The sequence below is a fragment of the Nocardioides zhouii genome (assembly GCF_004137345.1).
Classification (GTDB): domain Bacteria; phylum Actinomycetota; class Actinomycetes; order Propionibacteriales; family Nocardioidaceae; genus Nocardioides; species Nocardioides zhouii.
This window is the reverse complement of sequence record NZ_SDWV01000005.1, coordinates 56,042-167,886: the sequence shown is the minus strand read 5'-3', so window position 1 is coordinate 167,886 and position 111,845 is coordinate 56,042. Positions and strand designations below refer to the sequence as shown.

121 protein-coding genes, 2 tRNA genes and 1 pseudogene (2 of these 124 running past the window's edge) are annotated in these 111,845 nt (G+C 71.7%); 94 read left to right on the top strand and 30 right to left on the bottom strand.

What is annotated here, in order from left to right; translation table 11 throughout:
* On the bottom strand, positions 1-357 hold the 5' portion of the coding sequence (locus tag EUA94_RS06895) for an ABC transporter ATP-binding protein (RefSeq protein ID WP_129426009.1). The gene continues 288 nt to the left of window position 1, outside the view; only the first 357 of its 645 coding nucleotides appear in the window; its start codon is at positions 355-357; its stop codon lies beyond the left edge, outside the window.
* A gap of 22 nt (positions 358-379) precedes the next feature.
* Complete coding sequence (locus EUA94_RS06890; RefSeq protein ID WP_129426007.1) at positions 380-1,057, bottom strand: hypothetical protein; 678 nt, start codon at positions 1,055-1,057, stop codon at positions 380-382.
* A gap of 141 nt (positions 1,058-1,198) precedes the next feature.
* Between EUA94_RS06890 and EUA94_RS06885 the strand changes: the two genes are divergently transcribed.
* A complete protein-coding gene (locus EUA94_RS06885) occupies positions 1,199-2,335 on the top strand; it encodes a sensor histidine kinase (protein ID WP_129426005.1) in 1,137 nt (378 codons plus the stop codon).
* Positions 2,332-2,982 (top strand): response regulator transcription factor, encoded by a 651-nt coding sequence (locus tag EUA94_RS06880; protein WP_129426003.1) that lies wholly within the window; start codon positions 2,332-2,334, stop codon positions 2,980-2,982. The genes EUA94_RS06885 and EUA94_RS06880 overlap by 4 nt, the downstream gene beginning before the upstream one ends.
* Here the strand turns inward: EUA94_RS06880 and EUA94_RS06875 are convergent.
* Both EUA94_RS06875 and EUA94_RS06870 read right to left on the bottom strand, forming a co-directional pair.
* Positions 2,963-4,447: a gamma-glutamyltransferase gene (locus EUA94_RS06875; RefSeq protein WP_129426001.1), complete on the bottom strand. Its 1,485-nt coding sequence runs from the start codon at positions 4,445-4,447 to the stop codon at positions 2,963-2,965. The two genes, EUA94_RS06880 and EUA94_RS06875, sit on opposite strands and share 20 nt — an antisense overlap.
* A gap of 7 nt (positions 4,448-4,454) precedes the next feature.
* On the bottom strand, positions 4,455-5,021 hold the full coding sequence (locus tag EUA94_RS06870) for an O-methyltransferase (RefSeq protein WP_129425999.1): 567 nt from the start codon (positions 5,019-5,021) through the stop codon (positions 4,455-4,457).
* Between the two features lie 399 nt (positions 5,022-5,420).
* On the opposite strand from EUA94_RS06870, the gene EUA94_RS22080 reads away from it, so the two are divergent.
* The 4 genes from EUA94_RS22080 (at position 5,421) to EUA94_RS06855 (ending at position 8,700) form a co-directional block, all read left to right on the top strand.
* Positions 5,421-5,561: a hypothetical protein gene (locus EUA94_RS22080; protein WP_165356824.1), complete on the top strand. Its 141-nt coding sequence runs from the start codon at positions 5,421-5,423 to the stop codon at positions 5,559-5,561.
* A 10-nt stretch (positions 5,562-5,571) separates the two neighbouring features.
* Complete coding sequence (locus EUA94_RS06865; protein ID WP_129425997.1) at positions 5,572-6,651, top strand: 3-isopropylmalate dehydrogenase; 1,080 nt, start codon at positions 5,572-5,574, stop codon at positions 6,649-6,651.
* Between the two features lie 72 nt (positions 6,652-6,723).
* On the top strand, positions 6,724-7,806 hold the full coding sequence (locus EUA94_RS06860) for a branched-chain amino acid aminotransferase (protein WP_129425995.1): 1,083 nt from the start codon (positions 6,724-6,726) through the stop codon (positions 7,804-7,806).
* Positions 7,807-8,013: 207 nt separating this feature from the next.
* Positions 8,014-8,700: a DUF2306 domain-containing protein gene (locus EUA94_RS06855; RefSeq protein ID WP_207210436.1), complete on the top strand. Its 687-nt coding sequence runs from the start codon at positions 8,014-8,016 to the stop codon at positions 8,698-8,700.
* On the opposite strand, the gene EUA94_RS06850 is transcribed toward EUA94_RS06855, so the two are convergent.
* Both EUA94_RS06850 and EUA94_RS06845 read right to left on the bottom strand, forming a co-directional pair.
* Positions 8,684-10,024, bottom strand: a complete 1,341-nt coding sequence (locus EUA94_RS06850; RefSeq protein WP_129425993.1) for an HNH endonuclease signature motif containing protein — start codon at positions 10,022-10,024, stop codon at positions 8,684-8,686. The two genes, EUA94_RS06855 and EUA94_RS06850, sit on opposite strands and share 17 nt — an antisense overlap.
* 180 nt (positions 10,025-10,204) lie before the next feature.
* Complete coding sequence (locus EUA94_RS06845; protein WP_242494714.1) at positions 10,205-11,266, bottom strand: helix-turn-helix transcriptional regulator; 1,062 nt, start codon at positions 11,264-11,266, stop codon at positions 10,205-10,207.
* 103 nt (positions 11,267-11,369) lie between these two features.
* Here EUA94_RS06845 and EUA94_RS06840 point away from each other — a divergent pair, with 103 nt between their 5' ends.
* Entirely contained in the window at positions 11,370-11,831 is a 462-nt protein-coding gene (locus EUA94_RS06840) for a VOC family protein (RefSeq protein ID WP_129425991.1), read from the top strand.
* A gap of 12 nt (positions 11,832-11,843) precedes the next feature.
* Positions 11,844-12,716, top strand: a complete 873-nt coding sequence (locus EUA94_RS06835; RefSeq protein WP_129425989.1) for a phosphotransferase enzyme family protein — start codon at positions 11,844-11,846, stop codon at positions 12,714-12,716.
* Between the two features lie 16 nt (positions 12,717-12,732).
* Here the strand turns inward: EUA94_RS06835 and EUA94_RS06830 are convergent, their stop codons facing one another.
* Both EUA94_RS06830 and EUA94_RS06825 read right to left on the bottom strand, forming a co-directional pair.
* Positions 12,733-13,440, bottom strand: coding sequence for a hypothetical protein (locus EUA94_RS06830; protein ID WP_129425987.1), 708 nt, complete (start codon positions 13,438-13,440; stop codon positions 12,733-12,735).
* A gap of 10 nt (positions 13,441-13,450) precedes the next feature.
* Positions 13,451-13,816, bottom strand: a complete 366-nt coding sequence (locus EUA94_RS06825) for a TraR/DksA family transcriptional regulator (protein WP_242494713.1) — start codon at positions 13,814-13,816, stop codon at positions 13,451-13,453.
* 58 nt (positions 13,817-13,874) lie between these two features.
* On the opposite strand from EUA94_RS06825, the gene EUA94_RS06820 reads away from it, so the two are divergent.
* From EUA94_RS06820 to EUA94_RS06800, 5 genes are all read left to right on the top strand, one after another.
* On the top strand, positions 13,875-15,557 hold the full coding sequence (locus tag EUA94_RS06820) for a serine/threonine protein kinase (RefSeq protein ID WP_165356823.1): 1,683 nt from the start codon (positions 13,875-13,877) through the stop codon (positions 15,555-15,557).
* 113 nt (positions 15,558-15,670) lie between these two features.
* Positions 15,671-16,522, top strand: coding sequence for a hypothetical protein (locus EUA94_RS06815; protein ID WP_129425983.1), 852 nt, complete (start codon positions 15,671-15,673; stop codon positions 16,520-16,522).
* Positions 16,523-16,808: 286 nt separating this feature from the next.
* Positions 16,809-18,389 carry a citramalate synthase gene (cimA, locus tag EUA94_RS06810; RefSeq protein ID WP_129425981.1) on the top strand — a complete coding sequence of 527 codons (1,581 nt, stop codon included), beginning with the start codon at positions 16,809-16,811 and terminating at the stop codon, positions 18,387-18,389.
* Between the two features lie 9 nt (positions 18,390-18,398).
* Entirely contained in the window at positions 18,399-19,139 is a 741-nt protein-coding gene (locus tag EUA94_RS06805; RefSeq protein WP_129425979.1) for a class I SAM-dependent methyltransferase, read from the top strand.
* Positions 19,136-19,492, top strand: coding sequence for a hypothetical protein (locus EUA94_RS06800; RefSeq protein WP_129425977.1), 357 nt, complete (start codon positions 19,136-19,138; stop codon positions 19,490-19,492). The genes EUA94_RS06805 and EUA94_RS06800 overlap by 4 nt, the downstream gene beginning before the upstream one ends.
* Before the next feature lie 3 nt (positions 19,493-19,495).
* Here the strand turns inward: EUA94_RS06800 and EUA94_RS06795 are convergent, their stop codons facing one another.
* Positions 19,496-20,086, bottom strand: coding sequence for a TetR/AcrR family transcriptional regulator (locus tag EUA94_RS06795; RefSeq protein WP_207210435.1), 591 nt, complete (start codon positions 20,084-20,086; stop codon positions 19,496-19,498).
* A gap of 72 nt (positions 20,087-20,158) precedes the next feature.
* Between EUA94_RS06795 and EUA94_RS06790 the strand changes: the two genes are divergently transcribed.
* The 3 genes from EUA94_RS06790 to EUA94_RS06780 are packed head-to-tail and all read left to right on the top strand — an operon-like array spanning position 20,159 to position 22,519.
* Entirely contained in the window at positions 20,159-20,713 is a 555-nt protein-coding gene (locus tag EUA94_RS06790; protein ID WP_129425975.1) for an NAD(P)H-dependent oxidoreductase, read from the top strand.
* 19 nt (positions 20,714-20,732) lie between these two features.
* On the top strand, positions 20,733-22,130 hold the full coding sequence (locus EUA94_RS06785; RefSeq protein WP_242494712.1) for an amidase: 1,398 nt from the start codon (positions 20,733-20,735) through the stop codon (positions 22,128-22,130).
* Entirely contained in the window at positions 22,130-22,519 is a 390-nt protein-coding gene (locus EUA94_RS06780; RefSeq protein ID WP_129426176.1) for a VOC family protein, read from the top strand. Before EUA94_RS06785 ends, EUA94_RS06780 begins: the two co-directional genes overlap by 1 nt.
* On the opposite strand, the gene EUA94_RS06775 is transcribed toward EUA94_RS06780, so the two are convergent.
* The 3 genes from EUA94_RS06775 to EUA94_RS06765 are packed head-to-tail and all read right to left on the bottom strand — an operon-like array spanning position 22,520 to position 24,455.
* On the bottom strand, positions 22,520-23,131 hold the full coding sequence (locus EUA94_RS06775) for a CbiQ family ECF transporter T component (protein ID WP_129425971.1): 612 nt from the start codon (positions 23,129-23,131) through the stop codon (positions 22,520-22,522).
* Positions 23,128-23,826: an energy-coupling factor ABC transporter ATP-binding protein gene (locus EUA94_RS06770; protein WP_129425969.1), complete on the bottom strand. Its 699-nt coding sequence runs from the start codon at positions 23,824-23,826 to the stop codon at positions 23,128-23,130. Before EUA94_RS06770 ends, EUA94_RS06775 begins: the two co-directional genes overlap by 4 nt.
* A 14-nt stretch (positions 23,827-23,840) precedes the next feature.
* Positions 23,841-24,455: a biotin transporter BioY gene (locus EUA94_RS06765; protein ID WP_129425967.1), complete on the bottom strand. Its 615-nt coding sequence runs from the start codon at positions 24,453-24,455 to the stop codon at positions 23,841-23,843.
* A gap of 100 nt (positions 24,456-24,555) precedes the next feature.
* Here EUA94_RS06765 and EUA94_RS06760 point away from each other — a divergent pair, with 100 nt between their 5' ends.
* A complete protein-coding gene (locus tag EUA94_RS06760; protein ID WP_129425965.1) occupies positions 24,556-25,107 on the top strand; it encodes a TetR family transcriptional regulator in 552 nt (183 codons plus the stop codon).
* Here the strand turns inward: EUA94_RS06760 and EUA94_RS06755 are convergent.
* A complete protein-coding gene (locus EUA94_RS06755) occupies positions 25,104-25,712 on the bottom strand; it encodes a pentapeptide repeat-containing protein (protein WP_129425963.1) in 609 nt (202 codons plus the stop codon). The two genes, EUA94_RS06760 and EUA94_RS06755, sit on opposite strands and share 4 nt — an antisense overlap.
* A gap of 54 nt (positions 25,713-25,766) precedes the next feature.
* On the opposite strand from EUA94_RS06755, the gene EUA94_RS06750 reads away from it, so the two are divergent.
* On the top strand, positions 25,767-26,408 hold the full coding sequence (locus EUA94_RS06750) for a sulfotransferase family protein (protein WP_129425961.1): 642 nt from the start codon (positions 25,767-25,769) through the stop codon (positions 26,406-26,408).
* Here the strand turns inward: EUA94_RS06750 and EUA94_RS06745 are convergent.
* Positions 26,396-27,292, bottom strand: a complete 897-nt coding sequence (locus EUA94_RS06745; RefSeq protein ID WP_129425959.1) for a 3-methyladenine DNA glycosylase — start codon at positions 27,290-27,292, stop codon at positions 26,396-26,398. The genes EUA94_RS06750 and EUA94_RS06745 overlap by 13 nt on opposite strands.
* Before the next feature lie 46 nt (positions 27,293-27,338).
* Here EUA94_RS06745 and EUA94_RS06740 point away from each other — a divergent pair, with 46 nt between their 5' ends.
* The 6 genes from EUA94_RS06740 to EUA94_RS06715 all read left to right on the top strand — a co-directional run bounded on the left by EUA94_RS06740 (position 27,339) and on the right by EUA94_RS06715 (position 32,369).
* The gene (locus EUA94_RS06740) at positions 27,339-28,703 is read left to right on the top strand and encodes a pyridoxal phosphate-dependent decarboxylase family protein (protein WP_129425957.1); all 1,365 of its coding nucleotides are present in this window, start codon (positions 27,339-27,341) and stop codon (positions 28,701-28,703) included.
* Positions 28,704-28,712: 9 nt separating this feature from the next.
* A complete protein-coding gene (locus EUA94_RS06735) occupies positions 28,713-29,528 on the top strand; it encodes a fumarylacetoacetate hydrolase family protein (protein ID WP_129425955.1) in 816 nt (271 codons plus the stop codon).
* 30 nt (positions 29,529-29,558) lie between these two features.
* Positions 29,559-31,025: a glutamate--tRNA ligase gene (gene gltX, locus EUA94_RS06730; protein ID WP_207210434.1), complete on the top strand. Its 1,467-nt coding sequence runs from the start codon at positions 29,559-29,561 to the stop codon at positions 31,023-31,025.
* 17 nt (positions 31,026-31,042) lie between these two features.
* A complete protein-coding gene (locus tag EUA94_RS06725; RefSeq protein WP_129425951.1) occupies positions 31,043-32,062 on the top strand; it encodes a CPBP family intramembrane glutamic endopeptidase in 1,020 nt (339 codons plus the stop codon).
* A 72-nt stretch (positions 32,063-32,134) separates the two neighbouring features.
* A tRNA-Gln gene (locus EUA94_RS06720) sits at positions 32,135-32,206 on the top strand.
* Between the two features lie 87 nt (positions 32,207-32,293).
* A tRNA-Glu gene (locus tag EUA94_RS06715) sits at positions 32,294-32,369 on the top strand.
* Positions 32,370-32,440: 71 nt separating this feature from the next.
* On the opposite strand, the gene EUA94_RS06710 is transcribed toward EUA94_RS06715, so the two are convergent.
* Both EUA94_RS06710 and EUA94_RS06705 read right to left on the bottom strand, forming a co-directional pair.
* Positions 32,441-32,908 carry a hypothetical protein gene (locus EUA94_RS06710; RefSeq protein ID WP_129425949.1) on the bottom strand — a complete coding sequence of 156 codons (468 nt, stop codon included), beginning with the start codon at positions 32,906-32,908 and terminating at the stop codon, positions 32,441-32,443.
* A complete protein-coding gene (locus tag EUA94_RS06705; RefSeq protein WP_129425947.1) occupies positions 32,899-33,462 on the bottom strand; it encodes an RNA polymerase sigma factor in 564 nt (187 codons plus the stop codon). Before EUA94_RS06705 ends, EUA94_RS06710 begins: the two co-directional genes overlap by 10 nt.
* A 150-nt stretch (positions 33,463-33,612) precedes the next feature.
* Here EUA94_RS06705 and EUA94_RS06700 point away from each other — a divergent pair, with 150 nt between their 5' ends.
* The 9 genes from EUA94_RS06700 to EUA94_RS06660 all read left to right on the top strand — a co-directional run bounded on the left by EUA94_RS06700 (position 33,613) and on the right by EUA94_RS06660 (position 38,486).
* The gene (locus tag EUA94_RS06700; RefSeq protein WP_129425945.1) at positions 33,613-34,065 is read left to right on the top strand and encodes an Asp23/Gls24 family envelope stress response protein; all 453 of its coding nucleotides are present in this window, start codon (positions 33,613-33,615) and stop codon (positions 34,063-34,065) included.
* Positions 34,055-34,363, top strand: a complete 309-nt coding sequence (locus tag EUA94_RS06695) for an Asp23/Gls24 family envelope stress response protein (RefSeq protein WP_207210433.1) — start codon at positions 34,055-34,057, stop codon at positions 34,361-34,363. The genes EUA94_RS06700 and EUA94_RS06695 overlap by 11 nt, the downstream gene beginning before the upstream one ends.
* Positions 34,360-34,713: a hypothetical protein gene (locus EUA94_RS06690; protein WP_129425943.1), complete on the top strand. Its 354-nt coding sequence runs from the start codon at positions 34,360-34,362 to the stop codon at positions 34,711-34,713. The genes EUA94_RS06695 and EUA94_RS06690 overlap by 4 nt, the downstream gene beginning before the upstream one ends.
* Positions 34,710-34,886, top strand: coding sequence for a DUF2273 domain-containing protein (locus EUA94_RS06685; protein WP_129425942.1), 177 nt, complete (start codon positions 34,710-34,712; stop codon positions 34,884-34,886). Before EUA94_RS06690 ends, EUA94_RS06685 begins: the two co-directional genes overlap by 4 nt.
* Entirely contained in the window at positions 34,879-35,286 is a 408-nt protein-coding gene (locus EUA94_RS06680) for an Asp23/Gls24 family envelope stress response protein (protein ID WP_165356822.1), read from the top strand. Before EUA94_RS06685 ends, EUA94_RS06680 begins: the two co-directional genes overlap by 8 nt.
* A complete protein-coding gene (locus tag EUA94_RS06675; RefSeq protein ID WP_129425938.1) occupies positions 35,283-35,828 on the top strand; it encodes a hypothetical protein in 546 nt (181 codons plus the stop codon). Before EUA94_RS06680 ends, EUA94_RS06675 begins: the two co-directional genes overlap by 4 nt.
* Position 35,829: 1 nt before the next feature.
* Positions 35,830-36,432: a hypothetical protein gene (locus EUA94_RS06670; protein ID WP_129425936.1), complete on the top strand. Its 603-nt coding sequence runs from the start codon at positions 35,830-35,832 to the stop codon at positions 36,430-36,432.
* A gap of 64 nt (positions 36,433-36,496) precedes the next feature.
* A complete protein-coding gene (locus EUA94_RS06665) occupies positions 36,497-38,002 on the top strand; it encodes a DNA-3-methyladenine glycosylase 2 family protein (RefSeq protein ID WP_129425934.1) in 1,506 nt (501 codons plus the stop codon).
* Position 38,003: 1 nt separating this feature from the next.
* Positions 38,004-38,486, top strand: coding sequence for a methylated-DNA--[protein]-cysteine S-methyltransferase (locus EUA94_RS06660; RefSeq protein WP_129425933.1), 483 nt, complete (start codon positions 38,004-38,006; stop codon positions 38,484-38,486).
* Between the two features lie 151 nt (positions 38,487-38,637).
* Here EUA94_RS06660 and EUA94_RS06655 read toward each other — a convergent pair whose 3' ends face one another.
* The gene (locus EUA94_RS06655) at positions 38,638-39,360 is read right to left on the bottom strand and encodes an IclR family transcriptional regulator (RefSeq protein WP_129425931.1); all 723 of its coding nucleotides are present in this window, start codon (positions 39,358-39,360) and stop codon (positions 38,638-38,640) included.
* A gap of 79 nt (positions 39,361-39,439) precedes the next feature.
* On the opposite strand from EUA94_RS06655, the gene leuC reads away from it, so the two are divergent.
* The 3 genes from leuC (at position 39,440) to EUA94_RS06640 (ending at position 42,271) form a co-directional block, all read left to right on the top strand.
* Positions 39,440-40,852 (top strand): 3-isopropylmalate dehydratase large subunit, encoded by a 1,413-nt coding sequence (leuC, locus tag EUA94_RS06650; protein WP_129425929.1) that lies wholly within the window; start codon positions 39,440-39,442, stop codon positions 40,850-40,852.
* Positions 40,853-40,855: 3 nt separating this feature from the next.
* Positions 40,856-41,455 carry a 3-isopropylmalate dehydratase small subunit gene (gene leuD, locus EUA94_RS06645; RefSeq protein ID WP_129425927.1) on the top strand — a complete coding sequence of 200 codons (600 nt, stop codon included), beginning with the start codon at positions 40,856-40,858 and terminating at the stop codon, positions 41,453-41,455.
* A 114-nt stretch (positions 41,456-41,569) separates the two neighbouring features.
* Positions 41,570-42,271 carry an HU family DNA-binding protein gene (locus EUA94_RS06640; RefSeq protein ID WP_129425925.1) on the top strand — a complete coding sequence of 234 codons (702 nt, stop codon included), beginning with the start codon at positions 41,570-41,572 and terminating at the stop codon, positions 42,269-42,271.
* A 23-nt stretch (positions 42,272-42,294) separates the two neighbouring features.
* On the opposite strand, the gene cofC is transcribed toward EUA94_RS06640, so the two are convergent.
* Positions 42,295-42,993: a 2-phospho-L-lactate guanylyltransferase gene (gene cofC, locus EUA94_RS06635; protein WP_129425923.1), complete on the bottom strand. Its 699-nt coding sequence runs from the start codon at positions 42,991-42,993 to the stop codon at positions 42,295-42,297.
* Between the two features lie 151 nt (positions 42,994-43,144).
* Between cofC and EUA94_RS06630 the strand changes: the two genes are divergently transcribed.
* Together EUA94_RS06630 and EUA94_RS06625 are read left to right on the top strand one after the other, a co-directional pair.
* Positions 43,145-43,948 (top strand): lysophospholipid acyltransferase family protein, encoded by an 804-nt coding sequence (locus tag EUA94_RS06630; protein ID WP_129425921.1) that lies wholly within the window; start codon positions 43,145-43,147, stop codon positions 43,946-43,948.
* Positions 43,945-44,958, top strand: a complete 1,014-nt coding sequence (locus EUA94_RS06625; protein WP_129425919.1) for an NAD(P)H-dependent glycerol-3-phosphate dehydrogenase — start codon at positions 43,945-43,947, stop codon at positions 44,956-44,958. The genes EUA94_RS06630 and EUA94_RS06625 overlap by 4 nt, the downstream gene beginning before the upstream one ends.
* Positions 44,959-45,038: 80 nt before the next feature.
* Here the strand turns inward: EUA94_RS06625 and EUA94_RS06620 are convergent, their stop codons facing one another.
* The 3 genes from EUA94_RS06620 to EUA94_RS06610 form a co-directional block, all read right to left on the bottom strand.
* Entirely contained in the window at positions 45,039-45,629 is a 591-nt protein-coding gene (locus tag EUA94_RS06620; RefSeq protein WP_129425917.1) for a hypothetical protein, read from the bottom strand.
* A complete protein-coding gene (locus EUA94_RS06615) occupies positions 45,626-46,183 on the bottom strand; it encodes an RNA polymerase sigma factor (RefSeq protein ID WP_129425915.1) in 558 nt (185 codons plus the stop codon). The genes EUA94_RS06620 and EUA94_RS06615 overlap by 4 nt, the downstream gene beginning before the upstream one ends.
* Positions 46,184-46,301: 118 nt before the next feature.
* A complete protein-coding gene (locus EUA94_RS06610; RefSeq protein WP_129425913.1) occupies positions 46,302-47,414 on the bottom strand; it encodes a trans-sulfuration enzyme family protein in 1,113 nt (370 codons plus the stop codon).
* Between the two features lie 32 nt (positions 47,415-47,446).
* On the opposite strand from EUA94_RS06610, the gene EUA94_RS06605 reads away from it, so the two are divergent.
* Entirely contained in the window at positions 47,447-48,577 is a 1,131-nt protein-coding gene (locus EUA94_RS06605; RefSeq protein WP_129425911.1) for a D-alanine--D-alanine ligase family protein, read from the top strand.
* Positions 48,578-48,581: 4 nt separating this feature from the next.
* Here EUA94_RS06605 and EUA94_RS06600 read toward each other — a convergent pair whose 3' ends face one another.
* Both EUA94_RS06600 and EUA94_RS06595 read right to left on the bottom strand, forming a co-directional pair.
* A complete protein-coding gene (locus EUA94_RS06600) occupies positions 48,582-49,070 on the bottom strand; it encodes a DUF3515 domain-containing protein (RefSeq protein ID WP_165356821.1) in 489 nt (162 codons plus the stop codon).
* 43 nt (positions 49,071-49,113) lie between these two features.
* Positions 49,114-49,350 carry an Lrp/AsnC family transcriptional regulator gene (locus EUA94_RS06595; RefSeq protein WP_091196254.1) on the bottom strand — a complete coding sequence of 79 codons (237 nt, stop codon included), beginning with the start codon at positions 49,348-49,350 and terminating at the stop codon, positions 49,114-49,116.
* Positions 49,351-49,467: 117 nt separating this feature from the next.
* Between EUA94_RS06595 and EUA94_RS06590 the strand changes: the two genes are divergently transcribed.
* On the top strand, positions 49,468-50,430 hold the full coding sequence (locus EUA94_RS06590) for a thiamine-phosphate kinase (RefSeq protein ID WP_129425907.1): 963 nt from the start codon (positions 49,468-49,470) through the stop codon (positions 50,428-50,430).
* A 240-nt stretch (positions 50,431-50,670) separates the two neighbouring features.
* Here the strand turns inward: EUA94_RS06590 and rpmB are convergent, their stop codons facing one another.
* Entirely contained in the window at positions 50,671-50,856 is a 186-nt protein-coding gene (rpmB, locus tag EUA94_RS06585; protein WP_056602600.1) for a 50S ribosomal protein L28, read from the bottom strand.
* A gap of 220 nt (positions 50,857-51,076) precedes the next feature.
* Between rpmB and EUA94_RS06580 the strand changes: the two genes are divergently transcribed.
* From EUA94_RS06580 to ftsY, 21 genes are all read left to right on the top strand, one after another.
* A complete protein-coding gene (locus EUA94_RS06580) occupies positions 51,077-52,732 on the top strand; it encodes a DAK2 domain-containing protein (protein ID WP_129425905.1) in 1,656 nt (551 codons plus the stop codon).
* A gap of 14 nt (positions 52,733-52,746) precedes the next feature.
* A complete protein-coding gene (locus EUA94_RS06575; RefSeq protein ID WP_129425903.1) occupies positions 52,747-54,954 on the top strand; it encodes an ATP-dependent DNA helicase RecG in 2,208 nt (735 codons plus the stop codon).
* Between the two features lie 9 nt (positions 54,955-54,963).
* Positions 54,964-55,545, top strand: coding sequence for a 16S rRNA (guanine(966)-N(2))-methyltransferase RsmD (gene rsmD, locus EUA94_RS06570; protein ID WP_129425901.1), 582 nt, complete (start codon positions 54,964-54,966; stop codon positions 55,543-55,545).
* 10 nt (positions 55,546-55,555) lie between these two features.
* A complete protein-coding gene (gene coaD, locus EUA94_RS06565; RefSeq protein ID WP_129425899.1) occupies positions 55,556-56,041 on the top strand; it encodes a pantetheine-phosphate adenylyltransferase in 486 nt (161 codons plus the stop codon).
* 110 nt (positions 56,042-56,151) lie between these two features.
* Positions 56,152-56,727 (top strand): YceD family protein, encoded by a 576-nt coding sequence (locus EUA94_RS06560; protein ID WP_129425897.1) that lies wholly within the window; start codon positions 56,152-56,154, stop codon positions 56,725-56,727.
* Positions 56,728-56,794: 67 nt separating this feature from the next.
* Positions 56,795-56,980, top strand: coding sequence for a 50S ribosomal protein L32 (gene rpmF, locus EUA94_RS06555; RefSeq protein WP_091196235.1), 186 nt, complete (start codon positions 56,795-56,797; stop codon positions 56,978-56,980).
* A complete protein-coding gene (gene rnc / locus EUA94_RS06550; protein ID WP_129425895.1) occupies positions 56,935-57,687 on the top strand; it encodes a ribonuclease III in 753 nt (250 codons plus the stop codon). The genes rpmF and rnc overlap by 46 nt, the downstream gene beginning before the upstream one ends.
* A gap of 3 nt (positions 57,688-57,690) precedes the next feature.
* Positions 57,691-58,566, top strand: coding sequence for a bifunctional DNA-formamidopyrimidine glycosylase/DNA-(apurinic or apyrimidinic site) lyase (gene mutM / locus EUA94_RS06545; RefSeq protein ID WP_129425893.1), 876 nt, complete (start codon positions 57,691-57,693; stop codon positions 58,564-58,566).
* Between the two features lie 93 nt (positions 58,567-58,659).
* Positions 58,660-58,893 (top strand): type II toxin-antitoxin system ParD family antitoxin, encoded by a 234-nt coding sequence (locus EUA94_RS06540; RefSeq protein ID WP_129425891.1) that lies wholly within the window; start codon positions 58,660-58,662, stop codon positions 58,891-58,893.
* Positions 58,890-59,180: a type II toxin-antitoxin system RelE/ParE family toxin gene (locus EUA94_RS06535; protein WP_129425889.1), complete on the top strand. Its 291-nt coding sequence runs from the start codon at positions 58,890-58,892 to the stop codon at positions 59,178-59,180. The genes EUA94_RS06540 and EUA94_RS06535 overlap by 4 nt, the downstream gene beginning before the upstream one ends.
* Positions 59,181-59,312: 132 nt before the next feature.
* On the top strand, positions 59,313-59,519 hold the full coding sequence (locus EUA94_RS06530) for a hypothetical protein (protein ID WP_129425887.1): 207 nt from the start codon (positions 59,313-59,315) through the stop codon (positions 59,517-59,519).
* A gap of 45 nt (positions 59,520-59,564) precedes the next feature.
* A complete protein-coding gene (locus EUA94_RS06525) occupies positions 59,565-60,809 on the top strand; it encodes an MFS transporter (protein WP_129425885.1) in 1,245 nt (414 codons plus the stop codon).
* A 31-nt stretch (positions 60,810-60,840) separates the two neighbouring features.
* The gene (locus EUA94_RS06520; RefSeq protein WP_129425883.1) at positions 60,841-62,202 is read left to right on the top strand and encodes an FAD-binding oxidoreductase; all 1,362 of its coding nucleotides are present in this window, start codon (positions 60,841-60,843) and stop codon (positions 62,200-62,202) included.
* 28 nt (positions 62,203-62,230) lie between these two features.
* Positions 62,231-63,325 carry a pyridoxal-phosphate-dependent aminotransferase family protein gene (locus tag EUA94_RS06515; protein WP_129425881.1) on the top strand — a complete coding sequence of 365 codons (1,095 nt, stop codon included), beginning with the start codon at positions 62,231-62,233 and terminating at the stop codon, positions 63,323-63,325.
* The gene (locus EUA94_RS06510; protein WP_129425879.1) at positions 63,318-63,791 is read left to right on the top strand and encodes a GNAT family N-acetyltransferase; all 474 of its coding nucleotides are present in this window, start codon (positions 63,318-63,320) and stop codon (positions 63,789-63,791) included. Before EUA94_RS06515 ends, EUA94_RS06510 begins: the two co-directional genes overlap by 8 nt.
* A gap of 30 nt (positions 63,792-63,821) precedes the next feature.
* Positions 63,822-65,345: an LVIVD repeat-containing protein gene (locus EUA94_RS06505; RefSeq protein WP_129425877.1), complete on the top strand. Its 1,524-nt coding sequence runs from the start codon at positions 63,822-63,824 to the stop codon at positions 65,343-65,345.
* A 143-nt stretch (positions 65,346-65,488) separates the two neighbouring features.
* Positions 65,489-69,043 (top strand): chromosome segregation protein SMC, encoded by a 3,555-nt coding sequence (gene smc, locus EUA94_RS06500; RefSeq protein WP_129425875.1) that lies wholly within the window; start codon positions 65,489-65,491, stop codon positions 69,041-69,043.
* Positions 69,043-69,495 (top strand): acyl-CoA thioesterase, encoded by a 453-nt coding sequence (locus EUA94_RS06495; protein WP_129425873.1) that lies wholly within the window; start codon positions 69,043-69,045, stop codon positions 69,493-69,495. The genes smc and EUA94_RS06495 overlap by 1 nt, the downstream gene beginning before the upstream one ends.
* A gap of 106 nt (positions 69,496-69,601) precedes the next feature.
* Complete coding sequence (locus EUA94_RS22075) at positions 69,602-69,778, top strand: hypothetical protein (protein WP_165356820.1); 177 nt, start codon at positions 69,602-69,604, stop codon at positions 69,776-69,778.
* A 66-nt stretch (positions 69,779-69,844) separates the two neighbouring features.
* Entirely contained in the window at positions 69,845-70,759 is a 915-nt protein-coding gene (locus EUA94_RS06490; RefSeq protein WP_129425871.1) for a methyltransferase domain-containing protein, read from the top strand.
* Between the two features lie 12 nt (positions 70,760-70,771).
* A complete protein-coding gene (gene ftsY, locus EUA94_RS06485; protein WP_129425870.1) occupies positions 70,772-71,896 on the top strand; it encodes a signal recognition particle-docking protein FtsY in 1,125 nt (374 codons plus the stop codon).
* Between the two features lie 124 nt (positions 71,897-72,020).
* On the opposite strand, the gene EUA94_RS06480 is transcribed toward ftsY, so the two are convergent.
* Together EUA94_RS06480 and EUA94_RS06475 are read right to left on the bottom strand one after the other, a co-directional pair.
* The gene (locus tag EUA94_RS06480) at positions 72,021-74,996 is read right to left on the bottom strand and encodes a glycosyltransferase family protein (protein ID WP_129425869.1); all 2,976 of its coding nucleotides are present in this window, start codon (positions 74,994-74,996) and stop codon (positions 72,021-72,023) included.
* The gene (locus EUA94_RS06475; RefSeq protein ID WP_129425868.1) at positions 74,986-75,930 is read right to left on the bottom strand and encodes a rhamnan synthesis F family protein; all 945 of its coding nucleotides are present in this window, start codon (positions 75,928-75,930) and stop codon (positions 74,986-74,988) included. The genes EUA94_RS06480 and EUA94_RS06475 overlap by 11 nt, the downstream gene beginning before the upstream one ends.
* A gap of 247 nt (positions 75,931-76,177) precedes the next feature.
* On the opposite strand from EUA94_RS06475, the gene EUA94_RS06470 reads away from it, so the two are divergent.
* From EUA94_RS06470 to EUA94_RS06440, 7 genes and pseudogenes are all read left to right on the top strand, one after another.
* On the top strand, positions 76,178-77,455 hold the full coding sequence (locus tag EUA94_RS06470; RefSeq protein WP_242494711.1) for an ammonium transporter: 1,278 nt from the start codon (positions 76,178-76,180) through the stop codon (positions 77,453-77,455).
* On the top strand, positions 77,452-77,790 hold the full coding sequence (locus tag EUA94_RS06465) for a P-II family nitrogen regulator (protein ID WP_129425866.1): 339 nt from the start codon (positions 77,452-77,454) through the stop codon (positions 77,788-77,790). The genes EUA94_RS06470 and EUA94_RS06465 overlap by 4 nt, the downstream gene beginning before the upstream one ends.
* 10 nt (positions 77,791-77,800) lie before the next feature.
* Positions 77,801-80,035 (top strand): annotated as a pseudogene (locus EUA94_RS06460) ([protein-PII] uridylyltransferase); the annotation flags it as partial.
* Between the two features lie 212 nt (positions 80,036-80,247).
* Complete coding sequence (ffh, locus tag EUA94_RS06455; protein ID WP_129425864.1) at positions 80,248-81,834, top strand: signal recognition particle protein; 1,587 nt, start codon at positions 80,248-80,250, stop codon at positions 81,832-81,834.
* A gap of 49 nt (positions 81,835-81,883) precedes the next feature.
* Complete coding sequence (locus EUA94_RS06450; protein WP_129425863.1) at positions 81,884-83,113, top strand: aminopeptidase; 1,230 nt, start codon at positions 81,884-81,886, stop codon at positions 83,111-83,113.
* 7 nt (positions 83,114-83,120) lie between these two features.
* Positions 83,121-83,483, top strand: coding sequence for a hypothetical protein (locus EUA94_RS06445; protein ID WP_129425862.1), 363 nt, complete (start codon positions 83,121-83,123; stop codon positions 83,481-83,483).
* Positions 83,484-83,493: 10 nt separating this feature from the next.
* Positions 83,494-84,588, top strand: coding sequence for an amidohydrolase family protein (locus tag EUA94_RS06440; RefSeq protein ID WP_129425860.1), 1,095 nt, complete (start codon positions 83,494-83,496; stop codon positions 84,586-84,588).
* On the opposite strand, the gene EUA94_RS06435 is transcribed toward EUA94_RS06440, so the two are convergent.
* The gene (locus EUA94_RS06435; protein WP_129425858.1) at positions 84,572-85,456 is read right to left on the bottom strand and encodes a VanW family protein; all 885 of its coding nucleotides are present in this window, start codon (positions 85,454-85,456) and stop codon (positions 84,572-84,574) included. The genes EUA94_RS06440 and EUA94_RS06435 overlap by 17 nt on opposite strands.
* Positions 85,457-85,536: 80 nt before the next feature.
* On the opposite strand from EUA94_RS06435, the gene EUA94_RS06430 reads away from it, so the two are divergent.
* From EUA94_RS06430 to EUA94_RS06370, 13 genes are all read left to right on the top strand, one after another.
* Positions 85,537-86,190 (top strand): GNAT family N-acetyltransferase, encoded by a 654-nt coding sequence (locus EUA94_RS06430; RefSeq protein WP_129425857.1) that lies wholly within the window; start codon positions 85,537-85,539, stop codon positions 86,188-86,190.
* Between the two features lie 190 nt (positions 86,191-86,380).
* Positions 86,381-86,932, top strand: a complete 552-nt coding sequence (gene rpsP, locus EUA94_RS06425; protein WP_129425855.1) for a 30S ribosomal protein S16 — start codon at positions 86,381-86,383, stop codon at positions 86,930-86,932.
* A gap of 5 nt (positions 86,933-86,937) precedes the next feature.
* Positions 86,938-87,180, top strand: a complete 243-nt coding sequence (locus EUA94_RS06420; RefSeq protein ID WP_129426172.1) for an RNA-binding protein — start codon at positions 86,938-86,940, stop codon at positions 87,178-87,180.
* An 81-nt stretch (positions 87,181-87,261) separates the two neighbouring features.
* Complete coding sequence (rimM, locus tag EUA94_RS06415) at positions 87,262-87,828, top strand: ribosome maturation factor RimM (RefSeq protein ID WP_207210432.1); 567 nt, start codon at positions 87,262-87,264, stop codon at positions 87,826-87,828.
* Positions 87,825-89,003 carry a tRNA (guanosine(37)-N1)-methyltransferase TrmD gene (gene trmD, locus EUA94_RS06410; RefSeq protein WP_129425853.1) on the top strand — a complete coding sequence of 393 codons (1,179 nt, stop codon included), beginning with the start codon at positions 87,825-87,827 and terminating at the stop codon, positions 89,001-89,003. Before rimM ends, trmD begins: the two co-directional genes overlap by 4 nt.
* A gap of 213 nt (positions 89,004-89,216) precedes the next feature.
* Positions 89,217-89,567: a 50S ribosomal protein L19 gene (gene rplS / locus EUA94_RS06405; RefSeq protein WP_129425851.1), complete on the top strand. Its 351-nt coding sequence runs from the start codon at positions 89,217-89,219 to the stop codon at positions 89,565-89,567.
* Between the two features lie 59 nt (positions 89,568-89,626).
* Entirely contained in the window at positions 89,627-90,436 is an 810-nt protein-coding gene (lepB, locus tag EUA94_RS06400) for a signal peptidase I (protein WP_129425849.1), read from the top strand.
* A gap of 8 nt (positions 90,437-90,444) precedes the next feature.
* Positions 90,445-91,212 (top strand): ribonuclease HII, encoded by a 768-nt coding sequence (locus EUA94_RS06395; protein WP_129425847.1) that lies wholly within the window; start codon positions 90,445-90,447, stop codon positions 91,210-91,212.
* Positions 91,209-91,517: a DUF2469 domain-containing protein gene (locus EUA94_RS06390; RefSeq protein ID WP_129425845.1), complete on the top strand. Its 309-nt coding sequence runs from the start codon at positions 91,209-91,211 to the stop codon at positions 91,515-91,517. The genes EUA94_RS06395 and EUA94_RS06390 overlap by 4 nt, the downstream gene beginning before the upstream one ends.
* A 145-nt stretch (positions 91,518-91,662) precedes the next feature.
* Positions 91,663-92,061, top strand: coding sequence for a YraN family protein (locus EUA94_RS06385; RefSeq protein ID WP_129425843.1), 399 nt, complete (start codon positions 91,663-91,665; stop codon positions 92,059-92,061).
* Entirely contained in the window at positions 92,061-93,665 is a 1,605-nt protein-coding gene (locus tag EUA94_RS06380) for a YifB family Mg chelatase-like AAA ATPase (RefSeq protein ID WP_129425841.1), read from the top strand. The genes EUA94_RS06385 and EUA94_RS06380 overlap by 1 nt, the downstream gene beginning before the upstream one ends.
* Positions 93,662-94,825, top strand: a complete 1,164-nt coding sequence (gene dprA, locus EUA94_RS06375) for a DNA-processing protein DprA (protein WP_242494710.1) — start codon at positions 93,662-93,664, stop codon at positions 94,823-94,825. The genes EUA94_RS06380 and dprA overlap by 4 nt, the downstream gene beginning before the upstream one ends.
* A 42-nt stretch (positions 94,826-94,867) precedes the next feature.
* Positions 94,868-95,833 carry a tyrosine recombinase XerC gene (locus EUA94_RS06370; RefSeq protein ID WP_129425839.1) on the top strand — a complete coding sequence of 322 codons (966 nt, stop codon included), beginning with the start codon at positions 94,868-94,870 and terminating at the stop codon, positions 95,831-95,833.
* Positions 95,834-95,837: 4 nt separating this feature from the next.
* On the opposite strand, the gene EUA94_RS06365 is transcribed toward EUA94_RS06370, so the two are convergent.
* Positions 95,838-96,410, bottom strand: coding sequence for a M23 family metallopeptidase (locus EUA94_RS06365; RefSeq protein ID WP_242494709.1), 573 nt, complete (start codon positions 96,408-96,410; stop codon positions 95,838-95,840).
* Positions 96,411-96,845: 435 nt separating this feature from the next.
* On the opposite strand from EUA94_RS06365, the gene rpsB reads away from it, so the two are divergent.
* From rpsB to EUA94_RS06325, 8 genes are all read left to right on the top strand, one after another.
* The gene (gene rpsB / locus EUA94_RS06360; RefSeq protein ID WP_129425837.1) at positions 96,846-98,045 is read left to right on the top strand and encodes a 30S ribosomal protein S2, sunset domain variant; all 1,200 of its coding nucleotides are present in this window, start codon (positions 96,846-96,848) and stop codon (positions 98,043-98,045) included.
* A 97-nt stretch (positions 98,046-98,142) separates the two neighbouring features.
* Positions 98,143-98,955 (top strand): translation elongation factor Ts, encoded by an 813-nt coding sequence (gene tsf, locus EUA94_RS06355; protein WP_129425835.1) that lies wholly within the window; start codon positions 98,143-98,145, stop codon positions 98,953-98,955.
* 160 nt (positions 98,956-99,115) lie between these two features.
* Positions 99,116-99,832, top strand: coding sequence for a UMP kinase (gene pyrH, locus EUA94_RS06350; protein WP_242494708.1), 717 nt, complete (start codon positions 99,116-99,118; stop codon positions 99,830-99,832).
* Between the two features lie 53 nt (positions 99,833-99,885).
* Positions 99,886-100,440, top strand: a complete 555-nt coding sequence (gene frr / locus EUA94_RS06345) for a ribosome recycling factor (protein WP_207210444.1) — start codon at positions 99,886-99,888, stop codon at positions 100,438-100,440.
* Between the two features lie 10 nt (positions 100,441-100,450).
* The gene (locus tag EUA94_RS06340; RefSeq protein ID WP_129425829.1) at positions 100,451-101,341 is read left to right on the top strand and encodes a phosphatidate cytidylyltransferase; all 891 of its coding nucleotides are present in this window, start codon (positions 100,451-100,453) and stop codon (positions 101,339-101,341) included.
* 68 nt (positions 101,342-101,409) lie between these two features.
* Entirely contained in the window at positions 101,410-101,763 is a 354-nt protein-coding gene (locus EUA94_RS06335) for a hypothetical protein (protein ID WP_242494707.1), read from the top strand.
* Between the two features lie 79 nt (positions 101,764-101,842).
* Positions 101,843-102,991: a dual-specificity RNA methyltransferase RlmN gene (gene rlmN, locus EUA94_RS06330; RefSeq protein WP_129425828.1), complete on the top strand. Its 1,149-nt coding sequence runs from the start codon at positions 101,843-101,845 to the stop codon at positions 102,989-102,991.
* 93 nt (positions 102,992-103,084) lie between these two features.
* Complete coding sequence (locus tag EUA94_RS06325; protein ID WP_129425827.1) at positions 103,085-104,227, top strand: glycosyltransferase family 4 protein; 1,143 nt, start codon at positions 103,085-103,087, stop codon at positions 104,225-104,227.
* On the opposite strand, the gene EUA94_RS06320 is transcribed toward EUA94_RS06325, so the two are convergent.
* Positions 104,205-105,293 carry an LOG family protein gene (locus tag EUA94_RS06320; protein ID WP_129425826.1) on the bottom strand — a complete coding sequence of 363 codons (1,089 nt, stop codon included), beginning with the start codon at positions 105,291-105,293 and terminating at the stop codon, positions 104,205-104,207. The genes EUA94_RS06325 and EUA94_RS06320 overlap by 23 nt on opposite strands.
* A gap of 70 nt (positions 105,294-105,363) precedes the next feature.
* Complete coding sequence (locus EUA94_RS06315) at positions 105,364-106,257, bottom strand: serine protein kinase RIO (protein ID WP_129426162.1); 894 nt, start codon at positions 106,255-106,257, stop codon at positions 105,364-105,366.
* A 184-nt stretch (positions 106,258-106,441) separates the two neighbouring features.
* Between EUA94_RS06315 and EUA94_RS06310 the strand changes: the two genes are divergently transcribed.
* The 5 genes in view from EUA94_RS06310 to ispG are tightly spaced (at most 51 nt apart) and all read left to right on the top strand, a layout consistent with a single transcriptional unit that may run on beyond the window.
* The gene (locus tag EUA94_RS06310) at positions 106,442-107,878 is read left to right on the top strand and encodes a M1 family metallopeptidase (RefSeq protein ID WP_129425825.1); all 1,437 of its coding nucleotides are present in this window, start codon (positions 106,442-106,444) and stop codon (positions 107,876-107,878) included.
* A gap of 17 nt (positions 107,879-107,895) precedes the next feature.
* Positions 107,896-108,477, top strand: coding sequence for a hypothetical protein (locus EUA94_RS06305; RefSeq protein WP_129425823.1), 582 nt, complete (start codon positions 107,896-107,898; stop codon positions 108,475-108,477).
* A gap of 32 nt (positions 108,478-108,509) precedes the next feature.
* Complete coding sequence (locus EUA94_RS06300) at positions 108,510-109,601, top strand: 1-deoxy-D-xylulose-5-phosphate reductoisomerase (RefSeq protein ID WP_129425821.1); 1,092 nt, start codon at positions 108,510-108,512, stop codon at positions 109,599-109,601.
* A 41-nt stretch (positions 109,602-109,642) separates the two neighbouring features.
* Positions 109,643-110,989, top strand: a complete 1,347-nt coding sequence (locus EUA94_RS06295; RefSeq protein WP_129425819.1) for a M50 family metallopeptidase — start codon at positions 109,643-109,645, stop codon at positions 110,987-110,989.
* A 51-nt stretch (positions 110,990-111,040) separates the two neighbouring features.
* Positions 111,041-111,845: the 5' portion of a flavodoxin-dependent (E)-4-hydroxy-3-methylbut-2-enyl-diphosphate synthase gene (gene ispG / locus EUA94_RS06290; RefSeq protein WP_129425817.1), read on the top strand. 347 nt of this gene lie beyond the right edge of the window; 805 of the gene's 1,152 nt are visible here — the first part of the coding sequence; it begins with the start codon at positions 111,041-111,043; its stop codon lies off the right edge, out of view.

Here is a 111,845-nt window from a genome sequence, read left to right as displayed (position 1 = left end):
GAGCACGCCGTTGACGATCTCCTCGGCGTCCGGCTGCCCGTGGGCACGGGCCATCAGGTCGAGGTGCTCGACGACCGACAGGTCGGGGAAGAAGTCGATGTCATCCATGACGACGGCCAGGTCGCGGCGGATCTCCGGCAGCCGCTCGTCGAACACCCGCCCGGCCAGGGTCGCCTCGCCGCTGTCGGCCTCGTCCGCTCCGACGATGCACCGCAGCAGCGTCGACTTGCCGCTGCCGTTGGGTCCGACGACGCCGACCGCCTCGCCGGCGGCGACGTCGAGGTCGACGCCCGACAGGATCGTCCGGTCGCCGAAGCGGCGGGTGATGCCGCGGACCGTGAGCAGCGCGTCGTCCATGCGCCACATCTAAGCCGAGGCGTCAGTCCCGGCCGGTGCCGCTCCCGCGGAGCGCCACGACGAGGGAGAAGACCGTGAGCCAGATCGGGCCGATGAACCCCGCCGCGGCCACGGCTCCCGAACCGGCCATCACGACGATCGGCATTGCCAGGGCGGCGATGCTGAGCACACCCAGCCAGCGCGGGAAGTCCTGTCCCGCAAGGGACGTGAAGGCCACCACGGCAGCCATCATCAGGACGCCCCACCAGGCGAACCACGGCGCGGTGTCGTGGAGGACGAAGAGCGAGTAGAGCCCCGCGTCGTCGAAGTTGTTGTCGTTGATGCCGCCAGGGGCGTACTCCGCCAGGGCTCCTCGCAGTCCGGTTCCGAGGAGGACGAGGGTCGCGGTGACGGTGAGGCCCGCTCCGACAGCCTGCTGCGCGAGTCCGCGGGTCGCGCCCCAGCGTCGCCAGCCCGCCGCGCACAGCAGCAGGCAGACGAACGACACCATGCCGAGCACGGTGCCCAGGTGGTACGACGTGCGGGTGACCGAGGCGACGGCCTCGGCGGCGTCGACCTCGCTGAGGTTGCCGTGGCTGGCGACGAAGTTGCCGGTCAGTCCGGTGAGACCGGCCGGCACCCCCCACCACGCCCAGGCATGGGGGGAGTGGTGGGAATCGGTGTGGGCGTCGGTCCGGATGGAGCTGTGTGAGGTCGTCATGGCTCCACCATCACGGGCAGTCCGGCTCGAGGACATCGGCCGGGACGGGCCGCGGCCATCCTCCTCGCGGCCGAACATCGAGACGTCGCAATCAGCCGCAAAGCCGAGGCGACAACGATCCCGCGGCTCTACGGTGGGCGGGTGTTCCCCCGACCTGTCCGACCCTCGTGGTTCGACCTGGGGTTGGCGTCCGCCCTGGCCACTGGCGGTTTCGTCGAGGCGGCGACGGGCCCGACAGACGTGCAGCCCTGGATCCATGTGGTGGTCACCGCGGTCGTCATGATGGGGCTGGCGTGGCGTCGGCAGCTTCCCCTGCTCGCGGTCACACTGGCGCTGGGAGGAATCCTCATCGGCGGTCGTCCGGACACGCCGTTCGTCCTGTTCGCCGCCATGGTCGTGGCGTCCTACACCGTCGGGCTCGTCACCCGGGGCCGCCGAGCCCTCGTCGGGCTCCTGCTCGCGGTCGGTCCGGCCTTTCTCGGCCTGCTTCTCGAGGGCTCTGAGCCGGCCGACCTGGCCGCCGTCGCAGTACTCTACGGCGGTGCGTGGGTGGTCGGCAGCCTCGTCCGCGAGCAGACCCGCCGCGCGGACGACTACGCCGTCGAAGTGGCCGCGATCCAGAAGGGCGATGCCGAACGGCGGGCGCAGGCGGTCGCGGAGGAGAGGGTCCGCATCGCCCGCGAGCTGCACGATGTCATCTCCCACTCGATCAGCGTGATCACGGTGCAGACCCAGGCCGTACGCCGTCGTCTGCCACCCGAGCTGCACCGCGACATCGAGGACCTGAAGGCCGTCGAGGCCACCGCCCGCCAGTCCTTGGCCGAGCTGCGCCGACTCTTCGGCGTCCTCCGTTCGCCCGGCGACCGGCCCCCGCTGGCGCCGCAACCGGGTCTCGACCAGCTGTCCCGGCTGGTGGAACGGACCCGGTCGGCGGGTCTCCCCGTCGAGGTCGTGATCGAGGGGGACCCGATCGACCTTCCGCCCGGCCTCGACCTGACCGCGTACCGCATCGTCCAGGAGGCCCTGACCAACACGCTCAAGCACGCCGGGCCGGCCACCGCCCACGTGCTGGTGCGCTACGCCGCCACGCACGTGGAGATCCGCGTCCACGACGACGGGCACGGTCGACGGTCGGACAGCGGTCCTGGGCATGGCCTGGTCGGCATGCAGGAGCGGGTGGCGATGTACGGCGGCACGCTGACCGCCGAGGAACCGGCCAGCGGCGGCTTTGCCGTCACGGCCAGGCTCCCGATGAGTGCCGAACCGAGCCTGTCGTGATCACGGTCGTCATCGCCGATGACCAGGGCATGATCCGCTCCGGCCTGCGATCACTCCTCGAGCAGCACGACGAGATCAGCGTGGTCGGCGAAGCGGTCGACGGACTCGACGCGATCGCCGTGGCCCGCCGCACCACGCCCGACGTGGTGCTCATGGACATCCGGATGCCCGAGCTCGACGGGATCGAAGCGACCCGGCTGCTGTTGCAGGACCTCCCCGGGACGCGCGTGCTCGTGCTCACCACCTTCGACCTCGACGACTACGTCTTCGACGCCCTGCGCGCGGGTGCGAGTGGTTTCCTGCTCAAGGATGCGCCCGCCGAGGACCTGGTCGATGCCATCCGGACCCTGGCCCGCGGGGACGCCCTGCTGGCTCCGGGGGTTACCCGACGGGTGATCGAGCTGTTCGCCTCGACGCCGGTCACGACGGTGCCGGTCGAGCTCGCACGAGTGAGCAGCCGGGAGCTGGACGTCCTGCGGCTCCTGGGGGCCGGCCGGTCCAACAGCGAGATCGCTGCAGAGCTGTTGGTGAGCGAGGCCACCGTGAAGACCCACGTGAGCAGCGTGCTGGGCAAGCTGCGTCTCCGCGACCGCGTCCAGGCAGTGATCTTCTGCTACGAGGCCGGGCTCATCCGTCCGGGGAGCTGACCATCCGGGCGACGCCGTCCCGGCGCGGGTCCGCGACCGCCTCGAGGCGTCCGTCGGGAGAGGTGAGAGCGGCGCCCACCCCACCGAAGTACATCGACAGCTCGTCCTCGACCCGTACGTCCTCGTCAGGCAGCCCCGCGCGGTGCACGTGGACGCGGGGGTGAGCGACGGCGTCGGCCAGGCCGAGGCCGCCGCTGACGAAACCCGCCAGCGACGACACGATCGCGGTCGTGATGCGGTCCGCCCCGGGCGAGCCGATCGCCAAGGTCGAGCCGTCGTCGTGGCGGCCGACGGTGGGCGCCATGTTGGAGAGCAGCCGGCTCCCGCGTGCGACGCGGCGGTCCGGCGGGTTGAGCTCCTGCTCGCCGAGGCAGTTGTTGAGCCAGATGCCGGTGCCCGCCGCGATCATGCCCGCGCCGTAGCCCGACGACACGGTGATCGAGCAGGCCGCGCCGTCGGCGTCGGTCACCGAGACCTGGGCGGTGGATCCCGACTCGAGGACGGCGCGATGGTCGGCGTCGACCCGGTCGAGCCAGGCCCGGGAGGCCGCGTCGAGGTCGTCCGCGCACTCGAGCACGTCACGCCTGTGGCCAAGGACCGCGCGCTGCACCCGCACCAGGTGTGCGACGTCGTCGGCGTCCCAGCTCCCGCGCGGGCGGTCGTCGAGCAGCCGCAGCATCGAGGCGACCACGACGCCGCCGACCGACGGGGGAGGTGTGGTGGCCAGGCTCCACGCGCCGACGCGGGTGGTGAGCGGCGCGCGCACCACGGGGGCGTACGCCGCCAGGTCGGCCGCGCCGAGCAGCCCGCCGCGTTCCTGCACGTCGCGCGCCAGCCGGTCGGCGAGGTCCCCCTGGTGCAGCGCCCGAGGACCCTCGGCGGCGATCACCCCGAGGGTGGCGGCGAGGTCGGCGACGACCACCCGCTCCTCGGTCAGTCGTCCGTCCGCGTCGTGGAGCGCCCGGTGGCTCTCGGCGTCCCACCCGAAGACGGTCTCGTGGACGTAGCGCAGGTAGTAGGTCGACGCCGAGCCCAACCGGAACCCGCCGCGGGCCACATCGATCGCCGGCGCCACCAGCTCGCGCCACGGCAGCCGGCCGTCGCGGGCGTGGGCCTCGCCGAAGGCCGCGAGCGAGCCGTGGGTGGCGACCGAGCCCGGACCGATCGTGATCGTGACGCCGCCGCCGTACGCGGTCGCGACGTCCCACGTCTTCGGCGCGGGAGCGTCGTCGCGGCGAGCCAGACCGGGTCGGTCGACCCAGCCGTCGACGGCGTACGCCGGGCCTGCCGCGGGCTGCACGGTCACGAAGCCGCCCGAGCTCAGCGAGACGAGGCCGACCTCGTTGACCATCGCGACCAGGGCCGCGGCGATCGCGGCGTCCACCGCCGTCCCACCGGCGCGGGCGACGTCCTCGGCGGCATCCGCCGCGGCCTGGTTGGGCGCGGCGACGGCGAGCGCGGTCATGGCCGGTTCAGCGGCGGGTGGCGATGACGGCGGAGGCGTCGGCGGCGACCATGACCTCGACCGCGGTGAAGCGCTCGTCGGTGAGCCACTGCTCGCGCAGGCTGTCGACCCGGCCGTACGTGATCGGCGGCCACGACTCGCAGGGCGCGAAGTCGTCGAGCACGACGATGCCGCCCGGCTCGACGAGGTCGACGACCTGGTCGACACCGACCTCCGAGGGCGTGCCGGAGTCGAGGAAGAGCAGGGAGAACGGCCCGCGGTCGCGCAGCACGTTCCAGTCGGCGGCGAGCACCTCGACCTTGGCGTCGTCGTCGAAGATCTTCGCGGCCGCGCCGGCCAGCGACTCGTCGAGCTCGGCGGTCAGGATGTGCGCCCCGTTGCGTACGCCGCTGCGCAGCCACGCCGTGCCCACGCCGCACCCGGTGCCGAACTCGGCCATCGTGCCGCCGCGGGTCGCCGCGAGGGTCGCGAGCAGCCGGCCGGTCTCGTTGCGGCAGAAGGACACGTAGCCGGCCGAGCGGCACACGTCGAAGGCGCGCTGGACGACGTCGGGGAGATCGGGGGGAGCAGACATGAGACCGCCGAGTGTGTCATCTCCCGGGCGTGGTCTCAGGTCGCGGGCCGCAGTCTCACGATCTGACACGTTTCGGAATCTGGATGCGCGCGTCCGCCCAGCGGTCGTACAGTTTCTTCACCATGCGGAACGTCCTCGTACTTATCGTTCGCCGCGGCGGGGCCTGACAGAAGGCCACCTCGTCGCGGTGTTCGGCGTTGACGAGGTTCCGCCGCCGGCCTTCTGAACTCAGTCGAGTTCGACGCTGCCGCCTCTGCGGCGGGTCCGCCACTCACGCGTGATCCGCAGCCCTGTCGGTCGGCAGCCGGGCCGTGGGCGATCCCCGCACTCCCGCTCCGTCACCCGCCGCGGTGTCGGCAGCTTCGAACTCACCCCACATCACTTGTAGGAGTGAGATCCATGTACGACTTCTATCCCGACGCCTGGGGCCCGGCGGCCCACGACCCCGAGAACCCCCACAGCGCGGAGAACACCGCGACGGCGCTGCAGACCGCGCTTGACCTGCGAGACAACGGCGCCCTGCGGCCGGACGACAACTAACGTTCGCCGCATGTCCGACACGCAGCAGACAGCACCCACCGGCACCCAGGCCCTCGCCGTCATCCCCGGCGACGGCATCGGTCCGGAGGTGACCGCGGAGGCCCTCAAGGTCCTCGAGGTCGCCTCGCCGGTGAAGTTCGAGTCGACGCGCTACGACCTCGGCGCCGAGCGCTACCTCGCGACCGGCGAGGTGCTGCCCGACTCGGTGCTCGCGGAGATCCGCGGGCACGACGCGATCCTGCTGGGTGCCGTGGGTGGCAAGCCCAACGACCCGAACCTGCCGCCGGGCATCCTCGAGCGCGGGCTGCTGCTGCGGCTGCGCTTCGAGCTCGACCACTACGTCAACCTCCGCCCGTCGCGCCTCCTCCCGGGCTCCGTCTCACCCCTGGCGGACCACGTCCTGGAGCGCGGCGACATCGACTTCGTGGTGGTCCGCGAGGGCACCGAAGGCCCGTACACGGGCAACGGCGGTGCCCTCCGCGTCGGCACCCCGGCCGAGATCGCCACCGAGGTCTCGGTCAACACGGCGTACGGCGTCGAGCGGGTGATCCGCGACGCCTATGCCCGTGCCCAGAAGCGGGAGCGCAAGAAGCTGACCCTGGTCCACAAGACCAACGTGCTGACCAACGCCGGCTCGCTGTGGTGGCGCCTCTTCGAGTCCGTCGGCACGGAGTTCCCCGACGTGACGACCGACTACATCCACATCGACGCGGCCATGATCTTCATGGCCACCGACCCCGCCCGCTTCGACGTGATCGTCACCGACAACCTCTTCGGCGACATCGTCACCGACCTCGCCGCCGCCATCACCGGTGGCATCGGGCTGGCCGCCTCCGGCAACGTGAACCCCGACCGGACCGCGCCCTCCATGTTCGAGCCCGTCCACGGCTCCGCCCCCGACATCGCCGGCCAACAGAAGGCCGACCCGACCGCTGCGATCCTCTCCGGCGCGCTGCTCCTCGACCACCTCGGCCACCCCGACGCGGCCGCCGCGATCGAGGCGGCCGTGCTGGCCGACCTGTCCGAGCGCGCACCCGGCGCGACCCGGCGTACGAGCGAGGTCGGGGACGCGATCGCCTCCCGCCTCTAGTTCTCGGTGGTCGAGTAGGCCCGAGGAACGAGGGCCGTATCGAGACCCAGACCCTTGGATTAGGTTGACCCCATGCAGATCAGCACCACCACGAACCCCACGCCCGTCGACGACGCGAGGCTCGCCGAGATCCACGCGAACCCGGGCTTCGGCCAGCACTTCACCGACCACATGCTCACGGTCGAGTGGACGCCCGACGCCAGCTGGCACGCCGCGCGCATCGAGCCGTACGGCCCGCTGACGCTCGACCCGGCGACCGCGGTGCTGCACTACGCGCAGGAGACCTTCGAGGGGATGAAGGCGTACCGCCACGCGGACGGTTCGGTGTGGACCTTCCGTCCCGAGCAGAACGCGGCGCGCATGGTGCGCTCGTCTCAGCGGCTCGCCTTCCCCGAGCTGCCGGTCGACGACTTCGTCGAGCTGGTCGACGCGCTGGTCACGGCCGACCAGCGGTGGGTGCCCGACAACTCCTCCGGCGGCGGTGAGAAGTCGCTCTACCTGCGTCCGTTCATGTTCGCCTCCGAGACCTTCCTCGGCGTCCGTCCCGCCCAGCACGTCACCTTCATGGTCATCGCGTCGCCTGCCGGGGCGTACTTCAAGGGCGGCATCAAGCCGGTCAACCTCTGGCTCTCCGAGACCTTCACCCGCGCCGGCCGCGGCGGCATGGGCGCGGCCAAGACCGGCGGCAACTACGCCGCGTCGCTCGCCGCCCAGCGCGAGGCGATCGAGAAGGGCTGCGACCAGGTCGTCTTCCTCGACGACCAGGAGTTCACCTACATCGAAGAGCTCGGTGGGATGAACCTCTTCTTCGTCCACAAGGACGGCAGCATCGTCACTCCCGAGACCGGCACGATCCTCGAGGGCATCACCCGCGCCTCGATCATCGAGCTCGCCGGCAAGCTCGGCCACGCGGTCGAGGAGCGGAAGTTCTCCCTCGACGAGTGGCGCGACGGCGTCGCGTCGGGCGAGATCACCGAGATCTTCGCCTGCGGCACGGCCGCCGTCGTGACCCCGGTCGGTGAGCTCCGCTCGCCCTCGTCGGTCACCGCGGCTCCCGCCAGCACCGAGCTGACCATGCAGATCCGCGACGCGCTCGTCGGGATGCAGTTCGGGCGCAGCGAGGACACCTTCGGCTGGATGCACAACGTCTGCTGAGTCGGCTCTGCAGGAGTCACCGCTGAGGCGGTGACTCCCTCGCGGTTCGGCCGTTGCAACGGCCTGACAGCGCCAGACTCCGCCCAGCCGTGTGACGGGAGAGGCGCCAGGGACGTATGCCGTCCCGGGCGTCATCGGCCGATCGGCTGAGGCAGCTCCGGCCCGGAGACCGATGCGGCGTACGCCGTCCGCGGCGAGGCTCGTCCCATGACGATGCTTGCCTCCCGACCGGCAGCCCCCACCCGCTCGCGCCGTGAGTGGTGGATCCCGGCGAGCCTGCTCGCCCTGACCTTCGTCCCCGCACTGGCCGGAGCCGTCCGACTCGTCGACCTGTCCGGCGGTCGGACCGAGGAGAACGCCCGGTTCTTCGACCTGCCGCTCCCGATCATCGTGCACATCGTCGGCGCGACCACGTACTGCGTGCTGGGGGCGTTCCAGTTCATGCCGTCCCTGCGTCGCAGGCGCCCGCGGTGGCACCGGATGGCCGGCCGCGTCCTCGTGCCCGCTGGCATCGCGGCGGGGCTCAGCGGCATGTGGATGGCGGTGTTCTCCGACCTCCCGGTCTACGACAACACCACTCTCGTCTGGCTGCGGCTCTTCTTCGGCTCGTTGATGGTCGCTGGACTCGTGCTCGGGGTGCGCGCGGTGCTGGGTGGCGACATCCGCACCCACCAGCGGTGGATGGCGCGGGCGTACGCCATCGCCCAGGGCGCCGGCACGCAGGCGCTGGTCCTCGGGCCGATGATCGTGGTGCTCAACCAGCAGGGCATCGACCAGCCGGGCGGCAACCTCAAAGCGGCCGGAATGGGGTTCGCCTGGGTCCTCAACCTCGCGGTCGCGGAGTGGCTGGTGCGGAGGAGTCAGTCGGCGGGTCGGCCTACGTCAGCCGACTGAACCTCACGTCCCCGTCGCTCATCCGCTCGACGAGGTAGGCGGGGTCGTGGGCCCGGTGGTGGTGGTGCGAGCAGAGCAGCACGCCGTTGTCGAGATCTGTGTCGCCGCCGAACTGCCAGGCGATCCAGTGGTGGGCCTCGGCCCAGGTGCCGGGGATGTCGCACCCCTCGGCGCGGCAGGTGCGGTCTCGCAGGAGCAGCGCGCGCCGCTGAGGGGTGTTGAAGAAGCGCTGGGCACTCCCCAGGTCGAGGACCTCGGAGTCGCCGCCGAGCACCGCGGGGATGAGGTGTGCGTTGCACGCCAGCCGTCTCGCCTGCCCGGCGCTGATCACCTCGCCGGCGCACGGGTCGGTGTGCGGGTCGCTCGGGATCGTGCCCGATCCGAGCAGGTCCGCCGCGCCGAGCTCGGCCATGAGCGTCTCGAGAGGAATCGTGACGACCACGGTCGTGGCGTCGCCGCCGTGCATCGGCAGTCGCTTCGGGTCGAGGGACTCGGTCAGCTGGCAGAACGCCTCGCCCAGCCGTCGGGGGTAGGAGAGCCGCGCGACCGGGTCGTGCGCCGTCGGTGTGTCCGCTGCGTCGCCGGCGCTGCCGTGGGCAGTGGGGCCGGTGAAGCCGTCGACGGGAGCGCTGGCCGGCGACTCGTCCCGCCGCGGGTTGGCGTACGCCTCGAGGTAGATCGCGAGCCGTGTCGCAATGGAGTCAGGGAGCAGGGCGGAGAGGCGGGTGTTGCCGTCACCCTGGCGGCGCATGGAGAACCGGGTCCGACGCCGCGCTTCCGCCTCCTGCGCGGCCAACCGCCTGCCCTCGGCCTCGTCCGCCAGGGCGGGGGCGACCATGGTGAGGATGTGCCGACCGATCCGGGCGAGCTGCTTCGGCGCGAAACGGGCGGCGTGCTCGATGAGCGCGGCCTCCGCACGATCCAGCACGTCGGTCGGCACCTCGGCGGGCAGGTCGTCGAGGGCACGGACCACAGCCCGCGCCTGCACGGTGGTCACGCGCCCCTCGCGGACTGCCGCGCCCAGGGCGATCCATCGTCGGTCGAGGGCGGTGGCGAGGAACAGGTCTGCACGCGCGTCCTCGAAGCGACCGTGCGTGGCGTCTGCCAGCCAGTCCGCCGCGCTGCGAGCGCCGGTGCTCTCGGCGACGTCGCTCGCGTCGACCAGGATCCGCATCCGCAGCTCGGCCACCCGCGACTCGATGCGCGTGAGCTCGACCAGGGCCGCGGCCTTGTCGGGGGTCGGCATGAAGGCGGGGTTGGTGTCGGCGACGGCCTTGAGGGCCTCGTCGATGACGGAGGCCGCTGCCAGGATCGGGTGCGACACCTGAGACCTCCTCTCGACGACGGCGCACTGTCACGCACACGCGTGACACTCAACGGTCGTCGCTCCTGGAGGCCCTTGGGGCTATTACTTACCCTCGCAACTCGTCCCGTCACAACCGGGAAGGCGCACCATCTGAGCTGGTGGCCCGGAGGCTCTTTGACGTGCATCCACCTTACGCCGTCAGCGACTGTTAACAAACACATGTTCGATCAAGAATCCATCAAGCCTCAACCGGATCGGACGAGTCCTCGAGGTCCGTGGGCCGGCGCACGCCTGCCGCCTGGTACCGCTGCGCCAGCTCCGCGAAGGCGGCGGTGAGCTCCGGTGGTCCCACGACCTCCATGCCGACCTCGAATCGTCCGAAGGAGGCCGCGAGTGAGCCCCATGACCACGAGCCGATCTCGAGGCTGCACCGCTGCTCGTCGATGGCGCGAACCGTTCCCTCGCCCCGAACGGCAGGACCTGGCGAGCGGGCAGCTGGAGGACGACGGTGCCGCGGCACGGCCACTCGTTGACGTCTCGACCCTTGAAGCGGGCGGAGACGAACTCGTGCACGTCACCGCCCGGCACGGCTCGCGGTGCGAAGCGTGGACCGGTGGGCGTACGCGGCGTGATGCGGTCGACGCTGAAGAGGCGCCAGTCCTCGCGGTCGAGGTCCCAGGCGAGGAGGTACCACCGTCCGTGGGAGGTGACGATGTGGTGCGGCTCCGCGCGTCGCGGCGGGGGAGTCGGCTCCTCGTCCGGTGAAGCGGTGCGGGTGGCGTAGTCGAAGCGCAGCACCTCGCGGGCGCGGACGGTGGTGGCGAGCGAGACGAGCACGTCGGCGGACACCCTCGCGGGGGTCCCGCTGCCGGCGCGGGCGGTGATGGCAGTGACGTCGAGCGCGTCGAGCCGGTGGCGCAGGCGTGAGGGCATGACCTGCCGGATCGTCGCGAGCGCACGGAGAGCCCCCTCCTCGATCCCGACTCCGGCTGCCGGTGCGGTCTGCAGTGCGACCGCCACCGCAACGGTCTGGTCGTCGTCGAACAGCAGCGGAGGGAGCTCGCTTCCCGCTCCCAAGCGGTAGCCGCCATCGGGCCCCATGGTCGCGTGGATGGTGTAGCCCATCTCGCGAAGCCGTTCGATGTCCCGCCGGACCGTGCGGTCGCTGATCTGCAGGCGCTGCGCGAGGAGCGAACCCGGCCACTCGCGTCCGGTCTGCAGGAGCGAGAGCAGGTTCAGCAGTCGCGAGGTCGTCGTCACCTGCTGAAGATTACGTCGAGTGCAGGACAGGAACTGACCTACTCGCGCGGAAGAGTCGTACCCACGAGGCCAACCCCGGCCACGTCCATCCCCAGGAGCAGCCATGACCATCCAGACGACCACCCACCTCAACTTCCGCGGCGACGCGCGGGCAGCACTCGACTTCTACCAGTCAGTCTTCGGTGGGCACACCGTCATCAACACGTACGCTGACTTCGGCATGCCGAAGGAGCTCCCGGGCGCCGACCACGTCGTGTTCGGCCTCGTCGCCTCGGACAACGGGTTCCGGGTCATGGGCTACGACGTCCCCGGAGAGCCCGGCGGCACGATCGTGGGCGGCACGTCGACCCGCCGTGAGAACGGCACGACCGTGACCGACCAGGCGTCGTTCGTCTCCGTCAACGCCGACTCGCTCGACGAGGCGCAGGGCTACTGGGACAAGCTCGCCGACGGCGGCTCCACCGTGGTCGAACCGCTCGCCGCGTCTGCGTGGAGTGCCGGATTCGGCATGCTCACCGACCGTTTCGGCGTCACCTGGAGCGTGGGCGTCACCGCCGCTGCGTGAGAGGGTGCGCGAGTGCTGGACGTACGAGCTGCCTTGGCGACCCACTGGGCGATGGAGTCCGCGGCCGTGACGCCGCTGGGCGGAGGCATGAACTCCGAGACGTGGCTGGTCGAGCACGGTGGTTCGACGTACGTCGCCAAGTCGGTGTCGAGCGACGGGATCGCCGACCTGGTGGCGGGCGCCGAGGCGGCGACCGCCCTTGCCGAGGCCGGCTTCGTCACCGGTCGCCCGGTCCCGACGGCCGACGGGAACATCGTCGAGCACGCCACGGGGCTGGCCCTGCTCGAGCACGTGCCGGGTCGCGAGCTGGACGGCGAGTCAGTCGACGAGCAGCGATGGATCGCCCGGACGTTGGCGGGCGTGCACCGGGCCGGGGAACCCGACAGCGGGCCGAGCACGAGCACGTTCGGAGTCGAGTGGCTGTCGTCCGACCAGCCCGGCGTGCGTGACCATCCCTGGCTCGGCGACGCGATCGCCGCCGTGCGCGAGGAGACCGATGGACTGGTGCTCACGTGGTCGCTGCTGCACACCGATCCACTGCCGGGTGCGTTCATCCACGACGACCGCACGGGCGTGACGGGGTTGATCGACTGGGCCGGAGCCCGGCGCGGCCCGGTGCTGTACGACGTCGCATCGACGGTGATGTACCTCGGGGGTCGCGAGCACGCGTCCACCTTCCTTGCCGCGTACGAGTCCGACGGACCCCTGGTCGAAGACGAGCTGGCCCGCCTCGACGCCTTCAGCCGGTTCCGCGAGGCGGTGCAGGGTGCCTACTTCGCCGGACGCCTCGCCAGCCACGACCTCACCGGCGGCATCGACCACGCCGAGAACGAGAAGGGGCTGAGCGACGCGCGACGGCGCTGGGACGCACTCTCGACCGCGTGACCCAGCCCGGGGCGACTCAGGAGCCGGCGAGCGCGACGGTGCGCCAGGGCTCCATCGCCATGTGCCGCCGTACGCCGTCCTCGCGGTAGCGGAATCGGGTCAGCGTCAGCATGTCGAGCACGACGTCATGCGCGAGGGACTCCCGATGCGATGCGGCCCACTCGACGAGCCCCGGCGCGTCGAGGACCGGCGCGGCGAAGTGCAGGACACTGGCGTACCAGATGTCTCGTTCCTGCCACTGCTCCTCGTACCAGGCCAGCGGCCCCAGAGCAGCGCGCAGGCGCCGCATCAGCTCCCACGGCTCGTCGTCGACCGGCTCGGCCTGGACCATGACCGCGCTGGCGGTCAGCGTCACTCCGGTGAGGCGCAACCGGATCGGCGGGGACTCGCGGCCAACCTCGTCAAGCGCCACGGCCCAGTCCGCACTGAGCTGATCGGCGGGGCTGGCGGCGTCCCGGTAGGGCTCCAACGCGCGCACAGTGATGTGGCTCGCGTCCGGCCTACCGGTCTCGAAGTGCCCCGGCCCGGCGTGCACCAGCGCCTCGGCCATCACGTCCGCGAGGACCGTACGGGTCGGCGCGTCAGGGACGCAGACCACGCTCACGGGCCAGCGTCCGCCGTCGACGGGCGGCTCGTCCTGGCGGTGGCTCCCATCGACGAGCGCCGGCACCGCCTGGCTGAAGAGACGGTCGAAGACTGGATTCGAGGAGACGGCCCGGGACACGCGGCGGAGGCTACCTGCTGACGAGCGCGGCGCATCCGATGCACAGCCGGGCGGCGGGGAGCGCCTCGAGCCGCGCGTCGCCGATGGGCGACCCGCAGCCCTCGCACACGCCGTACGAGCCGGCCTCGACCCGGCCGAGAGCGGCGTCTACCTCCGCCAGGTGGTGGCGTACGTGCCGGACGAGCGCCCCGATCTGCGAGCGCTCGAAGGCGATCGTCGTGCCCTCGGGGTCGTGCTCGTCGTCGGCATTGGTGTCGAGGGAGGCCGCCACCACGGAGTCGTGATCGGCCGTGAGGTCGGCGAGGCGCGCGAGCGTCTGCTCATGCTCCGCGGCCAGCCGCCGGCGTACGTCCTCCATCACGCCATCGTGGCGCACCCCTCCGACAGTGCGGCGGATGACAGGGAACGCCGTTCACCGCCCGTATCCTCATGGCGTGACGACGTCCCCGAAGGCGCCGCCGCCGGGGCTGACCGTCGGCGGCTACGCGCTGCGCGCCCGGCTCGGCGAGGGCGGCATGGGCGTGGTGCACCTCGGGCAGAAGCCGGGGGAGCGGCCGGTCGCCATCAAGGTCCTGCGCCCGCACGTCGTCGGTGACGACGAGGCGCGACGCCGGCTCGCTCGCGAGGTCAGCTCGCTGACCCGAGTCCGCAGCCGCCGCATCGCCGAGATCGTCGACGCCGATCCGTGGGGCGAGATCCCGTACGTCGCCACGCGCTACGTCCCCGGGCTCTCGCTGCACGACCACGTGCAGGAGGAAGGGCCGCTGGAGGGCGACGACCTGCTGTGGTTCGCCGACTGCCTGGCCGAAGCGCTCGAGGCGGTCCACGCGGTCGGCGTGCTGCACCGCGACATCAAGCCGTCCAACGTGATCATGGAGGGCCGTACGCCGATCCTCATCGACTTCGGCCTGGCTCGCGTCGCCGACGACTCGCGCATCACGATGACCGGCTGGTTGCTGGGGACCCCGGGCTACCTCGCGCCGGAGATCCTCTACGGCGACGACGCGACCGCCGCGTCCGACGTGCACGCGTGGGCCGCCACCGTGGCGTACGCCGGCACCGGCCGCGCGCCGTTCGGCCGTGGGCCGTCGGTGGCGATCATGGATCGCGTCCGTCGCGGCGAGCACGAGCTGTCGGGCCTCGACCCGGTGATCCTCGAGCTCGTCGAGGAAGCGCTGGCTCCCGATGCCGAGGACCGGCCGTCGCTCGACGAGGTGCGCGACTGGCTCGACGACCTCGCCGGCGGCGAGCCGCGCGAGCCGTTGGCGCCGCCGAGCCCCGTCACACTGCCGTACGTCGCCGGGGTGCGGCAGGACCTCGAGGCGCCGACGGCTGTCGGCACCGGTGTCGTCCCGCCTGCGCTCGCCGAGCCGGTGCACTGGTCGGACGACTGGCGGTCGCCGCCCGATCTCTACGACGCGGGCCGGACCCAGGGCTGGGGCGAGGCCGGCACCCTGCCTCACCGCCAGACGCGCGTGCTGCCCGACGGCTCGGTCGAGTACGTCGGCGACTACGGCCCGCCCGCTAGCGAGCGCGTGCCCCCGGGCGAGCGGTTCCGGCGTGCGGGCTCGCTGCTCGCTCTTGGCGGCGTGGTGATCGGCGGCATCACCTTCGCGCCGTACCTCGCCCTCACCGTCCTCTTCATCGCCGTCTGGCTGCTGCGCAGCGGCTCGCTCGCCGCCGCCTCAGCCGGCAACCGCCGCAACCGGCGCGGGATCAAGTGGTACGACGGGGTCCAGCTGCTGCTCGCCGCGCCTTGGCACGTGGTGGCCGGCCTCGGCGGGTCGCTGCTGCTCTTCCTCTGGAGCATCGGCATCGCCGCCGCTGTGGCCCTGCTCTGCTTCGCCGCCTCGGCCTCGATACTCACGTCGCTCGGCATCATCGGCGTCTCGTTCGCCATCGGCCTCTGGTGGGGTCCCGGGTCCGAGCGCGTGCGCTCGCCGATCCACCGCGCCGTCGACCCCCTCGCCCGCCGCGGCGTCCCGTGGCTGCTGGTCACGCTCCTCGTGGCCGCCCTCGGCTCCGGCCTTGGCGCCGCCGCGTCGGACCAGGGCACCACCTGGACGCCGTACGACGACGCGCCGTTCGCGGACGTACGCCTCCCGGGCTGGCTCTGACTCGTTCTAACGGTGGTCAACCAGTTGCAGATCGGGCTGGGGTTGCGTTGAAACGACTTTGCATGAAGTGCACCCAGGTCACGCCTCGGAGGAACGTCTGAAAGGCTTGACCCATGTGGAAGCACAAGACTGATGACATCCAACTCTCGGTAGCGTTGAACTCCATCAGCCACGCCATCGATGAGCACCAAAAGTCTCAGTCGGAAGCGGCGAAACAGGTGGCGAACTCGTTGGCAAAGAATCAACCGGCGGGCCGATCGTCGGCCCCCGCATTTGCCCTGGCGATCTCCACCATCCTTCTCTCCATTGTCAATGCTGCAATCCTGTACTGGCAAACAACTAGTGTTCAGGATCAAGCCGACGCGACTTCGAAGCAGCTTGCGCTAAGTGTCGAAGCGCAACTTGCCCAGTCGCGGATTGCGGATGCCGAGTTCGTCGCGGGAATCAACCTTCAGGCTGGAATCGACGGCCTGACGATCGCCAATACGAACAGACAACCCCTTCGTGAGGCGGCTCTCTGGTTCAAAGAGTCGTTCGCGCAGCAAGGGCACTTACAGGAGTTCGAGGGCCTCCTTGAAGGCGTGCCTGCTTGCGCGTCACTTGAGGTGAATCGAGATGTATTGTTGGCAAACGTGCAAACATCGGCAGGCGTGGATGACGATCGCTTCTTCACTGGTTCACCTGACAGGTCCGAAGCGCAGGTTGTCGTCCAGGCGCCGTCTGGTTCGTGGTATGTCGTTGGCGACGACGGTCTCTTTGAATCCTCCCCGCCACTTCTTCCTGACTTCGAGCCCGCCTTCTCTCTTCGTCTGTTGCGCGCTTCCACCGCCTATGCGGAGCGCGCTGACACCTACTGGGAAGGATTTAGCTCTGTTGCCACTGGCTCGCTCCCGGTGCGCATCGCGGCAGGCGAGCGAGTATCGGGATTCGGACCGCAGGGCGCATTGTCCCGGGGCATTTGTTGAGACCGCACCTCTCGACAACCCAACCCCGAGATGACAAGCAGCGGCTCCCACCGACTGTACGCGTGCTCATGCTTCTCTCACTATGGACATAGCGCTCAGTACATCGCGGGGTTAGCGCCCGGATCGCGAGATGTCCGTCTCACCGTGCTGCGATCAGTGGCACGATGAACCCGTGATCACCAGCAGCATCATCATTTCCTAGCGCGACGGGACTCCCGCCGCGCCGACCTCCTGCACCCCAGGAGGTTTTTTGTTGCCCCAGCACGGACAGCCAGAGAGAAGACCGATGGACCTGCACGGCTCGTTCCACGTCTACGACACCACGCTGCGCGACGGCGCCCAGCAGGAGGGGCTCAACCTCTCGGTCGCCGACAAGCTGAGCATCGCCCGGCAACTCGACGGCCTGGGAGTGGGCTACATCGAGGGCGGCTGGCCGGGGTCGAACCCCAAGGACACGGAGTTCTTCCGCCGCGCAAGCGAGGAGCTCGACCTGCGGCATGCGAAGCTCGCGGCCTTCGGCGCCACGAGGCGCGCGGGTGCCAAGGCAGCCGATGACCCGCTGGTGGCCGCGCTGCGGGATAGCGGCGCCGGGGTGGTCACCCTCGTCGCGAAGTCGCACGACCGTCACGTCGAGCTCGCGCTGCGCACCACGCTGGAGGAGAACCTCGCGATGGTGCGCGACACCGTCACCCACCTGCGCGAGGAGGGGCAGACGGTGTTCCTGGATGCCGAGCACTTCTTCGACGGCTACCGCGCCAACCGGGCGTACGCCCTCGAGGTCCTCCGCACCGCAGCCGAGGCCGGCGCCGAGGTGGTCGCGCTGTGCGACACCAATGGCGGCATGCTCCCCGACTGGGTCTCCGACGTCGTGCTCGACGTCATCGAGACGACGGGTGCCCGCGTCGGCATCCACGCCCACAACGACAGCGGCTGCGCAGTCGCCAACTCGCTCGCCGCGGTCGCGGCGGGCGCGACCCACGTACAGGGCTGCATCAACGGCTACGGCGAGCGCACCGGCAACGCCGACCTCGTCACCGTCGTCGCCAACCTCGAGCTCAAACTGGACCGCGCCGTCCTGCCCCAGGGCCTGCTGCGCGAGGCGACGCGGATCGCTCACGCCGTCGCCGAAGTGACCAACGTGCCGCCGGCGTCGCGCCAGCCGTACGTCGGCACGTCGGCGTTCGCGCACAAGGCCGGGCTGCACGCCAGCGCGATCAAGGTCGACCCGAACCTCTACCAGCACCTCGACCCGCTCGTGGTCGGCAACGACATGCGCCTGCTCGTCTCCGACATGGCCGGCCGCGCGTCGATCGAGCTCAAGGGCAAGGAGCTCGGCTACGACCTCTCCGACGACAGGGACCTGGTCACGCGGGTCACCGACCGCGTGAAGAAGATGGAGCAGGGCGGCTACACCTTCGAGGCCGCCGACGCGTCCTTCGAGCTGCTGCTCGCCGAGGAGGTCGAGGGCGCGCGGCCGTCGTACTTCGACGTCGAGTCGTGGCGCGTCATCACCGAGACCCGGACCGAGGGTGACGCCATCTCCGAGGCCACGGTGAAGCTGCGGGCGGAGGGCGTCCGCTACGTCGTCACGGGCGAGGGCAACGGGCCGGTCAACGCCCTCGACGCCGCACTGCGCGAGGCGATCGGCCAGGCCTTCCCGGAGGTCGCGGGCTTCGAGCTCATCGACTACAAGGTGCGCATCCTCGACCAGGGCCACGGCACGGACGCGATCACGCGGGTGCTCATCGAGACGACGGACGGCGAGTCGACGTGGGTCACCGTCGGCGTCGGCGCCAACGTGATCGAGGCTTCCTGGGGTGCGCTGGTCGACGGGTTGACCTTCGGTCTGAGGCGCCACCACCGCTAGGTTCTGCGGATGACGATCGCGCGTGCGACCAGCTTCGGGGCCTGGGCCGACGAGTACGACCGCTGGCGTCCCGACTACCCCGACGAGGCCGTCGCATGGCTGCTCCCGCCCGACGCGCGACAGGTGGCCGAGATCGGCGCCGGCACCGGCAAGCTCACCGATGCGCTGGTCGCGCGGGTCGACGACCTCGACGTGGTCGAGCCCGACGGCCGCATGCTCGACCTCGTCGCGCGGCGGCACCCGGGCGTACGCCTCCACGAGGCCGGCGCCGACGCGCTCCCGCTGGCCGACGCCTCGGTCGACGCCGTCGTGGTGGCCGACGCCTGGCACTGGTTCCCGAAGGAGGAGTCCGCGGCCGAGGTGGCGCGCGTGCTCCGTCCGGGAGGTTGGCTCGGCTGCGTCTGGAACGTTCCGGTCCTCGATCACGACTGGCAGTGGCGCGCGCTCGGCCTCGACCCGACCCTTGCGCTCCCCGACGAGACCGACCCGCTGGAGCGACTGGGCCTGATGTCGGGGTCTGCAGAGGAGCGCCGGTTCCGCTGGAGCTGGCAGCTCACCCCTGAGCAGTGGCGCGGCTTCATCTCGACGGTCTCGCACGTTGCGCTGCTGCCCGACGCCGAGCGCGAGGCGACGCTCGACGAGACCGAGCGACTGGTCGCTGAGGCCTGCCGGCGCGACGGCACACCGGGCGTACCCCTCGTCCACGACGCCCTCTGCGTCCGCTGGGAGCCGGCCGGAGCCGCGTCGTGACGGCGATCCATGACGACCTCCCGCCCCAGACGTCGACGGTCGAGCGAGCCGTCACCGTGCTCCTCATGATCGGCCTGGCGGTGCTCGTGCCGCTGGCGTCGTTCTTCGGCCTCTTCTTCGGCATGGCCTCCGACGGGTGCATCGGCAATGCCCGCTGCAGCAGCGAGCAGATCACCGTGGGCATCGCCGTCTCGGCCGCGTCGCCGTGGATCGTCTACCTGGTGGCGCTGGGCTTCGTCATCGTGCAGTGGGTACGCCGTCGGCGTACGTGGTGGGTCCCGGTCGCCGCGCTGGTGCTCGGCGCCGCCCTGTGGGCACTCGGCGGCTTCATCGCCGTCTCGGGCGTCGGGTGAGGGTCAGCCTCCGACGACCCGTCGCACCAGGTCGTCCCAGCCGGCCTCCAGCCGCTCGACGGGGATCCGTTCGCGCTCGACCTGCTGCTCCAGCACGACCAGCTCGAGGGGAGCTAGGATTGCGGTGGCGAGGAGCGGCAGGTCGCCGTCGACGCCGAGCTCGCGGAGCAGGTAGCGCACGTGCAAGTTGGCGAACGACATCGCCGCCACCGATCGCTGTCCGGCCCGGCCGGCGGCATCGATGAGGGAGGCGCCCACGAGGTTGGCGCGCAGCCGGGAGTGCCCGAAGGCCAGCAAGCGCTCCATCGGCGGGGCGCCGGGCCCGAGCGGCGGGGGACCGCTGATGACCGAGGCCTGCCACACGGTCTCCGACTCGTTGAGCACCGCGGCCATCAGCCCCTCGCGGCTGTTGAACCGCCGGAAGAGCGTGCCCTTGCCGACGCCGGCCTCGGCCGCGACCGTCTCCATCGTCACGCAGTCGACACCCCGGCTCTCCACCAGCCGCAGGGCGGCTGCGAGGATCGCTTCGCGGTTGCGTGCCGCGTCGGCCCGCTCCGGAGCGGGCTCGTCGGCCAGCGGGAGCAGTCGGTTCACGGCGCCAGCCTAGGTCGCGAGAAGTTTCCGGTCAGCGGGAATACAAACGGACCGCGGTCCGTTTTAGCCGTCATGACCACTGACAAGCAGACCCGCGTCGCAGTCCTCCTCGGCTCCACCCGCGCCGGCAGCCTGAACCGCCGGATCGCCGAGCACCTCCGCGACAACGCCCCCGCCGGTGTGACCGTCGACGTCCTCGAGGGCCTCGACGACGTCCCGTTCTACAACGAGGAGCGCGACGGCGAGACCGCCCCCGCCAGCGCCACCGCCCTGCGCGACTCGGTCGCTGCCTCCGACGTCGTCCTCGCCGTCACCCCCGAGTACAACGGCACCATGCCGGCCGTGCTCAACAACGCCATCGACTGGCTGTCGCGGCCGTACGGCCAGGGCGCCATCGTGGGCAAGCCCTTCGCGGCCATCGGCGCCACCCCGACGCCGTACGGCGGCAAGTGGTCGCACGAGCACGCCCGCCACTCCGCCACCATCGCCGGCGCGGTCGTCGTGGACGGCATCGTCGTCGACGAGTCCGCCGCCGAGGGTGACCCGCTGCAGAACGAGGCTGCCGTCCAGCGCTTCCTCGGTGCGCTCGACGCGCTCGTCGCGCACGAGGTCGATGTCGCGGCCTGAGTCTCGATACGGTCAGCACGTGCTCCACGACCTGACCGCGCTCGAGCAGGGCGACGCCGTACGCAACGGTGACGTGTCGCCGCTCGAGCTGGTCGAGCACTACGCCGCCCGCGCCGACGAGGTGGGTGCGTTCATCACGACCACCCACGACCTGGCGCGCGAGCACGCGCGCACGCTGACCGAGGCGGGACGCCCCACGGACGCAGGTCCGCTCTGGGGCGTCCCGACCGGCATCAAGGACCTCCACCCGACGGCGGGGGTGCGCACCACCTTCGGCTCCGCGGCGTACGACGACTTCGTGCCGGAGGAGTCCGACGGCCTCGTCCTCACGGTCGAGGCCGCCGGCATGCCCAGCCTGGGCAAGACGAGCACACCGGAGTTCGGCTCGCCCTGCTACACCGAGCCCGACGTCGCCCCGCCCGCCGTGACGCCGTGGGACATCAGCCGCACCGCAGGCGGCTCCTCCGGCGGTGCTGCTGCTGCCGTCGCCGCAGGGCTGCTGCCCGTCGCGCCCGGGTCCGACGGCGGCGGCTCGATCCGGATCCCTGCCTCGTGCTGCGGCCTCGTCGGCCTCAAGCCGTCCCGCGGCCGGATCAGCGGCGCCCCGAGGTACGGCGACCCGGTGGGGCTCGCGACCCCCGGCACCCTCGCCCGTACGGTCCGCGACGCGGCTGCGCTGCTCGACGTCCTGGCCGGGCGCCGCGTCGGCGACCCGTTCTGGGCGCCCCCGCCGACCGCGCCGTTCCTCGACGCCTGCGACCGCGAGCCGGGGCGGCTGCGGGTCGCCCGGTTCATCGCGCCCGTGATCGCGGACGTCGACGTCCACCCGTCCAGCGTGACGGCCTGGGAGAACGCCTCGCGGCTGCTCGAGCAGCTCGGCCACGACGTCGAGGACGTGCCGGTGCCGATCCCGCCGGAGGCGGTCGCCGACTTCGAGACCTGCTGGGCCGTCCTCACCGCGCTGTCGCCTGCGCCGCCCGGCCGTGAGGACCGACTCCGACCGCTGACTCGATGGCTCAGCGCGCGCGGGCACGCCGTCAGCGGACCCGAGTTCGGCCTCGCCATCGGGAGCCTGCGCCAGCACGCCGGGCGCGCCCTCGCCGCGCTGGCGGCGTACGACGTCGTCCTCACGCCCACCCTCGCCCGACCGCCGGCGCTGGTCGGGGAGCTCCGCGACGACGCCGATCCGGCGCGCGACTTCGCGAACCAGAAGGCCTTCACGCCCTGGACGAGCGCCTGGAACGTCACCGGCATGCCGGCGATCTCGCTGCCGCTCCACTGGACCGATGACGGCCTGCCGGTCGGCGTCATGCTCGCCGCCCGGCCCGCCGAGGAGGAGCTGCTGCTCTCGCTCGCCGCGCAGGTGGAGAGCGCCGTGCCATGGGTGGACAGGCGTCCGCCCGGTCGGTGGGCGTGATGGGTGAGCTCACGCCGTACATCTGTGTCGCCGACGCGCGCCGCGCGATCGACTGGTACGTCGGCGTGCTCGGCGCCGAGGTCGTGGTGGAGCCGATCGTCATGGACGACGACGGCCGCATCGGTCACGTCGAGCTGGCGGTCGGCGGCGGGCGCTGGATGATGTCGGACGTGTTCGAGTCCGTCGGCATCGCCGCGCCCGACCCGTCGCGCGGTGCCGCCGTCTCGCTGCACCTCGAGGTCGACGACGTCGACGCCGTCTGCGCGCGGGTGACGGCCGACGGGACCACCCTCGACCGCGGGCCCGAGGACAACCCGCCGGTCGGCCGGGTCGCGGTGTTCCGCGATCCCTTCGGGCACCGGTGGTTCCTCAACCAGCGCCTCGACTGATCAGTCGTCGCCGATCCCGCGCGCGTGGAGCGCGTCGCCGGACTCGTGGGCGCGCGCGACGACGCGGATCACGAAGGGGGAGAGGTACGCCCGCGGGTTGCGGTCGAGGCCGCGCGCGCGGGCCGCGTCGCGGGTCTCGCGCGCGATCGCGATCGTGCCCGGCAGCGCGCCGATCGTGAGGGCGACCGTGAGCGCCACCCGGTCCGGGTCGATGCCCACGAACCGCAGTGGCCGTGCCCACCGGGAGAGGGCGTCCACCATCTCGTTGACCGACGTGGTGGCCGTCAGGGCCAGTGCGGCGAGCCCGAGGCTCAGCAGGTCGAGGAAGGTCTCCGCGGCCTTCGCGCCGCCGTACCACCACCACTGCAGGGCGCCCGCGACCACGGCGATCAGGAGCACGCCGCGGGCCGCGCGCCAGACCGAGCGCACCGGCACCCGGGCGAGGGCCGCGAGCAGGAGGGTGATCAGCAGGAAGACCGGTGCGGACCGTACGTCGCGGACGACCACGATCGCCAGGCTCAGCATGGCCAGGCCGAGCACCTTGGCGCCCACGGGCAGCCGGTGGAGGACGGTGTTGCCGGGCTGGTGCAGGCCGGCCATGAGGTCGCTCATGCGTCGACGAGGGCGGTGTAGTGGCCGATCGATTCAGCGGGTGACCCGTCGGCGACGACACGTGCGTCGTCGACGACGAGCACCCGGTCGCACCGCGCCGCGAGGTCGAGGTCGTGGGTCACTAGCACGAGCTGCTGGTCGAGGGCGAACAGCAGGTCGCCGATGCGGCGGGTGTTGGCGCGGTCGAGCAGCGTGGTCGGCTCGTCGGCGACCACGATCGTGGGCTCGAGTGCGAGCACGCCTGCGAGGGCGACCAGCTGGCGCTGGCCACCGGAGAGCGAGTGGACGGAGTCGTGCGCGTGGTCGGCGAGGCCATGGGCGGCCAGCACCGACAGCGCACGCTCGCGGCGCGCCGCTGCGCCCTTGACGGTGCGGCGCAGCGAGAGCTCGATGTCCTCGACGCACGTCGGCATCACCAGCTGCGCGGCCGGGTCCGTGAAGCAGAACCCCACCATCCGTCGTACGGCCGCGCCCTCGCGTACGACGTCGTGCCCGTCGACAGTGACCCGCCCCGACGACGGTCGGACCAGGCCGTTGACGAGCCGGGCGAGGGTCGACTTGCCCGATCCGTTGGCGCCGATCACCGCGACCCGACGCTCGGTCAGCGTGAGCGTGGTGGGTGCGAGGATCTCGCGCGCGCCGCGGCCGGGAAGGGGGACCCGGACGGTGGCCTCCGCGAATTGAATTGAGGTCAAGTCAATCCACGCAGCTAGTCGCGCTGCAGCAGCTGCGGGAAGGCGCGGTGGACCTCGGCGGCGATCATCGCGACCAGCGATGTCTTGACGACGTCGCCGATCCAGAAGGGCATGTCGTAGGTGATGGCCTCGCGGAGCGAGACGTCGAAGTAGAGCTTCATCCCGAGGACGCCCAGCACGTGGATGACCAGGATGCTGGCGGTGATCGAGCAGGCGAAGACCACGAGGGCGCGCGTACGCCGGTCGCGCGCGACGTACTTGACGAGGAAGCCGGCGAGGGCGGCGGCCAGCGGGAACGAGATCAGGTAGCCGCCGCTCGGTCCCGAGAAGACACCCACGCCCGAGGAGTGCTCGGCGAAGACGGGGAGGCCGACGGCCCCGAGGGCGAGGTAGAGGGCGACGGCCGAGAAGCCGCGGACCGGGCCGAGGACGCAGCCGGCGAGCATGACGGTCAGGGTCTGGAGCGTGATCGGCACGCCTGCGCTGCCGACGGGGATCGCGCCGACGTACGCGCTGGCGCTGATGAGGGCGGCAAAGGCGGCGACGAGCGCGATGTCGCGGGTGGGGGACGAGGAGCCCGAGGCGTCCGTGTGGGTGTCCGCAGGGTGATTGGCGGCGGTGGCAGTCATCGGGGGTTCCTTGCTGTGCGCGACGGGACGACCTGAACGGTGTTCAGGTTAGGCTGGTCGCGATCACCTCGTCAACGCAGTCCGAGGATCGGGAGGGTGTGTGGCTCATCACCGCAGCGACGTGATCGCCCACGCCGTCGCGCTCCTCGACACCCACGGCCTGGCCGCGCTGACGATGCGACGACTCGGTGCCGAGCTCGACGTGCAGCCGAGTGCGATCTACCACCACTTCGCCAACAAGCAGGCGCTGCTCGCGGCTGTCGCCGACGAGATCCTCGCGCGCGGCGCCCGCCCTCGCGAGGCTGACGAGTGGCCCGACCAGCTGCGCGAGGTCTGCTCCGAGCTGCGCCACGCGATGCTGGCCTGCACCGACGGCGCCGACGTGGTCGCGACGGTCTGGGCCTTCGGTCTTGGGGCAGCCGCGCCGGTCGTCGAGATGGAGAAGGTCCTGGCCGACGCGGAGGTCCCCGAGGAGCTCGTCCCCGTCGCCTCTCGGACCCTCGTCCACTACGTCTTCGGGCATGCCTTCGAGGAGCAGACCGCCCGCCAGGCCGTACGCCTCGGCGCGGTCGAGCGGTCCCTGGAGTCGCTCCCCGACTTCGACCTCGGGCTCGACCTGGTGATCGACGGGCTGCGGGCGCGACTCGCCTAGCTCGCCGTGTCGACGTCCGCCCCGTGCAGCTCGGCGAGCAGCACGGCGCCGGCGAGGTCGAGCTTCGTCTTCTTCAGCGTCGCGGCCGAGAGGTCCACCCCGTCGAGGCTGGCTCCCCGCAGGTCGGCGCGGTCGAGGACGGTGTCGCGCAGGGTGGCGCGGTCGAGGCGGGCCCGCGCCAGTGTCGTGAGGGTCAGGTCGGACATCGACAGGTCGGCCTCGCGAAGGTCGACGCCGGTGAGGTCGAGCCGCGAGAGGTTGGCCCCGCGGATCGTCACGCCGAGCCACGACCCGCCCGTCACGGTGAGAGGCCGCAGCGTGCACTCGGTGAAGACGGTGCCGACCAGCTTGCACCCGTCCAGCGTCGCGTCGAAGAAGGACGTACGCCGGAAGTCGCAGGCGACGAAGGCGCTTGCGGTGTGCACGGACGCGTTGAACCGCCCGCCGTGGAAGGTGCACCGCTCGAACGTCGCGCCCGTCGTGGTGGCCTCGGTGAGGTCGACGTCGGTGAAGGTGCAGTCGGTGAAGCGGGCGGCGCCGAGGTCGTCGCCGTACCAGTCCTCACCGCGGAAGTGCTCGCCGTCGGCTGTCTGGGGCTCGGTCACGGCAGCCACCGTATCCGTGACGTGCCGGACGGTCCGGCCGATAGGGTCGTGCCCGTGATCGCGTCCCACCAGCACCGCTTCATCTTCCTCAAGACCCGCAAGACCGCGGGCACGAGCGTCGAGATCGCGTTGTCCAAGGTGTGCGGACCCGACGACATCATCACCGAGATCAGCCCCGAGGACGAGGCGCTGCGCCGGGCCGCCGGCGGCGTCGCGCCGCAGAACTTCGAGTCGCCGCCGCTGGCGCGCAAGGCGTACAACCACATGGGCGCCAAGGCCGTACGCGACCTGGTCGGGGCGGAGACGTTCGCCGACTACTTCACCTTCGCGATCGAGCGGAACCCGTGGGACGCGGTCGTCTCGCTCTACTTCTGGAAGTACAAGGACCGCGACGAGCTGCCCGACTTCGAGGCCTACGTCCAGGAGATCTGGATCGAGCAGCTCGCCAACAACCGTCGCCTCTACCGGATCCGCGGCCAGATGGTGCTCGACCGCGTGCTGCGCTACGAGGCCCTCGACACCGAGCTGGGCGAGGTGTGGGAGCAGCTCGGCCTGCCCGGTACACCGGAACTGCCGCGCGCCAAGGGCAACGCGCGGCCGGCCGGCCACTACCGCGAGCTCTACACCCCGGCCTCCAAGCAACGGGTGGCCGACGTCTTCGCCGACACGATCGAGGCCTTCGGCTACGAGTTCTGAGCGGCCAGCAACCGCTCGCACTCCTCGATCAGCCTCGCCCGCAGGGGCGCGCCGCGCTCGGCGAACCCGCGCTGCGCCTCGACGTACGCCGCCTTGCCCGCGGTCGTCTCGATCGCGACCGGCTCGAAGCCGAGGTCGGTGAGGTCGTACGGCGCCGCCCGCATGTCGAGCACCCGGATGTCGCGCGCCAGCTCGAAGCAGTCGGCAACCAGGTCGCTCGGCACCATCGGGCTGAGCCGGAACGCGTGCTTGTAGAGGTCCATCCCCGCGTGGAGGCAGCCCGGCTGCTCGAAGACTGGCCGGTCGTCACGGGTCGGCTGCAGGGTGTTGAGCGGGCGTGCGGTCGGGGTGAAGAACCGGAAGGCGTCGAAGTGCGAGCAGCCGATCCTGTGCGACTCGACCACCGCGTCGGTGCCGTCCTGGCCGAGCCGGAGCGGGTAGTCGTGTCGGGTCCCGTGCTCGGCGGACCGGTGCACCATCGCCCACTCGCGCAGCCCGAAGCAGCCGAGCTGGGGGGCGCGGCCCGCCGTCGCGGTCAGCAGCGTGTGCAGCTGGCGGAGCAGCGGCCGCTGCGCGGAGACGTACGACTCCGCGACCCGGGTCGAGTGCGCAGCCCCGTGGCCAGCAGTGCCGCGAGCGCACTCGACCTGCTCGTAGCCCTTCAGCGCGGCGTGGTCGGGAGCGTCCTCCAGCCCGACGCCGAAGCCGGGGTGCCAGCGGCGCAGCTGGGCGGGGCGGTGGGAGTAGTACGTGAAAAGGAAGTCGTGCACCGGGTGGGACACCTGCTCGGACCGGCGCGCGAGGTGCGGCTCGACGAAGGCGTCGACGCGGGCGGTGTGGGCGTCGGCCAGGGGACGCCACTCGACCGCGGGAAGAACCTTCACTGCTCCGAGGCTAGTGCGTGGACGCGCGCGGGCGGACACTGGCGAGATGATCGACCGCAGCGCCGGCCTCGACCGGGCCCATGCCCTTGCCCTCGAGTGGCTCGCCTCCCTCGCCGACCGCCCCGTGCCGCCCCGGCTGGACACCGACGGGGTCGCCGGCCGGCTGGTACGCGACCTCCCGCAGGGCCCGACGGAGCCGGAGGCCGTCGTCGACGAGCTCGCCGCGGCGTGCGACCCCGGGTTGACCGCGATGCCGGGTGGCCGCTTCTTCGGCTTCGTGATCGGCGGCACGCATCCCGCCGCGCTGGCGGTCGACTGGCTGGTCAGTGCGTGGGACCAGAACACCGGCCTGCGCCTCATCACGCCCGCCCACTCGGCGATCGAGGACCTGGCCGAGGCGTGGCTGCTCGACCTCCTGGGCCTCCCCGACGACGGCGCGGTGGGCTTCGTGACCGGCGGGACGATGGCCAACTTCACCTGCCTGGCCGCCGCCCGCGACGAGGTGCTGCGTCGCCAGGGCTGGGACGTCGCCGCCCAGGGACTGGTCGGCTCGCCCGGCGTACGCGTCCTGGTCGGTGCCGAGCGGCACGACACCATCGACCTCGCGCTGCGCTACCTCGGGCTGGGCGCGCCGGAGCCCGTGGCCGCCGACGACCAGGGGCGGATCGAGGCCGCCGCCCTCACTGCCGCGCTCGAGGCGGGCGACGGCCGGCCCACGATCGTGTGCCTGCAGGCCGGCAACGTGCACTCCGGTGCGTTCGACCCCTTCGTCGAGACCATCGCCGCGGCGCACGACGCGGGGGCGTGGGTGCACATCGACGGGGCGTTCGGGCTGTTCGCCGCCGCGTCGCCCGACCGCCGGCACCTCACGGAGGGCTACGCCGCCGCGGACTCGTGGGCGACCGACGCGCACAAGACCCTCAACGTCCCGTACGACTGCGGCCTCGCGATCGTCAAGGACCGGGCGGCTCTGCGCGCGGCGATGGGCATGCACGGCGACTACCTGATCTTTGACGCGGCGGGGGAGCCGATGGACAAGGTCCCCGAGATCAGTCGCCGCGGCCGCGCGTTCCCGGTCTGGGCGGTGCTGCGGTCCCTCGGCCGCGACGGCGTGGCCGAGCTGGTCGACGGCTACTGCCGGCATGCCCACACCTTCGCCGACGGCATCGCCGCCATCGAGGGCGCTGAGGTGCTCAACGACGTCGAGTTCACCCAGGTGTGCGCGGCCTTCGGCGACGATGACGCCACCCGCGCGGTCGTCGCCGCGATGCTGGCCGACGGCACGGCCTGGACGACCGGGTCGCGGTGGCGCGGCCGCGCGGTGCTCCGGGTGAGCGTCAGCAACTGGTCGACGACCGCGGCCGACGTGGAGGCCAGTCTCGATGCGCTGGGGCGTGCCGCCGCTCGATAGGCTCGGTCCATGCGTATCTGCAGGTTCACCACGGGCGAGGAGCCGCGCTTCGGCGTCGTCACCGGCGAGGTCGACGAGTTCGGCCAACCCTCCGACGACTCCGTGGTGGTGCCCCTCGCCGGCGACCCCCTCTACGTCGGCATCAAGCTCATGGACGAGGAGCACAAGCTCAGCGACGTACGCCTCCTCGCGCCGGTCATCCCGCGCAGCAAGGTGGTCGGGATCGGCCGCAACTACGCGGCCCACGCCGCCGAGATGGGCAACGACCTGCCGAGCGAGCCGCTGATCTTCCTCAAGCCCAACACGACGGTCATCGGACCCGGCGACCCGATCTACTACCCGCCGCAGACCTCCAACCTGCACTTCGAGGGCGAGCTCGCGGTCGTGATCGGCCGCATCTGCCGCGACGTGCCGGTCGAGCAGGCCACCGACGTGATCTTCGGCTACACGATCGCCAACGACGTCACCGCGCGCGACCTGCAGAAGTCCGACGTGCAGTTCACCCGCGCCAAGGGCTTCGACTCGTTCTGCCCCCTCGGCCCGTGGATCGAGACCGACCTCGACCCGCACGACTTCGCCGACGGGCGCGCGGTGCAGACCTACCTCAACGGCGACGTGAAGCAGGACGGGTCGACCGCCGACATGGTCTTCGACGTCCCGACGCTGGTCGCCTACGTCTCCTCGGTGATGACGCTGCTGCCCGGCGACCTCATCCTCACCGGCACCCCCGACGGTGTCGGCCCGATGCAGGTCGGCGACGAGGTCGAGATCTCGATCGCCGGCATCGGCGCCCTCACCAATCCCATCGCACTGCGCGCCACCTGAACACCTGACCCCGGAAGCTGAGCCCCACTGATGTCGTCGCCCGTCCGCGTCCGTTTCTGCCCCTCGCCCACCGGCTCGCCGCACGTCGGCCTGGTCCGTACGGCCCTGTTCAACTGGGCCTTCGCGCGCCACCACGGCGGCCAGATCGTCTTCCGGATGGAGGACACCGACCGCGAGCGCAGCACCCAGGAGTCGTACGACTCCATCCTGGACCTGTGGCGCTGGCTCGGGCTCGACTGGGACGAGGGGATCGAGGTCGGCGGACCGCACGGTCCCTACAAGCAGAGCGAGCGCGGCGACATCTACCGCGACGTGCTCGCCCGCCTCCGCGAGTCGTCGTACACCTATGACTGCTTCTGCACGAACGACGAGGTGACTGCTCGCCGCGCGGCGTCCGGCTCGAAGATGCAGGGCTACGACGGCTTCTGCCGCGAGCTTTCCGACGAGCAGCGCTCCGCCTTCGAGGGCGAGGGCCGCAAGCCGGTCGTACGCTTCCGGATGCCCGACGGGTCGATCACGTGGAACGACCTGGTCCGCGGCGACATCACCTTCGAGTCCGAGAACGTCCCCGACTTCGCGCTCTCGCGCGCCAACGGCGACCCGCTCTACACCCTCGTCAACCCGATCGACGACGCCCACATGGAGATCAGCCACGTGCTGCGCGGCGAGGACCTGCTCTCCAGCACCCCGCGCCAGCTGGCGCTGTTCGAGGCGCTCGTCGCCCTCGGTGTGGCCAAGGAGGTGCCCGCCTACGGACACCTGCCCTACGTCATGGGCCAGGGCAACAAGAAGCTCTCCAAGCGCGACCCCGAGGCCCACGCGCTGGCCTACCGCGAGCAGGGGTTCCTGCCCGAGGGCCTGATGAACTACCTCGCGCTGCTCGGCTGGGCGATCGCCGCCGACCGCGACATCTTCACCGTCGCGGAGATGGTCGAGGTGTTCGACATCAAGGACGTCAACCCCAACCCCGCGCGCTTCGACCTCAAGAAGGCCGAGGCGATCAACGCCTCGCACATGCGGCTGCTCTCGGTCGAGGACATCACCCACCGCGCCCTGCCGTTCCTCAAGGAGGCCGGCGTCGTCGCCGACCCGGTCACCGACGCCGACGCGCAGCTGCTGGAGCTCGCGATGCCGCTGGTCGCCGAGCGGATCAACAAGCTCACCGAGGCCGCGCCGATGCTCGGCTTCCTCTTCGTCGACGAGGCCGACTTCGAGCGCGACGCCGACGATGTCGCCAAGCTGCTCGACGCGACCGGCCGCGGCGTCGTCCAGGCGTCGTACGACGCGCTCGCGGGTCTGCACGCGTGGTCGACCGCGGCCATCGAGGAGGCGCTGCGCGTGGCGCTGATCGAGCGCATGGAGCTCAAGCCCCGCGTGGCGTTCGGGCCGGTGCGGGTCGCCGTGACCGGCAAGCGGATCAGCCCGCCGCTGTTCGAGTCGATGGAGCTGCTGGGTCGCGACCGGAGCCTGGCGCGACTCCAGTCCGCGCTGGTCTGAGTGCGGTTGCGACCGTCATGACGACCCCGCTGGCGCCCGACTTCCGGCCGCAGTACCACGAGCTGCACCGCGTCGGGCGTCCCGGCGTGTGGCGCTCGCTCGTGGGTGCGCTGCTGCTCCTGCTCCTCGTCTTCGCCGTCGTGCCGCTCATCGCCGGCGCCGTGTTCTTCGCGGGTCTCATGCTCGCCGGCCACAGCGTCGACGAGGCAGGCAAGATCCTCGACGTGACCGCCGAGGCCACGCCGGCCGGCCTCGCGCTCCTCAACATCGTCATCGCTGCGGCCATCCCGCTCACCTTCGCGGTCACGTGGTGGCTCCACCGGCTCAAGCCGCGATGGGTGTCGTCGGTCAGGCCGCGGCTGCGCTGGGGCTACCTGCTGGTCTGCCTCCCGCTGGCCGTCGTCGCGCTCGTCGCGTCGCTCGGGGTCGGGCTCCTGCTGCCGCTGGCGCCGGGCGAGCAGCCCGCCGGCCAGGTCAACGAGTTCACCAACCAGACGCGCGACTTCCTCCTCGTGATCCTGCTGCTCACGCCCCTGCAGGCCGCCGGCGAGGAGTACCTGTTCCGCGGCTACCTCACGCAGGCCTTCGGGTCGCTGCGGGTGGCGAAGCGGGTGTCCCAGGCGCTCGCGGTGCTGGGGCCGGCGCTGATCTTCGCGCTGTTCCACGGGTTCTCGCAGGAGCCGCCGATCTTCTTCGACCGGTTCGCCTTCGGGGTCGTGGCCGGCATCCTGGTGATCCGCACCGGCGGGCTCGAGGCGGCCATCGCGATGCACGTCCTCAACAACTTCCTCGCCTTCGGCCTCGCCCTCGCCTTCGGTGACCTCACCACGGCGCTCAACGCGACGGGGGAGGCGAGCTGGTGGACGATCCTCTCCACGCTGACCCAGTCGCTGGTCTATCTCGGCCTCGCGAGCTGGGTCGCCCGGGCGATGGGCGTCGTCTCCCTGGGGCCACCAGTCGGGGGATCGCTGCCGCCTCCGGTCGCCGCGCCCGGTGCGAAGGGGCCCGTTTTGGAGGGCCCGCGCCCGCGCGTGTAACGTTCGGGATCGGTTCCGCAAGGGACCACGTGGTGGTCAGTCGATCGCAGCCCGGTCTGACTGATACCCCCATGGGGTATGGTGTAATTGGCAACACGGCTGGTTCTGGTCCAGTTGTTCTAGGTTCGAGTCCTAGTACCCCAGCGAGTCCGGGTCCTCGGATCCGGATTTGGAGCGGCGCTCGATCTTTCGATAGAGTTCCCTCCGCCGCGAACGTGCGGCACTTGCAAGGCCCCCGTCGTCTAGCGGCCTAGGACGTCGCCCTCTCACGGCGGTAACGCCGGTTCAAATCCGGTCGGGGGTACCACGGCAGAACCGAAGGGCCCGGTCCCAGGACCGGGCCCTTCGGCATGCACCGTCTCGCCGTTGCCTCGTGCGTCAGGCCAGTCGGGGGTCGCCCACCACGACGTCGGTAACGGTGACGTCGACCTGGGGCTGGGTGCCGGGGCCGAGCAGGTCCGCGACCACGGACGCGACGGTGGCCCGGGCCACGTCGCTCGCGGCGGGCATCACGGTGCCGTACGCGCAGACGAGGTCGACCTCGACCCGGGTCAGGCGCTCGTCGTCGATGGTCAGGTCGATCCGCTCGGCCGTGAGGTCGGGTCGGGTCCGCAGCGCGTCGCGCAGTGCCGCGCGCACGACGCGAGAGGCGACGTACGTGCGCGAGCCGTGCGCATCCTGGTCGGTCGATCCGTCTGCCGCGACCACGACGATCGGTCGCGACGGCGCCACGGTCGCGCGGATGCGTCGCTTCACGGCCTGGGAGACCGAGTCCCAGTCGTCGGGTGCCTCCGCCTGGGCGGCGACGACGGCCCGCTCGAGGGGGTCCGTAGGGCTCAACGCCATCGTGCCATCCTCTCTGCCAGCTGCCGACGACCGCGATGCAGGTGCCCGCGGACGCTTCCGACCGTAGTGCCCATGGCGTGGGCGATCTCGTCGTAGCCGAGACCCTCCACCTCGCGCAGCAGCCACGCGGCGCGCTGGTTCCACGGTAGTTCGTCCAGCGCCTCCTGCAAGGCCTCGAGCAGCTCGGAGTCCATCACGTCCTGCAGTGGGTTGTCGTCGGCGACCCGTACGACGTGGGACAGCAAGTAGTCGTCGATGGGGGTGGGCCGGCGGTGACGGATCAGGTCCACCGCGCGCCGGTGCACCAGCCGGAAGAGCCACGTACGCAACGACGAGTCGCCCCGGAACCCGTCGAGGCCCTTCCATGCGGAGATGAAGGCCTCCTGCACGACCTCGCTCGCGTCGGCCTCGCTGCCGCCGACCAGCCGGCGAGCATGGCGCAGCATGCCGGGGCCGTAGCGGTCCACCAGCTCGCCGAACGCGGCGTCGTCGCCCAGCCGGGCGGCGCGGACGAGCGCCGCGTCGGAGGCGGGCTCGAGGCCGTCGGCAGGCACGCGGGAAGTGTGCAGGAGCCGCCCAAGACGCGACTCGATCGCCGGTGACCGGGGTCACACCATCTTTTCCGTGACGATCCCCGAACTCGTCACGACCAACCAGTGTTCCGGCCCACCCAGGGCCCTGAGCACACCACGATCGGAGAGACCATGACCGAGAGCCAGAAGTCCACCACCCCCGCGACCACCACCCCCGCCACGGGAGCGCTGGTGTCCGAGCAGGGGAAGACCTCGATCGCCGACACCGTGGTCTCCAAGATCGCCGGCATCGCCGCCCGCGAGATCAGCGGTGTGCACGACCTCGGCGGCGGCACCGCGCGCGCCGTCGGTGCGCTCCGCGAGCGCATCCCGGGCTCGCGCACCAACCTGAGCCAGGGCGTGGCCGTCGAGGTGGGCGAGCACCAGGCCGCCGTCGACCTCGACATCGTCGCCGAGTACGGCGTCGCGATCGCCGACCTCGCCGCCGCCATCCGGCGCAACGTGGTCGACACGGTCGAGCGGATGACGGGCCTCGAGGTCACCGAGGTCAACATCACCGTCCACGACGTGTTCCTCGAGAGCGACGCTCCGGACGAGGAGCCGGCCACCACGCGTGTCCAGTGACGTGAGCCCCGGCGTGCTCGCCGACCGCGTCGCCCAGGCCGTTCTCGCCGTCCCCGGCGTGCACGACCTGCACGGGGGCGTGCTCGGTGAGGTCGCGACCTACCTGCCCGGGCGCCGGGTGACCGGCGTACGGCTGCGCGACGGCGACACCCAGGTGCACCTCGTGCTCGCGTGGGGCGCCGCGGTGTCCACGACGACCGACGCCGTACGCACCGCCGTCGCGGCGATCGTCCCCGGCACCGTGCACGTGGCGGTCGAGGACATCGCCGCCCCCGGCCAACCGGTCGTCACCCCGTGACGACCCACCAGACCGGCAGCGTCCGTGACGTCGACCGAGAGCGCCGTGTCTCCAGGCGCGCCGCGCTCCGGGCCGTCCATCCCGACCTGGGGGGTGACGCCGACGCGTTCATCGAGGTGATGCGCGCGTTCGAGCGAGCCGAGGTCCCCAGAGGAGGCACGGGGGTGACTCCTGGGACGAGCGCTGCCGCGACGGCGGGTCCGGGTGCTCAGGGCGCCCGACCCGTCGTCACCACCACCATGCGGTCCCGCACCGCTCGCCGGGTCCACCGGACCGGGCGCCGGCTCCGGACCCTGTCCGGCACCCGCTACGCACACCTGCCTGCCCACCTGTTGGAGGAGAGAGCATGACCACGTCCACCCTCGGCCTGATCGCCGGCCTGCTGCTGACCATCGCCATCACCACGGGCGGGCTCCTCGGACTCCTGCTCGCCGTCGTCCTCGGAACCGTCGGCTACCTCGTGGGCGGCCAGGTCGACGGCGAGATCGACGTACGCGCCATGGGGCGTGGTCGACGTGAATGACGCGACCGCGGTCCGCACGACCGACCGGCCTGCCCGTGGAGCGGACGAGGGAGCGAGCCAGGGGCCGGAGCCGGAAGGGCGCGGGCACCTGAGTGTCCGCGCCCACGCCCTCCAGCACATCGTCGAGACCGTGGCCCTCGAGGTCCCGCAGGTCCGGCGGACCGAGGGCGCGCTCGCGGGCGTGCGCTCGGGCACCCCGCGAGCGCACGTGCACGTGCGCGGCACGACCGCGCGCGTGTCGCTCGACGTCTCCGTTGCCTGGCCGGCGCCCGTGTCCGACGTCGCGGCCCAGGTGCGCTCGCGCGTACTGGACCGGGCGTCCGAGCTCAGCGGCGTACGCATCACCTCGGTGGACGTCACCGTCTCCGTGTCCGGCATCGACGAGAGGAGAGCCTCGTGAGCACGTCCCGTGTGCAGCGCGCACTGTCGCGTCCTCCGGTCGGCCTGCACCGTTTCGTGCCGGTCGGCATCCTCGGGGCCGTCGCGCTCGTCGCACTGGCGGTCGTCACCGTCCGCGACCTTGTCGTCGACCGGGGCTGGAGCGCCGGACAGCCGTGGCTGCCCGACGTGCTCCGGGGCCTCGACGGCACCACCCCGACCACCGGCCTCCTCGTCGTCGCGACGGTGGCCGCCGCGATCGGCCTCGTCCTCCTCGTCGTCGGTCTGCTCCCGTCTCCGCGACGGCACGTGCGGGCCAGGGAGTCCGAGCAGCTCTGGTCGAGCCCCGCCGCGCTCGCCGCCGTGTCGCGCGCGGCAGCCGACCGGGCACCGGGTGTCCTGAGCGCGCGTACGACCCGGGCCGGCCGCAGGCGCGTGACGATCGACGTCGCCACCCGCGGCGACGACGGCGCCACCATGGCCACTGCTCGCGAGGTCGCCACCACCGCCGGCAGGGCACTGGGTGCACGCCGCATCGACGTCCGCACCGCAGAGGAGGAGTGACATGACGACCCGTCGCACGCGCGGCACCGACCGCGCCGCCACGATCATCCTGGGACTGGTGCTGCTCGCCCTGGGCGCCGTCGTCTGGGAGTGGCGACTGGACCTCACCGGACTGCTGGACCCCGACGACGAGGTCGCCGGGGTCGCGGCTGTCGTCGACAGCGAGTGGTGGCCCTGGGCCGCCGCAGCCGTCGGCCTCATCCTCGGCGTCCTCGGACTGCTCTGGTTGCTCGCCCACCTGCCGCGTCCGACGCGAGGAAGCACGCGGCTGTCGGCCAGCGACGCCACCGGCCGGGTCGAGGCCGACCACGCCTCCCTGGCCAGGATGCTGGCCGAGCGGTGGGGCGCCCTGGCGCCCGTCACCGGCACCCGTGGCCGGACGTCCCCGGACGCTCCCGACCTCGTCGTGCTGTCCGGCCACGTCGAGCTCGAGGCCGACGTCGCAGCGATCCTCGACGCGACGGCCCAGGTGGAGCGTGAGGTGGTCGAGGCGTTCCCCGACCTCGACGTCCGGGTGAGGTTCCTGCTCGAGGGACCGGCGCGCCAGCCGCGCACCCGCAAGTCGACCGAGATCGCCGTGCAGGAGTCCACGGCAGGCGTGTAGCCGCCCGGCCCGCGGTGTCCGTTTTCCGCTGGTCCTGCGACGGTCCAGCGGCGAGGATGGGGGCATGACACCGACCGGGCACCTCGACACGGAGGCGTGCTACCGCGCCGTGAAGAGCCGCGACCGCCGGTTCGACGGCGTCTTCTACACGGCCGTACGCACCACCGGCATCTACTGCCGGCCGTCCTGCCCGGCCCGTACGCCGGCGTCGGCCAACGTGAGCTTCCACCCGACCGCGGCGAGCGCGCAGTCGGCCGGCTACCGCGCGTGCAAGCGGTGCCTGCCCGACGCGACGCCCGGCAGTCCGGAGTGGGACGTGGCGGCCGACGTCGCGGGCCGCGCGATGCGACTGATCGCCGACGGGCTCGTCGACCGGGAGGGTGTCGGGGGCCTCGCGCAGCGCGTCGGCTACACCCCGCGCCACCTCGGCCGGCTGCTGAGCCAGGAGCTCGGCGCGGCGCCGCTCGCCCTCGCCCGCGCCCGCCGGGCACAGACCGCGCGGGTGCTCGTCGAGACCACCGACCTGCCGATCACCGACGTGGCCTTCGCGGCCGGCTTCGCCAGCGTCCGGCAGTTCAACGAGACCGTCCGCGAGGTCTACGACGCCTCGCCGAGCGAGCTGCGGGGTCGCGGCCGGTCGCGCGCTCCCGCAGCGGCGCGCACCCCCGGCGCGGTGACGATGCGGCTGGCCGTACGCACGCCCTTCGCCGGCCGTCGGCTCCTCGACTTCCTCGCCTTCCACGTCGTGCCGGGCGTCGAGGTCGCCGAGCCCGGCCGCTATGCCCGCACCCTCGACCTCCCGCACGGGCCGGGCACCGTCCGGCTGCACCTCGCCGACCTTCCTGTTGGCGGCGGCACCGGCTTCGTCGTCGCCGACTTCTGGCTCGACGACCTGCGCGACACCGCCGCCGCCAGCGAGCGCGTACGCCGCCTGCTCGACGCGGACTGCGATCCGACGGCGGTCGACGCACAGCTCGGCGCCGACCCGCTGCTGGGCCCGCTCGTACGCGCCACGCCGGGCCTGCGCGTGCCCGGCCAGGTGGACGGCGCCGAGACCGCCGTACGCACCGTGATCGGCCAGCAGGTCAGCGTGGCCGGGGCGCGCACGGTCGCCGGACGTCTCGTCGCCGACCACGGCCGCCCCGTCGACTCACCCGTGCCGGGCCTGACCCACCTGTTTCCCGCCCCGGCCACGCTCGCCGTGCTCGACCCCGCGTCGCTGCCGATGCCGCGCGCCCGGGGGCGGGCGCTCGTCGGCCTGGCCACGGCTCTCGCCGTGGGGAGCGTTGTGCTCGATCGCGGCCCCGACCGCGACGACGTGCGCCGTGCGCTTCTCGCGCTGCCCGGCATCGGGCCCTGGACGGCCGACTACGTCGCGATGCGTGCCCTCGGCCACCCCGACGTCTTCCTCCCCACCGACCTCGCGATCCGCCGCGTCCTCGCGGACCTGTCAGGCTCCGGCCCGGAGCCCGATCCCGAGCGCTGGCGGCCGTGGCGGTCGTACGCCCTGATGCACCTCTGGAACACCCTGATGCCCGACACGCCTGCCCCTGCGGCGAAGGAGAACTGACATGTGGACCGTGATGCCCTCGCCGATCGGCGACCTGCGCATCGTCGAGCGGGACGGCTCGATCGTCGCGATCGAGTTCTCACCGTTCAAGCAGCACGCCGACGGGCGCCCCCTCGGTGTCCGGTCGGACGACGAGCCCGTGCTCGCCGAGGCGGTGCGCCAGCTGACGGCGTACTTCGACCGCGAGCTCACCGAGTTCGACCTGCCCCTCGCGCCCGTCGGGACCGACTTCCAGCGGCGGGTGTGGGAGCAGCTCGAGAAGATCCCCCACGGCGAGACCGCGTCCTACGGCGAGGTCGCCGGCCGGCTCGGCATGACGAACGCCGCGTCGCGTGCCGTCGGCCTGGCCAACGGTCGCAACCCGATCCCGATCGTGGTGCCGTGCCACCGCGTCATCGGCGCCAACGGCACGCTGACCGGGTACGCGGGTGGGCTCGAGCGCAAGCAGCAGCTGCTCGAGCTGGAGCAGGACGCGCTCTTCTAGCCAGTGACCGGGCACTTCGTGCCCGTAGGCCCCGGTGACCGGGCACTTCGTGCCCGTAGGCACGGCCCGGACGGGCACGAAGCGTCCGGTCAGGCTGCAAGACGGGCATGAAGTGCCCGGTCAGGCTTCAGGACGGGCATGAAGTGCCCGGTCACTCAGCGGCAGCGCGCCGCAGCGACTCCGAGAGGCGGTCGGCGGCGGCGAGCACGGCCGGTGCGTGCATGCGTCCGGGCTGGCGGGAGAGTCGCTCGAGGGGGCCGGAGACCGAGACTGCGGCGATCACCTTGCCGCCGGGGGAGCGCACCGGGGCAGAGACGGAGGCGACGCCCTGCTCCCGCTCGCCGACCGACTGGGCCCAGCCGCGGCGTCGGATGCCGGAGAGTGCGGTCGCGGAGAAGGCGGCGTTCTGGAGGCCGCGGTGCATCCGCTCCGGGTCCTCCCAGGCGAGCAGGATCTGGGCGGCGGAGCCGGCGTTCATCGTCAGCTGCGAGCCGACCGGGATGGTGTCGCGCAGCCCCGACGGACGTTCGGCGGCGGCCACGCAGACGCGGTGCTCGCCCTGGCGCCGCCACAGCTGGGCGGACTCGCCGGTGATGTCGCGCAGCCGTGCCAGCACGGGCCCGGCCGAGGCCAGGAGGCGGTCCTCGCCGGCGGCCGCGGACAGCTCGGACAACCGGGGACCGAGCACGAACCGACCCTGCATGTCGCGCGCCACCAGGCGGTGGTGCTCGAGCGCCACCGCGAGGCGGTGGGCAGTCGGCCGGGCCAGTCCGGTGCCGGCGACCAGGCCGGCGAGGGTGGCCGGTCCGGCCTCGAGGGCGGCGAGCACGAGGGCGGCCTTGTCGAGCACGCCGACGCCAGATCCGTTGTCCATATGCCGATATTGTCATCTCAGGGAGTGGGATGCAAGATGTAGCGTCGATGCACCGCACGACAAGAAGGAGATCTGTGTCATGGGCAAGACCCTGTCCGAGAAGGTCTGGGACGAGCACGTCGTCCGCAGCGCGCCGGGGGAGCCCGACCTCCTCTACATCGACCTCCACCTCCTCCATGAGGTCACCTCGCCGCAGGCCTTCGACGGTCTCCGGCTCGCCGACCGCGCCGTACGTCGCCCCGACCTGACCCTCGCCACCGAGGACCACAACGTCCCGACGATCGACTGGGACAAGCCGATCGCCGACCCGGTGTCGCGTACGCAGGTCGAGACGTTGCGCAAGAACTGTGCCGACTTCGGCGTACGCCTCCACCCGCTCGGCGACGTCGAGCAGGGCATCGTCCACGTCGTCGGCCCCCAGCTCGGCCTGACCCAGCCCGGCATGACGATCGTGTGCGGCGACTCGCACACCTCGACCCACGGCGCGTTCGGCGCCATCGCCTTCGGCATCGGCACCTCCGAGGTCGAGCACGTGCTCGCCACCCAGACCCTGACCCAGGCCCGGCCGAAGACGATGGCGGTCACCATCACCGGCAGCCTGCCCGACGGCGTCACCGCCAAGGACCTGGTCCTCACCCTCATCACGCACACCGGCACCGGCGGCGGCCAGGGCTACATCGTGGAGTACCGCGGCCCGGCCATCGAGGAGCTCTCGATGGAGGGCCGGATGACGGTCTGCAACATGTCGATCGAGTGGGGCGCGAAGGCCGGCCTCATCGCCCCCGACCAGACCACCTTCGACTACCTCGCCGACAAGCCCGAGGCGCCCAAGGGCGCTGACTGGGACGCCGCCGTCGCGCACTGGAAGACCCTGCGCACCGACGACGACGCCGTCTTCGACGAGGAGATCGAGCTCGACGCGTCGACCATGACGCCGTTCGTCACCTGGGGCACCAACCCCGGCCAGGGCGCCCCGCTCGGCGCCAACATCCCGGGTCCTGACGACTTCGACGAACCCAACGACAAGGTCGCCACGGAGAAGGCCCTGCACTACATGGGCCTCCAGGCCGGCACCCCGCTGCGCGAGGTCAAGGTCGACACCGTCTTCGTCGGGTCGTGCACCAACGGCCGCATCGAGGACCTGCGCCTCGCCGCGTCGATCCTCGAGGGCCGCACGGTCGACCCCGACACGCGGTTGCTCGTCGTGCCCGGCTCGGTGCGCGTACGCCTCCAGGCCGAGGCCGAGGGCCTCGACAAGGTCTTCCTCGCTGCGGGCGCCGAGTGGCGCGGCGCCGGCTGCTCCATGTGCCTGGGGATGAACCCCGACCAGCTCGCACCCGGCGAGCGCAGCGCGTCGACGTCGAACCGCAACTTCGAGGGCCGGCAGGGCAAGGGCGGACGTACGCACCTCGTGTCCGTTCCGGTCGCGGCCGCCACCGCCGTACGCGGCACCCTCTCCAGTCCCGCCGACCTCGCGCCGATCGGAGCCTGAGCCATGGACGCATTCACCACCCACACCGGGATCGGCGTGCCGCTGCGCCGCAGCAACGTCGACACCGACCAGATCATCCCCGCGGTCTACCTCAAGCGCGTCACGCGCACGGGCTTCGAGGACGGGCTCTTCGCGGCCTGGCGCAACGATCCCGACTTCGTGCTCAACGACGCGACGTACGACGGCGGCTCGGTGCTGGTCGCCGGTCCCGACTTCGGCACCGGCAGCTCACGCGAGCACGCCGTGTGGGCCTTGCAGAACTACGGCTTCAAGGTCGTCATCTCGTCCCGCTTCGCCGACATCTTCCGCGGCAACTCCGGCAAGGCCGGACTGCTCGCCGCGCAGGTCGACGAGAAGGTCGTGCAGCGCCTGTGGGACTGGCTCGCCGACCACCCCGGCGGCGAGATCACCGTCGACCTGGAGAGCCGTACGGTGCGCGCGGGCGCCGGTGAGGACGCGGTCGAGGACTCCTTCGACATCGACGACTACACCCGCTGGCGCTTGCTCGAGGGCCTCGACGACATCGGGATCACCCTCGGCCACGAGGCCGTCGTCACGTCCTTCGAGGAGTCCCGACCGAGCTGGAAGCCCGTCACTGCTTGAAAAAAGCGGGCAAAGAGGGCCGATGGTGATTGTCCTCACCCCTCCATGTGCCTAGCGTGCGACGGAGTAGGTCGAGCACGAGCTCGGCATCCGGGTTCATTGGAAGGGAAGCTAGTGAACAAGACAGAGCTCATCGACGCGCTTGCTGCGCGCTACGAGGGGAACCGCAAGCAGGCGGCGCACGCACTGGAGTCGGTGCTCGACACCATCACCCGTGAGGTCGCCAAGGGCGAGAAGGTCGCGATCACCGGCTTCGGCTCATTCGAGAAGGCAGTGCGCAACGCGCGCTGGGTCCGCAACCCGCAGACGGGCGAGCGGATCAAGTCCAAGAAGAAGTCCGTGCCGAAGTTCTCCGCCGGCAAGGAGCTCAAGGACGTCATCTCGGGTGCGAAGAAGCTGCCGAAGCTGACGGCCGCCACGATGCCGAGGCCGCCCGCCAGTGTGCGCGCAGCAGCTGCTGCCGTGACCGGTGCCGCGACCAAGAAGGCGGCGCCTGCCAAGAAGGCTCCGGCCAAGGCGGCTCCGGCCAAGACGACCGCCGCCAAGAAGGCTGCGCCCGCCAAGAAGGCTCCGGCCAAGAAGGCGGCACCGGCGAAGAAGACGGTCGCCAAGAAGGCACCGGCCAAGGCAGCTGCCAAGAAGGCGGCACCCGCCAAGAAGACGGCCACCGCGTCGACCGCCAAGAAGGCCCCCGCCAAGAAGGCGGCTCCGGCCAAGACGGCGGCGGCGAAGACCACCACCGCCAAGAAGGCCCCGGCCAAGAAGGCACCTGCGAAGAAGACGACGGCCAAGAAGACGGCCGCCAAGAAGTCCTGAGCTCGACCAGCACCGAGGGCGGGTCACCCCAGTGGGGTGGCCCGCCTTCCGCTTGCCCGCGACGTGTGCGGGCCGACGCCGGCGACGAGGACGGCGCCCAGGTCGGCCAGGTCGTCGACATCGGTGCGCACGCTGGTCGCGGCTGCGCCCACCTCGACGGCACCGGCCCCGTGGTGCCGTTGCGCGGAGCCCGGCCCGAAACCCGGAGCGAACCGGTCGTGGGGAGCGGCGTACAACGTCGTGCCCACACCGGCGCGGTCGCGCACGAAGGCGGCGCGTCCGGCCGACACCTCCGCGACCGAGTCGGCCAGCACGTCGGCGAGCTCGTCGGACCGGAGCCCCGGGAGGTCGGCACACAGTGCCACCGGCACGGCGTCCGGCCAGCGGCGTACGACCTCTGCAGCGGCCTGTACGAGCGTTGCGTTGAGGTCCTCGCTCGCCCCGTCGGGCATCACCTCGACGCCGACCCCGGTGTCCAGGTCGCGCATCGCCGCGGCGAGGCGGAAGTCGTCGGTGACGACCAGCACGGCCGCCACTCCGCGGGTCCGGGAGGCAGCCTGCACGGTGTCGAGCGCGAACGCCTCGGCCAGCTCGCGGCGCTGCTCGTCGGAGAGCCCGACCAGCCGCGACTTGCCGAGCGCAGGGGGCTTCACGGGTACGACGACCACGCACCGAGCGGTGGTGTCGGGAGCCGGGACAGGGGGAGAAGTGGGGGTGCACATCACCGCAGATCCTCCCATCCGACGACAGCGCGGCGGACGCGTCCCACCGCCCGTCCGACCGAGTAGCCTGCTCGCGACGCAGCGAGCGTCGACCGGGTCCTGAGCAGTGCGAGGGCAGGGCAGAGGCAGGGCGAAGGCAGGGGAGGTGACGGTGCGCGTCAGGAAGCTGGAGCAGGATCGCGGCTGGGCCATCACCGTCGCGGCGTCCATCCTCAAGCCCACGCTGCTCGCCGCCACCTCCCGCACCTGGATCGACGGCGAGAAGATCCCCGCCACCGGCGGCTGCATCGTCGCGATCAACCACATCTCCCACGTCGACCCGCTGCTGTCGGCGCACTTCGTGTACGACCACGGTCGCGTGCCGCGCTACCTCGCGAAGTCGGGGCTCTTCCGCAACAAGGCGCTCGGCGGCTTCCTCTCCTCGGCCGGGCAGATCCCCGTCGAGCGGCTGAGCCGCAACGCCGTCGGCGCGTACGACGCGGCAGTCCGGGCGATCGACGACGGCGAGTGCATCGTGATCTACCCCGAGGGCACGCTGACCCGCGACCCCGACCTCTGGCCGATGAAGGGCAAGACCGGTGCTGCCCGCATCGCCCTGGCGACCGGCTGCCCGGTGATCCCCGTCGGCCAGTGGGGTGCGCAGGAGGTCCTGCCGCCGTACACGAAGACGCCGCACCTGCTGCCGCGCAAGAACATCGTCATGAAGGCCGGCGACCCGGTGCGGCTCGACGACCTCGCGTCCCAGCCGACGAGCCCGGAGACCATCGCCGAGGCCACGGACCGCATCATGACTGCGATCACCGCGATCGTGGCCGACCTGCGCGGGGGCACGCCACCCGCGGAGAGGTACGACCCGCGCGCCACCGGCGTACGCGAGATCGGCAACCCCGTCGAGGACCCGCACCGTTCCCACCCCCGTTCCAGCCCACGTTCCAGGAAGAGGCGAAGCCGATGACCGAGTCGAGGAAGAAGGTCGCCGTGTTCAGCGCCGGGTCGTGGGGGACGGCGTTCTCGCTGGTCCTGGCCGACGCCGGCAACGACGTGACCCTGTGGGCGCGCCGCGAGGAGGTCGTCGAGGCGATCAACGAGCGCCGCGAGAACACCGACTACCTCCCCGGCATCGAGCTCCCGCCGTCGGTGAGTGCGTCCACCGACCCCGAGCAGGTCGCAGCCGACGCCGACGTCGTCGTGCTGACGGTGCCGTCGCAGAGCCTGCGCGAGAACCTCACCGCGTGGGCGCCGATCATCCCGGAGAAGGCCACCCTGGTCTCGCTGATGAAGGGCGTGGAGCTCGGCACGCTGATGCGGATGAGCGAGGTGATCCAGGAGGTCACCGACGCCTCGGCCCAGCGGATCGCTGTGATCAGCGGGCCCAACCTGGCCCGCGAGATCGCTCGCCGCGAGCCCGCGGCCTCGGTCGTCGCGTGCCTCGACGAGGACCGCGCCAAGGAGCTGCAGGCGATCACCCACGGCCCGTCCTTCCGGCCGTACACGTCCGTCGACGTGCTCGGCTGCGAGATCGGCGGGGCGTACAAGAACGTCGTCGGCCTGGCGGTCGGCATGGCCGTCGGGCTCGGCTTCGGCGACAACACGACCGCCTCGGTCATCACCCGGGGCCTCGCCGAGACCGCGCGCCTCGCGACCGCCCAGGGCGCCAACCCGCTGACCCTGATGGGCCTCGCCGGGCTCGGCGACCTCGTCGCCACCTGCTCGTCGCCGCTCTCGCGCAACCGTACGTTCGGCGAGCGCCTCGGCCAGGGCATGACGACCGAGGAGATCTACGCCTCGACGCGCCAGGTCGCCGAGGGCGCCAAGTCCTGCAAGTCGCTGCTTGCCCTCGCCGAGCGCACCGGCGTCGACGCCCCCATCGCCGCAGCCGTCGACGCCGTCGTCGACGGCAAGATGACCGCGCTCGACATGATGAACTCCTTCATCGCGCGCGACACCAAGGCGGAGATGGGCTGATCGACTGGAACGTCATGGCAAGTGGTCGCGCGCACGACCACTCACCATGACGTCCCCGGCGAGGATCCGACAGCAGCCGCTCAGCCGACGGCTGGAATCACCTCGCACGCCGCGATCGGGCCCGTCGTCACGTCGGCGACGACCGATGAGGCGAAGCCGCCCAGGTTCGTGACTCGGTCTTCGGTGGGCATCTCGTCGAGATCCGCGGAGGTGAGCGCATCGACGGACCAGGCCATCACGAAGGTCTCCCCATCGCCCACGGACCCAGGTGGCAGCGTGACCCTGACCAGCTCCTGGCCAATCGAGAGGCGTAGGTCGACCCTGCGATCGACCGGCTGGTAGCGGCCGTCGGCGCACGTCGAGCGGCCGGGCAGGTACGTCACGTTGGCGGTGATGCCGTGCTCGGCGAGCGCGCGCTCGAGTCCGGCCGCATCTTCGGGTCGGTGGATCTCCACCTCGATCTCGCCGGCATTGCCCTCCTGCACGGAGTACGCAGGCGTGCTCCCGAGCCCGGGGACGAGGAGGGCGCCGACCAGGGCAGTGGCAGCAACTCCTGCCGCGACGGCGAGGGAGCGCCGCGTACGACGGGGAGCGGACGCGGTCGACGCGACGACCTCCTGACGGAGCTCAGAGAGGAGGCGGGTCTCGAAGGGGTCGAGCTGCGTGGTCATGTGGTCACCTCGAACGGGTTGGGGAGAACGTGCTGAAGCCGGGCCCGAGCCCGGTGGTAGCGCACTCGGGCGTTGCCGGGGCTGATGCTGAGGGCAAGCGCTGCTTCGGTCAGGCTGAGGCCGTCGACGGCGACGAGCTCGACCACGGTGCGTTGGCTGACGGGGAGGTCGGCCAACGAGCGGTACAGCTCGCGGGTCATCCGCTCGCCGTCGATGCGGTCGGAGAGGCGCTCCATCGATTGGTCGTCGAGGAGCGCGCGTCCGGACAGTCGGTGGTGCGCCCGGACTTCGCGAACCCGACGTCGCACGTGGTCTGCGACGACGTTACGGGCGATGCCAGCCAACCAGGCGGCGGGCGTCCCCACGGACGATCGGTACCCGGACGCGCTGTCGACGACGGCCAGGAAGATGTCGGCCGTCAGGTCGGCGGCGGTGTGCGGGTCGTCCACGCGGCGGGCGACGAAGCGTCGTACCCACGGCAGGTGCTCGCGGTAGAACGCCTCGAAGGCGTCCGGGTCCCGGCCAATGGCAGGGACGTCGGGTGGGGAGTCCATACCCGTTCTTCGTCGCACCGTGACGGAGCGTTACACGTGGCGACCGGATATCTGAGGACGCGGTGAACGTTCCAGCGGTGGAATCACGTTCACCACGTCCTCAGGTATCGGGGGCGGATCACCCCACACACCCGTCCAGCGCGTCGCGGAGGTCGTCCCAGAGGTCCTCGATGTCCTCGACGCCGACCGACAGGCGGACGAGCCCGTCGGGGATCGTCGCGGCCTCGGCCTTCCAGCGCCGGCGCCGCTCGAGGGTCGACTCGACGCCGCCGAGCGAGGTGGCGTGCACCCAGATCTTCGTCTTGCGCGACAGCAGGTCGGCGGCCATCTCGCCCTGGGCGAGGACGATGCTGACGATGCCGCCGAACCCCGGGTAGCGGACCTCCGACAGGGCCGGGTGCTCGCCGAGACGTCGTACGAGCTCCTGCGCGTTGGACTGGGCGCGCTCGACCCGCAGGTGGAGGGTCCGCAGGCCGCGCAGCGTCAGCCACGCCTCGAACGGACCGGGGATCGCGCCCACGAGGTCGCGGCGGCCCTTGAGGACGGCGTAGAGGTCGTCGTCGCGCGTGAGGATCGCGCCCATCTGCACGTCGGAGTGACCGGCGAGGTACTTCGTCGCGGAGTGCACGACCAGGTCGACGCCGTCCTCCAGCGGGCGCTGGAGCAGGGGAGTGGCGAAGGTGTTGTCGACCACGACGTACGCGCCGGCCTCGTGCGCGGCCGCGGTGATCGTCGGGATGTCCGCGATCTCGAGGGCGGGGTTGGTCGGCGACTCCAGCCAGACCAGCGAGGCGTCGGCGCAGGCCGCCACGACGGCGTCGGTGTCGGTGATGTCGACGAGGTGGGCCTTCATCCGGCCGCGCGACTCGAGGTCGGCAAGCTGCATGATCGTGCCGGTGTACGCGTGCTTCGGCGCGACGACCGTGCCATCGGTGCCGACCAGGTCGAGCACCGTCGCCACCGCGGCCAGGCCGGACGCGAAGGTCAGGCAGCGTCCGCCCTCGAGCGCGCCGAGCGCGTCCTCGAGCGCGGTCCAGGTCGGGTTGCCGTAGCGGCCGTACTCGACCTCGCCGCCGGCCACGTACGTCGCGGCCATCGTGATCGGCGTGTTGAGCGGGGCGTCCGGCGTCCGGTCGGGTCGACCGGCCGTGACGGCCAGTGTTCCGAGGGCCAGCGTGCCGAGCCTGCGCGGTGAGCCGGAACCGGGCTCGGGAGTCGTGTCTGCAGCCATGCGTGCCAGCGTAGGTGGATAGGGTCGAGCCGATGAACGACACCTCTCCGGACAAGACTCGCAAGCCCCGCGTCGCCGTCGTCTTCGGCGGCCGTTCCTCCGAGCACGGCATCTCCTGCGTGACCGCGGGCAGCGTGCTGGCGGCCATCGACCGCGACGCGTACGACGTCGTGCCGGTGGGGATCGCGACCGACGGACGGTGGGTGCTGGAGGTCGACGAGCCGACCCGGCTCGCCATCCACGGCAGCGACCTGCCGCAGGTCGACGCGGCCAGGTCGCCGGTCGCGCTGATGGGCGCGACGACGGGCACCGAGCTCGTCGTCACCGATCCGACCAGCGTGCCGTCCGTCATCGGCGAGGTCGACGTGGTCTTCCCGCTCCTGCACGGTCCGTGGGGCGAGGACGGCACGCTGCAGGGGATGCTCGAGATGGCCGGCGTCCGCTACGTCGGCTCCGGAGTTCTGGCGTCGGCGATCGGGATGGACAAGGCCTACATGAAGGTCGTGCTGCAGGCGGCTGGCCTCCCGGTGACGCCCGGCATCACCGTCACCCGCTCCGAGTGGGAGCAGGACCCGATCGGCGTACGTACGCGGATCGAGGACCTCGGCTTCCCCTCGTTCGCCAAGCCGGCCCGCGCCGGGTCGAGCATGGGCATCAGCAAGGTCCACGACGCGAGCGAGGTCGAGGAGGCGCTGGAGGAGGCCTTCCGCCACGACCCGAAGGTGCTCGTCGAGCAGTCGATGGAGGGTGGGCGCGAGGTGGAGTGCGGGGTGCTCGGCACCTTCGAGGGTCCGCCCGAGACGTCACGCCCCGGCGAGGTCCGCACCGGCGGCGACCACGAGTTCTACGACTTCGAGGCCAAGTACCTCGCCGACCAGCACACCGAGATCGACATCCCCGCCGACCTCGATGCCGAGGTCGAGCAGTCGCTCCGCGCGATGGCGGTCCGTGCCTTCACGGCGTTGTCGTGCGAGGGCCTGGCCCGTGTCGACTTCTTCGTGATGCCCGACGGCTCGCTCGTCATCAACGAGCTCAACACGATGCCCGGCTTCACCCCGACCTCGATGTATCCCCAGCTCTGGGCGGCCTCCGGCCTCACCTACCCCGAGCTGGTCGACCGGCTCGTGCAGCTCGCGCTGCGCCGCGACACCGGCCTGCGCTGACGGGTCAGAGACAGGACAGTCCGTCGGCCAGGTGCTCCTTCAGCACCGGCGCCAGCTCGGCGAGGGCCTGGTCGATGCCGTCGGTGCGATAGCGCGAAGGCACCACGAGCTCGACGTACGGCGACCGCGAGAGGGCGATCGGGGTGACGTCGACCCCCAGGTCGCTGGCCTGGTCGTCGGTGACGTACCACCCGACGCCCTTGATGTCGCTGCACTCCGCCGTGGCCTCGTAGTCGGACGGCGCGGGCACCCCGCACGTGAGGACGTACGCCGGATCGCCCCACGCCGCGCCCAGCGCGCCCTCCGGGTCGACAGGACGCCGCAGCTCACCGCCGAGCGTCTTCGGCAAGTCGTCGACGACGGCTTCGCAGGCGGCGCGGTCGGCGTCGGAGAGGTCGTGGTCCTCGATCTCGATGGTGCCCGGACTGCACGCCGCGAGCGCCGGGAGCAGGAGCAGGGCGGCCGCAGACGCGACGACGCCCCGGCCCCTCACGGGGCCGAGGCGTCGACGATGGTGCACTGACAGGGAGAGCGCGTCAGATGTGGACGACCGGGCAGGTCAGCGTGCGGGTGATGCCGTCGAGGTTCTGCACCTTCGACACCACGAGCTTGCCCAGCTCGTCGACGTTCTTGGCCTCCGCGCGGACGATCACGTCGTAGGGACCGGTGACGTCCTCGGCAAGCGTGACGCCACTGACCTGGGCGATGGCCTTGGCCACCTCGGCGGCCTTGCCGACGTCGGTCTGGATCAGGATGTAGGCCTGGACGACCATCGTGGACTCCTCGGTCTCGTTCATCGGGTGTGACCGGCACAACCTACCGCGCGACGCGGGCGGGCCGACAGGGGATGGGTGACTGTGCTCACGGTCCGGGTCTGGTGGGATGGGGGCATGGCGGCCAACACCGACGGGACCCAGGACACCACCCTCGGCGAGGCGGGCGAGTTCGGCCTGATCGCCGAGCTCGTGAAGATCTTCGAGGGCGACGAGAGCGTCCTCGTCGGACCCGGCGACGACGCGGCGGTGCTGCGGATCAAGCACGGTCACGTGGTCGTGTCGACCGACCTGATGGTCGAGGGCCGCCACTTCCGCCGCGACTGGGCGAGCGCCTCCGACGTGGGGCACCGCGCCGCCGCGCAGAACCTGTCCGACATCAACGCGATGGGCGGCACCGCCCGGCACCTGACCATCGGCCTCGCCGCACCGGCCGACCTCCCGGTCGCGTGGGCACTCGACTTCGCCCGCGGCTTCGCCGAGGAGTGCGCGAGCGTCGGCGCGACCGTGGTCGGCGGTGACATCACCCGCGCCGCCGAGGTGGTCATCGCCGTGACCGTCCTCGGCCAGTGCACGCAGGCGCCGGTGCTGCGCTCGGGCGCGGAGCCCGGCGACGTCCTCGCGTTGACGGGTCGGCAGGGCTGGGCCGCCGGTGGGCTGGCCGTCCTCGGCCGCGGCTTCCGCTCGCCGCGGGTGCTCGTCGAGGCGTACCGCCGCCCCGAGCCGCCGTACGCCGCCGGCCGGCAGGCGGCCGAAGCAGGCGCGACCTCGCTCATCGACATCTCCGACGGCCTCCTCGCCGAGGCCGGCCACCTCGCCGAGGCGAGCGGCGTCGCGATCGACGTACGCCGAGACGCCTTCGAAGTCCCCGAGCCGCTCCAGGCCGTCGGCGCCGCGCTCGGCGCGGACCCTCTGCAGTTCATCCTCGGGGGCGGCGACGACCACGCCCTCCTCGCGACCTTCCCCGATGTCGCGTCCGTGCCCGCCGGCTGGCAGGTCGTCGGCGAGGTCCTCGAGGGCTCCGGTGTCACCGTCGACGGTGCGGCGTACGACGGCCCCACCGGATGGACGCACTTCTGAGGTCACGCCGTACGCGTCCTCGCGGTTGAGTCTCCTGGAGACTCAACTCCCAGCCAGCCCTCACGCCGGCACCTCCAGCCTCGCCCGACACACGGGTGTGCGGAGCTTGGCGCGGATGGGCCATTGCAACGGCCCACCCGCGAAGGAGTCACCGCTGAAGCGGTGACTCCGACGACGAGGCCGACGAAATGACAGGACCCCCGCCGCAGAGCGACGGGGGTCCTGTACGAAGACGTCAGGTCAGCGGGAGACCTTGCCGGCCTTGAGGCAGCCGGTGCAGACGTTGAGGCGCTTGGGCGTGCCGTTCACGGTCGCCCGGACGCGCTGGATGTTGGGGTTGAAACGACGCTTGGTGATCTTGCGCGACCAGGGACGGTTGTTTCCGAAGCCCGGCTTCTTGGCGCAGATGTCGCAGACGGCAGCCACCGTGCACTCCGATCCGTTCGAGGTTGATAGAGATTCGAGCGCCTGCACACCACCAACGGGCGGCAACAGGCAACCGCAGAAGAGTAGCCGAGGACCTGCGGAGGGAGGAAATCGCAGCACGGTCGGACCTAACCATTACCCTGTGGCGCGCGACACAGTGCCCGTGTCGACGCCCGCCACAGACACCGCCCGGACCACACCCCAGGAGCACAGCGAGTCGATGGAGCCAGTCACCCACGGCATCACGCTGGACGCGGTTGCCCGGTTCGTCGACATCGCGACCGACGCGTTGTCCGTCGCGCGCGAGGAGATCGACGCGCTCAACGTCTACCCCGTGCCCGACGGTGACACCGGCACCAACATGTTCCTCACGGTCTCGGCCGCCCGCGACGAGCTGCGTGCGGCCCGCGCCGCGGACCCCGACCTGGGGCTGGAGGCAGGGATGGCGCTGCTGGCCCGCGCCGCCCTGATGGGCGCCCGCGGCAACTCGGGCGTGATCCTCAGCCAGATGCTCCGGGCGTACGTCACCCACCTCGCCGCGGCGGACGGGGACGAGCCGCGCGCCCGCACCATCGCGGCGGCGATGTCGTCGGCCACCGACGCCAGCTATGCGGCCGTCGGCACGCCCGTCGAGGGCACGATCCTCTCCGTCGCCCGCGCCGCGTCCGACGCGGCTCTCGCGACGGCTGAGAAGGAGAACGCCCGGGCCCGCGACGTGTTCACTGCTGCCGCCGCTGCCGCCCGCGTCGCCCTCTCGCGTACGCCGGAGCAGCTCGACGTGCTCGCCCAGGCAGGTGTGGTCGACGCCGGCGGGCGCGGGCTCACGGTCGTGCTCGACGCGGTGGAGACCACCGCGACCGGTCGCCGCCCGATGCCGTACGCCGCTCCGATCGGCACCCACCACATCCGGGTGTCGACCGCCGTGCCGAGCGACGACCTCACTGAGGACGGTCCGGGCTACGAGGTGATGTACCTCCTCGACGTCGTCGCCGCCCAGGAGGACGCCGCGATCGGCACCCTGCGCCAGACGCTGTCCGGGCTCGGCGACAGCCTCGTGGTCGTCGGCGGCGACGGCCTCTGGAACGTCCATGTCCACGTCGACGACGTGGGTGCGGCGATCGAGGCCGGCATCACCGCAGGCCGGCCCTACCGGATCCGCGTCACCCACTTCGCCGAGCAGGTCGCCGAGCACCGGCAGAAGCTCTCCACCCGCACGGGTCGCAAGGTGGTCGCCGTCGCCGCCGGGCCCGGGCTCACCGAGCTCTTCGAGTCCGCCGGGGCGGTCGTGGTGGTGGGAGGTCCCGGCCAGCGCCCGTCGACCGGTCAGCTGCTCGAGGCGATCGTCGGGTGCGGCGCGGCCGAGGTGGTCGTGCTCCCCAACGACGCCGACACCGTGCGTGCCGCCGAGATCGCCGCGCGCACTGCAGAAGCCGAGCACGCCGTCTCGGTCGAGGTGATCCCGACCCAAGCCCAGGTGCAGGGGCTGGCCGCGATCTCGGTGCACGAGCCGGGTCGCGCGTTCGACGCCGACGTACGCGAGATGACCGCCACCGCGCGCCACGCCCGCCACGGTGCGGTGACGGTGGCGGCCCGCCAGGCGATCACCATGGCCGGTCCCTGCGAGCCCGGTGACGCCCTCGGCGTCATCGCCGGCGACTTCGCGGTGGTCGGCTCCGACCTCGACACGGTCGCCACCGACGTCCTCGAGCGCCTCCTCGCGGGAGGCGGCGAGCTGGTCACGATCGTGTCCGGCGAGGACGGCGTCGAGCTCGCCGCGCGACTGGCAGCACACGTCGAGGAACGCCATCCCCACGTGGACGTCGCGGTCCACGACGGAGGCCAGCCGCGCTACCCGCTGCTCGTCAGCGTCGAGTGACCCGGTAGTCCCGCATGGTCTCCATCACGCCGGACAGCCCGATCGGGGTCGTCTTCGGCAGCTCCCACAAGAAGCGCAAGCTCGCCGAGGAGGGCCTCGGCCTCGCCACCGTCGGCGACCTGCTGCGCCACTTCCCCCGCCGCTACGTCGCCGCCACCGAGCTGTCCGAGGTCGCCACCCCGGTGGTCGGCGAGCAGCTGACGATCCTCGGCGAGGTGCGGTCCTGCGAGAGCGCCCCGTTCACGGCCGGCAACCGCCGCCAGTGGCGTACGACGATCCGCCTCCGCACCGACGGCCCCGACTTCTCCGTCACCCTGTTCAGCCCCTACAAGAACCTGGCCGACCGGCACGAGGCCGAGTTCGGCGCAGGCAGCAGGGCGCTCTTCACCGGCAAGGCCAAGCAGTTCCGCGGCAGCTGGCAGCTCGAGCAGGCCCACGGCTTCGCCCTCGACGGCGAGGGCGGCGCGGTGCTGAGCAAGCTGATCCCGGTGTACCCGCTGACCGCCAAGCTCTACACCTGGGACCTCCAGAAGGTCATTGCTGCGGCGCTCGACCTGGTCACCGGGGTGCCGGACGTGTTCACCCCCGAGCTGCGCGAGCAGTACGAGCTGCTGGGCATCATGCAGGCGCTGCGCTGGATCCACGGGCCCGACGAGTGGGGCCAGCTCGGGGCGGCGCAGAAGCGGTTCCGCTTCGAGGAGGCGCTGGTGCTCCAGCTGGTGCTCGCCCGGAGGCGGGCGGTGCACCGGGCCCAGGGTGCCCAGTCGCGACCTGGACGCGACGGCGCGATCCTCGCCGCCTTCGACGCACGCCTGCCCTTCGAGCTCACCGGTGGCCAGCGCGAGATCGGCGACCTCGTCGCCGAGGAGCTCGGCCGCGACCACCCGATGAACCGGCTCCTCCAGGGCGAGGTGGGCTCCGGCAAGACCCTCGTCGCGCTGCGCGCGATGCTCCAGGTCGTCGACAGCGGGGGACAGGCGGCGCTGCTGGCCCCCACCGAGGTGCTGGCCCAGCAGCACCACCGCTCGATCTCCGCGCTGCTGGGCGACCTCGCCCAGGGCGGCATGCTCGGCGGCGCCGCCGACGCCACGAGCGTGGTGCTCCTCACGGGCTCGATGGGCAGGGCGGCACGCCAGGAGGCGATGCTGCGGACCGTCACGGGCGAGGCCGGGATCGTGATCGGCACCCACGCCCTCCTCGAGGACCGGGTCGAGTTCGCCGACCTCGGCCTGGTCGTCGTCGACGAGCAGCACCGCTTCGGCGTGGAGCAGCGCGCGGCGCTCACCGACAAGTCCGGCACCCCGCCCCACGTGCTGGTCATGACGGCGACACCGATCCCGCGCACCGTGGCGATGACGGTCTTCGGCGACCTCGAGACCTCGACCCTCGCCGAGCTGCCCGCCGGCCGCGCCCCGATCCAGACCAACGTCGTCCCGCTCGCCGAGCAGCCGACCTGGCTCGACCGGGCGTGGCAGCGCGTGCGCGAGGAGGTGGAGAAGGGCCACCAGGTCTACGTCGTGTGCCCCCGCATCTCCGGCGACGCGAGCGAGGACGGCGCGACCGACCAGCTCGACCTCGACGACGACGGCAACGAGGTCGCTCCCAAGCGGGCGCTGGCCGCCGTCGAGGACGTCCACGAGGGGCTCGCGACCGGACCGCTCCACGGGCTGCGTACGGCGGTCCTCCACGGCCGCCTCGCGGCCGACCAGAAGGACGCCACCATGCGGGCCTTCGCGGCCGGCGCCATCGACGTGCTCGTCTCCACGACCGTCATCGAGGTGGGCGTCGACGTCCACAACGCCACGATGATGGTGCTCCTGGACGCCGACCGCTTCGGCGTCTCCCAGCTCCACCAGCTCCGCGGCCGCGTCGGTCGAGGGGGCCTGCCGGGCCTGTGCCTGCTGGTCTCGCACGCCGAGCTCGGCACTCCCGCCCGCGACCGCCTCGGCGCGGTGGCCTCGACCACCGACGGGTTCGAGCTGAGCCGCGTCGACCTCGAGCAGAGGCGCGAGGGCGACGTCCTGGGGGCGAGCCAGTCCGGCGGCAGGTCGAGCCTGGTGTCGCTGCGCGTGCTGCGCGACGAGAAGACGATCGTGCGTGCCCGCGAGGCCGCTGAGGCGTTACTCTCCGTTGACCCCGGGCTCACCCGGGCGCCCGACCTGGCCGCCGCAGTGGCCGAGGTCGAACGCTCGGCCGCCTCGGGGTTCATGGAGAAGGGCTGACCACGGGGAATGACTCGCATCATCGGGGGAACGGCGGGCGGGCGGCGTCTGGAGACGCCGCGCGGCCAGTCGACCCGACCCACCAGCGACCGGGTGCGCGAGGCCCTCTTCTCCGCCATCGAAGCGCGCACCGGCTCGCTCGACGGCCTCCGCTTCCTCGACCTGTACGCCGGGTCCGGCGCCGTCGGGCTCGAGGCCCGCTCCCGGGGAGCCGGGGTCGTGACGATGGTCGAGCAGGACCGGCGTACGGCCGCGCTCATCACCCGCAACGCCGGCGCGCTCGGCTTCTCGCGGGCCCGCGTGGTCGCCGCCCCCGTCTCGACGGTGCTGCAGTCGCCACCGGCCGCGCCGTACGACCTGGTGTTCTCCGACCCGCCCTACCCGACGCCCGACGAGGACGTCGATGGCGACCTCCTGGCGCTCGTCGCCCAGGGCTGGCTCGTCCCGGGCGCCCTCGTCGTCGTGGAGCGGGCCGCCAAGCGCAGCCGGGTCACCTGGCCCGAAGGCATCGTCGAGGACCGTACGAAGCGCTACGGCGAGACCATGCTTTGGTACGGTCACGCCACCCCCGCAGCCTCCCCCGAGTCATGAAGGAGAGCCCGTGCGTCGCGCAGTGTGCCCCGGGTCCTTCGACCCGGTGACCAACGGCCACCTCGACATCGTCACCCGGGCCGCCAGGCTCTTCGACGAGGTCGTCGTCGCCGTCGGCGTCAACATGTCCAAGAGCCGCCTGTTCACCCCTGACGAGCGCATCGCGATGCTCGAGGACGCCACGGGCGGCATCGCCAACGTGCGGGTGTCGGGCTTCGAGGGACTCATCGTCGACTTCTGCCGCCAGATCGACGCGGTCGCGATCGTCAAGGGCCTGCGCGGTGCCGGCGACTACGAGTACGAGCTGCCGATGGCCCAGATGAACTCGCACCTCACCGACGTCGAGACCGTGTTCCTCCCCGGCGCCGTCGGCAACGCGTTCGTCTCCTCCAGCCTGATCAAGGAGGTCGCGGCGCTCGGCGGCGACGTACGCGGTCTCGTCCCGGATGCCGTGCACGCCCAGCTCGTGCAGCGCCTGGCCGAGCGCACGTCCTGAGCCGCCATCCGACCCACGCGCCCCGCCCCACGCGTCACTCGTTTTGCCCCGCCACACGGTGGCGGATACGATTCTCCGGTTGTGTCTGTGTCCAGTAGTGGGAGTTCGTCTTGACCAGCCTGGACCCGAGGGCGCCGCTCGTGCTTGACACCCGCGAGCTCGGCCGCCGCCCGGGGTCCCAGCGTGAAGTCGAGCTCACAGTTCCGGCGCCGGCGCAGCTTGGCATCGAAGTCCTCGCTGTCCCCGAAGGTGCGCCGGTCGAGCTCGACCTGCGCCTGGAGGCGGTCATGGAGGGAGTACTGCTCACGGGTACGGCCACGGCCATGCTCGCGGGGGAGTGCGTACGGTGCCTGGAGCCGATCGAGGACGAGATCCTCGCGCGGCTGCAGGAGCTCTACGTCTATCCCGAGCAGCACACCAAGGCCACGGAGCACGACGACCGTGACCTCGACGACGAGACCAGCCTGCTCGAGGACGACCTGATCGACCTCGAGCCCTTGCTGCGGGACGCGGTGGTGCTCGCACTGCCGTTCCAGCCGCTGTGCCGAGACGACTGTCCCGGGCTGTGCATCGACTGTGGTGCGCGACTCGCGGACGACCCGGACCACGCACACGACGCGCCGATCGACCCGCGCTGGGCAGGGCTCGAGCAGCTCACGCAGGACCCTCAGCAGCACCGAGACTGACACCAGACTGACCACTCGCCCGGGGATCCCCGGACGATGCACGCCAACTGATTCACAGGAGACCACCATGGCTGTTCCGAAGCGGAAGATGTCGCGGAGCAACACGCGTCACCGCCGTTCGCAGTGGAAGGCCGTCGCGCCGTCCCTCGCGACGTGTGCCAACCCCGCCTGCGGTGCCAAGCACCTCCCGCACCGTGCGTGCGGCCAGTGCGGCCAGTACGGCGCCAAGGCCGACCGTCGCCAGGTCCTCTGACCACCGACGAGCTCCGCGCAGCGCTCGGTGATCCGGTCCTGGATCCCGAGCTGCTGCAGCGTGCTCTGACGCACCGATCGTTCGCCTACGAGAACGGGCAGATCCCGACCAACGAGCGCCTCGAGTTCCTCGGCGACTCGGTGCTCGGGATCGTGGTGACCGAGACGCTCTACCTCGCCCACCCGGACTTCACCGAGGGGCAACTGGCCAAGCTGCGCGCGGCGGTCGTCAATGCCCGCGCGCTGGCCGACGTGGCCCGCGAGATCGAGCTCGGCCAGCACATCATGCTCGGCCGCGGCGAGGAGACGACCGGCGGCCGCAACAAGGCCTCGATCCTGTCCGACACCGTCGAGGCCGTGATCGGTGCCATCCACCTCAGTGGCGGGATGGACGAGGCCGCGAAGGTGATCCACCGGCTCTTCGACCCGGTGATGGAGGCCGCGGCGTCGATGGGCGCCGGCCTCGACTGGAAGACCTCCCTCCAGGAGCTCTCGGCCAGCCTCGGCCTCGGCGTGCCGGAGTACCTCATCGAGGACGATGGCCCCGACCACATGAAGACCTTCGTCGCCCGCGTCCGCGTCGGCGAGCTCGTCCTCGGCAACGGCAACGGCCGCTCCAAGAAGGAGGCCGAGCAGGGCGCCGCGGAGACGGCGTACAGCGAGATCCGGGCCTCCCACCCCGTGCTCGACGCCGCCGCCGACAACTGATCCGTGCCCGAGCTCCCCGAGGTCGAGGTCGTCCGCGCCGGTCTCGAGCGCCACGTCCTCGGCAGCACCATCGAGTCCGTCGAGGTGCTGCATCCCCGGCCCGTACGCCGTGACCACCGCGGCCCGGCCGGCTTCGCCGCCACGCTGGTGGGTCGCCGCATCGAGGCCGTACGCCGGCGCGGCAAGTACTTCTGGCTTGCCCTGGCCCCGCTTTCCGACCAGCAGAGCGGCGACGCGCTCCTCGGCCACCTCGGCATGAGCGGGCAGATGCTCCTCCACGAGCCCGGCGCGGCCGACGAGCGGCATCTCCGCGTGCGGTTCGGGCTGCTCACCCCCGACGGTCGACGGCTCGAGATGCGCTTCGTCGACCAGCGGATGTTCGGCGGTCTCGCCGTCTCGGCGGGCGGCGCCGAGCTCCCGTCCGAGATCGTGCACATCGCCCGCGACCCGATCGACCCGGAGTTCGACGACGACGAGTTCGTCCGCCGCGCCCGTCGGCGTACGTCCGCGATCAAGCGACTGATCCTCGACCAGGGCCTGATCTCCGGCGTCGGCAACATCTACGCCGACGAGGCGCTGTGGCGGGCGAAGCTGCACGGCGAGCGTCCCGGCGACCGGCTCACCGGGCCGGTGCTGCGTGGCCTGCTCGGCCACGTCCGGGCCGTGATGGGCGAGGCGCTGGCGCAGGGCGGGACGTCGTTCGACGCGCTCTACGTCAACGTCAACGGCGAGTCCGGCTACTTCGACCGTTCGCTCGACGCGTACGGCCAGGAGGGTCAGCCGTGTCGGCGGTGCGGCACCCCGATCCGGCGGGTGTCCTTCATGAACCGCTCGTCGTTCTTCTGCCCGCGCTGCCAGCGGCCACCCCGGTCGCGCTGAAGGTCTCAGGCATCAGGTCGGTCGTGCAGTGGCTGACGATCGATCGGTGCTGACGTCACGCCCACAACTACCAATCTTTGGTATTCTGGGAGCATGGCTCAGAACACCTCGGTCAGTCTGGACGATCACTTCACCGAGTTCCTCTCGAGAGAAGTCTCCTCGGGTCGTTATCGATCCGCCAGTGAGGTCGTCCGTGCCGGCCTTCGCCTCCTGGAGGATCAGGAGACGCAGTTGGCAGCGCTCCGCGCCGCGCTTGTCGCCGGGGAGGAGAGCGGCGAACCGGAGGCCTTCGACTTTGACGCCTTCATCGCAGCGAAGAAGGCGTGACGACGTATCGCCTCACCCCGGCCGCGCAGCGCGACCTCTCCTCGATCTGGGATTTCACCGAGCAGCGATGGGACGTCCAGCAGGCCGAGACATATGTGACCGAGATCAGAGCAGCGATCGAGCGCATTGCCGACGATCCTCGTCGCGGTCGCACGTGCGACGAGATCCGCGACGGCTACCGTCGGTACAGCATCGGCAGCCACCTGCTCTTCTACATCGAGAGCGACGACGGGGTCGATGTGATGCGGATCCTGCACCAGCGCATGGATCCGACCCGGCATCTGTGAGCTGGTGGTGGAACTTCTGCCCGCGCTGCCAGCGGCCGCCGCGGAGCCGTTGACCCGCCGCCGCCGCGGTGGGACTCTTGGAGACGGCCGGATCGTCGGCTGATCGTCTTCACTGTCTGCGAAAGGCTCCCCATGGCCAAGGCGCTGTTGGGTCATGTGAACAGCGACGTGCGCACCACCGCCGTCCTCGCCGTCGAGAACCGCCGGCTCCGTCGCCGGGTCGAGGACCTCGAGGCGCTGACCCTGCGACTACAGGCCGACAACGACCGGCTCGCCGCGGCAGCGCGCGAGACCAGTCGCGAGGCCGTCCGGACCGCCGAGAACCTCCAGCCGGCCTGATATTCGGCTGCACGCACTGCTCGCCCCACCTAGGCTCACCTGCTTGTGACCCACCTCGTCGAGACCGTCTTCCCGGCGCGCCTCGGCACCGGCTTCCGCTGGCTCGTCGGCTCGTCGTGGGTGACCAACCTCGGCGACGGGATGCTCATCGCGGCGGCCCCGCTGCTCGTCGCCTCGCAGACGCGCAACCCGCTGCTGGTGTCGTCGGCCATGTTCGCGCTGCAGGTGCCCTGGCTGGTGTTCGGGCTCGTCGCCGGGGCGCTGGCCGACCGGCTCGATCGGCGTCGCGTGATCATGGTCGCCAACGTCGTACGCGGGCTCGTCCTCGCGGTCCTGTGTGCCGTGATCGCCAGCGGGCACGTCAACATCGCCATCGTCCTGGGAACGTTCGTCGCCCTGGGCACGGCGGAGGTCTTCGTCGACGCAACCGCGGGCACGCTCACGCCGATGCTGGTCGAGAAGCGCGACCTCGGCATCGCGAACTCCCGCCTGATGGTCGGGATGATCGCGGGCAACCAGCTGGTCGGCCCGGCGATCGGCGCCCTGCTCTTCACGCTCGGGATGGTCTTCCCGTTCTCCGTGACCGTCGTGTGCATCGCGGTTGGCGTGCTGCTGGTGTCCCGGATCGGTACGCCGCCGGGTGCCGTCCGCGAGCACGTCGACACCCACGTCCGCCAGGACATCGCCGACGGCGTCCGGTGGCTGATGGGCAACCCGCCCGTCCGCACGCTGGCGATCATCATCGTGGTCTTCAACGTGACCTGGGCGGCGCCGTGGGCAGTCCTGGTGCTCTGGGCGCTGGAGCGCGTCGGCATCAACGAGGCCGGCTTCGGCCTGCTGACCACCGCGTCCGCCCTCGGCGGGCTGCTCGCGACGTTCGCCTACGGCCGGCTCGAGCGGCGCGTGCCACTCGCCCGGCTCATGCGCACGGTCCTGTTGTGCGAGGTGCTGTTCCACCTCGCGATGGCGCTGACGACCTCGCCGTGGGCAGCGTACCCGCTCATGTTCTTCTTCGGCGCGTACGCCTTCGTGTGGGGCACGCTCTCGCAGGCCGTCCGGCAACGAGCAGTCCCCAGCGAGCTGCAGGGACGGGTGGGCTCGGTCTACATGATCTGCGTGATGGGCGGCATGCTCATCGGCTCGCTCCTCGGCGGCCTGATCGCGAGCACCTGGGGCCTCACGGCCCCGTGGTGGTTCGCGTTCGTCGGCTCCGGGCTCACGCTCGCGCTCGTGTGGCGCTCCCTGGCCCACATCGCCCATGCCGACGAGGCGGCGACCGCGGCTGCCTGAGTCGCCACCGCGCAGGTGGTTCGATGGGCGGATGGAAGCCCTCACCGAGCTCGTGGAGTCCCTGCCCGACGGCGTGGTCGTGACCGATCCGGCGACGCTGGAGAACTACCGCTACGACTGGTCGCGCGACACCGGCGCCGGCACCCCGGTCGCCGTCGTGCGCGCCGAGGACGCCGGCCAGGTGCAGACGGCGGTGCGGTGGGCGGCGTCGTACGGCGTGCCGGTCGTGCCGCGCGGAGCCGGGTCCGGCCTCTCCGGCGGGGCGAGCGCGGTCGACGGCGGGATCGTGCTGAGCCTCGAGCGGATGCGGGCGATCGAGATCGACGCCGACTGCCAGGTGGCCGTGGTCGAGCCGGGCGCCTTCAACGCCGAGGTCAAGGTCGCCTCACGCGAGCACGGCCTCTGGTACCCGCCCGACCCGTCGTCGTACGAGATCTGCTCGATCGGCGGCAACGTCGCCACCAACGCCGGCGGGCTGTGCTGCGTGAAGTACGGCGTGACCACCGACTACGTCCTCGGCCTCGACGTGGTGCTCGCCGACGGCACGCTCGTCACCCTCGGCGGCAAGCGGATCAAGGACGTCGCCGGGCTCTCGCTGGTCAAGCTGTTCGTCGGGTCGGAGGGGACGCTGGGGATCGTCACGCGGGCGATCCTCCGGCTCGTCCCGATGCCGCTCCCAGCGGCGACGCTCGTGGCGTCGTTCGCCTCGGTCGTGGCCGCGGCCGAGGCCGTCGTCGCCGTACGCCGCACGCTGCGACCGTCGATGATGGAGCTGATGGACCGGGCCACCATCAACGCCGTCGAGGACTTCGCACCGCGCGGCCTCGACCGGTCCGCCGGCGCGCTCCTGGTCGTGCAGTCCGACGCACCCGGCGACGCGCGGACCGCGGAGATCGCGACGGTCGAGGCGGCGTGCGAGGCGGCCGGCGCCACCGAGATCGTGGTGACCGACGACCCGGAGGAGGGCGAGCTGTTCGTCGCCGCGCGACGGGCGGCGTTCCCGGCGGTCGAGGCACGCGGCGCGCTGCTGCTGGAGGACGTCGGGGCGGCCGTGCCGCTGCTGCCCGACCTGCTGGCCGCGGTCGCGGAGATCGCCGAGCGGCACGACGTGGAGATCCCCACCGTGGCCCACGCAGGAGACGGCAACACCCACCCGATCATCGTCTACACGCCCGGTGACGCGGACTCCGAGCGTCGCGCGCGGGCAGCCTTCGACGACATCCTGCAGGCCGCGATCCGTCTCGGCGGCACCATCACGGGGGAGCACGGGGTCGGTCGCACGAAGAAGGCCGCATTGCCCGACCAGCTCGGCGCGGACGTGATGGTGCTGACCCGGAAGATCAAGGACGCGCTCGACCCGGACGGGATCCTCAACCCGGGGGCGGTGCTGTGACCGGCCCCGGTTCGTTAGGTTCGACGTCATGATCCGCGAGCGCCACCTCTTCGGTCCCGGTCCGTCCAACCCCTATCCCGAGGCCACCCGCGCCCTCGCGGAGCCGCTCCTCGGCCACCTCGATCCCGAGTTCCTGCGGATCATGGACGAGACCTGCGAGATGCTCCGCACGGTGTGGGGCACGACCAACACCCGCACCCTCCCGCTGAGCGCGACCGGGTCGGCGGGCATGGAGGCGGCCTTCGTCAACACTGTGCACCCCGGCGACGTCGTGGTCGTGGCGGTCAACGGCCTCTTCGGCCAGCGGATGACCGACGTCGCCGCGCGCTGCGGCGCCGAGGTGGTCGCGGTCGAGCACGAGTGGGGGCAGCCGGTCGACGTCGACCGCGTCCTGGCCGCCCACGACTCGCCGGCCATCATCGCCGCGGTGCACGCCGAGACCTCGACGGGCGTCCGCTCCGACATCGCCGCGCTCGGTGCCGGCAAGGGCGACGCCCTGCTGCTCACCGACGCCGTCACCTCGATCGCCGGGATTGAGCTGCGCGCCGACGACTGGGGCGTCGACATCGGCTATGCCGGCACCCAGAAGTGCCTCGGCGTCGCGCCCGGGCTCGCTCCCTTCACCATCAACGACCGCGCCTTCGAGCGCCGCGTCGAGAAGCCGCGGTCGTGGTACCTCGACCTCGGGATGCTCGGCGGCTACGTCGGCGAGGCCGGCGTCACCGGCGGCCAGCGGACCTACCACCACACCGCTCCCACCGCGATGGTCGCCAGCCTCCACGCCGGCCTGACCCGGGTGCTCGACGAGGGACTGGACGCCGTCTGGGCGCGCCACCAGGCCGCCGGCGACGCGCTGCAGGCGGGCCTGGAGGACCTGGGCCTCGAGCTCTTCGCGGCCGAGGGGAGCAGGCTCCCGGAGCTGACGACCGTCAAGGTGCCGGACGGCGTCGACTCGGCCGCTGTCCGCAAGGAGCTGCTGGAGTCGTACGACATCGAGATCGGTGCCGGCGCCGAGGCGTACGCCGCCACGGTCTGGCGCATCGGGCTGATGGGCCGCAACGCCCGCCCCGACGCCGTGCTGCTCGTCCTCGCCGCGCTGAAGGACGTCCTCGGTCGTGCCTGAGGTGGTGCGGCTACGCCCGATGACCGAGGAGGAGTACGTCGTCTGGCGCGAGCGGTCCGAGCGTGAGTACGCCACGGAGATCGCGACATCGCGCGACCTGGACGCCGCGTCCGCCACCGCGCAGTCCGCCGGGGAGTTCGCGGAGCTCCTGCCCGACGGGCTCGCCAGCAACGGCATGCACCTGTTCACCGGCGAGGTGGGCGACGACGCCGTCGGCATCGGCTGGTTCGAGCTGCGGCAGCGCGCGTCGGGCGTCTCGGCCTGGATCTTCGACATCCGGGTCGACTCCGGTCGTCGAGGAGAGGGGCTCGGGCGTGGCCTGCTGGACGCCCTGCACGACTCCGCTCGCGAGCTGGGTGCGTCATCGATGACGCTCAACGTCTTCGGCGACAACCCCACCGCGATCCGGCTCTACGAGACGTCCGGCTACACCGTCACCGCGCAGCAGATGAAGCGCGAGCTGTAACCGTCGTCGCACCGGCTCGTTGAGCCATGCATGCGACTCGCCACCCCCGCCCGGATCCTCACCGTGGGCATCCTGGCCCTGGCCCCCGTCACCCTCGGTGGCGCCGCCCACGCGCATGGCGACCGTGACCGGGCCGAGCGGCTCTCCCAGATGTACGACGCCGGGTTGACGGTGCCGTTCGTCGCCTCGCCCAACGTCCGGCTCGCCGCCGCCCGGCCGGGCAGCGCCGGGGTCTCGGGCTGCTTCCTGCACTCGGCGCCGTACTTCGTGATGTCGGGGCTCAGCGACGTCACCGTCTACGACGTCAGCAACCCGGTGTCGCCCCGCAAGGTCGGCTCGATGCCGAGCGCGCAGTTCGAGAACGAGGCGATGAACTGCGGTGAGCGCAACGTGTCGCGCACCCGCACCGACCGTTTCGCGATGATCGGCGTCGACCTCTACCAGGCGTCGCCCGACGACCTGGAGCACGTCAACACCCCCGCGACCGGCGACTACGAGCTGGTGATCGTCGACGTCAGCGACCCGACCTCGCCGCACGTACGCTCCCGCGTGGCGGCGACCACCAGCACCCACACGGTGACCTGCATCGACGGCACCGACTGCCGCTACGCCTACTCCGCAGGGGACGACTCGGAGGTCCCCGGACAGGGCAGCTTCTCCGTCTTCGACCTCACCGACCTCGACCACCCGGTCGAGGTCGACAGCGACCCGGCCACGTCCGGCACCCAGCCGTTCCGCTCCGACGCCGTGGGCTGGGGCGGCCACAAGTGGAACGTCGACGAGGCCGGCTACGCCACGCACACGGGTGCGGGCGGGTCGTACATCTACGACGTGAGCGACCCGCTGCACCCGCGCGAGGTCGCCAACACCGGCGCAGCGGGCGACTCGGCGCGTGAGGGTTCGGTCAACCACTACAACGACTTCATCCACCACAACAGCTACCGCCCCAACGCGAAAGCGTTTCGCGCCGACGCGCCCCCGTCACTCGCGAACGGCAACATCCTGCTCGTCACCGAGGAGGACTACGAGGACCCCGACTGCTCGACCGCCGGGTCGTTCCAGACCTGGCACGTGAAGCGCCTCGACGGCTCGGACGGCTCGATCGTCCCGCTCGCGAAGGTCGAGCTCGCCGACCTCGGCACCCACCCGATCCCGGTCGGGACGTTCTGCTCCTCGCACTGGTTCGACTACCACCCCAGCGGCATCGTGGCGGTCGGCTTCTACGGCGGCGGCACCCAGCTCATCGACGTCACCGACCCGACCGCGCCGGTGAGCCACGGCTACGCGTCGTGGGGCGCCTCTGAGGTCTGGGACTCGATGTGGGCGCCGGTCTACAACAGCAAGGGCATCGCGACCGCGAAACGGACCAACATCGTCTACTCGGTCGACCTAGTGCGCGGCCTGGACGTGTACGTCGTCGACGTGCCCGGCGACGGCCTCGGCACGGTCCCGTCGGTGGCGGTCGGCACGAGTCCGGCCGTCGCCTCCGGCGTGGTCGTCGGTGGCAGCGCCGTCGTCGCGCTGCTGCTGCACCGCCGCCGTCGGCGCGCCTGACGGCGGTCGGGCCAGCCGTTCGACCCGCCGGCCCGGCCCGGCGTGACGGGAGCGACCCCAGCGGCTGCCGGTGTCGTAGGGTGAGCGGCGCTGAGCTTCCCCAGTCTTCAGTGTCCATGTCCTGATCCGTCGAGGAGCCCGCGTTGTACCTGAAGAGCCTGACCCTCAAGGGGTTCAAGTCCTTCGCGTCCTCGACGACCTTGCAGCTCGAGCCGGGCATCACCTGCATCGTCGGGCCCAACGGCTCCGGCAAGTCCAACGTCGTCGACGCCCTCGCCTGGGTGATGGGCGAGCAGGGCGCGAAGAGCCTGCGCGGCGGCAAGATGGAGGACGTCATCTTCGCCGGTACGTCCGGCCGCCCGCCCCTCGGTCGCGCCGAGGTGCAGCTGACGATCGACAACTCCGACGGTGCGCTGCCGATCGACTACGCCGAGGTCACGATCAGCCGCACGATGTTCCGCAACGGCGGCTCGGAGTACGCCATCAACTCCCAGTCCTGCCGGCTGCTCGACGTCCAGGAGCTGCTCAGTGACTCCGGCATCGGCCGCGAGATGCACGTCATCGTCGGGCAGGGCCAGCTCGACTCGATCCTGCACGCGACCCCGGAGGACCGACGCGGCTTCATCGAGGAGGCGGCCGGTGTCCTCAAGCACCGCAAGCGCAAGGAGAAGGCGCTCCGCAAGCTCGACGCCACCGACGGCAACCTGACCCGGCTGGCCGACCTGCTCTCCGAGATCCGGCGCCAGCTCAAGCCGCTCGGCCGGCAGGCCGAGGTCGCCCGGCAGGCGCAGACCGTGCAGGCCGACGTGCGCGACGCCCGCGCCCGGCTGCTCGCCGACGACCTCGTCACCGCGCGCACCGCGCTCGAGTCGGAGCTCGCCGACGAGACCGTCCTGCTCGAGCGCCGCCAGGAGGTCGAGGCCGCGACCACGGCCGGTCGCGAGAAGGAGTCCCGCCTCGAGGCCGCGCTGAGGAACGACCTGCCGCGCCTGGCCGCGGCGCAGGAGACGTGGTTCGCGCTGTCCGGGCTCAAGGAGCGGCTGCGCGGTACCGCGTCGCTGGCCGACGAGCGCATCCGCAACGCCGCCGGGGCCGCCGAGGGCGACACGGTCGACTCCGGTCGCGACCCCGACGACCTCGAGGCCCAGGCCGAGCGCGTCCGCCAGCAGGAGGCCGAGATCGCGGCCCAGGTCGAGGAGCAGCGCAGGACCCTCGACGCCACCGTGGTCGCCAAGCGCGCGGCCGAGGAGGCCTCGGCCCAGGAGGAGAAGCGGATCGCCGGACTCCAGCGCGCCGCCGCCGACCGGCGCGAGGGCCTGGCCCGCCTCACCGGACAGGTCAACGCGCTGACGTCGCGCGCCGAGGCCGCCGACGCCGAGATCCAGCGCCTCACCGATGCCCGCGAGGACGCCGCCACCCGCGCCGACCGCGCCCAGCGCGACTTCACCGCCCTCGAGACCCGGGTCGCCGGCCTCGACGCCGGCGAGGAGGGCCTCGACTCCGAGCACGAGGAGGCCGTCGCCGCCCTCGACGAGGTCGAGGAGCAGCTGGCCAGGGCCCGCGACGACGCCCAGCAGGCCGACCGCGAGCGGGCCGGGCTCGTGGCCCGCCGCGATGCCCTGGAGATCGGCCTCAACCGCAAGGACGGCGCGGGCGCGCTGCTCGCGGCCACCGACACGGTCGGCGGGCTGCTCGGGTCGGTCGCCGCCCTCCTCGATGTCGAGCAGGGCTACGAGACCGCCGTCGCCGCCGCACTCGGCACCGCCGCCGATGCCGTGGTCGTCACCGACTCCGGCGCCGCGATCGAGGCGATCCGCCACCTCAAGGACGACGACCTCGGCCGCGCCGGGCTCCTGCTCGGCGGCGCCCCGTCCAGCCCCCGCGACTGGCCGCAGCTGCCGGACGGAGCGACGTACGCCGCCGACGTGGTGTCCGCGCCCGACGACGTACGACCCGCGCTGGAGCGGCTCCTGCACCAGGTTGCCGTCGTCGAGGACCTCCCGGCGGCCCGGCGCCTGGTCGCCGACCTGTCCGACGTCGTCGCGGTGACCCGCGAGGGCGACCTGCTCGGCTCGCACTTCGCGGCCGGCGGCTCCAGCAGCCAGCCCAGCCTCATCGAGATCCAGGCCGCCGTCGACGAGGCGTCGACCCAGCTGACCGAGGCGACCGCGAGGACCGAACGGCTCGGGTTCGAGATCTCCGGGCTGGAGGCGACGCGCCACGACACCCTCAAGCGGGTCGACGTCGCGCTCGCCAAGCTCCACGAGTCCGACGCGACGCTGGCCGCGGTGGCCGAGGAGCTCGGGCAGTACGGCTCGCAGGCCCGCGCCGCCAAGGGTGAGGCCGACCGCCTCGAGCGCGCGATCACCACGGCCCAGGAGGCCCGCGAGGCCGCCCTCGCCGGGCTCGCCGACCTCGAGGCGCGCCTTGCCGCGGCCCAGGACGTCACCGACGAGGAGCCCGACACCTCCGAGCGCGAGCGGCTCGCCGAGGCGGCCCGCGAGGCCCGACAGCACGAGATGGATGCGCGGCTGGCGCTGCGTACGGCCGAGGAGCGGGCCCGCGCCCTGCACGGTCGCGCCGACTCGCTGCTGCGCGCCGCGCAGGCCGAACGCGACTCGCGCGCCCGCGCCGCCGAGCGACGCGAGCGACTGGTCCGCGAGGGCCGGGCGGCACAGGCCGTCTCCGTTGCCGTCCGAGTCGTCCTCCACGAGCTCGAGCGCTCCGTGATGCTCGCGGCCGACGAGCGGGCCGCAGTCGAGGAGTCCCGCCAGGGGAGCGAGCAGGAGCTGATGGCAGTGCGCACGTCGCTGCGCGACCTCGGCCGCGAGCACGACGAGCTGGTCAGCTCGGTGCACCGCGACGAGATGGCCCGCACCCAGCAGAAGATGCGCATCGACCAGCTCCAGGAGCGGGCGCTCGAGGAGCTCGGGCTCGACCCCGACGGGCTCGTCAACGACTACGGCCCGACCACGCTCATCCCGTTCAGCGGCGAGGTGCCCGAGGGCGAGGAGGCCCCCGAGCCCGCGGCGTTCGTGCGCGAGGAGCAGGTCAAGCGCCTCCGCAGCGCCGAGCGGTCCCTCTCGATGCTGGGCCGGGTCAACCCGCTCGCCCTCGAGGAGTTCTCCGCGATGGAGGAGCGGCACAAGTTCCTCACCGAGCAGCTCGAGGACCTCCGCCGCACCCGCAAGGACCTCCTCGACATCGTCCGTGAGGTCGACGCCCGCGTCGAGCAGGTCTTCACCGAGGCGTACGCCGATGTGGAGAAGGCCTTCGACCAGACCTTCGCGCGGCTCTTCCCCGGCGGTGAGGGCCGCCTCGTGCTGACCGATCCGGGAGACATGCTCAACACCGGCATCGAGGTCGAGGCGCGACCGGCCGGCAAGAAGGTCAAGCGACTCTCGCTGCTCTCCGGTGGCGAGCGGTCGCTGGTCGCGGTCTGCTTCCTAGTCGCGCTCTTCAAGGCCCGGCCGTCGCCGTTCTACATCCTCGACGAGGTCGAGGCCGCGCTCGACGACACCAACCTCGGCCGTCTGCTGGAGATCTACGAGGAGTTGCGCGAGAACTCCCAGCTCCTCGTCATCACCCACCAGAAGCGCACGATGGAGGTCGGCGACGCGCTCTACGGCGTCACGATGCGCGGCGACGGCGTCTCGGCCGTGATCAGCCAGCGCCTCCGCGACGCGGAGTCCGCGTAGTGCCGCAGGACGTCCCCACGAAGGCCGACTACATCGCGTGGCGCACCGCCACCACGCGCTGGCGCGACGACGACGCCTACGGCCACCTCAACAACGCGACCTACTACGAGCTGTTCGACACCGCGGTCAACGCCTACCTCTACGACGCGACCGGCGTCGACGTACGCGCGCTGCCGCAGATCGGGGTCGTCGCCGAGACCGGGTGCCGCTACTTCCGCGAGATCGGCTTCCCGGAGCCGATCGAGATGGGACTCGTCGTCGACAAGGTCGGCACGAGCTCGATCGTCTACCGCATCGGCCTGTTCCAGGGCGCGTCCGAGGACGCGGCGGCCGAGGGGCGCTTCGTCCACGTCTACGTCGACAACACCCACGGCGCGGGCTCGAGGCCCGTCACGCCGATCCCCGACGTGGTCCGGCAGGCCGTCGTACGCCTCGTCCCGCCCCAGGGGTGAGGCTCGCTACACCGACGCGCCGTACGCCCGTGGCGATGCGTTCGCGGCGCCGCCGGTGTGCCATGTTGGAGGGACACCGAACGGCTACTCGGGAGGAAACCCCCACATGCTCGCGATCATCCTGATGATGACCCTCGGCGTGCTCGTCGCCTGCGTCGTGGCGGTCTACGTCGCCTATCCGCACCGCGGCGAGGAGATGCCCGTCGTGCCGCAGCTCGGCGACGCGATGCGCAAGGGCGTCGACTCGCTCCCCACGCTCGAGGACTCCGAGTCCCGCGTCTGACCTGACGCGCTGATCTGCCCGGCGTGGCAGCCCCACGAGGGGCCGCGGCGGGTTAACGTGCTGGACGTGACCGGCACAACAGTGGAGCTCCAGAGGGCCTACTGCGCGGCCTGCGGCTCGATGGTGTCCCGCGCCTTCCGCAGCGGCCCGGACGGCCGGCCCGAGGCGACCTGCCCCAGGTGCGGCAGCCTCGAGCGGCACCGCTTCCTCTCGCTGCTGCTCGGCACCCTTGCGCCGCAGCTGCGCGACCTCGACACCGTCGTGGAGATCGCTCCGTCGCGGCAGTCCACGGCCCTGCTCGACCGACTCGGCGCGCGTCGCCGCATCGGCCTTGACCTCGGCTGCGACGGTCGCGACGTCGACGCCCTCGCCTGCCTCACCCGGCTGCCGCTGCGGGACGGCTCGGTCGACCTCCTCGTCTGCTACCACGTCCTCGAGCACGTGCTCGACGACGGCGCCGCGATGCGGGAGATCGCGCGGGTGCTCAGCCCGCGCGGCATCGCCCTCGTCGAGGTGCCCATCAGGATGGGCGTGGCGACCGAGGAGGACCTCGAGTGCCCGCCGGAGGACCGGGTCCGCCGCTTCGGCCAGGCCGACCACGTCCGGTGGTACGGCGACGACTTCGACTCCCGTCTCTCCGCGGCCGGCCTGGCCTCGGTGCGCGTCACGCCTCCTGCGCTGGTGGGTGAGGCGGCGGTCGACTGGTTCCGGCTGATGGCCCACGAGGTGGTGTGGGTGGCCCACGGTGGCCAGGCGATGGCCTCGCCGATGCTCGCCGGCGCCGCCGGCTCGGGGCTCACGGCCGCCTTCGATGCCGTGCTGGCCGACTTGGCGCGCACCCGGACGATGCTGGGCCGGGCCCGCGCCCGGAGCGACCGGCTCGTCGCGCAGCGTGACGCACTGCGGGCGCGCCTGGCCGCCGTACACCCCGCCCAGGGGTCGGCGGTGCTCACCCGCCTGCGTCGCGCCGCGCACCTCTGATTGGATTGAGCCATGGGTGACTGGCTCTATCTGATCATCGGCATCGCTGTCGTCGGCGTCCTCACGCTCGTCGGACTGCTGACCTCCGGGCGACGCCGCAAGGCCGCCCCTCCCGCCGGAGGCACGGACGTCATCGTCCCGCCGCCGACCGAGACGGACACTGCCACGGACGCGCCGCCGGAGCCGGCCGTCGCGACGGCGCCGGCGGTCGAGACGCCGGAGGGTACGGCGTCGCGGCTGGTGCGGCTGCGCCAGCGGCTCTCGCGCTCGCAGGGCGGCCTCGGCCAGGGCCTGCTCGCGCTGCTGAGCCGCGACAAGCTCGACGAGGACACCTGGGAGGCGATCGAGGACACCCTCCTCACCGCCGACGTGGGCGTCGCCCCGACCCAGGCGCTCGTCGACCGGCTGCGTACGCGCCTCCGGGTCGAGGGCGGCCAGGCGCCCGACCCGCGCACGGTGCTGCGCGAGGAGCTGATCGAGCTCGTCGGCACCGACATGGACCGCCGCGTGCAGGTCACCGGCGCGGACGGCAAGCCGGGCGTGGTCCTTGTCGTCGGCGTCAATGGCGCCGGCAAGACCACGACCGTCGGCAAGATCGCGCGCATCCTGGTCGCCGAGGACCTCTCGGTCACCCTCGGTGCGGCCGACACGTTCCGCGCCGCCGCCGTCGACCAGCTCGCCACGTGGGGCGAGCGCGTCGGCGTCGAGGTCATCCGCGGACCCGAGGGTGGCGACCCCGCCAGCGTGGCGTTCGAGGCGGTCAAGCGCGGCATCGACGACGGGATCGACACCGTCCTCATCGACACCGCGGGCCGCCTGCAGAACAAGGCCGGCCTGATGGACGAGCTCGGCAAGATCAAGCGGGTCATCGAGAAGCAGGCCCCGGTCACCGAGGTGCTCCTCGTCCTCGACGCGACCACCGGCCAGAACGGCCTCGTCCAGGCCCGCGTCTTCAGCGAGATCGTCGACGTCACCGGGATCGTCCTCACCAAGCTCGACGGCTCCGCCAAGGGCGGCATCGTCGTCCAGGTGCAGCGCGAGCTCGGCGTACCCGTCAAGCTCGTCGGCCTCGGCGAGGGCCCCGACGACATGGCGCCCTTCGACGCCGCCGCCTTCGTCGACGCCCTCCTCGGCTGACACACGCCGACCGGGCACTTCGTGCCCGTCTGGGGTGCCGACCGGGCACTTCGTGCCCGTGTGGGTTCGCGCGGACGGGCACGAAGTGCCCGGTCACCTTGCGGGACGGGCACGAAGTGCCCGGTCAGCGGCGGGCGAGGAGGCGGCGTACGGCGTCGTCGACGAGCGTCTCGGCGCGCTTGTCGAAGCTGTGCTCGGCGATGATCCGGGTCGCGATCTCGCGGCGGGCGGCGTTGTCGGGGAAGGAGTCGTACGGCGCCTGCACCAGACGGGCGAGCTCGTGCTCGTTGTCGAAGGGCAGCACGAGGCCGGAGAAGGTCTCCTCGAGGCCGTCGATGCGGTCGCTGAGGATGCGCGCCCCGCAGGCGGCCGCGTCGAAGAGCCGGTTGGAGGCGAAGCTGTCGCGCCGCATGTCGAGGTGGTGGTCGTTGAGCACGATGCCGGCGGAGGCGTAGAGGACGCCGACCTCGCGGTTGTCGACGCCGCTGGAGGCGATCTGCTCGCGCTCGACGAACTCGGTCCAGTCGTTGCCGTGGAGCGTGAGGTCGGCGCCGATGGCGAGCGCGCTGCGGACCGCGTAGCGGTAGACGCCGCGGGAGTTGCCGACGAAGAGCAGGTCCGGGCCGGTGTCGGGTTCGGCCCGGTCGGGGTGGAACCACCGGGTGTCGGTGCACTGCAGCAGCGGCTCGATGAGGGTGCCCCACTCGCGGGTCATCCGCTCCGCCCAGCTCGTGCTGGCGGCGTACACGTGGTCGAACCCGGCGACCTCCTCGGGCGAGATCATGTCGGGGTGGCTGATGATCCACTCGACGTTGAGCAGGCCGGGTCGCGGCGCCACGCGGTCGAGCCCGCGCAGGACGAGGAGCACGTCGTCGTGGTCGCGTGAGTCGCGCTCGCGCGCGTCGCGGCGGTCGATGGCGACGTGCTGCCCGCGGCTCTCGAGCGCGTCGGAGAGCGACCGGGCGAAGTAGGTGTCGCCCCACCGGTCGCCGCGCTGCGCGGCGGGCGCGGCGATGTCGATCGCCCACCGGAGCCGCGGCGGCGACTCGTGGATCCCCTGCACCGGCCGCACGACGAGCTCGGGCACGAGCGCCGACGAGGCAGCGGGGTCCTCGGGGTCGACGGAGATCCGGCGGTTGCGCTCGTCGGTGACCTCCAGCCCCGCTCGACGCAGCAGGTCGGGAGCGAGGTCCTCCGTCGAGGGCATCGGGGTGCGGCTGAGGGACGACATCGCCCCGATCAGCTCGTCGACGTCCGCATAGGGAGTACGCGAGGTGATCACCGTGTCGGGCACGACGACGCTGTCGCCCAGGCCCGCCTGCCGGGCGCGCAGCCCGAGGTCGGCCTCGGCGAGCACCGAGCGGAACCGCGCGTCGAGCCCCCGGAGGGCCACCGCGTCCTCGGTGCGCAGCGCGACGAGCGGCGCGGCCGGTGCGGCAACGGTGCTCTGGCCGATGCGGACGGCGTCGCTGGTCGGCAGGCCGGCGAGGAAGAGCCCGGGGTGCGGGTTCACGCCGTTGAAGCGGGCGCCCGCGCTCAGGACGACGCCGTCGAGGTCGACGACCAGTGGCTGGGCCACGGCGACGCCCGCACCGCGTACGACCTCCGCCAGGCGGGCGGCGATCGGCTGGCGCGGCGGCATCGCCTCGGGACGGACGAGCAGCACCGTGCTCCCGGCTGCCTCGGAGATCCCGATGTTGGTGGCGGCCGACATCGTGACCGACGCGGGCACCGACACGAAGCGGGCGCCGGAGATGATCGCCGCGATCGACGCCGCCAGCACGTGGTGCGCCCGCCGCAGGCGTACGCCGACGAGGATCAGCTCGGAGCCCTCGCGGGGCACGGAGCCGAGCCACTCGACGGTGCGGCGGGGCTCGGGACCCAGCGGCATCACGTGGGTGACCAGGTCCTCGGAGGTGTCGCGCGGGGCGTCCCAGTCGACGAGCTGGCGCTCGAGGACGACGGAGTCCCAGTCGTCGCCGAGGTCGTGGGGGCCCGGGTCCGGCCGCTTGAGGACGGGTACGTCGACGGGGAGCGGGTCGTGGTCGCGCGAGAGCCGGAGCATGAGGTCGCGCTCGACCGAGCCGCCGAGGCCCTCGTCGAAGCCGCCGATGTCCTTGATCGCTGCGCGCCGCAGGAGCGCGGTCGCCAGGTCGACGGGCCGACCGCCGAGCAGCTCGGCCCGGTCGCGACCGACCGCGCCGGCGCCGGCCAGCACGGCGGACGCGCCGGAGTGGTGCGCGTGCGCGACGAGCGAGCCCAGCATGTCGGGCAGCCACTGGCGGCCGAGGGGGAGGAACGCGACGTGCTCGGCGGTGCCGTGCTCGAGCGCGACGTTGAGCGCACGGGCGTGACTGCAGCGCGACTCGCGCACCACGGTGATGCGGTCGTCGAAGGCCGCCATGCCCTGCAGCACAGCGGCCGTGTCGTCGAGGGAGCCGCGGTCGACGGCCACGAGGTGCCAGTCGGCGAAGGACTGCGCCTGCAGGGAGCCGACGGTCTCGCGGACGAGCGCACCGGCGTCCTGGGTGGCCATCACGACCGTGACGGCGGGTGACGTGCTCAGCCGGGCCGGGAGCGCGGGCGTCGGCCCGACCAGCTCCGGTCGCTCCAGCACGACCTCTCGACGCCAGGTGGTGGCCGCCTCGATCGCGGCCGCGCGGTAGGTGCCCCAGGACACCTTCCTGGGCAGGATCCGCGTGGGCAGGGCCGTGCCGGGCCCGGACACGGACAGCCAGTAGGACAGGGCGCCGTACGGGTGGTGCCGCGCCTCGGGGTGGGCCGCGAAGATGATCCGCGGGTCGACGAGCGGGTGGGGCGCGATCCGGTTGCGTCGCCGTCGCTCCGAGACGTACCAGAGGACGGGGTGCTGGCCGAGCCGCTGCCACGAGCGCCGGCGCCCGATCCACTGGGCCTCGAAGAGCGGGTGCGGCGAGACGTCGCCGGCGAGGAACGCCGCGCGCGCCGCCTCGTGCACCGAGTCGAAGTGCGTGCCGAGCTGTGCTCCGACGTAGTCGGTGTCGATCAGGCCGGAGTCGACCAGGACGGTCTCGGCGTCGTCGAGCCTCACCTGGGTCGGCCGGCGACGCTCACCGCGCATCGGAGTACCTCACGCGCGGGAAGAGGGGCTCGAGCGCGAGCGGGGTCGGGAGCAGTCGCTCGGTGTCGCGGAGCGGGTAGTACTGCGCGGTCTCCTCGAGGAACTCGCGGACACCGTCGAAGCGCTGCGGGAACCGGCGCTCGCACAGCTCGAGCAGGCGCTTGGCATCGAGGTTGTAGGGGTCGTAGCGCAGGGTGTCGATCTTGACGTAGGGCAGGCGCGCGTTGTCGAGCACGCGGTCGGCCAGGCTCCGGGCGGGGTTCCACGGCTCGTTGGCGCGCTCGCGCCACTCGCGGACCTCGGCGCGGTTGCGCGGGAAGTGGGAGCGGTGGGCCGCCCACCAGCGCATCCGCTCGCGCGCGATCCTCTGGTCCTCCGCGGTCTCCACGAAGTAGGTGTCGGAGGTGAAGCCCGCCTCGTAGAGCCGGCGCGACATCCCGACCTCGTAGCGCCGGATGACCTGGCGGCGCTTGGAGATCGGCTCCATCTCCTCCCAGAACGTCGTGAAGGCGCGCGAGGCGACCACCCACGGGCGGAAGGCGATGAAGAACGACTGGATGTGCGGGGCGACGCGCTCGGCGCCGGTGAGCCCCCAGAAGTCGCACGGGCGGGACGCCATCTCCGCGAAGACGGGCTCGTAGGAGTCGAGGGCGAAGACGTAGGTGTCGTTGCAGACCACCACCTCGTCGTACGCCGTCAGGTCGCCGGCCGCATCGAGGCCGACCTTGTAGCTGAAGAAGTCGTAGCCGTAGTTGGCGCGCTCCACGAGGACGGCCCGCTCGGACAGCCAGGCGCGCGCCGAGTCCTGCAGCTGGGCCGTGGTGCAGACGAGCAGCGTGTCGACCGACGCAGCCAGCGCCTCGACCTGGCCGCGCACGTGCGGTCGCAGCTCTCCGGCGACATCGAAGTGCGCCATCACGGCCAGTCTGGACACGGCCGAACCCTAACAAGGAGGGCTCCCGCGCAGCCCAGTTCACACTCCCGTAACACGGGGCCTTGATCCGTTGCCTGCTCGCAACATCCGTCGCGCGCCGGTGAAACGTCCTGCCCACAGGCTTCGGGTCATCACGCGAGGCCCCGCCATGCCACCGTCGTCATGCCCCCGGCGGCCCGCACCCCTGCTCGATCATGCTCGATCCTGCGAGATCCCTGGAGGTTCTGTGGACGGCTACTACGCGTTCATGCTGATCGCGACCGCTTTCGTCCTGATGATGACGGTGCCTGCCCTGGCGCTGTTCTACGGCGGAATGTCGCGATCCAAGTCCGTGCTCAACATGATGATGATGTCGTACGTCGCGGCCGCCATCGTCGGCATTCTCTACGTCGCTGTCGGCTGGTCGATGGGCTTCGGCGGTGACGGCACGCTCTTCGCCAACCCGTTCGAGCTGCTCTGGCTCGACGGTGTCGCAACCGCTGACTACATCTTCGTGATGTTCCAGATGACCTTCGCGATCATCACCGCCGCCCTCATCAGCGGCGCGGTCGCCGACCGGCTGAAGTTTTCGGCCTGGGTGGTCTTCGTGCCGCTCTGGGCAGTCATCGTCTACTTCCCGATGGCCCACATGGTCTTCAGCTGCACCGAGGACTCGCTCATCTGCGGCCGCATCGGCGCGCAGGACTACGCCGGTGGCACCGCGGTGCACATCAACGCCGGTGTCGCGGCGCTCGTGCTGGTCGTGCTGCTCGGTAAGCGCATCGGCTGGCCCCGCGAGCAGATGCGCCCGCACAACCTGACCCTCACCATGCTCGGCGCCGGTCTGCTCTGGATGGGCTGGTACGGCTTCAACGTCGGCTCGATCGTGATCGTCGACCAGGACGTCCCCTCCGAGATGGGTCGCACCTTCGCCACCACCACGCTCGCCACGATGGCCGCGATCCTCGGCTGGCTGGCAGTCGAGCGCCTGATCCACAAGAAGGCCACCTCGCTCGGTGCCGCCTCCGGCATCGTCGCGGGACTCGTAGCGATCACCCCCGCCACGGGTGCGGTCAACCTGTCCGGTGCGGTCGCGATCGGCGCCATCGCCGGTGCTGTCTGCGCCTGGGCCGTCGGCCTGAAGTACAAGCTCGGCTACGACGACTCGCTCGACGTGGTCGGCGTGCACCTGGTCGGTGGCATCATCGGCACCGTGCTGATCGGCGTGTTCTCCACGGCCGAGGGCGCCGGCGGGATCGACGGACTGATCTACGGCGGCGGCTTCGGCTCGCTCGGCGACCAGATCCTCGGTGTGATCGTGGCGATCCTCTACTCGGGTGTGCTGACCCTGGTCATCGGTCTGGCCATCAAGTACACGATCGGCCTGCGACTCGACGAGGAGGACGAGGTCAACGGGATCGACCTCGCCGCCCACGGCGAGTCGGCGTACGACCTCCACAGCGGCACCAGCGGCGGCTCGTCCAGCGTCCTGGCCACCGCACCTGTCGCCAAGTCCACGTCCAGCTCGGAAGGAGCCAACGCATGAAGCTCGTGACCGCGGTCATCAAGCCGCACAAGTGGGAGGACGTCCGCGAGGCGCTCGAGACCTTCGGGGTCGCCGGCATGACGGTCTCCGAGGTCAGCGGCTACGGCCGCCAGAAGGGCCACACCGAGGTCTACCGCGGCGCGGAGTACGACATCGCGCTCGTGCCCAAGATCCGCATCGAGATCGTCGTCGACGACGCCGACTCCGAGGATGTGGTCGGGATCATCGTGAAGACCGCGCAGACCGGTCGCATCGGCGACGGAAAGGTCTGGGTCAGCCCCGTCGACACCGTCGTCCGGGTCCGCACCGGCGAGCAGGACGCGTCCGCGCTCTGATGGCACGCCTCGGGGCTGCTACGTGACATCTGAACAGCGCCGGACCAGGGCCACCTCGGCCGACGAGCTCTGCCGACAGGCGTACGCCGCCTGTGCAGGGCCCGCCACCGGGGTGGCCCTGGTCGCGGTCGGGGGATACGGGCGCGGCGAGCTCGCGCCCCACTCGGACCTCGACGTGGTCCTGGTCCACGACGACGGGGTCGACCTCGGTGACCTCGGCAGCACGCTGTGGTACCCGCTGTGGGACTCCGGTCGGCGCCTCGACCACGCCGTCCGCTCCATGGGCGAGATGGTCGACGCGGCCAAGGACCTGCGCGTCGCGCTCGGCCTCCTGGACGTCCGCCACCTCGCGGGCGACCCCGGACTGACCCTGCGCCTGCGCACCACGATGCTGGCCGACTGGCGCCGGCAGGCCCGGACCCGGCTGCCGGAGCTCAAGGCGCTCACCCGCAAGCGGCACGAGGTGACCGGCGAGCTCGCCCACGCCTCCGTGCCGGACGTCAAGGAGGCCGAGGGCGGCCTGCGCGACGCGGGCGTGCTCAAGGTGATCGAGGCGAGCTGGCTGGTCGACGCCTCGACGCCCGCGCTGGAGGCCGCCCGTCTGATGCTGCTCGACGTCCGCGACGAGGTGCACGAGCTGGCTGGACGCCCGAGCGACCGGATCGCGCCCGAGATGTGGGGGCCGCTGGCCGAGCGCCTCGACCTCCCCGACGCCGAGGCGGCGCAGCGCCACGTGCGCTCGCTCGGCCGACGGATCGCTCACCTCTCGCGCCTCGCGTGGCGGCGTACGGACTCGGTGACCACGCGCTCGACCGGGGAGAAGGGGCGCCGTACGCCCGCCCTCGAGCGCGTCGCGCCCGGCATCGCGCTCTCCCGCGGCGAGATCGTGCTGGACGCCGGCACCAAGCCGGGCGACGACCCCTCCCTGCTCCTTCGCGCCGCAGCGGAGGCGGCCGAGCGCGACGCGGTCCTCGCCCCGACCACCGCCGCCCGCCTCGTCCGCGAGGGCGCACCGCTCCCCACGCCGTGGCCGGCGGCCGCGCGCGACGGGCTCGTCCGGCTCCTCGCCAGCGGGCCCGGGCTGCTGCCCGTCTGGGAGACCCTCGACGAGATCGACGGGATCGAGACGTTCCTGCCGGAGTGGGAGCAGATCCGGCTCCTGCCGCACGCGTCGGCGATCCACCGCTTCACCGTCGACCGGCACCTCATCGAGACCTGCGCCGAGGCCGGTGGCCTGATCCGGCACGTCCGGCGCCCCGACCTCCTGCTGGTCGCCGCGCTGCTGCATGACATCGGCAAGTCGTCGGCGCACGACCACTCGGTCGCCGGCGAACCCGTGGCCCGCGCGATCGTGGCGCGGATGGGCTTCACGGAGCTCGACGCCGACGTCGTGGCCTCGCTGGTGCGCTGGCACCTGCTGCTCGCCGACCTGGCCACCACCCGCGACCCCGACGACCCGGCCACGACCGCCGAGCTGCTCACCCACGTGCCCGACGCGGCGAGCCTCGAGCTGCTCCGCTCGCTCACCGAGGCCGACGCCCGGGCCACGTCGACCGCCGCCTGGACGAGCTGGCGGGCCTCCCTCGTCGACCGGCTGGTGCTGCGCGCTGGCACCGCGCTGGGCGCCGAGGCGAGCCCGGTGCCCCCGGTCGAGGCGGTCCCCGTCCCCGACGTCGTACGCCGTGAGCCGGGTGCGGTGTCGGTGACGGTCGAGGCCCACGACGTGGGCGCCACGGTCACGGTGATCGCGGCCGACCGGGTCGGCCTGCTGGCCGACGTCGCCGGCGGCCTCGCCGCGCTGCGGGTGCCGGTCAAGGCGGCCCGCGCGTGGGCCCAGGTCGACGGCGAGGGGGAGTGGGGCGTGAGCTCGTGGGAGGTCCCGGACGCCTACCTCGACGCCACGGTGGTGCGCGAGCGCATCCGGCGGGTCGTCGACGGCACCCAGCGGCTGCCCGACCTGCCCGAACGCCCCGACGGCGAGCTCCCGCCGATCGTCGAGGTGCGCCCCGACGCCTCCCGCACCTCGCTCGTGCTGGAGATCCGTACGTCGGACCGGCCGGGGGTCGTGCACCGCGTCCTCACCACGCTCGCCGGCCTCGGGCTCACCGTCGCCTCCGCGCACGTGTCCACGCTCGGCCCGCAGGCGGTCGACGTGTTCTACGTCCAGGAGGACGGCGGCGTACGCCCGACCGAGCTGCGGGCCGCGGCGGCCGCCCACGCCGTACGCACCGCGCTCGGCGGCTGAGGGCTCACGGCCGACGCCCCGTCCACGCGGCGACTCGAGCGGACCCATGTCCGCTCGACGCACGCCATGGCGTGCGTCCAGCGTCCAGATCGAGCACCTGGTCCGGTCGCCGGAGCCGTGCACCGAATCGCTCAAACCGTGCCCCGGCCGGATACGCTGGCCGTCGCTTCACCCCTGACTTCAGCCATCGATGCGAGGGACTGACCCACACCGTGTTCGCCACACTCTCCGACCGCCTTGCCGACACCTTCAAGAACCTGAGGGGCAAGGGCCGGCTCTCCGAGGCCGACATCGACGCCACCGCGCGTGAGATCCGGATCGCGCTGCTCGAGGCCGATGTCGCGCTGCCCGTCGTCAAGGAGTTCGTGGGAGCGGTCAAGGAGCGGGCCCGCTCCGAGGAGGTCAGCGGCGCGCTGAACCCCGCGCAGCAGATCATCAAGATCGTCCACGAGGAGCTCGTGACGATCCTGGGTGGCGAGACCAGGCGGCTGCGGTACGCCAAGTCGGGGCCGACCGTCATCATGCTTGCCGGCCTCCAGGGTGCCGGCAAGACGACCCTGGCCGCCAAGCTCGCGCTCTGGCTCAAGGAGCAGGACAAGACCCCGATGCTCGTCGCGGCCGACCTCCAGCGGCCCAACGCGGTGCAGCAGCTGCAGGTCAACGGTGAGCGCGTCGGCGTGCCCGTCTTCGCCCCCGAACCCGGCAACGCCCAAGGAATCGAGCACGGTGGCGACCCGGTCGATGTGGCGCGGAGATCGATCGAGGAGGCCAGGCGCAAGCTCCACGACGTCGTCATCATCGACACGGCCGGTCGCCTCGGCGTCGACGAGACCCTGATGCAGCAGGCCGCCGACATCCGCGACGCCGTGCAGCCCGACGAGGTGCTCTTCGTCGTCGACGCGATGATCGGCCAGGACGCGGTCACGACCGCGCGGGCCTTCCTCGACGGCGTCGGCTACGACGGCGTGGTGCTCACCAAGCTCGACGGTGACGCCCGCGGTGGTGCCGCCCTCTCGATCCGCTCGCTCACCGGCAAGCCGGTCATGTTCGCCTCCAGCGGCGAGAAGATGACCGACTTCGACCTCTTCCACCCCGACCGGATGGCCTCGCGCATCCTCGACATGGGCGACATGCTCACCCTGATCGAGCAGGCCGAGAAGGCCTTCGACTCCGAGCAGTCGCTGAAGGCCGCGGAGAAGCTCGCCACCAAGGGCGGCTTCACCCTGGAGGACTTCCTCCAGCAGATGATGCAGATCCGCAAGCTCGGCTCGATGACCAAAATCATGGGGATGCTGCCCGGCATGGGTCAGTTCCGCGACCAACTCGAGAACTTCGACGAGCGCGAGATCGACCGCATCCAGGCGATCATCCAGTCGATGACGCCCGCCGAGCGCGACAACCCGAAGATCATCGACGGCTCGCGCCGCGCCCGCATCGCGAAGGGCTCCGGTCGCCAGGTCTCCGACGTCAACCAGCTCGTCGACCGCTTCTTCGAGGCGCGCAAGATGATGGAGCAGATGGCGCGCGGCGGCGGCGTACCCGGGATGCCGGGGATGCCCGGCCTGCCGGGCGCCGGCGGCAAGCGTGCCGGGGCCAAGCAGCAGGCGAAGAAGGGCAAGTCCAAGCGTGGCTCCGGCAACCCCGCCAAGGCCGCCCAGCAGAAGGCGGCGGCCGAGCAGGCCGCGGCGGCCGAGAAGGCCGGCAACCCGTTCGGAAACCCCGACGGCGCCGAGGTCGACTACGAGAAGGCCGCCGAGCAGCTCAACCTCCCCAAGGACTTCTCGCAGTTTCTGAAATGATGCGCGGCGGTCTGGCTGTCAAGGACGCCCTGCTGGTTGAGTGCCCGGCATGACCGAGCCCTACGACCTGCTGCTCGAGAAGTACGCCGCCCTCGTCGTGCGCGTGGGCGTCAACGTCCAGCCCGGCCAGGAAGTCGTCATCAACGCCCTGCCGGAGCAGGCGGACGCGGCGCGCGCCGTCGCAGCGGAGGCCTACCGGGTCGGGGCGTCGCGGGTGAGCATCACCTACGACGACCCGTTCCTGCAGCGGGCCGCGGTCGAGCACGCGCCCGACGACCTGCTCGGGAAGACCCCGGAGCACACGCTGGCCCAGGTGCGCGCCTGGGACGAGAGCAGGCCGGCGCTCGTCAGCCTCTCCGGCAACCCGTTCCCGACGCTCATGGAGGGACTCGACCCGACGCGCCTGGCCAGGTCGGCGCCGATCGACCTCATCCAGCAGGTCATGGGCCTCATCACCACCAACAAGCTCGCGTGGACGGTCGTCGGCGCGCCGACGAAGGGCTGGGCCGAGAGCATCGGGGTCGCGGACGTCACCCGGCTCTGGGACGCCGTCGCCGTCTCGATGCGGCTCGACCAGGCCGACCCGGTCGCCGCGTGGCGCGCCCACGTCGACAAGCTCAAGGCGCGGGCGGCGATCCTGAACGGGCACGCCTTCGACCGCGTGCGCTACCGCGGCCCCGGCACCGACCTGACCCTCGGGCTCTCGCCCCGCTCGCGCTGGATCGGCGGCTCCGTCACCAATGACGACGGCATCGAGTTCGTCCCCAACATGCCGACCGAGGAGGTCTTCGTCTCGCCGGACTGGCGCCGCGCCGACGGCTTCGTACGGACGTCCGCACCGTTCTTCCTCTCCACGATGGGCACCCTCGTCGAGGACCTGGCGCTCGAGATCAAGGACGGCACCATCACCGGCGCCACGGCATCGCGCGGCGAGGAGGCCGTACAGGCGCAGTTCGAGCTGATCCCGCGCTCGCGGCACCTCGGTGAGGTCGCCATCGTGGACTCCGACTCGGCGGTCGCGAAGACGGGCCTGGTCTACAAGGACATGCTCTACGACGAGAACGTCGGCTCCCACGTGGCGTGGGGCATGGGCTACACCAGCGGCATGGACGGCTCCCTCGAGCTCAGCGCTGAGCAGCGCGTGGCCGAAGGACTGAACCAGTCCGACACCCACGTCGACATCGTGATCGGCAGCCCCGAGGTGCAGATCGACGGCATCCACGCCGACGGCTCGGTGGTCGCGGTGACCCGCGGCGACGAGTTCGTCCTGAAGGACTGACCGCCCGGTGGGCACGGTCCTCGTCGTCGACGGCGCCAACGTCGTCGGCTCCGTGCCCGACGGCTGGTGGAAGGACCGCCCGGGTGCGGCCCGCCGGCTCCACGAGCGGCTGCTCGTCGGCGACACGTCGTACGACGAGATCGTGCTGGTGCTGGAGGGCCAGGCCAAGGGCGGCGTACGCGCCGGGCGCGACGGGCACGTCACGACGGTGCACGCGTCGAAGGACGGCGACTCCGAGATCCGCGAGCAGGCCTCACGGGCGGTCGGGGCGGGAAGCGCGGTGACGGTGGTGACGGCCGACCGGATGCTCGCGGCCCAGGTCTCACCGGCGCGGGTGCTGAGCCCGTCGTGGTTGCTCGACCGGCTGTAACGTCCCGGCCATGCCCTCCGTGCCTGCGCAGCGCTTTCGTGGCCCGATCCTGCCCGACGGCGAGGCCCGCGACCTCTACGTCGTCGACGGCCGCATCACCTACGAGCCCCAGGCCGGAGCCGACACCGTCGCCGAGGGCTGGATCGTCCCCGGACTGGTCGATGCCCACTGCCACCTGGGCCTCGACGACTTCGGCGCCACCGACGACGCCGACACCGAGCAGCAGGCGATCGCCGACCGTGACGGAGGCGCGCTGCTGATCCGCGACGCCGGGTCGGCCGCCGACACCCGCTGGATCCACGACCGCGACGACCTGCCGCGGCTGGTCCGCTGCGGGCGCCACATCGCGGCCACCAAGCGCTACATCCGCGGCTACGCCCACGAGGTCGAGCCCGCCGACCTGGCGACGTACGCCGCCCAGGAGGCACGCAACGGCGACGGCTGGATCAAGCTGGTCGGCGACTGGATCTCGCGCGACGAGGGCGACCTGGCGCCGTCCTTCCCCGTCGAGGCGTTCGCCGACGCGATCGCCGCCGCGCACGCCAACGGCGCCAAGGTCACCGCACACTGCTTCGGCCACGGCGTGCTGCCCGGGCTGATCGAGGCCGGCATCGACTGCATCGAGCACGGCACCGGGCTCACCGAGGACCTCATCGACGCGATGGTCGCGCATGGCACCCGCCTCGTTCCCACGGTCATGCAGCTCGACAAGTTCCCCGAGCACGCGGCCGCGGGCGGCGCGAAGTTTCCGGACTACGCCTCGACGATGACCGACCTCTACGCCCGGATGCCGGCCACGATCATGGCGGCGTACGACGCCGGCGTGCCGATCTACGCCGGCTCGGACGGCGGCGGGATCAGCCGCCACGGCAACATCGCCGGCGAGATCGAGGCCTTGGTGCGGATCGGCATGCCGGCCCACGACGCCCTCGGGGCCGCGAGCTGGCGGGCGCGTGAGTGGCTCGGCGTCGACGGCCTCGACGAGGGCGCCTCGGCCGACTTCGTCGTCTACGACCGCAACCCGGTCGATGACCTGTCCGTCCTCCGTACGCCGACGGCGATCGTGCTGCGCGGAGTGGCGCGGGGCGTCAGTCGAGGTCGATGACCTCGACGTCCGGGCCGGGCTCGTAGACCACCAGGGCGCAGTTGCTCTTCACCAGCTCATCGCCCACCTGGTCGCCGGTGCGGCGGTCGACGACGCGCCGCCAGATCTGGTTGCGCCGGTAGACCTGGCCCTCGCGCCGCAGGAACTGCTCGCCCCGCGCCTCGACCCGCCACGAGTGCTCGGGGCGTACGTCGGTGCGCATCTGGCCGTGCAGGTAACGCTCGCCCAGCCAGGTGCGGAGCTGGAAGGGGTGGTCGGTGTCGTTGCGCACCACGAGGTCGACGTAGTTGTAGACGATGGAGCAGCCCACGCCCCACGGCAGCACGCGGCCCGTGTCGGGGAACGGGTCGAACGAGTGCTCCGAGCGCTCGACGACCGTCAGCGGGGAGTGGAGCACCATCCAGTGGACGAGGTTGGCGAGCTGGCAGATGCCGCCACCGACGCCGGCCTCGGCCTCGCCGTTGGAGAGCTTCATCCCGTCGACGTAGCCCTTGCGCCGGGTGCAGTTGCCGACGACGCGGTTGAAGGAGAACGTCTCGCCGGGAGCGATCACCAGGCCGTCCATCCGCGAGGCCGCGAGCCGGAGGTTCGTCACCTTGTTGTGCTGGAGGTGCATCTGGTCGGGGTCGAGCTCGCGCAGCAGCAGCGAGCCGTGCTGCTTGAGCCGGACGGGGAGGTCGCGGTCCTCGTGCCGCTTCGCCCACGCGACCCGGCCGGACCACGCGTCCCGCACCCACTGCGTACGCCGTCTCGCGCGGTGCGCAGCCATCGCGGCGGGCAGCAGCCACGGGTGGCGCTGCGTCAGCCGCGGGGGAGCGGTGAGCCGGGCGGGCAGCTCGAGCGGCTCCAGCCCGTGGACGGTCGTCATGACTGGGAGACGTTGCCGGGGGCGTTCTGGTTGCGCGAAACCGATTTGTGGTGCGACCCGCGGCGCGATGGGATGGGCTCATGAGCACCGCCGTGGACCGCTACCCCCCGTTCGGCCTGCACGTGGTCGCGGGACCGCTCGAGCTGCGTGGCCTCACCGACGACCTGCTCGTGGAGCTGTGCGACGTGGCCGAGGCGGGCATCCACGACCCCGGCACGATGCCCTTCTACTTCCCGTGGTCGACCGCGCCCGTCGGCGAGCTCGGCCGCAACACCGCGGCCTACCACTGGGGCAAGCGCTCGACCTTCTCGCCCGACGACTTCTGCCTCGACCTCGCGGTGCTGCTCGACGGCAGGGTGATCGGTGCCCAGGGCGTCGCTGCCAAGAACTTCCCGGTGACGCGGACGGGGGAGACCGGGTCGTGGCTGGGCCGTGAGTTCCAGGGCCGGGGCCTCGGCACCGAGATGCGCAGGGCGTTCTGCGAGCTGCTCTTCGACCACCTCGGCTTCGAGGAGATCACCTCGGCGGCGTTCCTCGACAACCCCGCCTCGCTCGGCGTCTCCCGCAAGGTCGGTTACCGGCCGACCGCGGTCAACCGGATCAAGCGCCAGGACCGGCTGGCGCTCCAGCAGGGCCTGGTCCTCGCCCCCGAGGACCTCGTCCGCGGCGACGTGCCGATCGACGTGACGGGCGCCGCCGCGGTGCGCGCGTTCATCGGCTTCGACGCCGCCTGAGCCGCCGATCCGACGTCGCGGCGTACGCGATTGGTGACCCGCCGTCCGCGTCTGGCAGAATCTCTCCTTGTGTCCTGTGCGCCTGGACCCTCTCATCCGGGCGACACAGCGCCCATCGAGTGACCAGACCCGGTGCCCCACCTGGCGAGGGTCGCTCAACCACGACAATTCCTGAGGAGACACCACAAACGTGGCCGTCAAGATTCGTTTGAAGCGCCTGGGCAAGATCCGGGTGCCGCAGTACCGCATCGTCGTCGTCGACTCGCGCAAGAAGCGCGACGGCAAGGTGCTCGAGGAGATCGGCAAGTACCACCCCAAGGAGGAGCCGTCGCTCATCGACGTCGTCTCCGACCGGGCGCAGTACTGGCTCGGCGTCGGCGCACAGCCGTCCGAGGCCGTCGAGGCGATCCTCAAGATCACCGGTGACTGGCAGAAGCACAAGGGTCTCCCCGGCACCGAGGGCACGCTCAAGGTGAAGGAGCCCAAGCGCTCCAAGCTCGACATCTTCAACGAGGCCCTCAAGGAGGCCGCCGCGGAGCCCAAGGGTGCCGCGACGACCACCAAGAAGAAGGCCGAGAAGACCGAGAAGGTCGAGAAGACCGAGGAGCCCGCCGCCGAGGCGCCGGCCGCGACCGAGGCCCCGGCCCCGGTTCCCGCGTCCGAGACTCCTGAGGGCGCTGCCGACGCCGCGGAGGCCACCGAGACGGTGACCGCCGAGGACGCCGGCAAGAGCGAGGCGTGAGCGACGTGCTGGCCGAGGCTCTCGAGCACCTGGTGCGCGGCGTCGTCGACCACCCCGACGACGTCGTGGTCCGCGACAAGCAGCTGCGCCGTGGCTCGATCCTCGAGGTCCGGGTGCACCCCGACGACCTCGGCAAGGTGATCGGCCGCAACGGCCGCACCGCGACCGCCTTCCGCACCGTCGTCTCGGCCCTCGCGGGCCGCGGCGGGGCGCGGGTGGACTTCGTGGACACCGACCGGCGCCGCTGAACCAGCGCACAGCCTGCATCGACGGGCGTCACCCCACCGGGGTGGCGCCCGTCGCGCATTTCCAGCCTCTACGCTGGCCGCGTGAGCGAGGACATCGAGGTCGTGGTCGGCCGGGTCGGCAAGCCCCACGGCATCCGTGGCGAGGTCACCCTCGACGTACGCACCGACGAGCCGGAGCGTCGCTTCGCTGTCGGAACGACGCTGCGGGCCGAGGCGCCCGCGGGGGCCGACCGGCGCCCGTCGGCGCTCACCGTCGCCCAGGCCCGCTGGCACCAGAGCACGCTGCTGGTCCACTTCGAGGAGATCGAGGACCGCAACGCCGCCGAGGCCGTGCGCGGCACGGTCCTGTACGCGACCCTCGGTCGCGACGAGGTGCCCGAGGACCCTGAGGAGTTCTACGACCACCAGCTCATCGGGCTGGCCGTGGTCGACCTCGACGGCGCGCCGCTGGGTGAGGTGAAGGCGGTGGTGCACGGCTCGGCGCAGGACCTGCTGACCGTCCGCACGCCCGACGGCCGCGACACGCTGGTGCCCTTCGTCGCCGCGCTCGTGCCGGAGGTCGACCTGGCCGCGGGACGGATCGTGGTCGCCGACCGCCCGGGCCTGGTCACGCCCTTCCCCGAGGACGTGGCAGAGGATCCGGCGTGAGGATCGACGTCGTCACGATCTTCCCCGACTACCTCGCCCCGCTCGCCCTCAGCCTGCCGGGCAAGGCGCGCGACAAGGGCCTGCTCGACCTCGCCGTCCACGACCTGCGCGGCTGGACCACCGACCGCCACCACACCGTCGACGACACCCCGTACGGCGGCGGCGCCGGCATGGTGATGAAGCCCGAGCCGTGGGGCCGGGCGCTCGACGAGGTCGCCCGCGGCGCGACGATCGTCTTCACCACCCCGAGCGGCGAGCCGTTCACCCAGGCCCTCGCCCAGGAGCTCAGCGGCCACGAGCACCTCGTCTTCGCGTGCGGGCGCTACGAGGGCATCGACCAGCGGGTCGTCGAGCACGCCGCGACGCTCGGCACGGTGCGAGAGATCTCGCTCGGCGACTACGTCCTCAACGGCGGCGAGGTCGCCGCGCTGGCGATCACCGAGGCCGTCGTACGCCTGCTGCCGGGGTTCATGGGCAACGCGGAGTCGCTCGCCGAGGAGTCGCACGTCGACGGGCTGCTGGAGTACCCCGTCTACACCAAGCCCGCCTCCTGGGAGGGCCGCGACGTCCCCGACGTGCTCCTCTCCGGCGACCACGGCCGGATCGCCGCCTGGCGCCGCGCCGAGGCCCAGCGCCGTACGGCCGAGCGGCGGCCCGACCTGCTGGCGGCGACCGGCGTCATCTCGGGCCTCGCCGACCTCGACGTACGCCCCGCCGTCCCCGCCGACGCCGGCGAGCTCTACACCCTCCAGCGCGCCTGCTGGCTGCAGGAGATGGAGGCCAACCCGGGCGTGGCGATCCCGGCCCTGCGCGAGTCGCTCGACGACGTACGCCGCGGGCTGGGGGACTGGACCGTACGGGTCGTCCGCCAGCCGTCGTCGGGCCGGCTCGTCGGTGCCGTACGCGGCCGGGTCGACTCGCACGGCGAGTGGGACATCGGTCGCGTCATGGTCGCCCCGGACCTGCAGGGGCGCGGCCTCGGCCGGGCTCTCCTGGAGCTGGTCGAGGAGCTCGCGCCGGCCGACGTGACGACGTACGTCCTCTTCACCGGCGCGGGGTCGGCCGACAACCAGCGGATGTACAAGAAGGCCGGGTTCCGACTGCGCCCCGACCGGACGGCGCCGCCGGGGGCCGTCGTGATGACCAAGAGGGCCGCCCAGCGGATTTCCCGCTGACGCCACGCTCTGGCAGACTTCTCCGCAAGGTCTGCTCGAGGCCAGGGTCGCCCGGACGCATCCATGTGGTGCACCACCCCGGGGTCCGCCGTACCGCACCTGCCACAGGGGGCGCGCCGGCCGGCCGCACCGAGCACCAGTCGAATCCATCACCACACCCCACCTCTCTTGATACCGCGCGGTTGACCTGTGGCACTCGCAAAGGAGCACGTCATGACCAATGTCATCGCCGACCTCGGCAACGCCCTCAAGCGCGACGACGTCCCGGCCTTCCGCGCCGGCGACACCATCAAGGTCCACGTCAAGGTGATCGAGGGCAGCCGCTCGCGCGTCCAGGTCTTCCAGGGCGTCGTGATCCGCATCCACGGCTCGGGCATCGGCCGCACCTTCACCGTCCGCAAGGTCTCCTTCGGCGTCGGTGTCGAGCGCACGTTCCCGCTGAACTCCCCGATCTTCGAGACCATCGAGATCGTGACCCGCGGTGACGTCCGCCGCGCCAAGCTCTACTACCTGCGCAACCTGCGCGGCAAGGCCGCCAAGATCAAGGAGCGCCGCGAGGCGTGATCCTCAGCGACTCGCGCCGCGAGGCGCGGGTTCGACCAGGGACTGGCTAGTCTCTGCGCGTGACTTCCGATGACCGCGGTTCCTCGTCCATCTCCACGGACGAGGGACCGCGGTCATCGCGTTCGGAGGACGTGAAGGGTCGGTCGGGCCGCACCAAGCGCAAGCAGCTCCCGCTGTGGCAGGAGACGATCCTGCTGCTGGGCGTGGCGCTGATCCTGGCCATCGTCATCAAGACGTTCTTCGTCCAGGCGTTCTACATCCCGTCGGAGTCCATGGAGCCGGGGCTGATCCTCAACGACCGGATCCTCATCCAGAAGATCTCCTACTGGGGCGACGACGAGCCCGAGCGCGGCGACGTCGTGGTCTTCAAGGACCCGGGCGGCTGGCTGCCGCCCTCCGAGAGCGCCGGCCCCACCAACCCCATTGCGCAGGTGATGGCCAAGATCGGGCTCTACCCGACCGGTGGCCACCTCGTGAAGCGCGTCATCGGCGTCGCCGGCGACACCATCGAGTGCTGCGACGACAAGGGCCGGCTCATCATCAACGGCAAGCCGATCGGCGAGGCCGCGTTCGTCCGGCGCGGTGACGGCAAGTGCGACGGCCCGATGCCCAACAACGGCTCGTGTGACTGGCGGACCGGGCCGATCCCCGAGGGCCACATCTTCGTGATGGGCGACAACCGCTCACGCTCGGCCGACTCCTCGGCGAAGATGTGCCCGGACAACGCGACCGAGTGTGTGCCGGGCGACGAGTTCGTCCCGGCCGACCTCGTCGTCGGCAAGGTCTTCGTGCTGCTCTGGCCCGCCGACCGCTTCCGCTGGAACACCCGTCCGGCCACGTTCGAGGACGTGCCGGACCCGTCCTCGTGAGCGGGGCGATGACCGCCCCCTCGCCTCTGCCGGCCCCTGTGCAGGGCGGCGTGACCGTACGCCGTGACGCCGGGCTCTACGGCTACGAGCGCGCCCTGCGCCGCGCGGGTCTCGACCCCGTCGCGGGCGTCGACGAGGCCGGCCGCGGAGCGTGCGCCGGGCCGCTCGTCGCGGGCGCCGTCGTGCTCCCGCCCGGCAAGGCCGGCATCGTGCCCGGCCTGGCCGACAGCAAGCTGCTCACCGAGGCGGCGCGCGAGCGCGTCTACGCCCAGGTCGTCCGGCGCGCGCTTTCCTGGTCGGTCGTGGTGATCGAGTCCGACGAGTGCGACAAGCTCGGGATGCACGTCGCCAACCTCGAGGCGCTGCGACGCGCGGTGGCCCGGCTCGGCACGCGCCCGTCGTACGTCCTCACCGACGGGTTCCCCGTCGACGGCCTCGGCGTTCCGGGGCTCGCGGTGTGGAAGGGCGACCGCGTCGCCGCGTGCATCGCCGCGGCCTCCGTGATCGCCAAGGTCACCCGTGACCGGTTGATGGTCGAGCTGCACGACTCGTGGCCGCAGTACGACTTCCGCACCCACAAGGGCTACTGCACCTCCGAGCACGATGCGGCCCTGACGGCGTACGGTCCGTGCCCCGAGCACCGGATGCGTTTCGTCAACGTTCGACGCGCCGCGGGTCTCGAGCCGCTGGCCGAGGACGCGGCCACTAGTGTCGGCGCAGACGGTGCGGGGGAGCGGGCGGACACCACGCCTGCGACGACGGAGGAGGGCGCATGAGCGCGGAGGATCTCGAGAAGTACGAGACCGAGATGGAGCTCACCCTCTATCGCGAGTACCGCGACGTGGTCGGCATCTTCAAGTACGTCGTCGAGACCGACCGCCGCTTCTACCTGTGCAACCAGGTCGACGTGAAGGCGCGCTCGGAGAGTGGTGACGTCTTCTTCGAGGTGTCGATGACGGATGCCTGGGTCTGGGACATGTACCGGCCCGCCCGCTTCGCCAAGAACGTCAAGGTGCTGACCTTCAAGGACGTCAACGTCGAGGAGCTCGCTCCCCGGGAGATCGACCCGCTCAAGGACTGACGGCCGCACTTCCGGGCCACCCACCGTCCACAGGCACCCCGGATCGGCCGTCCTCCACAGGCCGTGCCCTGCCCAGGTCATCACCGTCGGTACGCCGCGGTGTGCTGGTTCCCCTCGAACCGGACCACCTCGGAAGGCACCCACGATGGCTCGACCCGCCGCCACACCGTTCACCCGCGACCCGCTCGCTGAGCACAACCGCCTGCTCGGGGAGCGCGGCGAGACGATCGCGGCCCGACACCTCACCCAGCGCGGGATGGTCCTCCTTGACCGCAACTGGCGCTGCGACGCCGGCGAGATCGACCTGGTCCTGCGCGACGGCCACGTCCTGGTGATCTGCGAGGTCAAGACCCGCACCTCGACCGACTACGGCGACCCGCTGGAGGCGGTGGACCGGCGCAAGGCCGACCGGCTGCGACGGCTCGGTGCCCGCTGGTTGCGCGTGCACGACTGCCATCCCGACGACATCCGCGTCGACCTGGTCGGCGTCCTCACGCCGCCGGGTCGGCCGGTCGAGGTCGAGCACGTCGAGGGGGTCGGCTGATGGCCTTCGCGACGGCTCGCTCGCTGGCCCTCAAGGGCGCCGACGGCCATGTGATCGACGTCCAGGTCGACGTCTCGCCGGGCCTGGTCAACACCACGATCGTCGGACGCGTCGACAAGAGCCTCTCCGAGGCCCGCGACCGGGTGCGGATGGCGATCAACAACGACTGTGGTCGCTGGCCGGCGACCAAGCGGGTGACGATCCTGCTGTCGCCGGCGGACCTCCCGAAGAGCGGCACCCACTACGACGTCGCCATCGCCGTCGCGGTGATGGCCGCGGACAACAAGCACGAGGAGCTCACGCCCGACCTCCTCGACGGGTGGGCCTTCGTCGGCGAGCTGTCCGTCTCGGGCGGGCTGCGGCCGGTGCCGGGCGTCCTGCCGATGGTCATCGCCGCCGCGGCCCACGGGATCACCAAGGTGTTCGTGCCCGAGCCGCAGGCGGCGGAGGCGGGGCTCGTGCCGGGCATGACCGTGTTCGGGGTGCGCTCCCTAGCCCAGGTCTCCGCCGTGCTGCGCGGCGCGGAGGTCCCGGAGGCGCCACCGGTGGTCGCCGGGTCCTCCACCCCGCTCGCGACCTGGCGGGGCGACGACCGGCTGGCCGACGTCGACCTGGCCGACCTCGACGGTCTCGAGGACGTCCGCTACGCCGTCGAGGTCGCCGCCGCCGGCGGGCACCCGCTGATGCTGGTCGGCCCGCGCGGCACGGGGAAGACGTCCCTCGCCGAGCGGATTCCCTCGATCCTCCCCGACCTCACGGTCGAGCAGTCGCTGGAGGTGACCGCGCTCCACTCGGTCGCCGGCACGCTCACCGACGGGGCGGGGCTCCTGCGCCGCCCGCCGTGGTTCGCGCCCCACCACACCGCCAGTGGCGCGAGCGTGCTCGGTGGCGGCACCGGACGCGTACGCCCCGGACAGGTCAGCCTGGCCCACCACGGCGTGCTCTTCCTCGACGAGTTCCCCCACTTCCGCTCCGACGTGATCGAGGCGATGCGCGAGCCGCTGGAGGCGGGGGAGGTGACCATCGCCCGCGGTGGGGAGTCCGCCACCTATCCCGCGCGCTCCCTGGTCGTGCTGGCCGCCAACAGCTGCCCGTGCGGCAAGTTCCACGGGATGTCGGGCGGCGCCTGCGACTGCAGCGAGGTGCAGCGCGCCCACTACCTGCGCAGGCTCAGCGGACCGATCGTCGACCGGGTGGACATCTGGATGGAGGTACGCCCCCAGGCGCGGCGGACGGTCGGTGCGTGGGCGAGCCCGGTGGAGTCGTCCGAGGACGTCCGGGCGCGCGTGGCTGACGCGCGAGCCCGGCAGGCGCGCCGTTTCCGTGACCGCCCGTGGTCGCTCAACTCGGCCGTGCCCGGCGTTGTCCTCGACGAGTGCTGGCCGCTCGACCCGGACGCCCAGCGCGAGATCGACCAGGAGCTCGCCGACGGCCGCCTCACCCGGCGCGGCCTCACACGTGTCCAGCGGCTGGCGTGGACGGTCGCCGACTGCGCCGGCGCGGAGCGTCCCGGGCTCGACGCGGCACGCGTCGCCCTCGCCCTGCGCTCCAGCGATCCGGCCCGCAGCCTCCCGGCTCGGGTGGTCGCGGCGGCGGCGTCGTGACGGGCGGCAGCGGGGTGCCGGAGGCCGACCGGTTGGCCCGGGTCGCGCTGAGCTGCGCCGTCGAGCCGGGCGACATGACGACTTCCCGGCTGGTGAGCGAGCTCGGGCCCTGTCGGGCGCTGGAGTCGCAGCTCGCGCCCAAGCCCGGGAGCGGCCTGGCCGAGCGCCTTGCCGAGGTCGATCCCGCGCGTGAGCTCGAGTGGGCCGCCCGCAAGGGGATCCGCTTCCTCGTGCCGGGGGACCCCGAGTGGCCGACGGGTCTCGACGACCTCGACCACGTCGACCAGCTCGACCACCGGGACCCGACCACCGACTCAGCCGCGCTGAGCTTCGGCGGCACCCCGCCCGGCATCTGGGTCCGCGGTCCCATGCCGTTGACCGAGCTCGGCGCATCCGTCGCGGTGGTCGGCTCGCGCGCGGCGTCGGTCTACGGCACCGAGATGACCCGAGCGATCGCCGGGCACCTCGCGCTGGCGTCGGTGCCCGTGGTGTCGGGGGGTGCCCTCGGCATCGACTTCGTCGCCCACGACGCCGCCCTGCACACGGGCGGGGCGACCGTCGCGGTGCTCGCGTGCGGGGTGGACCGGGTCTACCCGGAGAAGAACCGCGCCCTGCTGGCCCATCTCGCCTCCGAGTTCGCGCTGGTCTCGGAGCAGCCGCCCGGGTCGGGGCCCACCCAGCTGAGGTTCCTGGCCCGCAACCGGCTGATCGCGGCCCTGACCCGTGGCACGGTGCTCGTCGAGGCGGCACTGCGCAGCGGCGCGCTCAACACCGTCCGCTGGGCGGAGCAGATGAGCCGACCCGTCATGTGCGTGCCCGGCCCGGTCACCAGCTACACCTCGATGGGCGTGCACCACCACCTGCGCAGCGGTGGCGCGACCCTGGTCACCCACGGCTCCGAGGTGCTGGAGGCGGTCGGTGGGATCGGGGCACGTCTGGTCGAGGAGCCCCGAGGCCCCGAACGACCGCGCGACCGGCTGAGCCCGGTCGAACGGACGGTGCTGGAGCAGGTGCCGTCGATCGTCCCGCTGGGCGTCGACCGCATCGCCCGACTCAGCCTCCTCCACGTGCGCGACACGGTCGGCGCGCTGAGCCGGCTGGAGCTGAAGGGCTTCGTCGTGCGGGGCGACGACGGCTGGCGACTCGCGGGCAGCCGATGAAGCGTCCCGGCCCGACGGGCCCTCCGCGCCTACGATCCGAGGATGAGCGAGGGTCGTGGCGAGGCGGAGGAGGCGCGGGATGCGGAGGAAGAGGGCCTGCCCGAGCCCTTCGTACGCCTGCTGGGCGACTACGAGCGCCACCTCGTCTCCGAGCGTGACCTCACGCCCCACACGGTCCGCGCCTACCTCGGCGACATCTCGAGCCTGCTCGACCACTGCGGCCGGCTCGGCATCGCCGACGTCACCGGCCTCGACCTCCGTACGCTCCGCAGCTGGTTGGCCAGGCTGCAGACCTCGGGCCGGAGCCGTACGACGATCGCGCGGCGCGCGACCGCGGCCCGGGTCTTCACCGCCTGGTTGCACCGCACCGGGCGGCTGCCGACCGACCCCGGCGCGGCGCTGGGCTCGCCGAAGAAGCACAAGACCCTGCCGCCGGTGCTGCGTGCCGACGAGGCCGAGGCGCTGATCCGGGCGGCGGCCGACCTGGCCGACGACGACACCCCGGTCGGGATCCGCGACGTGGCGATGCTCGAGCTGCTCTACGCGACCGGCATCCGCGTCGGGGAGCTCGTGGGGCTCGACCTCGACGACGTCGACGACGAGCGCCGGGTCGTCCGGGTCTTCGGCAAGGGCCGCAAGGAGCGCGCCGTGCCCTACGGCACCCCGGCGGGCCGGGCCGTCGACCGCTGGCTCAGGTCAGGGCGTCCGACGTTGCGGGTCGAGGGCTCGGACGCGGCGCTGTTCCTCGGCGCGCGAGGTCGCCGCATCGACCAGCGGGCCGTCCGCGAGCTCGTGCACAAGCGCATCGCCGAGGTCCCGGGCGCGCCTGACATCGGCCCGCACGGCCTGCGGCACACCGCCGCCACCCACCTGCTCGAGGGCGGCGCCGACCTCCGCTCGGTGCAGGAGCTGCTCGGACACGCCTCGCTCGCGACGACGCAGCTCTACACGCACGTGACGACCGACCGCCTGCGCAAGGCCTACCAGCAGGCCCACCCGCGCGCTTAGCTGGTCAGACGAGGAAGTCCGTCAGTGGCCGCCACCGCTCCAGCAGCGGGGTCCATGGCAGCCGCTGCGTGACCGGCTCGTCGCGCCACAGGGGCAGCAGCCGGACGGGTCCGCCGCCGACGAGCGTCAGGGGGTCGACGTACACCTCGCCGTCCCCGCTGTCCTCGATCAGTCCCCAGTGCAGGCAGGCGCCCGGGAAGCAGTGGCTGTCGGTCAGCACGAGCCGGCCGAGCACGTCGCCTGCCGCGACCTGCTGGCCGGGCTCGACCGACGCCACGACCGGCTCGTAGGTCGTACGACGAGCGCCGTGCAGCACGGTCACGACGGGCTTGCCGCCGATCGACCCGGCGAAGCCGACGGTGCCCGGCAGAGCGGCCAGCACCACCTGCCCGGGCGCTCCGGCGAGGTCGACTCCACGATGTCCGGAGGCGTAGGGAGACGGCGGCGGCTCGAAGCCGCGCACGATCTCGGGCGCGGGGTCGAGCGGCCACGCGCCGAGCGGCTCGGGCGCCGCCGTCGCGGGCCGGGGGAGACCCATCAGGAGGGACACCAGCAGGACACCCATCAGCAGTCGCACCCGGTCATCGTCGGCCGCCGGGGCGCCAGCGGGCGACGTACGTCCGCCGTGCCTGTGGATGCAGACTCCGGCGGCGGTCCTGTGGACGCCGCGCGGCCCACCTCCGGGCACGCTCGCGCCACGCTCGGCCGATTCGCCCTCGGCGGGGCGCTGGCATACCATGTGCGGAGCAGTCCTCATGGACTGACTTCGCACGTTCGCAGCCCGCGTCGGAATGCATCCCTGGTTCCGAGCCACCCGTGGACGTCGGCCCTCAGTTCCGCACCAGCTCAAGGTCCATCGGAGTGGGCGCGGATCGGACCGGCGTGTGAGCGTCAGGGCCCCCGGCACCCGTCGGGCGCAACGAACTGAAAACAACAGGAGTCACGCTCCCGGCTCGCACCTGCTTCAAGGTCGGGCACAACGGTGAGCGCCTCCGCCACAACAGGAGAACCCATGGCAGTCGTCACCATGCGCCAGCTGCTCGAGAGCGGCGTCCACTTCGGTCACCAGACCCGTCGGTGGAACCCCAAGATGAAGCGCTTCATCATGACCGAGCGCAACGGCATCTACATCATCGACCTGCAGCAGTCGCTGGCCTACATCGACCGCTCGTACGCCTTCGTCAAGGAGACCGTCGCCAAGGGCGGTGTCGTGATGTTCGTCGGCACGAAGAAGCAGGCCCAGGAGGCCATCGCCGAGCAGGCGACGCGCGTCGGGATGCCCTACGTCAACCAGCGCTGGCTCGGTGGCATGCTCACCAACTTCCAGACCGTGCACCAGCGCATCAACCGCCTCAAGGAGCTCGACGACGTCGACTTCGACACGGTGGCCGGCTCGGGTCGTACGAAGAAGGAGCTCCTGCAGATGAAGCGGGAGCACACCAAGCTCGAGAAGACCCTCGGCGGCATCCGTGAGATGACCAAGGTTCCCTCCGCGGTGTGGATCGTCGACACCAACAAGGAGCACCTCGCCGTCGAGGAGGCCCGCAAGCTCCGGATCCCGATCATCGGCATCCTGGACTCCAACTGCGACCCCGACCTCGTCGACTTCCCGATCCCGGGCAACGACGACGCCATCCGCGCGGTGGGCCTGCTGACCCGCGTGGTCGCTGACGCCGTGGCCGAGGGCCTCGTCGCCCGCTCGGGCGCCAAGGCCACCGACGGTGCCGAGTCCGTCGGCGCCGAGGAGCCCCTCGCCGAGTGGGAGCGCGAGCTCCTGCAGGGTGACGCCGAGAAGACCGCAGTCGCCGCGACCGGTGGCGACGCCGCGACCGAGGCCCCCGCCTCCGAGGCGACCGGTGCCGCTGCCGAGGCCCCGCAGGCCGAGGCCGCTGCCGAGGCCGTGACCGAGGCTCCCGCCGCGACCGAGACCGAGGCTCCCGCCGAGGCCGCGACCGAGGCGCCCGCCGAGATCAAGCCGCTGGCCGCCGAGGTCGAGGCTCCCGCCGAGGCCGAGTTCGGCGTGGACTCCGCTCCCGCCAACGAGGACGGCTCCGCCCCCGAGGGCTTCGAGGTCAAGGGCAACAAGGACTCGATGAAGTTCCACGCCCCGACCAGCCCCTGGTACGACCGCACCAAGGCCGAGGTCTGGTTCCGCACTGCGGAGGCCGCCGAGGCCGCCGGCTTCGTGAACGCGGAGCAGAAGAAGGACTGATGACGGACGCCGGCCGCGGGGAGACCCGCGGCCGGCCTTCGCTCGTCCCCCCGCACGACCCCCAGAACTGAACCACGACTTTCGAGGAAGAAGGATCATGGCCGACTTCACCGCCGCCGACGTCAAGAAGCTCCGTGAGCTGACCCAGGCCGGGATGATGGACTGCAAGAAGGCGCTCACCGAGGCCGATGGCGACTTCGACAGGGCCGTCGAGCTGCTCCGCGTCAAGGGTGCCGCCAAGGCCGCTGCCCGCGGTGCCGAGCGCGAGGCCGTCGCCGGACTCGTCGCCACCTCCGGCAACGCGCTGGTCGAGCTCAAGAGCGAGACCGACTTCGTCGCCAAGAACGAGGACTTCATCGCCAAGGCGCAGCAGATCGCCGACGTGGCCAACGCGGTCAAGGCGACCGACGTCGAGGCCCTCAAGGCTGCCGAGCTCGACGGCAAGACCGTCGGCGAGGTCGTCCAGGACCTGGCCGTCACCATCGGCGAGAAGATCGAGCTGGGCGAGGTCGCCTACTTCGAGGGCACCACGGTCACCTACATGCACAAGCGTGCCGCCGACCTCCCGCCCGCCGTCGGCGTGCTCGTGGAGTTCGAGGGTGACGAGGCCGCCGCCCGCGCCGCCGCGATGCAGATCGCCGCGATGAAGGCCCAGTACCTCACCCGCGACGAGGTCCCGGCCGACGTGGTCGCCTCCGAGCGCTCCATCGCGGAGCAGAAGACCCGCGAGGAGGGCAAGCCCGAGCAGGCGATCGCCAAGATCGTCGAGGGTCGCCTCGGTGGGTTCTACAAGGAGATCGTCCTGCTCGAGCAGGAGTCGGTCACCGAGTCCAAGAAGAGCGTCAAGGCCGTCCTCGACGCCGCCGGCACGACCGTCAAGCGGTTCGCCCGCTTCGAGGTCGGCGCCTGACCTCCGCTCCACCCGAGCACCGGCCGGGGCCCGTACGCATCGTCGTACGGGCCCCGACCGCATTTCGCCCGCTGCCACCCCGTCGGGGTGTGCGGGTTCGACCACCGACCCCACTGGCCGGTAGGTTTCTGGGGACCACGTGGCGTGTGAAGGGATGCAAGTGACGGCGTACAAGCGAGTCCTGCTCAAGCTCTCCGGTGAAGTGTTCGGAGGTGGAGAGGTCGGACTCGACCTCGACGTCATCAACGCTCTCGCGAGCGAGGTGGCCGAGGTCGCCAAGTCCGGCGTGCAGATCGCGATCGTGGTCGGCGGGGGCAACTTCTTCCGCGGCGCCGAGCTCCAGCAGCGCGGCATGGACCGGGCCAGGGCCGACTACATGGGCATGCTCGGCACGGTGATGAACTGCCTCGCGCTCCAGGACCTGATCGAGAAGCACGGCGTCGAGACCCGGGTGCAGACCGCCATCACGATGGGCCAGGTCGCCGAGCCCTACATCCCCCGACGCGCGATGCGGCACATGGAGAAGGGCCGCGTCGTGATCTTCGGCGCCGGCGCCGGCATGCCGTTCTTCTCGACCGACACGGTGGCCGCGCAGCGCGCCCTCGAGACCCGCTGCGAGGTCATCCTGATGGGCAAGCAGGGCGTGGACGGGGTGTACGACTCCGACCCGCACAAGAACCCCGACGCGGTGAAGTTCGACAACCTGACCTACGACGAGTACCTCGCGCGCGACCTCAAGGTCGCCGACGCGACGGGCATCGCCATGGCCCGAGACAACAAGATGGACATGGTCTTCTTCAACCTCTCCACTCCGGGCACGATCGTGCGCGCGGTGCGAGGTGAGAAGATCGGCACGCTGGTGAGCAGCTCGGCCTGACCGGGCCGCCGACCACCGCACCCAGACGTACGACGAGAGAGAGTGCCGCTGTGATCAACGACGTCATGAACGATGCCGACGCCAGGATGGACAAGTCCGTCGAGGCGACCCGCGAGGAGTTCGCCGCGATCCGCGCCGGCCGCGCCAACCCGGCGATGTTCGCCAAGATCACCGCCGACTACTACGGCACCCAGACGCCGCTGCAGCAGCTGGCGAGCTTCACCTCGCAGGACGCGCGCACGATCCTGATCCAGGTCTTCGACCAGGGCGCGATGCCGGCCGTCGAGCGGGCGATCCGCGACTCCGACCTCGGCGTCAACCCCTCCAACGACGGCAAGGTGCTGCGCTGCGTCTTCCCCGAGCTGACCGAGGAGCGCCGCAAGGAGTACATCAAGCTCGCGCGCGGCAAGGCCGAGGACGGCCGGGTCTCGGTGCGCAACATCCGTCGTACGGCCAAGCAGGCGCTGGAGAAGCTCGAGAAGGACGGCGACGTCGGCAAGGACGACGTCACCGGTGCCGAGAAGCGCCTCGACGCGACGACCAAGACCCACACCGACAAGATCGACGACCTGCTCAAGCACAAGGAATCCGAGCTGCTCGAAGTCTGAGCACCCACCCATGACGACCTCTGACAGTCCGGCCGCGCCGGAGGCCCCCAAGAAGGACCACGGCCGGGCCGGCCGCGACCTGCCCGCAGCCGTCGGGTCCGCCGTCGCGCTGGTGGGCGCGATCCTGGTGTCGCTGCTCCTGTGGAAGACAGCGTTCATGGGCATCGTCGCGATCGCCGTCGTGGTCGCCGTGTGGGAGCTGCACAAGGGGCTCGCCGCCAAGGACATCGACATCCCCGAGCAGCCGCTGATGGCCGGCGGCGTGGTCATGGTGGTCGTCGCGTACGTCTGGGGCGCACCGGCGCTGGTCACCGCCACCGCGGTGACGGCGCTCGTGATCATGCTGTGGCTGCTCCGGCGCGGCGTGGCGGGCTACGTCAAGAACGCCACGGCCTCGGTGTTCACGCTCGTCTACGTCCCGTTCCTCGCCTCCTTCGTCGCGCTGCTGCTCGGCGAGGGCGGCACGAACCCCTCCGTCGGGTTCGACGTCGACGACCCGGGCGTACGCGGCGTCATCACGTTCATCGCGATCACCGTCGCGTCCGACACCGGCGGCTACGTCGCGGGGGTGCTGTTCGGGAAGCACCCGATGGCCCCGGTCATCTCGCCCAAGAAGTCGTGGGAGGGCTTCGCCGGCTCGATGGTCGCGACCATCGCGGTCGGCGTCTGGCTCGTGACCTCGTTCCTCGGCGGCGACTGGTGGGTCGGCGTGATCCTCGGCGTCATCGCGGCCGTGATGGCGACCCTGGGTGACCTGTGCGAGTCGGTCATCAAGCGCGACCTCGGCATCAAGGACATGAGCCAGGTCATCCCCGGCCACGGTGGCCTGATGGACCGGCTCGACTCGCTCCTCGCCACGATCGCCCCGATCTGGCTGGTGCTCTACTACCTCGTCTACTGAGTCGACGGTTTTCCCTCGCACCGCGTGCCCATGCTCGCCGGGCGCACTCGACGGCCTACATTGGAGGCGTGGAGACGCAACAGGTGCACGACGTCGAGGCGCCCCCGCAGGAGCGCACCCGGTTCCAGTGGTGGCACCACAGCCACCCCACGTTCGCGGGGATCACGGGCTTCTTCGCCGGCATGCTCTTCGTCACCGCCCTGCCCGGCGCGTTCGTCGGCGTCCTGCGACTGCTCTTCTCCCACGACACCGCCGAGCAACTGTTCCCCTTCGTGCTGCTGGCGCTGGCGCTGCCGATCTTCATGCTCGTCAAGCGCAAGACCCGGCGCTTCGCCCAGTTCATGTTCGTCGGCATGCTCGTCACGGCGCTGGTGGTGCTGGGCGTCACGTCGCTGGTGCTCTACTTCATGGTCGACGCCTGAGCCGCTGAACCCGTGGGTCGCTGAGCCGCTGAGCCGCTGACTCGCTCCCGTGCCCTCCGGGATGGGACACTCGGAAGCGATGTCCGAGACCGTAGAGCCCATCAAGACCCTGCCCCTCGTCTTCGACGAGCCCCGCGGCCGCAAGAAGCCCCCGCGGCACCTTGCCGACCTCGACGACGCCGGCCGCAAGGCCCTGCTCGAGGAGATGGGTCTGCCCGGCTTCCGCGCCAAGCAGCTCTCCACGCACTACTTCGGACGCCTGGTCGACGACCCGGCCGAGATGACCGACCTCCCGGCCGGGCAGCGCGACGAGCTCGTCGCCGCACTGCTGCCCGACCTGATGACTCCGCTGCGCACGCTGGAGGCCGACAAGGGCACCACGCGCAAGACGCTGTGGAAGCTCTTCGACGGCGCCCTCGTCGAGTCGGTGCTGATGCGCTACCCCGAGCGCGCCACGGTCTGCGTCTCGAGCCAGGCCGGCTGCGGCATGGCCTGCCCGTTCTGCGCGACCGGCATGGGCGGGCTGCAGCGCAACATGTCGACCGCCGAGATCGTCGAGCAGGTCGTCGCGGGTGCCCGCTCGATGGCGCGCGGTGAGGTCCCCGGCGGGCCGGGCCGCGTCTCCAACGTGGTCTTCATGGGCATGGGCGAGCCGCTCGCCAACTACAAGGCCGTCATCGGCGCCGTACGCCGCCTCGTCGACCCGTCGCCGTCCGGCCTGGGCATGAGCGCCCGTGGCATCACCGTCTCGACCGTGGGTCTCGTGCCGCGGATGAACCAGCTGACCGAGGAGGGCATCCCGGTCACCCTCGCGCTGAGCCTGCACGCCCCCGACGACGAGCTGCGCAACGAGCTCGTCCCGATCAACACCCGCTTCTCGGTCGCCGAGACCGTCGAGGCCGCGTGGAACTACGCCCGCGTCACCAAGCGACGCGTGTCGATCGAGTACGCCATGATGCGTGGCATCAACGACCAGGCCCACCGCGCCGACCTGCTCGGCGACGTCCTCAACTCGTACGGGCCCCAGGATTCGACACGGTGGGGCTGGGTGCACGTGAACCTCATCCCGCTCAACCCGATCGAGGGCTCGAAGTGGACCGCGTCCGACCCGGCCGACGAGCGTGAGTTCGTCCGCCGGCTCGAGGCCAAGGGCATCCCGACCACGGTGCGCGACACCCGCGGCCGCGAGATCGACGGCGCCTGCGGCCAGCTCGCTGCCAAGGAGTAGCCGCTCGGGTCGAGCCGGGTCGTCGGCGACCGTTCACGTGTCGTCTGCGTGGATCCGGGCGTCCGTTGCGGCGCGGTTCCTAGCGTCTGTGGCATGGTCCTGCTCGCGCCCCGGCTCCGCGTCCTGGTCGTCACCGAATCCTTCCTCCCGCAGGTCAACGGCGTCACCAACTCCGTACGACGGGTGCTGGAGCACCTGGCGGCCGAGGGCCACGACGCCGAGCTGATCGCACCGACCGGCCCACCGACGTACGCCGGCTTCCCGGTGATCCACGCCCGCGGCGCGAATCTGCCCTTCTACGCCGAGTTCCGGATCGGCCTGGAGACCCGGCGCCGGCTCCGGGCCACCATGCTCCGGTTCCGGCCGGACGTCGTCCACATCGCCTCGCCTGCCGCGCTCGGCTACCAGGCCGCGAAGGCCGCGCGGTCGCTCGGCATCCCGACCGTCGCGATCTACCAGACCGACCTCGTCGGGTTCGCGGACCGGTACGCCGTACCCGGCGGCGCTCGTGCGATGGAGGCGCTCACGCGCCGGATCCACGACGGCGTCGACCGCACGCTCGCCCCGTCGACCGCGAGCATGGACCAGCTCGCCCGGCTCGGCATCGGCAACGTGTCGCGGTGGCCGCGCGGCGTGGACCAGGCGCTGTTCCACCCCGGCCGGCGCGATGACGCTCTACGTGCTCGGCTCGCGCCGCGCGGTGAGCACCTGGTGGGGTACGTCGGGCGGTTGGCGCCCGAGAAGGAGCTCGAGCTGCTCGCGCACGTCGACCGCCTGCCCGGCGTACGGCTGGTGCTGGTCGGCGGCGGTCCCGAGGAGTCCCGCCTCCGCTCCCTCCTGCCCGATGCCGCCTTCCTCGGCGTGCTGCACGGCGAGGAGCTCGCGGCGGCGTACGCCACGCTCGACGTGTTCGTGCACACCGGTCGTCACGAGACCTACTGCCAGTCGGCGCAGGAGGCGCTGGCCAGCGGCGTCCCCGTCGTCGCGCCCCGTGCGGGTGGGCCGATCGACGTGGTCGACGACACCGTCGCGGGCTACCTCTACGAGCCCGGCGACTCCGCCGAGCTCGTCGCGCACGTCGCGCACCTCCTCACCCAGCCGGTGCGCCGGCAGCGGATGGCGCTGGCTGCACGGCAGAGCGTGCGCGGGCGGACCTGGCAGGCGGTCAACGAGCTCCTCGTGAGCCACTACCGCGACGTCAGTGCCCCTGTCGTCAGTCGCCGCCGGGCCAGTTGACCCCGACCACCTCGATCGCCTCGTTGACGCTGTCGACCAGGTGGACGTACGCCTCCATCGCGCGTCCGCGGGCCAGGGCCTGCAGCAGCGGCCAGACCGGCAGCTCCTCGGTCCAGTGCCGCCGACCGACCAGCACCATCGGCGCGACGGCCGACTCGTCGGCGTAGTAGTTCTCGCACGCGTCCTGGAAGACCTCCTGCACCGTGCCGCCGGCACCGGGCAGGAAGACGATGCCGGCGTTGCAGACCTCGAGCAGCAGGGCCTCGCGGGGCGCGTTGCGGAAGAACTTGGCGATCGCCGTCGCGAACGGGTTGGGCGGCTCGTGGCCGTAGTGCCACGTCGGGATGCCGAGCGACTCCCGGCCGTCCGCGGTCGACTCCACGACCGCGAAGGCCGATCGCGCCCAGGCGCCCACGTCCGGTCGGAACGACGGCACGCGGGCGACCTCGGCCAGCGCGTCGTCCAGGTCGCCCGGCACGAACGCGCCGAGGTTGGCCGCCTCCATCGCCCCCGGCCCGCCGCCGGTCGCCACGGTCAGGTGGGAGCCGAGGCCGTGGCCGAGGCGGGCGGCGTCGGCGTACGCCCGGCCGCCGCGCTCGTGCGCGTGCCCGCCCATCACGCCGACGACGTCGCGCCCGGACACCCACTCGGTCAGCGCCGCGTCGATGCTGTGGTCGTGCAACGCCCGGGCGAGGGTGTCGTCGGGGGCGGTGCCGCCCCGGGACCAGGCGTACGCCCGGGCGTCCAGGGTGGCCTCGTAGGGCGAGGTGTCGTAGAGCTCGCCGGGGGAGTAGAGGCTCGCGCGGTAGGGATCGACCGGGATGCCGTCGATCCCGTGCAGCACGGTGCCGCCCGCGCGACGTACGGCGTCGTCCTCGCCGTTCGCGAAGGTGCAGCCCAGGAAGAGCGACTGCGCGAGCTCGCGCGTGAGCAGGACCGGGCCGCGATCGGTGAGGTCGAGCTCGATCACGCGCCACCCGGCCAACGAGTGTGCGCCGCCGGCCAGCCGGCGGTCGAGGTCGGCGAGTGAGGTGACGTCGAGGACCCGTCCGCGGGAGTGCTTCACGCACCCAAACCTAGGCCGCTGGGCCTTGAGCTTCTGGGAGACTCATGGCCCAGTGCGTCCGGATCCCAGCTCAAAAAGCGTGCGCCATCAGCTCCCCGAACAGCTCCTGCTCGTCCACCTCGAGCCCGCGCGAGCGGAACCAGGCGCACATGTTGGCGCAGTCGCGGAGCAGGAAGTCCATGCCGCGGGGGTTGCCGACGAGGTCGACCATCTGCGGGAGATCGATGATCACCAGCCGCTCGCCCGCGGCGAGGGTGTTGTACGGCGACAGGTCGCCGTGCACGAGGCCCGCCTGGACGAGCGTGAGGAGCGACTCGCGCAGCTGGTCGTAGTAGCCCTCGACGACGGCACGATCGGGCCGCACCTGGGCGACCCGGGGTGCGGTGTCGACCACACCGTCGACGGTGTGGGTGATCCACTCCATCATGATCTCGGTCTCGTCGATCTGGACCGGGTAGGGGACCGGGAGGCCGAGCTCCCAGCAGCGTCGCAACGCATTCCACTCCGAGATCGCCCACTCGCCTGCGGCGACCTGCTTGCCCCAGGTGGACTTGCGCTTGAGGGCGCGCTCGTCGCGCGAGCGCTTCATCGAGCGACCCTCGGTGTAGGACGCGGCGCGGTGGAACGTGCGGTGGTCGGTGTCGCGGTAGCGCTTCGCCGCGAGGATGACGGCGGACTCGGGGCGGTGCGGGTCCTCGCGCTCGACGAGGAAGACGTCCGCCTCCTTGCCGGTCTTGAGGACGCCGAGCTCGGTGTCGATGGCGCCGCTGGACGTCACGACCCAGTCGGGTCGTGGCTCGGGGCCGCGCATGAGGGCCTCGAGGTCCTCCCAGCGGGACCATCGCTGACCGGCGCCGAGCTCGTCGGCGTAGGTGTTGAAGCTGAAGACGAACGACTCGTCGATGCCCTCGACGGGCGAGCGGTCGTCAGGCCGGAGGAAGTCCTCCGGGAAGTGCGGGTGCATGTGCGTCAAGGCGGGTGCTCCGTGTGTGCGAAAGGTGGTCGGCGGGCAGGCCGAGGACAGTCATGGACATGTCACGGCTCCTTTCGGTCACGGGCAGCGCGGATCGACGCCCGGAGTTCAGCCCCAGTGTGACGCACCGGCGCAGTCACGCGCACCCGAATTAGGCGTGGGCTAGGTTCGGGCGGTGACCACACGACCCATGTCCCGCCCCCTGCTCGCGGCCACGATCTGCGCAGTCATGACCGTCGGACTGACCAGCGCGACGGCGACTGCCGAGGGTCCGCTCGCGGCTCCGGTCGACGGGGCCTCGGGCATCGGCGATCCCTACTGGCCGCTCGACGGCAACGGCGGCATCGACGTGGCGTCGTACGACATCCGCAACAGCTACGCGTTCGAGGACAAGCGGCTGAGCGGTCGTACGACGGTCGAGCTGACCGCCACCAGTGACCTCCGCAGCTTCTCCCTCGACTTCCTGCTCGACGTCTCCAAGGTGACCGTCGACGGCGTGCGCGCCGACCACGTCCGCACCGACGGGCACGAGCTGCGGATCACCCCGGCGCAGCCGCTCGCCGCGGGCACGGACCACACCGTCGTCGTGACGTACGCCGACCACCCGGCGTCGTACTCCTACGCGGGCGAGAACAACTGGCTGGCCTCGAAGCGCGAGGTGGTCACAATGAACGAGCCGCACATGGCGCCGTGGTGGTTCCCGAGCAACGACCACCCGCAGGACAAGGCGATCGTCGACGTACGCATCCGCGTGCCCCACGGTCGCGAGGTGATCTCCAACGGCGAGCTCAAGCGCCGCACCGTGGGCAAGAAGTCGACCACCTGGCACTGGCGCGCCGACGAGCCGATGGTCCCCTACCTGGCGTTCTTCGCGGCCGGCGACTTCACCATCGCCCGCGGCGTACACCAAGGGCTGCCGTGGCTCGTCGCGGTCTCCCAGGGGCTCAGCGCGGACGACGAAGCGGCCAGCATGCGGCTGATGAGGAAGACCCCGAAGGTCGTCGCCGCCCTGGAGAAGGACCTCGGCGACTACCCGTTCTCGGTCGTGGGCGGACTCACCACCTCGCTCGGCGTCGGCTTCGCGCTCGAGAACCAGACCCGGCCGACCTATCCCGCGGTCGGCGGCAGCTACACCAGCCTCGTGGTCCACGAGCTCGCCCACCAGTGGTTCGGCGACGACGTGGCCGTGCAGCAGTGGCGCGACATCTGGCTCAACGAGGGCTTCGCGACCTTCATGGAGTGGCGCTGGTCGGAGCGGCACGCCGGTCGCTCGGGCGAGCGGATCCTCGCCGACTACTACCAGAACGTCGGTCCGGAGTCAGACTTCTGGACCGTCGACGTCGCCGACCCCGGTGCGGCCAAGGTCTTCGACTCCGCCGTCTACGGCCGCGGTGCGATGACGCTGCAGGCGCTCCGCAACCGCGTCGGCGATCGGGACTTCTGGCGGATCCTCCGGACCTGGCTCCGCGAGCAGGACGGTGGCAACGGCGCGACCGAGGAGTTCGAGGAGCTGGCGACCCGCGTGAGCGGCGAGGACCTCGGCAGCTTCTTCACGGCCTGGCTGCACACCCCGTCCAAGCCGGCCCGCACCGCCGACAACGGGCTCTCCTGACGACCTCGATGCGTCCCGTGAACTGGTTCCGGCCGCCGTCCGACGGCGACACCGGCACGCTCAACGTCTGCTACGAGGCGCTCGACATCCATGTCATCCGCGGCCGGGCCGACCACGTCGCGGCCACGGTCGACGGGCGTGAGCTGTCCTTCGCCCGGCTGCTGACCGAGGTGGCCGCCTGCGCCGGGGTGCTGCGCGCCTTCGGCACCGGCCTCGGCGACCGGGTCGTCGTCGGCGAGCTGCCGCCGGAGGCCCGGGTGGTGGTGCCGCTCGCGGTCGCCCGCGTCGGCGCCCTGGCGGCGTACGACGACACGCCGGGGGCCGAGGGCCGGGTGCGGATCGGCGCGATCGGCGACGGCACCGGCTTCGCGGTCGATGACGACGAGCTGGACTGGGACGTCGCGATGCGCGCCGGGCGGACCGACCCGGCGGGGTGCGCCGACGTGCCCGGCGACGCGGTCATGGCTCGTCATGGCGACGACGTCCTGACGGTGCTCGAGGCCGTCGGCGCGTCGGACGACCACAACCCGTCGGCACCGGCCGGGGCCACGCTCGTCGAGGTCGGCGGCGTGCAGTTCTGGTCGTTCGACACGCCCTGAGGGCGCCGCAAGTCACCTGACAGACTGGCGCCGTGACTGCCCGCGACATCGTGATCCTCGGCTCGACCGGGTCGATCGGCACCCAGGCCCTCGACCTCGTGCGGGCCCACCCCGACCGCTTCCGCGTGGTCGGGCTCACCGCCGGTGGGTCCAACCCGGAGCTCTTCGAGGCGCAGGTCGCCGAATTCGCCCCCGCCTTCTCCGGCCTCGGCGAGGAGGCCTCCACCGAGGCCGCCGGCCGGGAGTGCGACGTGGTGCTCAACGGCATCACCGGCGCCGTCGGGCTGCGCCCCACGCTCGCCGCGCTCGATGCCGGCACCACCCTCGCCCTGGCCAACAAGGAGTCCCTGATCATGGGCGGATCGCTGGTCACCGAGCGCGCCCGGCCCGGTCAGATCGTGCCGGTCGACTCCGAGCACTCCGCGCTCGCGCAGTGCCTGCGAGCCGGCACGCACGGTGAGGTACGCCGCCTGGTGCTGACCGCGTCCGGCGGGCCGTTCCGCGGGCGTACGCGTGAGGACCTCGCCGACGTGACCGTCGAGGAGGCACTGCAGCACCCCACGTGGTCGATGGGTCCGGTCATCACCATCAACTCCGCCACCCTGGTCAACAAGGGCCTCGAGGTCATCGAGGCGCACCTGCTCTTCGACATCCCCTTCGACCGGATCGAGGTCGTGGTCCACCCCACGAGCGACGTCCACTCGATGGTCGAGTTCGTCGACGGCTCGACGGTCCTCCAGGCCAGCCCGCCGACGATGATGATCCCACTGGCGCTCGGCCTCGCCTGGCCCGACCGGGTCCCCGACGCGGCCCCCGCGTTCGACTGGAGCACCCCCGGCACCTGGGAGTTCTTCCCCCTCGACGACGAGGCGTTCCCCGCGGTTTTGCTGGCCCGGTCGGCGGGGGAGCGCGGTGGCACCGCGCCCGCGGTCTACAACGCGGCCAACGAGGTGTGCGTCGAGGCATTCCGCGCCGGCCGCATCCGCTTCGTGGACATCATCCCGACGGTTGCGGACGTGGTGGCCGCCCACGACGTACGCTCGACGCAGCACCTCACGGTGGACGACGTCCTCGCGGCCGACGCGTGGGCACGCGAACGCGCCGCCGCCACGATCTCGACCTGAGCCCCCACCGCCCTGCCTGACCTCCCCCTGCAAGGAACCCTGTGACCCCGATCCTCTACACCCTGGGTGTCGTCGCCTTCGTCGTGGCGATCCTGGTCTCCATCGGGCTCCACGAGTTCGGCCACCTCGTCCCGGCCAAGAAGTTCGGGTGCAAGGTCCCGCAGTGGTTCATCGGCTTCGGCCCCACGGTGTGGAGCAAGCAGATCGGTGACACCGAGTACGGCATCAAGGCCATCCCGCTCGGCGGCTACGTGAAGATCGTCGGCATGCTGCCGCCCGGCGCGCAGGACCTCGTCGAGGAGACGACGTACGACGAGGACGGCGAGGCGGTGCACAAGGTGCGCCGCTCCAACACCGGCATGTTCACCCAGCTGATCTCCGACGCCCGCGCGGCCGAGTGGGAGTACGTCAAGCAGCACGACACCGACCGGCTCTTCTACCGCCTCGTGTGGTGGAAGAAGGTGATCGTGATGTCCGGTGGTCCGCTGGTCAACCTCGCCATCGCCACCTCGCTGTTCGCGATCCTGTTCGCCACCTACGGCAACCCGCGCGACCAGGTCGTCGAGGCCACGGTGCAGTCCGTGCCTGCCTGCGTCATCCCCGTCGGGGAGGCCGGCCGGGCCTGTACGGCGGACGACCCGCCGACCCCCGCGGCGCAGGCCGGCATCGAGCCCGGTGACGAGATCGTCAGCTTCAACGGCACGCCGTTCAGCGACTGGGACAGCTTCCAGGCGCAGATCCGCGACAACGCCGACGGCGACGCGGTCATCGAGGTCCGCCGCGACGGCGAGCTGCTGACCCTCACCACCAACACCACCGTCACCCTGCGCCAGACGTCGATCGAGGACGAGACGATGACCGAGGTGGGCTTCCTCGGGGTCCAGCCCCGGGTGCACCTCGCGACGGGCGGCCCGATCTACACCCTCATCCAGATGGAGACGATGACGGTCGAGACCGCGAAGGCGCTCGGCCAGCTGCCGGTCAAGGTCTACGAGGTCGGCCGCGCCATCGTCGGGCTCCAGGAGCGCGACCCCGAGAGCCCCGTCTCGATCGTCGGCGGCGGCCGGTTCGCGGGCGAGGCCGCGGCGAGCGACGCCTTCCCGATGACGGAGAAGCTCGTCACCCTGCTCTTCCTCATCGCGAGCTTCAACTTCTTCATCGGCATGTTCAACTTCGTGCCGCTGCTCCCGCTCGACGGCGGCCACATCGCCGGTGCGCTCTACGAGGGGCTCAAGCGCGGCGTCGCCCGCCTGCGCGGCCGTCCCGATCCCGGTCACGTCGACGTCGCCAGGCTGTTGCCGGTGGCGTACGTCGTCGGGCTGGCGATGCTCGTGATGGGCGTGGTCCTGATCGTCGCCGACCTCGTCGTGCCCCTGCACCTGAGCTGAGGCGGTCCGCGCCGACTCGGCAGCCCGGGACCGGCCTCCTAGACTGGCGGCATGACCACCGTCGGCCTGGGCATGCCCGCGCTCCCGCCCCCCGTCCTGTCGCCGCGCCGCAAGACCCGCCAGATCAAGGTCGGCTCCGTCGGCGTCGGCAGCGACTCGCCGATCTCGGTGCAGTCGATGACCACCACGCTGACCTCCGACGTGAACTCGACCCTGCAGCAGATCGCCGAGCTCACCGCGACCGGGTGCGACATCGTGCGCGTCGCGTGCCCCAGCCAGGACGACGCCGACGCGCTCGCCGAGATCGCCCAGCACTCGCAGATCCCGGTCATCGCCGACATCCACTTCCAGCCGAAGTACGTCTACGCCGCCATCGACGCGGGCTGCGCGGCCGTCCGGGTCAACCCGGGCAACATCCGCAAGTTCGACGACCAGGTCAAGGAGATCGCGAAGGCCGCCAAGGACCGCGGCACCTCGATCCGGATCGGCGTCAACGCCGGATCGCTCGACAAGCGGATCATGGACAAGTACGGCAAGGCGACGCCCGAGGCGCTCGTCGAGTCCGCCGTCTGGGAGGCCGGCCTCTTCGAGGAACACGACTTCCACGACTTCAAGATCTCGGTCAAGCACAACGACCCCGTCATCATGGTGCGGGCCTACGAGCTGCTCGCCGAGGCGGGCGACTGGCCGCTGCACCTCGGCGTGACCGAGGCCGGCCCGGCGTTCCAGGGCACCATCAAGTCCTCCGTGGCGTTCGGCCACCTGCTCAGCCAGGGCATCGGCGACACCATCCGCGTGTCGCTGAGCGCGCCTCCCGTCGAGGAGGTCAAGGTCGGCCTCCAGATCCTGGAGTCGC

Excerpts from the sequence above, each read along its gene's own strand:
- EUA94_RS06325 (WP_129425827.1), top strand. The coding sequence starts at position 103,085 with ATGGTCCTGCTCGCGCCCCGGCTCCGCGTCCTGGTCGTCACCGAATCC.
- cofC (WP_129425923.1), bottom strand. The coding sequence starts at position 42,993 with ATGTGCACCCCCACTTCTCCCCCTGTCCCGGCTCCCGACACCACCGCT.
- EUA94_RS06315 (WP_129426162.1), bottom strand. The coding sequence starts at position 106,257 with ATGCACCCGCACTTCCCGGAGGACTTCCTCCGGCCTGACGACCGCTCG.
- rsmD (WP_129425901.1), top strand. The coding sequence starts at position 54,964 with ATGACTCGCATCATCGGGGGAACGGCGGGCGGGCGGCGTCTGGAGACG.
- EUA94_RS06840 (WP_129425991.1), top strand. The coding sequence starts at position 11,370 with ATGACCATCCAGACGACCACCCACCTCAACTTCCGCGGCGACGCGCGG.
- EUA94_RS06765 (WP_129425967.1), bottom strand. The coding sequence starts at position 24,455 with ATGACTGCCACCGCCGCCAATCACCCTGCGGACACCCACACGGACGCC.
- EUA94_RS06725 (WP_129425951.1), top strand. The coding sequence starts at position 31,043 with ATGACGACCCCGCTGGCGCCCGACTTCCGGCCGCAGTACCACGAGCTG.
- EUA94_RS06435 (WP_129425858.1), bottom strand. The coding sequence starts at position 85,456 with ATGACGACCGTCCACGGGCTGGAGCCGCTCGAGCTGCCCGCCCGGCTC.
- EUA94_RS06665 (WP_129425934.1), top strand. The coding sequence starts at position 36,497 with ATGACACCGACCGGGCACCTCGACACGGAGGCGTGCTACCGCGCCGTG.
- rpsB (WP_129425837.1), top strand. The coding sequence starts at position 96,846 with ATGGCAGTCGTCACCATGCGCCAGCTGCTCGAGAGCGGCGTCCACTTC.
- EUA94_RS06615 (WP_129425915.1), bottom strand. The coding sequence starts at position 46,183 with ATGGACTCCCCACCCGACGTCCCTGCCATTGGCCGGGACCCGGACGCC.
- EUA94_RS06465 (WP_129425866.1), top strand. The coding sequence starts at position 77,452 with ATGAAGCTCGTGACCGCGGTCATCAAGCCGCACAAGTGGGAGGACGTC.
- cimA (WP_129425981.1), top strand. The coding sequence starts at position 16,809 with ATGGACCTGCACGGCTCGTTCCACGTCTACGACACCACGCTGCGCGAC.
- EUA94_RS06370 (WP_129425839.1), top strand. The coding sequence starts at position 94,868 with ATGAGCGAGGGTCGTGGCGAGGCGGAGGAGGCGCGGGATGCGGAGGAA.
- EUA94_RS06860 (WP_129425995.1), top strand. The coding sequence starts at position 6,724 with ATGCAGATCAGCACCACCACGAACCCCACGCCCGTCGACGACGCGAGG.
- EUA94_RS06865 (WP_129425997.1), top strand. The coding sequence starts at position 5,572 with ATGTCCGACACGCAGCAGACAGCACCCACCGGCACCCAGGCCCTCGCC.
- EUA94_RS06625 (WP_129425919.1), top strand. The coding sequence starts at position 43,945 with ATGACCGAGTCGAGGAAGAAGGTCGCCGTGTTCAGCGCCGGGTCGTGG.
- EUA94_RS22080 (WP_165356824.1), top strand. The coding sequence starts at position 5,421 with ATGTACGACTTCTATCCCGACGCCTGGGGCCCGGCGGCCCACGACCCC.
- leuD (WP_129425927.1), top strand. The coding sequence starts at position 40,856 with ATGGACGCATTCACCACCCACACCGGGATCGGCGTGCCGCTGCGCCGC.
- EUA94_RS06775 (WP_129425971.1), bottom strand. The coding sequence starts at position 23,131 with ATGAGCGACCTCATGGCCGGCCTGCACCAGCCCGGCAACACCGTCCTC.
- EUA94_RS06580 (WP_129425905.1), top strand. The coding sequence starts at position 51,077 with ATGGAGCCAGTCACCCACGGCATCACGCTGGACGCGGTTGCCCGGTTC.
- rpmF (WP_091196235.1), top strand. The coding sequence starts at position 56,795 with ATGGCTGTTCCGAAGCGGAAGATGTCGCGGAGCAACACGCGTCACCGC.
- rplS (WP_129425851.1), top strand. The coding sequence starts at position 89,217 with ATGACCAATGTCATCGCCGACCTCGGCAACGCCCTCAAGCGCGACGAC.
- EUA94_RS06875 (WP_129426001.1), bottom strand. The coding sequence starts at position 4,447 with ATGACCGCGCTCGCCGTCGCCGCGCCCAACCAGGCCGCGGCGGATGCC.
- EUA94_RS22075 (WP_165356820.1), top strand. The coding sequence starts at position 69,602 with ATGCTCGCGATCATCCTGATGATGACCCTCGGCGTGCTCGTCGCCTGC.
- EUA94_RS06430 (WP_129425857.1), top strand. The coding sequence starts at position 85,537 with ATGAGCACCGCCGTGGACCGCTACCCCCCGTTCGGCCTGCACGTGGTC.
- EUA94_RS06590 (WP_129425907.1), top strand. The coding sequence starts at position 49,468 with ATGGCGGCCAACACCGACGGGACCCAGGACACCACCCTCGGCGAGGCG.
- tsf (WP_129425835.1), top strand. The coding sequence starts at position 98,143 with ATGGCCGACTTCACCGCCGCCGACGTCAAGAAGCTCCGTGAGCTGACC.
- EUA94_RS06805 (WP_129425979.1), top strand. The coding sequence starts at position 18,399 with ATGACGATCGCGCGTGCGACCAGCTTCGGGGCCTGGGCCGACGAGTAC.
- EUA94_RS06530 (WP_129425887.1), top strand. The coding sequence starts at position 59,313 with ATGGCCAAGGCGCTGTTGGGTCATGTGAACAGCGACGTGCGCACCACC.
- EUA94_RS06575 (WP_129425903.1), top strand. The coding sequence starts at position 52,747 with ATGGTCTCCATCACGCCGGACAGCCCGATCGGGGTCGTCTTCGGCAGC.
- EUA94_RS06660 (WP_129425933.1), top strand. The coding sequence starts at position 38,004 with ATGTGGACCGTGATGCCCTCGCCGATCGGCGACCTGCGCATCGTCGAG.
- EUA94_RS06610 (WP_129425913.1), bottom strand. The coding sequence starts at position 47,414 with ATGGCTGCAGACACGACTCCCGAGCCCGGTTCCGGCTCACCGCGCAGG.
- EUA94_RS06340 (WP_129425829.1), top strand. The coding sequence starts at position 100,451 with ATGACGACCTCTGACAGTCCGGCCGCGCCGGAGGCCCCCAAGAAGGAC.
- EUA94_RS06790 (WP_129425975.1), top strand. The coding sequence starts at position 20,159 with ATGACCACTGACAAGCAGACCCGCGTCGCAGTCCTCCTCGGCTCCACC.
- EUA94_RS06605 (WP_129425911.1), top strand. The coding sequence starts at position 47,447 with ATGAACGACACCTCTCCGGACAAGACTCGCAAGCCCCGCGTCGCCGTC.
- EUA94_RS06520 (WP_129425883.1), top strand. The coding sequence starts at position 60,841 with ATGGAAGCCCTCACCGAGCTCGTGGAGTCCCTGCCCGACGGCGTGGTC.
- EUA94_RS06595 (WP_091196254.1), bottom strand. The coding sequence starts at position 49,350 with ATGGTCGTCCAGGCCTACATCCTGATCCAGACCGACGTCGGCAAGGCC.
- rlmN (WP_129425828.1), top strand. The coding sequence starts at position 101,843 with ATGTCCGAGACCGTAGAGCCCATCAAGACCCTGCCCCTCGTCTTCGAC.
- EUA94_RS06700 (WP_129425945.1), top strand. The coding sequence starts at position 33,613 with ATGACCGAGAGCCAGAAGTCCACCACCCCCGCGACCACCACCCCCGCC.
- EUA94_RS06670 (WP_129425936.1), top strand. The coding sequence starts at position 35,830 with ATGACGACCCGTCGCACGCGCGGCACCGACCGCGCCGCCACGATCATC.
- EUA94_RS06385 (WP_129425843.1), top strand. The coding sequence starts at position 91,663 with ATGGCTCGACCCGCCGCCACACCGTTCACCCGCGACCCGCTCGCTGAG.
- EUA94_RS06620 (WP_129425917.1), bottom strand. The coding sequence starts at position 45,629 with ATGACCACGCAGCTCGACCCCTTCGAGACCCGCCTCCTCTCTGAGCTC.
- EUA94_RS06870 (WP_129425999.1), bottom strand. The coding sequence starts at position 5,021 with ATGTCTGCTCCCCCCGATCTCCCCGACGTCGTCCAGCGCGCCTTCGAC.
- EUA94_RS06505 (WP_129425877.1), top strand. The coding sequence starts at position 63,822 with ATGCGACTCGCCACCCCCGCCCGGATCCTCACCGTGGGCATCCTGGCC.
- EUA94_RS06685 (WP_129425942.1), top strand. The coding sequence starts at position 34,710 with ATGACCACGTCCACCCTCGGCCTGATCGCCGGCCTGCTGCTGACCATC.
- EUA94_RS06515 (WP_129425881.1), top strand. The coding sequence starts at position 62,231 with ATGATCCGCGAGCGCCACCTCTTCGGTCCCGGTCCGTCCAACCCCTAT.
- EUA94_RS06450 (WP_129425863.1), top strand. The coding sequence starts at position 81,884 with ATGACCGAGCCCTACGACCTGCTGCTCGAGAAGTACGCCGCCCTCGTC.
- EUA94_RS06780 (WP_129426176.1), top strand. The coding sequence starts at position 22,130 with ATGGGTGAGCTCACGCCGTACATCTGTGTCGCCGACGCGCGCCGCGCG.
- EUA94_RS06710 (WP_129425949.1), bottom strand. The coding sequence starts at position 32,908 with ATGGCGTTGAGCCCTACGGACCCCCTCGAGCGGGCCGTCGTCGCCGCC.
- EUA94_RS06890 (WP_129426007.1), bottom strand. The coding sequence starts at position 1,057 with ATGACGACCTCACACAGCTCCATCCGGACCGACGCCCACACCGATTCC.
- EUA94_RS06740 (WP_129425957.1), top strand. The coding sequence starts at position 27,339 with ATGATCGACCGCAGCGCCGGCCTCGACCGGGCCCATGCCCTTGCCCTC.
- ftsY (WP_129425870.1), top strand. The coding sequence starts at position 70,772 with ATGGGTGACTGGCTCTATCTGATCATCGGCATCGCTGTCGTCGGCGTC.
- EUA94_RS06470 (WP_242494711.1), top strand. The coding sequence starts at position 76,178 with ATGCTGATCGCGACCGCTTTCGTCCTGATGATGACGGTGCCTGCCCTG.
- EUA94_RS06440 (WP_129425860.1), top strand. The coding sequence starts at position 83,494 with ATGCCCTCCGTGCCTGCGCAGCGCTTTCGTGGCCCGATCCTGCCCGAC.
- EUA94_RS06390 (WP_129425845.1), top strand. The coding sequence starts at position 91,209 with ATGAGCGCGGAGGATCTCGAGAAGTACGAGACCGAGATGGAGCTCACC.
- EUA94_RS06815 (WP_129425983.1), top strand. The coding sequence starts at position 15,671 with ATGTGGAAGCACAAGACTGATGACATCCAACTCTCGGTAGCGTTGAAC.
- leuC (WP_129425929.1), top strand. The coding sequence starts at position 39,440 with ATGGGCAAGACCCTGTCCGAGAAGGTCTGGGACGAGCACGTCGTCCGC.
- gltX (WP_207210434.1), top strand. The coding sequence starts at position 29,559 with ATGTCGTCGCCCGTCCGCGTCCGTTTCTGCCCCTCGCCCACCGGCTCG.
- EUA94_RS06735 (WP_129425955.1), top strand. The coding sequence starts at position 28,713 with ATGCGTATCTGCAGGTTCACCACGGGCGAGGAGCCGCGCTTCGGCGTC.
- EUA94_RS06855 (WP_207210436.1), top strand. The coding sequence starts at position 8,014 with ATGACGATGCTTGCCTCCCGACCGGCAGCCCCCACCCGCTCGCGCCGT.
- EUA94_RS06380 (WP_129425841.1), top strand. The coding sequence starts at position 92,061 with ATGGCCTTCGCGACGGCTCGCTCGCTGGCCCTCAAGGGCGCCGACGGC.
- EUA94_RS06655 (WP_129425931.1), bottom strand. The coding sequence starts at position 39,360 with ATGGACAACGGATCTGGCGTCGGCGTGCTCGACAAGGCCGCCCTCGTG.
- EUA94_RS06395 (WP_129425847.1), top strand. The coding sequence starts at position 90,445 with ATGACCGCCCCCTCGCCTCTGCCGGCCCCTGTGCAGGGCGGCGTGACC.
- EUA94_RS06480 (WP_129425869.1), bottom strand. The coding sequence starts at position 74,996 with ATGCGCGGTGAGCGTCGCCGGCCGACCCAGGTGAGGCTCGACGACGCC.
- EUA94_RS06540 (WP_129425891.1), top strand. The coding sequence starts at position 58,660 with ATGGCTCAGAACACCTCGGTCAGTCTGGACGATCACTTCACCGAGTTC.